This is a genomic window from Cytobacillus sp. FSL M8-0252, from assembly GCF_038007345.1.
Lineage (GTDB): Bacteria > Bacillota > Bacilli > Bacillales > Cytobacillaceae > Cytobacillus > Cytobacillus kochii.
Window position 1 is genome coordinate 3,112,425 of sequence record NZ_JBBOWZ010000001.1, and the last position, 115,343, is coordinate 3,227,767.

General features: G+C 37.1%; 117 protein-coding genes, 1 other RNA gene, 2 pseudogenes, 1 riboswitch and 1 other annotated feature (1 of these 122 only partly in view). Of the genes and pseudogenes, 18 read left to right on the top strand and 102 right to left on the bottom strand.

Annotated elements, in window-relative coordinates; translation table 11 throughout:
* Positions 1-14: 14 nt before the first annotated feature.
* Both MKX83_RS15640 and MKX83_RS15645 read right to left on the bottom strand, forming a co-directional pair.
* Positions 15-266, bottom strand: a complete 252-nt coding sequence (locus MKX83_RS15640) for a YqkE family protein (protein WP_341056209.1) — start codon at positions 264-266, stop codon at positions 15-17.
* A gap of 74 nt (positions 267-340) precedes the next feature.
* The gene (locus tag MKX83_RS15645; protein ID WP_095372680.1) at positions 341-1,531 is read right to left on the bottom strand and encodes an acetyl-CoA C-acetyltransferase; all 1,191 of its coding nucleotides are present in this window, start codon (positions 1,529-1,531) and stop codon (positions 341-343) included.
* A gap of 133 nt (positions 1,532-1,664) precedes the next feature.
* Between MKX83_RS15645 and MKX83_RS15650 the strand changes: the two genes are divergently transcribed.
* Together MKX83_RS15650 and MKX83_RS15655 are read left to right on the top strand one after the other, a co-directional pair.
* Positions 1,665-2,558, top strand: a complete 894-nt coding sequence (locus MKX83_RS15650; RefSeq protein ID WP_445293165.1) for a hydroxymethylglutaryl-CoA lyase — start codon at positions 1,665-1,667, stop codon at positions 2,556-2,558.
* 96 nt (positions 2,559-2,654) lie between these two features.
* Positions 2,655-3,602 carry an alpha/beta hydrolase gene (locus MKX83_RS15655; protein WP_095372678.1) on the top strand — a complete coding sequence of 316 codons (948 nt, stop codon included), beginning with the start codon at positions 2,655-2,657 and terminating at the stop codon, positions 3,600-3,602.
* Positions 3,603-3,772: 170 nt separating this feature from the next.
* Here the strand turns inward: MKX83_RS15655 and MKX83_RS15660 are convergent, their stop codons facing one another.
* From MKX83_RS15660 to MKX83_RS15690, 7 genes are all read right to left on the bottom strand, one after another.
* Complete coding sequence (locus tag MKX83_RS15660) at positions 3,773-4,132, bottom strand: GIY-YIG nuclease family protein (RefSeq protein WP_322909571.1); 360 nt, start codon at positions 4,130-4,132, stop codon at positions 3,773-3,775.
* Positions 4,133-4,144: 12 nt separating this feature from the next.
* Positions 4,145-4,888: a DUF2087 domain-containing protein gene (locus tag MKX83_RS15665; RefSeq protein ID WP_095372677.1), complete on the bottom strand. Its 744-nt coding sequence runs from the start codon at positions 4,886-4,888 to the stop codon at positions 4,145-4,147.
* 85 nt (positions 4,889-4,973) lie between these two features.
* Positions 4,974-5,300, bottom strand: a complete 327-nt coding sequence (locus tag MKX83_RS15670) for an iron-sulfur cluster biosynthesis family protein (protein ID WP_095372676.1) — start codon at positions 5,298-5,300, stop codon at positions 4,974-4,976.
* A 108-nt stretch (positions 5,301-5,408) separates the two neighbouring features.
* Positions 5,409-5,747 carry a DUF1048 domain-containing protein gene (locus tag MKX83_RS15675; RefSeq protein WP_307312973.1) on the bottom strand — a complete coding sequence of 113 codons (339 nt, stop codon included), beginning with the start codon at positions 5,745-5,747 and terminating at the stop codon, positions 5,409-5,411.
* Entirely contained in the window at positions 5,744-6,073 is a 330-nt protein-coding gene (locus MKX83_RS15680) for a PadR family transcriptional regulator (RefSeq protein WP_095372674.1), read from the bottom strand. The genes MKX83_RS15675 and MKX83_RS15680 overlap by 4 nt, the downstream gene beginning before the upstream one ends.
* Before the next feature lie 211 nt (positions 6,074-6,284).
* Positions 6,285-7,541, bottom strand: a complete 1,257-nt coding sequence (locus MKX83_RS15685; RefSeq protein WP_341056214.1) for an L-lactate MFS transporter — start codon at positions 7,539-7,541, stop codon at positions 6,285-6,287.
* Positions 7,542-7,638: 97 nt separating this feature from the next.
* Positions 7,639-8,376 carry an SDR family NAD(P)-dependent oxidoreductase gene (locus MKX83_RS15690; protein ID WP_341056216.1) on the bottom strand — a complete coding sequence of 246 codons (738 nt, stop codon included), beginning with the start codon at positions 8,374-8,376 and terminating at the stop codon, positions 7,639-7,641.
* Between the two features lie 153 nt (positions 8,377-8,529).
* Between MKX83_RS15690 and MKX83_RS15695 the strand changes: the two genes are divergently transcribed.
* Positions 8,530-9,444: a LysR family transcriptional regulator gene (locus tag MKX83_RS15695; RefSeq protein ID WP_341056218.1), complete on the top strand. Its 915-nt coding sequence runs from the start codon at positions 8,530-8,532 to the stop codon at positions 9,442-9,444.
* A gap of 17 nt (positions 9,445-9,461) precedes the next feature.
* Here the strand turns inward: MKX83_RS15695 and MKX83_RS15700 are convergent, their stop codons facing one another.
* The 5 genes from MKX83_RS15700 to MKX83_RS15720 form a co-directional block, all read right to left on the bottom strand.
* Positions 9,462-9,791, bottom strand: coding sequence for a YolD-like family protein (locus MKX83_RS15700; protein ID WP_095372670.1), 330 nt, complete (start codon positions 9,789-9,791; stop codon positions 9,462-9,464).
* A gap of 23 nt (positions 9,792-9,814) precedes the next feature.
* Positions 9,815-11,074: a Y-family DNA polymerase gene (locus tag MKX83_RS15705; RefSeq protein WP_322909575.1), complete on the bottom strand. Its 1,260-nt coding sequence runs from the start codon at positions 11,072-11,074 to the stop codon at positions 9,815-9,817.
* 468 nt (positions 11,075-11,542) lie between these two features.
* Positions 11,543-12,658, bottom strand: coding sequence for an NADH-dependent flavin oxidoreductase (locus MKX83_RS15710; RefSeq protein WP_095372668.1), 1,116 nt, complete (start codon positions 12,656-12,658; stop codon positions 11,543-11,545).
* Positions 12,659-12,743: 85 nt separating this feature from the next.
* The gene (locus tag MKX83_RS15715) at positions 12,744-13,538 is read right to left on the bottom strand and encodes an SDR family NAD(P)-dependent oxidoreductase (protein WP_095372667.1); all 795 of its coding nucleotides are present in this window, start codon (positions 13,536-13,538) and stop codon (positions 12,744-12,746) included.
* Between the two features lie 4 nt (positions 13,539-13,542).
* Complete coding sequence (locus MKX83_RS15720; protein WP_095372666.1) at positions 13,543-14,511, bottom strand: MBL fold metallo-hydrolase; 969 nt, start codon at positions 14,509-14,511, stop codon at positions 13,543-13,545.
* 509 nt (positions 14,512-15,020) lie between these two features.
* Here MKX83_RS15720 and proC point away from each other — a divergent pair.
* Positions 15,021-15,848, top strand: a complete 828-nt coding sequence (gene proC / locus MKX83_RS15725; RefSeq protein WP_095372665.1) for a pyrroline-5-carboxylate reductase — start codon at positions 15,021-15,023, stop codon at positions 15,846-15,848.
* Between the two features lie 174 nt (positions 15,849-16,022).
* Here the strand turns inward: proC and MKX83_RS15730 are convergent, their stop codons facing one another.
* Positions 16,023-17,375, bottom strand: coding sequence for a sodium-dependent transporter (locus tag MKX83_RS15730; protein WP_341058638.1), 1,353 nt, complete (start codon positions 17,373-17,375; stop codon positions 16,023-16,025).
* Between the two features lie 139 nt (positions 17,376-17,514).
* Positions 17,515-17,741 (bottom strand) — a binding site (T-box leader).
* A 160-nt stretch (positions 17,742-17,901) separates the two neighbouring features.
* Positions 17,902-18,825, bottom strand: a complete 924-nt coding sequence (gene rnz / locus MKX83_RS15735) for a ribonuclease Z (protein WP_341056231.1) — start codon at positions 18,823-18,825, stop codon at positions 17,902-17,904.
* A gap of 236 nt (positions 18,826-19,061) precedes the next feature.
* Between rnz and zwf the strand changes: the two genes are divergently transcribed.
* On the top strand, positions 19,062-20,525 hold the full coding sequence (zwf, locus tag MKX83_RS15740; RefSeq protein ID WP_307313734.1) for a glucose-6-phosphate dehydrogenase: 1,464 nt from the start codon (positions 19,062-19,064) through the stop codon (positions 20,523-20,525).
* A gap of 127 nt (positions 20,526-20,652) precedes the next feature.
* Here zwf and MKX83_RS15745 read toward each other — a convergent pair whose 3' ends face one another.
* The 5 genes from MKX83_RS15745 to mce all read right to left on the bottom strand — a co-directional run bounded on the left by MKX83_RS15745 (position 20,653) and on the right by mce (position 26,235).
* Complete coding sequence (locus MKX83_RS15745; RefSeq protein ID WP_328197505.1) at positions 20,653-21,927, bottom strand: DNA polymerase IV; 1,275 nt, start codon at positions 21,925-21,927, stop codon at positions 20,653-20,655.
* A gap of 47 nt (positions 21,928-21,974) precedes the next feature.
* Positions 21,975-22,451, bottom strand: coding sequence for a chemotaxis protein CheW (locus MKX83_RS15750; protein ID WP_157733941.1), 477 nt, complete (start codon positions 22,449-22,451; stop codon positions 21,975-21,977).
* 589 nt (positions 22,452-23,040) lie between these two features.
* Positions 23,041-24,159, bottom strand: coding sequence for a M20/M25/M40 family metallo-hydrolase (locus tag MKX83_RS15755; RefSeq protein WP_095372660.1), 1,119 nt, complete (start codon positions 24,157-24,159; stop codon positions 23,041-23,043).
* Positions 24,160-24,271: 112 nt separating this feature from the next.
* Entirely contained in the window at positions 24,272-25,822 is a 1,551-nt protein-coding gene (locus MKX83_RS15760; protein WP_307312961.1) for an acyl-CoA carboxylase subunit beta, read from the bottom strand.
* Positions 25,822-26,235 (bottom strand): methylmalonyl-CoA epimerase, encoded by a 414-nt coding sequence (mce, locus tag MKX83_RS15765; protein ID WP_328197499.1) that lies wholly within the window; start codon positions 26,233-26,235, stop codon positions 25,822-25,824. Before mce ends, MKX83_RS15760 begins: the two co-directional genes overlap by 1 nt.
* 189 nt (positions 26,236-26,424) lie before the next feature.
* On the opposite strand from mce, the gene prli42 reads away from it, so the two are divergent.
* Positions 26,425-26,502, top strand: coding sequence for a stressosome-associated protein Prli42 (gene prli42 / locus MKX83_RS15770; protein WP_218971988.1), 78 nt, complete (start codon positions 26,425-26,427; stop codon positions 26,500-26,502).
* A gap of 90 nt (positions 26,503-26,592) precedes the next feature.
* On the opposite strand, the gene MKX83_RS15775 is transcribed toward prli42, so the two are convergent.
* From MKX83_RS15775 to MKX83_RS15855, 17 genes are all read right to left on the bottom strand, one after another.
* The gene (locus MKX83_RS15775) at positions 26,593-27,090 is read right to left on the bottom strand and encodes a L,D-transpeptidase (RefSeq protein ID WP_095373650.1); all 498 of its coding nucleotides are present in this window, start codon (positions 27,088-27,090) and stop codon (positions 26,593-26,595) included.
* A gap of 34 nt (positions 27,091-27,124) precedes the next feature.
* Positions 27,125-28,120, bottom strand: a complete 996-nt coding sequence (locus MKX83_RS15780) for an aromatic acid exporter family protein (protein WP_095372657.1) — start codon at positions 28,118-28,120, stop codon at positions 27,125-27,127.
* A gap of 250 nt (positions 28,121-28,370) precedes the next feature.
* Positions 28,371-29,093, bottom strand: a complete 723-nt coding sequence (locus MKX83_RS15785; RefSeq protein WP_095372656.1) for an amino acid ABC transporter ATP-binding protein — start codon at positions 29,091-29,093, stop codon at positions 28,371-28,373.
* On the bottom strand, positions 29,086-29,745 hold the full coding sequence (locus tag MKX83_RS15790; protein ID WP_095372655.1) for an amino acid ABC transporter permease: 660 nt from the start codon (positions 29,743-29,745) through the stop codon (positions 29,086-29,088). Before MKX83_RS15790 ends, MKX83_RS15785 begins: the two co-directional genes overlap by 8 nt.
* A gap of 106 nt (positions 29,746-29,851) precedes the next feature.
* A complete protein-coding gene (locus MKX83_RS15795) occupies positions 29,852-30,625 on the bottom strand; it encodes a transporter substrate-binding domain-containing protein (RefSeq protein WP_095372654.1) in 774 nt (257 codons plus the stop codon).
* Positions 30,626-30,929: 304 nt separating this feature from the next.
* A complete protein-coding gene (locus MKX83_RS15800) occupies positions 30,930-31,367 on the bottom strand; it encodes a BrxA/BrxB family bacilliredoxin (protein ID WP_095372653.1) in 438 nt (145 codons plus the stop codon).
* A 246-nt stretch (positions 31,368-31,613) separates the two neighbouring features.
* Entirely contained in the window at positions 31,614-32,723 is a 1,110-nt protein-coding gene (gene meaB, locus MKX83_RS15805) for a methylmalonyl Co-A mutase-associated GTPase MeaB (protein ID WP_095372652.1), read from the bottom strand.
* A 1-nt stretch (position 32,724) separates the two neighbouring features.
* Positions 32,725-34,884, bottom strand: coding sequence for a methylmalonyl-CoA mutase (gene scpA / locus MKX83_RS15810; RefSeq protein WP_341056267.1), 2,160 nt, complete (start codon positions 34,882-34,884; stop codon positions 32,725-32,727).
* Entirely contained in the window at positions 34,881-36,650 is a 1,770-nt protein-coding gene (locus tag MKX83_RS15815; protein WP_233435224.1) for a methylmalonyl-CoA mutase subunit beta, read from the bottom strand. The genes scpA and MKX83_RS15815 overlap by 4 nt, the downstream gene beginning before the upstream one ends.
* Positions 36,651-36,912: 262 nt before the next feature.
* The gene (locus MKX83_RS15820; RefSeq protein ID WP_095372649.1) at positions 36,913-38,232 is read right to left on the bottom strand and encodes a dihydrolipoamide acetyltransferase family protein; all 1,320 of its coding nucleotides are present in this window, start codon (positions 38,230-38,232) and stop codon (positions 36,913-36,915) included.
* An 87-nt stretch (positions 38,233-38,319) separates the two neighbouring features.
* Positions 38,320-39,303, bottom strand: a complete 984-nt coding sequence (locus tag MKX83_RS15825; RefSeq protein WP_095372648.1) for an alpha-ketoacid dehydrogenase subunit beta — start codon at positions 39,301-39,303, stop codon at positions 38,320-38,322.
* A gap of 17 nt (positions 39,304-39,320) precedes the next feature.
* Entirely contained in the window at positions 39,321-40,319 is a 999-nt protein-coding gene (locus tag MKX83_RS15830) for a thiamine pyrophosphate-dependent dehydrogenase E1 component subunit alpha (protein ID WP_095372647.1), read from the bottom strand.
* 120 nt (positions 40,320-40,439) lie between these two features.
* Positions 40,440-41,858, bottom strand: a complete 1,419-nt coding sequence (gene lpdA / locus MKX83_RS15835) for a dihydrolipoyl dehydrogenase (protein WP_095372646.1) — start codon at positions 41,856-41,858, stop codon at positions 40,440-40,442.
* A gap of 22 nt (positions 41,859-41,880) precedes the next feature.
* Entirely contained in the window at positions 41,881-42,969 is a 1,089-nt protein-coding gene (gene buk / locus MKX83_RS15840; RefSeq protein WP_225230430.1) for a butyrate kinase, read from the bottom strand.
* Positions 42,970-43,083: 114 nt separating this feature from the next.
* Positions 43,084-44,181: a branched-chain amino acid dehydrogenase gene (bcd, locus tag MKX83_RS15845; protein WP_095372644.1), complete on the bottom strand. Its 1,098-nt coding sequence runs from the start codon at positions 44,179-44,181 to the stop codon at positions 43,084-43,086.
* Between the two features lie 36 nt (positions 44,182-44,217).
* Positions 44,218-45,120: a phosphate butyryltransferase gene (gene yqiS, locus MKX83_RS15850; protein WP_233435223.1), complete on the bottom strand. Its 903-nt coding sequence runs from the start codon at positions 45,118-45,120 to the stop codon at positions 44,218-44,220.
* A gap of 155 nt (positions 45,121-45,275) precedes the next feature.
* Positions 45,276-47,345 carry a sigma-54 interaction domain-containing protein gene (locus tag MKX83_RS15855; RefSeq protein WP_095372642.1) on the bottom strand — a complete coding sequence of 690 codons (2,070 nt, stop codon included), beginning with the start codon at positions 47,343-47,345 and terminating at the stop codon, positions 45,276-45,278.
* A gap of 214 nt (positions 47,346-47,559) precedes the next feature.
* Between MKX83_RS15855 and MKX83_RS15860 the strand changes: the two genes are divergently transcribed.
* Positions 47,560-47,799 (top strand): DUF2627 domain-containing protein, encoded by a 240-nt coding sequence (locus MKX83_RS15860; protein WP_095373649.1) that lies wholly within the window; start codon positions 47,560-47,562, stop codon positions 47,797-47,799.
* Between the two features lie 76 nt (positions 47,800-47,875).
* Here MKX83_RS15860 and spo0A read toward each other — a convergent pair whose 3' ends face one another.
* The 21 genes from spo0A to spoIIIAA form a co-directional block, all read right to left on the bottom strand.
* Positions 47,876-48,670 carry a sporulation transcription factor Spo0A gene (gene spo0A / locus MKX83_RS15865; protein WP_095372622.1) on the bottom strand — a complete coding sequence of 265 codons (795 nt, stop codon included), beginning with the start codon at positions 48,668-48,670 and terminating at the stop codon, positions 47,876-47,878.
* A 327-nt stretch (positions 48,671-48,997) separates the two neighbouring features.
* Positions 48,998-50,287, bottom strand: a complete 1,290-nt coding sequence (gene spoIVB, locus MKX83_RS15870) for a SpoIVB peptidase (RefSeq protein ID WP_095372621.1) — start codon at positions 50,285-50,287, stop codon at positions 48,998-49,000.
* 113 nt (positions 50,288-50,400) lie between these two features.
* Positions 50,401-52,089 carry a DNA repair protein RecN gene (gene recN / locus MKX83_RS15875; protein WP_095372620.1) on the bottom strand — a complete coding sequence of 563 codons (1,689 nt, stop codon included), beginning with the start codon at positions 52,087-52,089 and terminating at the stop codon, positions 50,401-50,403.
* A 17-nt stretch (positions 52,090-52,106) separates the two neighbouring features.
* Positions 52,107-52,556 carry a transcriptional regulator AhrC/ArgR gene (ahrC, locus tag MKX83_RS15880; RefSeq protein ID WP_095372619.1) on the bottom strand — a complete coding sequence of 150 codons (450 nt, stop codon included), beginning with the start codon at positions 52,554-52,556 and terminating at the stop codon, positions 52,107-52,109.
* 244 nt (positions 52,557-52,800) lie between these two features.
* Complete coding sequence (locus MKX83_RS15885) at positions 52,801-53,637, bottom strand: TlyA family RNA methyltransferase (protein ID WP_307313730.1); 837 nt, start codon at positions 53,635-53,637, stop codon at positions 52,801-52,803.
* Between the two features lie 4 nt (positions 53,638-53,641).
* Positions 53,642-55,534, bottom strand: a complete 1,893-nt coding sequence (gene dxs / locus MKX83_RS15890) for a 1-deoxy-D-xylulose-5-phosphate synthase (protein ID WP_341056297.1) — start codon at positions 55,532-55,534, stop codon at positions 53,642-53,644.
* 118 nt (positions 55,535-55,652) lie between these two features.
* Entirely contained in the window at positions 55,653-56,543 is an 891-nt protein-coding gene (locus MKX83_RS15895; RefSeq protein ID WP_095372616.1) for a polyprenyl synthetase family protein, read from the bottom strand.
* A 5-nt stretch (positions 56,544-56,548) separates the two neighbouring features.
* Positions 56,549-56,782, bottom strand: coding sequence for an exodeoxyribonuclease VII small subunit (locus MKX83_RS15900; RefSeq protein WP_095372615.1), 234 nt, complete (start codon positions 56,780-56,782; stop codon positions 56,549-56,551).
* On the bottom strand, positions 56,782-58,137 hold the full coding sequence (gene xseA, locus MKX83_RS15905; protein WP_341051573.1) for an exodeoxyribonuclease VII large subunit: 1,356 nt from the start codon (positions 58,135-58,137) through the stop codon (positions 56,782-56,784). Before xseA ends, MKX83_RS15900 begins: the two co-directional genes overlap by 1 nt.
* A 91-nt stretch (positions 58,138-58,228) precedes the next feature.
* Positions 58,229-58,627, bottom strand: a complete 399-nt coding sequence (nusB, locus tag MKX83_RS15910; RefSeq protein ID WP_095372613.1) for a transcription antitermination factor NusB — start codon at positions 58,625-58,627, stop codon at positions 58,229-58,231.
* 306 nt (positions 58,628-58,933) lie between these two features.
* The gene (locus tag MKX83_RS15915) at positions 58,934-59,341 is read right to left on the bottom strand and encodes an Asp23/Gls24 family envelope stress response protein (protein ID WP_095372612.1); all 408 of its coding nucleotides are present in this window, start codon (positions 59,339-59,341) and stop codon (positions 58,934-58,936) included.
* 17 nt (positions 59,342-59,358) lie between these two features.
* Positions 59,359-60,714, bottom strand: a complete 1,356-nt coding sequence (accC, locus tag MKX83_RS15920) for an acetyl-CoA carboxylase biotin carboxylase subunit (protein WP_224936012.1) — start codon at positions 60,712-60,714, stop codon at positions 59,359-59,361.
* Positions 60,715-60,729: 15 nt separating this feature from the next.
* Positions 60,730-61,236 (bottom strand): acetyl-CoA carboxylase biotin carboxyl carrier protein, encoded by a 507-nt coding sequence (gene accB, locus MKX83_RS15925; protein WP_095372610.1) that lies wholly within the window; start codon positions 61,234-61,236, stop codon positions 60,730-60,732.
* A gap of 401 nt (positions 61,237-61,637) precedes the next feature.
* On the bottom strand, positions 61,638-62,159 hold the full coding sequence (locus MKX83_RS15930) for a SpoIIIAH-like family protein (protein ID WP_095372609.1): 522 nt from the start codon (positions 62,157-62,159) through the stop codon (positions 61,638-61,640).
* 20 nt (positions 62,160-62,179) lie between these two features.
* Entirely contained in the window at positions 62,180-62,830 is a 651-nt protein-coding gene (gene spoIIIAG, locus MKX83_RS15935; protein WP_095372608.1) for a stage III sporulation protein AG, read from the bottom strand.
* Complete coding sequence (spoIIIAF, locus tag MKX83_RS15940; protein WP_095372607.1) at positions 62,823-63,461, bottom strand: stage III sporulation protein AF; 639 nt, start codon at positions 63,459-63,461, stop codon at positions 62,823-62,825. The genes spoIIIAG and spoIIIAF overlap by 8 nt, the downstream gene beginning before the upstream one ends.
* 12 nt (positions 63,462-63,473) lie before the next feature.
* Entirely contained in the window at positions 63,474-64,700 is a 1,227-nt protein-coding gene (spoIIIAE, locus tag MKX83_RS15945; protein WP_095372606.1) for a stage III sporulation protein AE, read from the bottom strand.
* A 101-nt stretch (positions 64,701-64,801) separates the two neighbouring features.
* Positions 64,802-65,191 (bottom strand): stage III sporulation protein AD, encoded by a 390-nt coding sequence (gene spoIIIAD / locus MKX83_RS15950; RefSeq protein WP_095372605.1) that lies wholly within the window; start codon positions 65,189-65,191, stop codon positions 64,802-64,804.
* Between the two features lie 17 nt (positions 65,192-65,208).
* Positions 65,209-65,412 (bottom strand): stage III sporulation protein AC, encoded by a 204-nt coding sequence (gene spoIIIAC, locus MKX83_RS15955; RefSeq protein WP_095372604.1) that lies wholly within the window; start codon positions 65,410-65,412, stop codon positions 65,209-65,211.
* 38 nt (positions 65,413-65,450) lie between these two features.
* Positions 65,451-65,966 (bottom strand): stage III sporulation protein SpoIIIAB, encoded by a 516-nt coding sequence (spoIIIAB, locus tag MKX83_RS15960; protein WP_095372603.1) that lies wholly within the window; start codon positions 65,964-65,966, stop codon positions 65,451-65,453.
* Positions 65,963-66,886: a stage III sporulation protein AA gene (gene spoIIIAA / locus MKX83_RS15965; RefSeq protein ID WP_341056361.1), complete on the bottom strand. Its 924-nt coding sequence runs from the start codon at positions 66,884-66,886 to the stop codon at positions 65,963-65,965. Before spoIIIAA ends, spoIIIAB begins: the two co-directional genes overlap by 4 nt.
* Positions 66,887-67,044: 158 nt before the next feature.
* Here spoIIIAA and MKX83_RS15970 point away from each other — a divergent pair, with 158 nt between their 5' ends.
* Entirely contained in the window at positions 67,045-68,394 is a 1,350-nt protein-coding gene (locus MKX83_RS15970; protein ID WP_340975460.1) for an alkaline phosphatase, read from the top strand.
* Positions 68,395-68,623: 229 nt separating this feature from the next.
* Here MKX83_RS15970 and ssrS read toward each other — a convergent pair.
* The 5 genes from ssrS to MKX83_RS15995 all read right to left on the bottom strand — a co-directional run bounded on the left by ssrS (position 68,624) and on the right by MKX83_RS15995 (position 71,571).
* Positions 68,624-68,805: non-coding RNA, 6S RNA (ssrS, locus tag MKX83_RS15975), on the bottom strand.
* A 53-nt stretch (positions 68,806-68,858) separates the two neighbouring features.
* The gene (gene efp, locus MKX83_RS15980; protein WP_095372602.1) at positions 68,859-69,416 is read right to left on the bottom strand and encodes an elongation factor P; all 558 of its coding nucleotides are present in this window, start codon (positions 69,414-69,416) and stop codon (positions 68,859-68,861) included.
* A gap of 28 nt (positions 69,417-69,444) precedes the next feature.
* Entirely contained in the window at positions 69,445-70,506 is a 1,062-nt protein-coding gene (locus MKX83_RS15985) for a M24 family metallopeptidase (protein WP_095372601.1), read from the bottom strand.
* Positions 70,507-70,523: 17 nt separating this feature from the next.
* On the bottom strand, positions 70,524-70,952 hold the full coding sequence (gene aroQ, locus MKX83_RS15990; RefSeq protein ID WP_095372600.1) for a type II 3-dehydroquinate dehydratase: 429 nt from the start codon (positions 70,950-70,952) through the stop codon (positions 70,524-70,526).
* Positions 70,953-71,058: 106 nt separating this feature from the next.
* The gene (locus MKX83_RS15995) at positions 71,059-71,571 is read right to left on the bottom strand and encodes a YqhR family membrane protein (protein WP_224936001.1); all 513 of its coding nucleotides are present in this window, start codon (positions 71,569-71,571) and stop codon (positions 71,059-71,061) included.
* Between the two features lie 310 nt (positions 71,572-71,881).
* Here MKX83_RS15995 and MKX83_RS16000 point away from each other — a divergent pair, with 310 nt between their 5' ends.
* Entirely contained in the window at positions 71,882-72,271 is a 390-nt protein-coding gene (locus MKX83_RS16000; protein ID WP_224936000.1) for an SA1362 family protein, read from the top strand.
* A gap of 55 nt (positions 72,272-72,326) precedes the next feature.
* Here MKX83_RS16000 and MKX83_RS16005 read toward each other — a convergent pair whose 3' ends face one another.
* The 4 genes and pseudogenes from MKX83_RS16005 to MKX83_RS16020 form a co-directional block, all read right to left on the bottom strand.
* Positions 72,327-73,214, bottom strand: a complete 888-nt coding sequence (locus MKX83_RS16005) for a patatin-like phospholipase family protein (RefSeq protein ID WP_095372599.1) — start codon at positions 73,212-73,214, stop codon at positions 72,327-72,329.
* 637 nt (positions 73,215-73,851) lie between these two features.
* A pseudogene (locus MKX83_RS16010) lies at positions 73,852-75,594 on the bottom strand (vitamin B12-dependent ribonucleotide reductase); the annotation flags it as partial.
* A gap of 322 nt (positions 75,595-75,916) precedes the next feature.
* Positions 75,917-76,735, bottom strand: a pseudogene (locus MKX83_RS16015) (ribonucleotide reductase N-terminal alpha domain-containing protein); the annotation flags it as partial.
* Between the two features lie 355 nt (positions 76,736-77,090).
* Positions 77,091-77,927 carry a lipoate--protein ligase family protein gene (locus MKX83_RS16020; RefSeq protein ID WP_341056387.1) on the bottom strand — a complete coding sequence of 279 codons (837 nt, stop codon included), beginning with the start codon at positions 77,925-77,927 and terminating at the stop codon, positions 77,091-77,093.
* A 312-nt stretch (positions 77,928-78,239) separates the two neighbouring features.
* Here MKX83_RS16020 and MKX83_RS16025 point away from each other — a divergent pair, with 312 nt between their 5' ends.
* Entirely contained in the window at positions 78,240-78,623 is a 384-nt protein-coding gene (locus MKX83_RS16025; protein WP_095372596.1) for a rhodanese-like domain-containing protein, read from the top strand.
* Positions 78,624-78,920: 297 nt separating this feature from the next.
* Here MKX83_RS16025 and gcvPB read toward each other — a convergent pair whose 3' ends face one another.
* From gcvPB to gcvT, 3 genes are read right to left on the bottom strand one after another with little or no spacing between them, the layout of a single operon-like run.
* The gene (gene gcvPB, locus MKX83_RS16030; protein WP_095372595.1) at positions 78,921-80,381 is read right to left on the bottom strand and encodes an aminomethyl-transferring glycine dehydrogenase subunit GcvPB; all 1,461 of its coding nucleotides are present in this window, start codon (positions 80,379-80,381) and stop codon (positions 78,921-78,923) included.
* On the bottom strand, positions 80,374-81,720 hold the full coding sequence (gcvPA, locus tag MKX83_RS16035; protein ID WP_095372594.1) for an aminomethyl-transferring glycine dehydrogenase subunit GcvPA: 1,347 nt from the start codon (positions 81,718-81,720) through the stop codon (positions 80,374-80,376). Before gcvPA ends, gcvPB begins: the two co-directional genes overlap by 8 nt.
* 21 nt (positions 81,721-81,741) lie before the next feature.
* Positions 81,742-82,848, bottom strand: a complete 1,107-nt coding sequence (gene gcvT / locus MKX83_RS16040; protein ID WP_095372593.1) for a glycine cleavage system aminomethyltransferase GcvT — start codon at positions 82,846-82,848, stop codon at positions 81,742-81,744.
* A 285-nt stretch (positions 82,849-83,133) separates the two neighbouring features.
* Positions 83,134-83,229: riboswitch (glycine riboswitch) on the bottom strand.
* Positions 83,230-83,492: 263 nt separating this feature from the next.
* Between gcvT and MKX83_RS16045 the strand changes: the two genes are divergently transcribed.
* Positions 83,493-85,172, top strand: coding sequence for a DEAD/DEAH box helicase (locus MKX83_RS16045; protein ID WP_095372592.1), 1,680 nt, complete (start codon positions 83,493-83,495; stop codon positions 85,170-85,172).
* Complete coding sequence (locus MKX83_RS16050) at positions 85,159-85,956, top strand: YqhG family protein (protein ID WP_307312920.1); 798 nt, start codon at positions 85,159-85,161, stop codon at positions 85,954-85,956. The genes MKX83_RS16045 and MKX83_RS16050 overlap by 14 nt, the downstream gene beginning before the upstream one ends.
* Before the next feature lie 188 nt (positions 85,957-86,144).
* On the opposite strand, the gene MKX83_RS16055 is transcribed toward MKX83_RS16050, so the two are convergent.
* From MKX83_RS16055 to comGA, 8 genes are read right to left on the bottom strand one after another with little or no spacing between them, the layout of a single operon-like run.
* Positions 86,145-86,336, bottom strand: a complete 192-nt coding sequence (locus MKX83_RS16055) for a YqzE family protein (protein ID WP_095372590.1) — start codon at positions 86,334-86,336, stop codon at positions 86,145-86,147.
* A gap of 58 nt (positions 86,337-86,394) precedes the next feature.
* On the bottom strand, positions 86,395-86,790 hold the full coding sequence (comGG, locus tag MKX83_RS16060; RefSeq protein ID WP_095372589.1) for a competence type IV pilus minor pilin ComGG: 396 nt from the start codon (positions 86,788-86,790) through the stop codon (positions 86,395-86,397).
* A complete protein-coding gene (gene comGF / locus MKX83_RS16065) occupies positions 86,771-87,229 on the bottom strand; it encodes a competence type IV pilus minor pilin ComGF (RefSeq protein ID WP_307312919.1) in 459 nt (152 codons plus the stop codon). Before comGF ends, comGG begins: the two co-directional genes overlap by 20 nt.
* A complete protein-coding gene (locus MKX83_RS16070) occupies positions 87,216-87,515 on the bottom strand; it encodes a hypothetical protein (protein WP_095372587.1) in 300 nt (99 codons plus the stop codon). Before MKX83_RS16070 ends, comGF begins: the two co-directional genes overlap by 14 nt.
* Positions 87,499-87,990: a competence type IV pilus minor pilin ComGD gene (comGD, locus tag MKX83_RS16075; RefSeq protein ID WP_095372586.1), complete on the bottom strand. Its 492-nt coding sequence runs from the start codon at positions 87,988-87,990 to the stop codon at positions 87,499-87,501. Before comGD ends, MKX83_RS16070 begins: the two co-directional genes overlap by 17 nt.
* The gene (comGC, locus tag MKX83_RS16080; protein ID WP_341056427.1) at positions 87,927-88,244 is read right to left on the bottom strand and encodes a competence type IV pilus major pilin ComGC; all 318 of its coding nucleotides are present in this window, start codon (positions 88,242-88,244) and stop codon (positions 87,927-87,929) included. The genes comGD and comGC overlap by 64 nt, the downstream gene beginning before the upstream one ends.
* Positions 88,244-89,275, bottom strand: a complete 1,032-nt coding sequence (gene comGB / locus MKX83_RS16085) for a competence type IV pilus assembly protein ComGB (RefSeq protein ID WP_341056433.1) — start codon at positions 89,273-89,275, stop codon at positions 88,244-88,246. Before comGB ends, comGC begins: the two co-directional genes overlap by 1 nt.
* On the bottom strand, positions 89,262-90,332 hold the full coding sequence (comGA, locus tag MKX83_RS16090; protein WP_095372583.1) for a competence type IV pilus ATPase ComGA: 1,071 nt from the start codon (positions 90,330-90,332) through the stop codon (positions 89,262-89,264). The genes comGB and comGA overlap by 14 nt, the downstream gene beginning before the upstream one ends.
* A gap of 261 nt (positions 90,333-90,593) precedes the next feature.
* Between comGA and MKX83_RS16095 the strand changes: the two genes are divergently transcribed.
* Both MKX83_RS16095 and MKX83_RS16100 read left to right on the top strand, forming a co-directional pair.
* Positions 90,594-91,283, top strand: coding sequence for a helix-turn-helix transcriptional regulator (locus MKX83_RS16095; protein ID WP_341056441.1), 690 nt, complete (start codon positions 90,594-90,596; stop codon positions 91,281-91,283).
* Positions 91,284-91,367: 84 nt separating this feature from the next.
* Positions 91,368-91,613 (top strand): DUF2626 domain-containing protein, encoded by a 246-nt coding sequence (locus MKX83_RS16100; protein ID WP_095372581.1) that lies wholly within the window; start codon positions 91,368-91,370, stop codon positions 91,611-91,613.
* 63 nt (positions 91,614-91,676) lie between these two features.
* On the opposite strand, the gene MKX83_RS16105 is transcribed toward MKX83_RS16100, so the two are convergent.
* Together MKX83_RS16105 and MKX83_RS16110 are read right to left on the bottom strand one after the other, a co-directional pair.
* Positions 91,677-92,738, bottom strand: coding sequence for an SAM-dependent methyltransferase (locus MKX83_RS16105; protein ID WP_341056447.1), 1,062 nt, complete (start codon positions 92,736-92,738; stop codon positions 91,677-91,679).
* A complete protein-coding gene (locus MKX83_RS16110) occupies positions 92,738-93,376 on the bottom strand; it encodes an MBL fold metallo-hydrolase (protein WP_341056455.1) in 639 nt (212 codons plus the stop codon). The genes MKX83_RS16105 and MKX83_RS16110 overlap by 1 nt, the downstream gene beginning before the upstream one ends.
* 257 nt (positions 93,377-93,633) lie before the next feature.
* Here MKX83_RS16110 and MKX83_RS16115 point away from each other — a divergent pair, with 257 nt between their 5' ends.
* Entirely contained in the window at positions 93,634-93,807 is a 174-nt protein-coding gene (locus MKX83_RS16115) for a DUF2759 domain-containing protein (RefSeq protein WP_095372578.1), read from the top strand.
* A 51-nt stretch (positions 93,808-93,858) separates the two neighbouring features.
* Here the strand turns inward: MKX83_RS16115 and MKX83_RS16120 are convergent, their stop codons facing one another.
* The 14 genes from MKX83_RS16120 to MKX83_RS16185 form a co-directional block, all read right to left on the bottom strand.
* Positions 93,859-94,179: an MTH1187 family thiamine-binding protein gene (locus MKX83_RS16120; RefSeq protein ID WP_341056460.1), complete on the bottom strand. Its 321-nt coding sequence runs from the start codon at positions 94,177-94,179 to the stop codon at positions 93,859-93,861.
* A 66-nt stretch (positions 94,180-94,245) separates the two neighbouring features.
* Positions 94,246-95,364, bottom strand: coding sequence for a YqgU-like beta propeller domain-containing protein (locus MKX83_RS16125; RefSeq protein ID WP_341056464.1), 1,119 nt, complete (start codon positions 95,362-95,364; stop codon positions 94,246-94,248).
* Between the two features lie 198 nt (positions 95,365-95,562).
* The gene (locus MKX83_RS16130; RefSeq protein ID WP_095372575.1) at positions 95,563-96,747 is read right to left on the bottom strand and encodes a M14 family metallopeptidase; all 1,185 of its coding nucleotides are present in this window, start codon (positions 96,745-96,747) and stop codon (positions 95,563-95,565) included.
* Between the two features lie 77 nt (positions 96,748-96,824).
* On the bottom strand, positions 96,825-97,766 hold the full coding sequence (locus MKX83_RS16135) for an ROK family glucokinase (RefSeq protein ID WP_157733935.1): 942 nt from the start codon (positions 97,764-97,766) through the stop codon (positions 96,825-96,827).
* Positions 97,767-97,796: 30 nt separating this feature from the next.
* Entirely contained in the window at positions 97,797-98,003 is a 207-nt protein-coding gene (locus MKX83_RS16140; protein WP_095373646.1) for a YqgQ family protein, read from the bottom strand.
* A 117-nt stretch (positions 98,004-98,120) separates the two neighbouring features.
* Positions 98,121-99,581: a spore germination protein gene (locus MKX83_RS16145; protein WP_095372573.1), complete on the bottom strand. Its 1,461-nt coding sequence runs from the start codon at positions 99,579-99,581 to the stop codon at positions 98,121-98,123.
* A 172-nt stretch (positions 99,582-99,753) separates the two neighbouring features.
* Positions 99,754-101,292, bottom strand: a complete 1,539-nt coding sequence (locus tag MKX83_RS16150) for a rhomboid family intramembrane serine protease (protein ID WP_341056486.1) — start codon at positions 101,290-101,292, stop codon at positions 99,754-99,756.
* 100 nt (positions 101,293-101,392) lie between these two features.
* On the bottom strand, positions 101,393-101,584 hold the full coding sequence (locus MKX83_RS16155) for a hypothetical protein (RefSeq protein WP_095372571.1): 192 nt from the start codon (positions 101,582-101,584) through the stop codon (positions 101,393-101,395).
* Positions 101,585-101,630: 46 nt separating this feature from the next.
* The gene (locus tag MKX83_RS16160) at positions 101,631-102,422 is read right to left on the bottom strand and encodes a DUF92 domain-containing protein (RefSeq protein ID WP_095372570.1); all 792 of its coding nucleotides are present in this window, start codon (positions 102,420-102,422) and stop codon (positions 101,631-101,633) included.
* Entirely contained in the window at positions 102,419-102,970 is a 552-nt protein-coding gene (locus tag MKX83_RS16165) for a 5-formyltetrahydrofolate cyclo-ligase (RefSeq protein ID WP_095372569.1), read from the bottom strand. The genes MKX83_RS16160 and MKX83_RS16165 overlap by 4 nt, the downstream gene beginning before the upstream one ends.
* 184 nt (positions 102,971-103,154) lie before the next feature.
* Positions 103,155-103,304, bottom strand: a complete 150-nt coding sequence (gene rpmG, locus MKX83_RS16170) for a 50S ribosomal protein L33 (RefSeq protein WP_057771568.1) — start codon at positions 103,302-103,304, stop codon at positions 103,155-103,157.
* A 64-nt stretch (positions 103,305-103,368) separates the two neighbouring features.
* On the bottom strand, positions 103,369-104,013 hold the full coding sequence (locus MKX83_RS16175) for a hypothetical protein (RefSeq protein WP_095372568.1): 645 nt from the start codon (positions 104,011-104,013) through the stop codon (positions 103,369-103,371).
* Position 104,014: 1 nt separating this feature from the next.
* Entirely contained in the window at positions 104,015-105,196 is a 1,182-nt protein-coding gene (locus tag MKX83_RS16180; RefSeq protein ID WP_341056503.1) for a glycosyltransferase family 4 protein, read from the bottom strand.
* Positions 105,193-105,627 carry a hypothetical protein gene (locus tag MKX83_RS16185; protein ID WP_095372566.1) on the bottom strand — a complete coding sequence of 145 codons (435 nt, stop codon included), beginning with the start codon at positions 105,625-105,627 and terminating at the stop codon, positions 105,193-105,195. The genes MKX83_RS16180 and MKX83_RS16185 overlap by 4 nt, the downstream gene beginning before the upstream one ends.
* Before the next feature lie 273 nt (positions 105,628-105,900).
* Between MKX83_RS16185 and MKX83_RS16190 the strand changes: the two genes are divergently transcribed.
* Both MKX83_RS16190 and MKX83_RS16195 read left to right on the top strand, forming a co-directional pair.
* Positions 105,901-106,281, top strand: a complete 381-nt coding sequence (locus MKX83_RS16190; RefSeq protein WP_095372565.1) for a hypothetical protein — start codon at positions 105,901-105,903, stop codon at positions 106,279-106,281.
* Positions 106,278-106,724: an endolytic transglycosylase MltG gene (locus MKX83_RS16195; RefSeq protein ID WP_095372564.1), complete on the top strand. Its 447-nt coding sequence runs from the start codon at positions 106,278-106,280 to the stop codon at positions 106,722-106,724. The genes MKX83_RS16190 and MKX83_RS16195 overlap by 4 nt, the downstream gene beginning before the upstream one ends.
* A gap of 212 nt (positions 106,725-106,936) precedes the next feature.
* Here the strand turns inward: MKX83_RS16195 and MKX83_RS16200 are convergent, their stop codons facing one another.
* Positions 106,937-107,557 (bottom strand): TetR/AcrR family transcriptional regulator, encoded by a 621-nt coding sequence (locus MKX83_RS16200; RefSeq protein WP_157733934.1) that lies wholly within the window; start codon positions 107,555-107,557, stop codon positions 106,937-106,939.
* Between the two features lie 118 nt (positions 107,558-107,675).
* On the opposite strand from MKX83_RS16200, the gene MKX83_RS16205 reads away from it, so the two are divergent.
* Positions 107,676-108,446, top strand: a complete 771-nt coding sequence (locus tag MKX83_RS16205; RefSeq protein WP_307312890.1) for an SDR family NAD(P)-dependent oxidoreductase — start codon at positions 107,676-107,678, stop codon at positions 108,444-108,446.
* 87 nt (positions 108,447-108,533) lie between these two features.
* On the opposite strand, the gene phoU is transcribed toward MKX83_RS16205, so the two are convergent.
* The 6 genes from phoU to MKX83_RS16235 form a co-directional block, all read right to left on the bottom strand.
* On the bottom strand, positions 108,534-109,193 hold the full coding sequence (phoU, locus tag MKX83_RS16210; protein WP_180316949.1) for a phosphate signaling complex protein PhoU: 660 nt from the start codon (positions 109,191-109,193) through the stop codon (positions 108,534-108,536).
* A 23-nt stretch (positions 109,194-109,216) separates the two neighbouring features.
* Complete coding sequence (pstB, locus tag MKX83_RS16215) at positions 109,217-110,032, bottom strand: phosphate ABC transporter ATP-binding protein PstB (protein WP_370873266.1); 816 nt, start codon at positions 110,030-110,032, stop codon at positions 109,217-109,219.
* 25 nt (positions 110,033-110,057) lie between these two features.
* On the bottom strand, positions 110,058-110,936 hold the full coding sequence (gene pstA / locus MKX83_RS16220) for a phosphate ABC transporter permease PstA (protein WP_224935967.1): 879 nt from the start codon (positions 110,934-110,936) through the stop codon (positions 110,058-110,060).
* Position 110,937: 1 nt separating this feature from the next.
* On the bottom strand, positions 110,938-111,888 hold the full coding sequence (gene pstC, locus MKX83_RS16225; RefSeq protein WP_095372558.1) for a phosphate ABC transporter permease subunit PstC: 951 nt from the start codon (positions 111,886-111,888) through the stop codon (positions 110,938-110,940).
* Between the two features lie 51 nt (positions 111,889-111,939).
* Positions 111,940-112,914: a PstS family phosphate ABC transporter substrate-binding protein gene (locus MKX83_RS16230; RefSeq protein ID WP_341056528.1), complete on the bottom strand. Its 975-nt coding sequence runs from the start codon at positions 112,912-112,914 to the stop codon at positions 111,940-111,942.
* A 423-nt stretch (positions 112,915-113,337) separates the two neighbouring features.
* Positions 113,338-115,343 carry the 3' portion of a peptidoglycan D,D-transpeptidase FtsI family protein gene (locus MKX83_RS16235; protein WP_322909686.1) on the bottom strand. The gene runs 94 nt beyond the window's last position, so only the last 2,006 of its 2,100 coding nucleotides appear in the window; its start codon lies beyond the right edge, outside the window; its stop codon occupies positions 113,338-113,340.

The window sequence follows — 115,343 nt, forward strand, 5'->3', positions numbered from 1 at the left end:
TTTCTCGTAATCTATTATTTAAATTCTTTCCAATTTAAGTTACTTTCGCCTAAAAGCTCTTCAAAGCTTTTATTTTTCTCACGTAATTTACGCTCTTCTGCTTTTCTACGTGATTCTACCTCAAACTTTATTTCTTCCGCTTTTTTTAGCTCATTCTTCTTCACTTGCAACCCTCTGACAAGCTCAGGATTTAACATATCTCCTAAAGTAAGCGGCTTATCTTCACTTATTTTCTTTGATTGTGCTCGCTGTTTTCTCTGCTTCATGACTGGTGTCCTACCCCCTCATTCTTTTGTATAGAATGTATGGTTATTATAGCATAGAACCCTCTCACCATAAATTATTCTGCAAGCTCTATTACAGTTGCCACACCTTGGCCGCCACCAATACACAATGTTGCTAAACCTTTCTTCGCTTGGCGTTTTTGCATTTCATGGATGAGAGTAACTAAAATTCGTGCGCCACTTGCACCAATTGGGTGCCCTAGAGCAATTGCGCCACCGTTTACATTTAAGATGTCTTTCTTAAAGTTCAATTCACGATCAACCGCTAGGGACTGGGCCGCAAAAGCTTCGTTTGCTTCAATTAACTCTAATTCTTCCAATGTAGTATTTGCTTTCGTTAATGCTTTCTTCACCGCTTCTACTGGACCAATTCCCATAATACTTGGGTCAACACCAGCATTCCCATTTCCTTTAATTGTAACAAGTGGCTTAATTCCTAACTCTTCCGCTTTTTGTTTACTCATTACTACCACTGCCGCTGCACCATCATTGATACCAGATGCATTGCCTGCTGTCACACTTCCTTCTTTTCTAAATGCTGGGCGGAGTTTACCTAATTTTTCTGCCGTTGTACCTGCTTTTGGATGTTCATCTTGATCAAAAATGATTGGCTCTCCTTTTCGCTGCGGAATCTCTACCGGAACGATTTCATCTTTAAAGCGACCAGATTCGATTGCTTGCGTTGCTTTCTCTTGGCTCTCAGCCGCAAATTGATCTTGTTCCGCTCTAGAAATCTCATATTTATCACATAAGTTTTCAGCAGTTACACCCATATGATACTGATTAAATGCACATGTTAGCCCATCATCAATAAGGGAGTCATATAAAGTAGTATTACCCATTTTAAACCCATCACGTGCACCTTTTAGAATATAAGGTGCTTGGCTCATATTTTCCATGCCACCAGCGACAATAATGTCTGCATCTCCAGCGACAATTGCTTGCGTTGCTAAATGAACGGCTTTCAAGCCAGAGCCACACACTTTATTAATAGTCATTGAAGAAACACTTTCAGGTACACCTGCTTTTATAGCTGCTTGTCTTGCTGGGTTTTGGCCTAATCCTGCTTGCAGCACATTCCCCATAATAATTTCGTCAACTGCCGATGCTTCTACCCCTGCTTTTTTTAATGCTTCCTTAATAACTACTGCTCCTAGATCTATCGCTGATACCCCTTTTAAACTCCCATTAAATGTTCCTAACGCTGTTCTTGTAGCGCTTACAATAACGACTTCTGCTCGTTCCATACTGTTTTTCCCCTCCATGGTTACCTTGTTATGAATCTACCTCTCTATTATGCCACACTTTACTTAATTCTTGCATTTCTGAATATTAAACCACTACAATAAAGTAAACGCTTTCTATAAAAGGAGGAATATAATGTTTACACTGCCAAAAGAAGTGACGATTATTGAAGTGGGCCCGAGAGATGGACTACAGAATGAAAAAAACTTCGTTCCAACAGATATCAAAAAACAATTTATTCAAAAATTAAAAAGTGCTGGTGTAAAAGAAATGGAACTTACCTCATTTGTTTCGCCAAAATGGGTACCGCAAATGAGTGATGCAGCTGAAATTGTTGCTGATACCCTCACATCACATACGCGAGATATGGTGCTTGCTCCCAACCGAAAAGGGATTGATCGTGTTTATGCTACTGATTGCCAGGCCGTTGCTACTTTTGTTGGTGTTAGTCAAACGTTCAACAAAAAGAATATTAATAAAACAACCGAAGAAAGTGTCGCTGAAATTGTGCCAATAATCAAAGAATTAAAAGGAAATGGATATTTTGTACGTGCTTGTATTTCCACAGCTTTTTATTGTCCGTACGAAGGAAAAGTAGATGTAAATGATACATTAAAATTATGCCAAGCCTTTGTCAATGCAGGAGCAGATGAGTTAAGTGTTGCTGATACCATCGGAATGGCGGCTCCGCATGAATCATTTGATGTATTTAAAAAGTTAAAAGATGCTTTTCCTAAAACACTCATTACCGCTCATTTTCATGATACACGAAAATTAGCTCTTCCTAACATCCTTGCTGCTCTTCAAGCTGGTGTCGACCGTTTTGATACTTCTGCTGGTGGGCTTGGCGGCTGCCCTTTCGCTCCAGGTGCAGCTGGGAACGCTGCTACGGAAGATGTGGTATATATGTTAGAGAGAATGGGTATCTCAACCAATATAGACTTGCAAAAGTTAGTTGAAGCCATTCATCTCGTTAAGCCACATATGACAAGGACAATTGAAAGTAGTTATTTTCAACTAAATGCTTAAACAATCCGTCCATCTTATGACACGAACCGGTGTTTTAAGATGGATATTTCTTTTGTCCAAATGGTAAAATAAAGGAAAACACCATGGAGGGAAAAAATGAAAAGAATCCTGCGCTATAGTTTATTACTGCTAACTGTTATTCTCTCTATTGGCACCTATTTCACAAATAAATTAATGTATATTCGTAAAAAAGATAACGCGGTTATCGTTGAAAGAGAAAGCATCGCTGGCAGATTAAATGTCTCAGCCTATGATCAATTAGAAAAGGAAGAACATTTTATCCATTCTCCTTTAGGATACTCTCTTAAAGTTGTCGTTGCTGCACCTTATCCTAGTAATAGATACGTCATCATTTCTCATGGGGTGACAGAGAATAAAACGAACTCTATAAAATATATGAACTTGTTTTTATCTCGCGGGTTCAATGTTGTTATTTATGATCACCGAAGACATGGTGAATCTGGCGGGAAGACAACGAGCTATGGCTATTATGAGAAATATGATCTTAAAGCTGTGGTAGATTGGCTCAAAAGGCAGAAAGGTCCTGATGTACTCTTAGGTATTCATGGTGAATCAATGGGGGCAGCGACAATGCTCTTATACGCTGGGAGCCTTGCTGATGATGCTGATTTTTATATTGCTGATTGTCCTTTTTCTGATTTATCTGGTCAACTTACTCATCATTTGCGTACGACCTTTAAATTACCACCTAAAGTAATCTTGCCAATAAGTAACGTTTTTCTTAGATTGCGTGACAAATATTCCATCCATGACGTGTCACCACTCGCTGTCGTATCTTATATCAGTAAGCCTGTTCTTTTTATCCATAGTAAAGATGATACATTTATCCCACCTGTTATGACGGAAATGCTGTATGAACAAAAAAATGAACCCAAAAAACTGTTCATTGCTAAAAATGGCGCACATGCTCAATCATACAATGAAAATAAAGAAGCCTATGAAGCAGCCATCGACTCTTTCTTTACGGATAATGGAATCCCCTTTCAAGTGGAAGATTCACCTGCCCATAAATTTGAGCGATAGCCTACCATAAGCTGATTTTTAACCAAATTCCCACCCTCTATCATTGACTAGACTGAAGCTTTTGTTTTTACTTGTTGCTCATTTCTCTTTTTAGCGCACACAGCTCTTTATAGATGCCCTCAACCAAGGCATAGAAAATCAAATTTGCCTAGCATAACTTTTCTAACCTATTATTCCTCGGGTTTATGGTGATAGCCTTTGTCATCATAAGCCTCTTCTTTAAGAATCCATTCTTTTCTCTTTTTTTGCAGTTCGAACTTCATATCGTTGATCTCACTTTTATCCTTCTGCCAGAGTACTTCATAACTAAACACTTCTTCACCGTATTTATGCCAATCTTCTTGTAATTCTTTGTTCATATGACGACCATCATTTAAGATCATTTTAGAAGTAAGCCAACGATTTTTCACATTTGGTACAGCATCAATAAATTTTTTTCCATTGCTTTCGTTTTTTATTCTAATCACACCATAATAGGTTTTCATCTCTTTATACTGTTGTTTTAATTCTTTCTTACGATCGGGTTTCAATAGTATTCCTCCTTAATCATTTACCCAATAGGCTTTGCCATCTGGCGTCCTGTTCATATATCCATAATCGATTAAATACCTTCTTATAGTGACATAATCATCGTATATGCCTACTAGTATTTCTTTTATTTCATCTTCTCCGTATGTGCGCCCAGTAACAAATTCTTTGATGATGCGACTTAAAATCGCGATTTTCTTTTTCTCTTTTTTCGGTAATCGTTTTAACTTGAGCGGATGGAGGCTCTCGAAATTTTCATTTATGATTTGCTCTCGTTCTTCTATTGTCATAAAGTAGCGTTCATCCACCATAGTCGCACCGTTATGAATAGGGATGATTTCTTCCTGAAGATGACCTAGAAACGCATTTTCATATATGGCTAAGTATAGCTTTGCTTGCTTTGCCTTTTCACGAAATGAAAACTTTTGATGGCGAATCGTTGAGTGAGATACATTCATCTCTTCTGCAATTTGGGCATCTTTTTTACCCGATTGAAAGGCGCTTAACAACTGCTTTTGTTTATCTGTTAGCGTATTATATTTACTCTCGTTTGAAAGTAGCTGCAGAAAATTCCCTCCGTGCTCTTCGGATATATGCCACTCTACTGCTTGTTTTCCTAAAAACATTTCTTCGGCAAATTGATAAACCCGCCCTGTTTCAAAAGTCTGTTGGCAATAATTACATACGTAAACAGCTTCTTGTGATCGATATTGATATCCTTGCTTTAGTTCAGTGACAGTTAATGATTGAAAGTCCATATTACCCTCCTTATATAAACAAATTTTAAATATGTTTACTAAATTAGTCAACAAAAAAAGAGAAGATTTCTGTTTCTTCTCTTTCTCATTTCGTATAATCCATAAAAGCCATACGTGGATTCAAGTATTCATAATTATTTTTTAATTGAAAGCATCTTGCCTTATCACTATAATCAATCGTTACCTCTTCTGATAAAAAGACTTCCTTAGAAGGCTCGATATAAATAGACATGAAATCTGTTTGTACTTCGCTGTCATCTGGCTCTAGTTCTTTCACAAGCCACAAAGCAGTTACACCGCTTACAACACAGCCACAACCTTCAGTATCATATTTTAATTTTAAATAACCATCTTTATTTTTTAATTTTTCTGTTAGTTTCATTATGGCTCTTGGTGTAATTGTTATCTTCAACTTTACCGCCCTTTCTTCCTATGTTAATCATGATTATAACAACGAAAATGATTGAATAACAGCTTCAGTCCATTAGGTACCATTTGACAACCATCCAACTGCCATTATCTAATTATTATTTAATCTTTCTATTTCCAATCTGAGCTTTTCTTGGCTTTTAATAAACCAAAGTTCCTCTGGATATTGCGCCATAATGGCATTTGCAAATTCAACAGGATCATTACCCATAATATCCTGTAATGGAAGTTGCTCAATTGAACTTTCTTTAAATAATTGAAGCATATTTTCTAACACTTCCATAAAATTTTCTCCTTTGGCGAAATTCCACATATACTGTTCTAACGCATGAAGGGCGTCCTTGTAACTTTGTGGCAACTGCTCTTTTTCAGCTTTATAATCGTTATACCGCTTTTTACTGCCAATTAATTTTTCAAATAGGTTTTTCATTTACTATCATTCTCCTTTATGTCATTTAATTTTCTAGAGAGAAAAAACCATTTCTCCCAAAACTTATCGAGCTCATACTTTCCGGAATCATTTAACGTATAAAACTTCCTTGGTGGACCAAGCTCCGATTTTCTTTTTTCAACATGTAACAGCTCTTTCTTTTCAAGTCTAAGCAACACAGTGTACACAGTTCCTTCTGCAATATCTTCAAAGCCTATGTTTTGTAAATACTGTGTGATTTCATAGCCATAGGTCTCCCCCTGCCCTATTTTCTGAAGCACAATTCCTTCTAACACACCTTTCAATAACTCTGTTAACCCTTTCACTCGTTAAACCCCTCTTTCATTCTTAACTAAGTAGTAATACTAGGTAGTATACATAAACAACTTGTTCTTTAACATAAACGATATTAACTATATAGTAAAACTAAGTACTACTACATAATATGACTAAGTAGATAAATTGTCAATGGTTTAAAAAAATAAAAAACCACCTGAACTTCTTTTCTTAAAAGGTTCAGGTGGGAAGCACTTATGCTTACGCAATGATTGCTTGCTGTTTCTTTTCTTTCTTTTTATTTAAAAATAACACTAAACCTACAAGCCCAATACCGATAGCTGTTAAGATTGCTGCTGCGATATAAGCAGTCGTAAAGCTTCCTGTTGTTTCCTTGAAGTAGGAAGCGATACGTGGACCTACAAAAGCGCCCCCAGAATAGCCAAGAAAAACGATTGCATAGTTCATACCGAAATTCTTTTGACCAAATGACTGACTAGTTAAAGGCGGAAACACAACAAGTAAACCACCAAAAGCAAAACCGAGAATAATAATACAAATGGTGAAGTACACAAGTGATGTCGCCATCGTTAATAGTAATAATGCTGCAATCGTCATAACTAAATTAATTAATAGAGCGATATAGGAACCGAATTTATCATAAATAACACCAAACGCTAAGCGTCCAACAAAGTTCGATAATGTGCTAATACTGACAATGACTGCACCAACTGTCGCTGTTAACCCAACTTGGTCTTGAGCGATTACAGAAGCAGAAGATACCATCATTGTTCCTGCCGTACTCGCTGCCACTAAAGTTAAAAATAATAGATAAAACAGTGGCGTAGCAAGCATTTCCTTCCAATTTAGATTGATGATTGCCGCCTTTTTCTTTTGACTTTGTTCTTTTTCCGATGGTAATTTCCAGCCTTTAGGACGGAAGTTAGCTGGTGCAGTGTACATTAACCAACCCACAGCCCAAACACCGATAAAAAAGACGATCCCCAGTATACGAAATGATACTAGCACACCGAAACGTTCAATAATCATCGCCGCAATCGGAGACAATATAAATGGACCAATTGCTGCACTTGATAATAATAACCCTGAAATCTTTCCACCCTTATCAGGGAACCAGCGCATGGCTGTGACTAAGGCCGAATTATACATCATCCCCGCTCCACTCCCAGCGATTAGGCTGAAGGTTACATAAAGCATTGGAATGGTTGTCACTGAAGCAGTTAAAAACCATCCTAACCCAAAGAGTAACCCACCAATATACATCAGCCACTTGACCCCATAGCGGTCAGTAATCATGCCGGCAAATATGGCAACAATAGCAAAAATTAAAGTGTACAATGAGTAAGCTAAGTTATAGTCCGCACTTGACCATCCATGTAATTTTGTCATCGGTTCCGAAAAAACACTAAAAATCGCAATAGAGGCGACGAGAAAAATAATGATCCAGGCACTAGTGAAAATAAACCAGCGATTTGGTACTTTCTTTGATTTTGACATGTTTATCCCCCTTTTTCGAACAATCGCTTCATTTCTTATCTTTAAAGAAAGATAGCCATTAAGCCTTTACTGCTTAATGACTATCTTCAAAAAGTAATTATACGATTGTGTAGCCGCCATCAATTGGTACGACTGCACCGTTCATAAATTTCGATTCATCTGATGCTAAAAATACGGCTAGATCAGCCACTTCATAGTCATTACCGAAACGGTCTAACGGTATTTTATTTGTTGGACGTGTTTTTAACATATCTGCTGTTAATGGCGTACGGATTGTTCCCGGTGCAATCGCATTAATTTTGATACCTTTTGAACCATAGACTGCAGCAATATGCTTCGTATAACCGACTACCGCATGTTTTGACGCCGTGTAAGCGGCTCCACCCATTTGTGCAACAAGACCTGCAATGGAAGCAATATTGACGATTGTTCCTTCACCGCGCTTTATCATATTTGGTAATACAAGGTTTGTAATTTTATAAATGGCTTTCACGTTAATATCAAATATTAAATCCCATTGTTGCTCTGTTGTTTCTAAACTGTTCGTGTATTTATCAAAAATTCCAGCATTATTGATAACAACATCAATCTGACTGTAGTTATCCATAGCTGTTTTTACCATATTTTCTAAATCAGCTTGTTCTGTTACATTGACTTTTACCGCTAAAGCTTCCCCGTTGTTTTCCTTTATTTCTGTTACTACTGCTTCAGCACCTTCCATATTTAAGTCAGCAACAATTACTTTCGCTCCTTCACTAGCAAAACGAAGGGCTTCAGCCTTGCCCATACCAGATGCTGCCCCTGTAATAATAGCTACTTTATTTTGTAATCTCATAACTGTCTCCCCTTTGAAAGTAAATTAAATTAGGATAAGTGATTGCCTATTCCTTTGTCCTACGTTTACTATTGTAAAATAGTCTTTTAATAACGTATAATACATATTTATCTATAATTTATAACTTTGAAGTTATGAAAGAGGTGGATAGTTTTGGAGCTTTTACAGTTACGCTATTTTCAAAAAGTAGCTCATTTAGAAAGCATCACAAAAGCAGCGAATGAATTACATGTATCTCAACCAGCATTGAGTAAAATGATTGCAAGACTTGAACATGATTTGGGGGCATCTCTTTTCGATCGTCAAGGACGAACCATTCGCTTAAATGATTTTGGTCGCTCTTTTTTAAATAGAATCAATCGTGTGTTTTTTGAATTGGAGGAAGGCGAGCGTGAAATAGAAGAAATGGTAACGACACAACATCGTATCACTTCGGTTTCCATTGCCCTGCCACATATCTTACCCTTCTTTATTGGAGAGTTTATGAAGGAGCATCCTAATGTTCATATTAAACAATACACCGGCACAGCAGCAGCGATGAAAAAGCAATTAGAGGATGGAGATATTGATTTTTGTATTTCTATGAGGCCTATCGAAGGGACAGAAATTGAGTGGATGACCCTCCTTGATGAGGAAATCTTTTTATCTGTTCCACCTGATCACCACCTTGCCCACCGATCTTCGGTTCATTTAAATGAAGTATGTAACGAGGTATTTATTAATCGTCCGATGGGCTATGATTTTAGAGATTTAACGGATCAGTTTTGCTCTGAAGCAGGCTTCACTCCCCATACTCCGCTTGAACTTGAAGAAGCAGGGGCTATTTTACGATTGATTGAGCTCGGTTTAGGGATTTCTTTTACACCACAGTTATCATTATTGCAAGAGAATTTACCGAAAACAGTGCAACTCCCGATCACTGCTCCTCGTTGTCGACGTAATATTGGACTCGCCTGGCATAAAGGACGTTATTTCTCTCAGGCTGCGACTGATCTCCATCAATTTACGGTGCGTTTTTTCAAACACATCGCTCTTACTTATTTTGACGATCAGAGTGTTGGCGATTGATACGGGGTATAGTTAACTTAACTTTCTTCTATATGAATGATTTCTGGTAGGAAAATGATATCAATACTGTCATCCTCCTTTACTACTCGAAGCGATTGTTTGAATGTATCTACATAATGAATGCGACCGGAAATAGTCACTTGTTCTCCTCGACGGAACAAGGTAAATGTTAACAAAGTATGAAACGCCATGGCCTCGCTAATCACCTCATCGAACTGTTCATATTGTTGTTCATCTAACTGAGGTTTAGTTTGTTTATGGTGACTTTCATCATACTCTCTTAAAAGCTTGACATGTTCCGGTAGCATCATTGAAACCCATTTCTTATTCCCACGATCACGAAGCATCACTTATTCCTTCTTTCTCATTACTATTTTTTATGGCCACCGACAAGTGTTGCTCTATGTCTCGCTGTACCTGCATCGGTATAAGAAACCGCTCGCAATAAGGAAGCAGATCCGAAGCGGGCACGAATGCGATCGACGGTATAGCCGAGCTTGCGCTTGTTAAAGCCGTTTTGATCAAATAAACTAAGCTGATACTCGTGATCATCGGTTATTTGTCCAAGAGAAATAGTAATCTTCCGAACCGTTTTGCCGTTATAATGTTCATCTAATAAAGCTAAACAAACATGATAAATGGTCATTGTTACATTTGTCGGCTCCTCCATTGTCCGAGAACGATAAAATCCACCACCAAACTCATCCTTGCTATATCCAAGCCCAAAATGAACGGTTCTTCCAGCCTTACGATGTGTGCGCGCCCTTCTTGCAACCTCCTCACACATCTCTAAAACAACATGCTTGATTTCTTCTCTATCAGTATAATCTCGAAGCAAGATTTGACTTTTCCCAAAGCTAATTTGACCTTGTAAAATCGGAGCACCGATTTCTGACAAATCTATTCCCCATGCGTGATAATATAGCTGATTGCCCATAATACCAAACTTTTTTTCTAGTGTAGTTAGATTAAAATGGGCAAGCTGACCAACCGTGAAAATGCCCATACTGTTCAAATTTTTCTCCATTCTACTGCCTATACCCCACATTTGACTTAATGGAGAAATCGGCCAAAGCTTTTCTTCTATCTGCTCATAAGTCCACTCAGCAATACCAGCCTTCTTTGCTTCTAAATCAAGACAAAGCTTTGCCATTAACATATTAGGACCAATTCCAACAGATGAAGGTAGTTGAAATTCCCTTTCGATATCATCTTTTATCTTTTGGGCAATCGTATAGGCGTCACCCCATATATGTTCTGTTCCGTCAATACGAATAAAACTTTCATCGACACTATAAGTGTGCACAGCCTCTTTTGGTACATAGCGATGAAATACACGTGTAATTTCCATAGAGACACGTAAATACGTAGCCATCTTTGGCTCTTCAATAATAATGCGCGGGTCATTGGGTACTTCAAATAGCCGCGACCCTGTTTTTATGCCAAATTCTTTCTTCATTCTCGGTGAAGCAGCAAGAATGACACTACCTTTACGATCATGATTTCCCGCCACTACAAGATAGCATTCCATTGGATCTAATCCCCGTATAACAGCTGAACAACTGGCATAGAAGCTCTTCATATCTATACATAAAATTTGTTGTTTTGGCATTACACTATAATCAACCATTAGATTGCCTCTTCTCACTATAAAATAAGAACTTATGTTCCGTTTATTTATACCCATAATATTAACCGAATATACGTTCTCTTTCAATGGAAATTTTACGACGAATTTCTTATATTCGACTGCCTAGACAAAAGCTGGGATTAAATAAGAATAGCTCTATCATTAGATGAGATGGACTATGGGTAAAACAAACTCTTGTACAGCAGAAGGCTGCTCCTTCCATTATTCTATGTATAAATATTCGACATATTATGATATTTTACCTAAATCTATAATCAAAAAAAGTCCCAGCTTTTCCTCTTTTATTTGACATGCCTGTTATTTAACTGGAATGTTTAATGGATAGTCGAAAAAATCAGTGTTGCTCCGCTTCTTTGGCGGTTTGTACGAGCAAATCTCTTTTGTAACCAAAATAAGACACAAAAAAAACATGAACAAATTGTTCATGTTCCTGTTTTCTAAAGATTCCTAGCGAGTAAATGGGACCCAACCTTCTGCAGCTAGGATCACTTCCCATAATCCGTTCGGAATGTCATATTTATCTCTTTCTTTTAAATTCAGGGCATATTCTATTTTCTCAAGACGATCTTCTTGAATATATGCAGCCCATCTTGGTGAAATGAGCAATTCTCTACCTATAGCAATAAGCGGGATATTTCGTTCTCTAACAGCTAATGCATCATCAGGTGAATTCACTTTTCCAACGGCCATCAACGGAACGCGTCCGTTAATTACTTCATTCACCAGCTCAATTCTTGTGCGCTCTGTATCCGCCCCGCGGTGAGGAGTAGATAGTGCATGCATAAGGGAAATGTGCAAATAATCGAATGGAAGATTTGATAAGGCATCCACTAGTTGAAAGGTTTCAGTCATTGTTAAACCAGGTGTCGACGGCTCTTCAGGTGAGAAGCGATAACCGAAAATAAATGGTCTCTTTGCATGCTTATCAATCGCTTTTTGGCAAGCTTCCGCAACAGCCAATGGAAACTTCATCCGATTTTCTACGGATCCACCCCATTCATCCGTACGGTTATTCGTATAAGGGGAATAAAACTGCTGTACTAAATACCCGTTTGCACCATGAATTTCTACTCCATCAAAACCTGCTTCAATTGCTCTTCTCGTTGCTTCTCCAAAAGCTTCGATAATTTCTTCAATTTCCCCTGTCGATAGGGCACGAGCCTTTTGGTTATCACGATCGATATTTGATGCAGATACAACATCACCATCGGGAACAAGTTCAGAGGGACATGAAATGCCGCCGTGATGAATTTGTATCACCGCTTTTGCCCCTTCTTGTTGAACTGTCTCGGCTAGTTTTTTTAAACCAGGAATAAATTGGTCATCGTAAATAGCCGGTTGACCAGGAAAAGCTTTACCATTTGGTGTTACATTGGCGCAAGCAGTAATAACTGTACCTAAATCCTTTGCACGGGCCTTAATAAAGACTAATTCTTCTTCCGAAATAGAGCCATCTTCATTAGAAGAATAATGTGTCATCGGTGCGAGTGCAAGTCGATTTTTAACTGTCACACCGTTAGGAAATGTATAGGATTCAAATAATGGTTCAAATTTTGCTTTCATATCTATCACCTTTTCTCTATAAATATCTTCACGATTTCACCATATAGATAAAAACAGCCCGATGCAAACCATTCAACTTGAAACATTATTTTTTATTAAACACACCGCGTCCAGCCCATTCAAATAATCTGGGAGCAATGGCAAATACTTTACTTCCTAAATTCATCCACCTTGGGAGATTGACCTCTCTTGTTGGCGTCAACATCACATCAACAACTTTTCGCGCAACATACTCCGGCTTTAACATATATCGCTGAACATTTTTCACATATGTGCCTTCTTTATCGGCAATATCAAAAAAATTCGTCTCAATTGGACCTGGGTTCACTGTTGTAATATACACACCTTGAGAAGCAACTTCCATCCTTAGGCTATTAGAATAACCTAATACTGCATGTTTGGTTGCAGAATAGGTACTTGATTTCGGCGTGGCAATTTTTCCAGCTTGTGAAGCGATATTGATAATATGCCCGCTTTTGGTCGCTAACATTTTTGGCAATACTTGCTGAGTGCAAGCAATTAAACCCAGTACATTCACATCGAACATGCTTTTTACTTCTTTCATATCTGCATCATGAGCATAAGTGAAAATGCCGTATCCCGCATTATTCACAAGGACGTCGATTACCTTAAACCGTTCGAGAATCAATGGGAAAACTTCCTCTACCTTTTCCATATTAGAGACATCTAAAGAAAATGTATAAATATCAATAGAATAGCGTTGCTCAAGCTCTTCTTTCATTGCAGCTAACTTATCTGTCCTTCTAGCCACTAAAGCAAGATTGGCTCCTCTTTCCGCACAAAGCCTTGCCATCTTTTCACCTATCCCACCTGATGCACCTGTAATAATAATGTTCTTTCCATGTAAATCTTTTACCATTTTATCACCTCATTTGGCTACTATAGAAAGACACACCGTCCTTCTTATACTCATTTACTTCCCCCATCGCAAGCAAATAGTCGAGCTGACCGATTGTTTCAGATACCGTAAGAGGTAATTGCATTTTGTAAGCTTTCGGAAAAAGGCGTTTACATATATCAAAGACCGTCATTGATTCTTCCATGAGCCATTTCTTGACCTTCATCGCACGTTCATGCTGTGCTTTTTTTCGTTGAGGAATGATTTCATTTACATTTGTGAAGACTTCCCCATGACCTGGCAATACAAGTGCAAGCGGATAACGGCTTAATTTATCAAGTGATTCGTTATATTGCAATAATGATTTAGGACGCTCAGATTGCCCCGGTAAAGGTGGCTCCATTAACGGATTCGGAGAAATATGAGCCAGCAGATGGTCACCACCAATATAAATTCCGTCACTTTCTCGCAATAAACCAATATGACTTTGCGCATGACCCGGCGTTTCAATAACACGCCATCCCTTTAACCCTGGAGGTTCGTCTCCCTCACAAATCTCTTGAGCTAATGAGCGATCACAGAAGTAGGCAAGCTCACTATGTAGTCTTGTCATTACTTTATCGTAATACTGAATCAAGCCAAACTCAGTGAGAACATGCTGATAAAAATCATTATTTTGCTGTAGGAAATCCTCTGTCCGATTGAGCCATCGCTCATTTAAGGGATGACCAATAATTTGCATATCAGCCGGAAAATAATCAAGCAGACCAACGTGATCTGGATGATGATGAGTAAGAATCACTTGCTCAATATCTGACAGTGTTAAGCCTAATTCATTTAGTTCTGACTGCAACGCTACCCAAGCTTCCTCTGTTTTAGGTCCAGCATCTATAAGGGTTAGCTTCTCTCCTTTGATGACATAAAGGTTAACATCACCTACAGGAAAAGGAGTAGGAATCACGAGTCGACCGATATCATTAATCCATTGTGCCATTTTCATACCCTCCAACAATCATTATATTTAAATAAAATATGTGTAGAACAACCTAATCTTTAAACATATATATATTTAATCTTAGCTTTATTTCTCAACAATGTCATTATTTTCACATAACTTTTAACAAATTATCTCTAAAAACGAATGAAAATGTTATTGACAATTTCCCTTGTTATCCCTCATAATCACAATAAATTAATGATTTAACGCGATGAATAAGAATAGTAGATGAACATAAGACGAAAAGAGAGTGAAACTCAATTAGGCTGAAAGGTTTCACCGTCCACTAGTCCATCGAACCTACCTTATGAGTGTTAGCAAAACTAACCGTAGCCGGCGTTAACGGATTCGAGATTGTCTGTTCTAATTTAAAGAACATGACAAATGAAGGTGGTACCACGGAAGCACGTCCTTTCGTCCTTTACAGGATGAAGGGGCTTTTTTTATTGACCTTGACGGAGTTTGCAAGTACGAACCATATCAACATTATCAAGGAGGAAAAAAAAATGAAAATCGCATTTATTGGCGCAGGTTCGATGGCTGAAGCTCTAATATCTGGCATCATTACGCAAAAATTAGTAAGTGGAAACAATGTATGGGTAACAAACAAATGCAATCAAGAAAAACTCTATGAATTACAACAATCTTATGGTGTCAACATATCTTATGACATAAAAGACATCCTCTCTCATGTCAATATCGTCTGCTTAGCTATGAAACCAAAGGATGTTGGAGAAGCGATTCAAAGTATTCGAGCTTATTTACGTAAAGACATGTTAATCGTCTCCGTCTTAGCAGGGGTATCCATTACTTCTATTGAAGAAATGGTAGACACAGACCTAGCTATTGTTCGAGCCATGCCTAATACTTCAGCAACAATTGGTAAATCTGCCAGTGCATTAGCCATCAATCATAATGTAAACCATTTACAATTAGAAACAGTTAAAGGAATGTTTGAAACAGTTGGTTTAACGACCATCGTAAAAGAGGAAGACTTAGATGCGGTTACAGGATTATCTGGAAGTGGTCCAGCCTATATTTATTATCTAGTTGAAGCGATGGAAAAAAGTGCAGTAGAAATAGGGCTCGAAAAAGAGGTAGCGAAAAAGTTTATTATTCAAACCTTAATAGGTGCTGCAGAAATGCTTGAGAGATCGTCAAAGGAATCTGCACAATTACGAAAAGAGGTCACTAGCCCTGGAGGAACAACAGAGGCAGGATTAAAGGTACTCGAAGCACATGCGGTACAAGAAGCATTTGTAGAATGCATTAAAGCAGCGACAGCACAGTCTAAAAAGCTTGGTGAGATTTTTGCTAATAACATGAAAGTTTAACCTAATAAATTGGTATCAATATTTACACTGCTGCACATTCATCATTTTTTTGCATTCTTTCTTGATTATAGATAGGGACTGGGACAAAAAAATACGAACAAACAGGATTACCACCATTTGCTCGTATTTCTATCACTCGATTAGCAGCTTGATATTGTCTCAGTCTTTCAATTGTTACTTGAATAGATCAAATAAACCAGAAGAATCTAAGAACACAATTACAATAATGATTGGTACGATATATCTCATCAAAAAGAACCAAACATTAAATACCCCTGTCAGCGCCGTAGAGTTCATGATAATTTCGCTTTTTAATAAGTCTTTTTTCATTCGATATGATACGAATAGAGCAATCAACAAAGCACCAAAAGGTAAAAGAATATTACTCACTAAGAAATCAGCACTATCAAAAATAGATTTACCAAAAATAGTTATGTCAGATAGTAAGCTATAAGAAAGATTAGAAGGAATTCCGACAATGAATATCGCCAAACCAAATAACCAAGCGATTTTACCCCTATTTTTTGTCGCTCCTTTCGTAACCGAAGCTACTGCAATTTCAAGCATTGAAAAGGCAGAAGTCAGTGTCGCGAATAAGAACAAAGCTAAGAATAACAATAAGAAAACTTTTCCAAAAATAATTTGATCAAATACAGCTGGTAAGACGATGAATAGTAGGCCAGGGCCAGCAGTTGGTTCAAACCCTAATGAAAAGACGGCTGGAAAGATGGCCAAACCAGCCAGTATAGAAATGAATAAGTTCATTGCGACAACAGAAAGTGCCGGTTGTAACAAACTTTCTTTCTTTGATAAGTAAGAACTATACGTAACCATTACAGAAATCCCTACACTAAGAGAAAAGAATGATTGCCCCATCGCATATAATAAACTTTCAGAGTTTAATAAAGAGAAATTGGGTTGCAAGAAGAACTTTATTCCCTCTGAGGCGCCTTCTAATGTAACAGAACGAATAATAATAATAATAAACAAGATAAATAATGCTGGCATCATAAATTTACTTACCTTTTCAATCCCTTGCTGTACACCCTTGGCAACAACGAAAATTGTAATGATGAGGAATAACGCCTGTGCACCTAAAGAAATATACGGATTAGATACAGTTTCATTAAACAGACTCTCATACCCCGACATCCCTACACCTTTATCACTTGTTACTCCATAAAATAAATATTGAATAACCCAGCCACCGATTACACTATAAAAAGAGAGTAATAAGAAAGAAGTAAATACGCCTAAGTAACCAACCCAATGCCACTTTGTTTTAGGTGCAATCGTTTTATAGGCAGTAATCGCTTCTTTTCCTGTACTGCGTCCGATAACAAACTCAGCCAGCAGTAATGGAAAACCAATAAATAAAGAGAACAAAATGAATAATAAAATAAAAGCGCCACCACCACTTTCCCCAGTCACATAGGGTAGCTTCCATATCGCGCCTAAGCCAATTGCTGAACCTGCAGAAGCAAGAATAAATCCAAGCTTAGAAGACCATTGTTCGTTTTGCATGATTTTTTCCTCCTTTTTTAACCTTTATCTATATCTTCCCCATTATTTCATCCCTGGAAATTAGGACATTTGTCTACGTGAATTTTGCTATAAAAATCCTCTATTCCTTATTGAAAATAAAACAAAAAAGCCGCAAAGCTCATAAAGGGACGTGTGACTCACGCGGTACCACCCTTTTTGAAAGCTTGCGACTTTCCACTCGAATTCATAACGGTATTGATAACCGTCCTTACTGTCTTCGGCCGAACATGACAGCAAAGAAAAAGCTCCAAGAATGAAATTCATCTTATTTATAGTTCAGCTCACACCAACCGCTGACTCTCTTTACTAGGGAAATAAGGTTTACTAGTTTCTCTTCATTGCTTTATAAAATATAATTTTAAAAGTATAAATGTGATTATAGTACGATTACTATCTATAAGTCAATAACTGTTTTTTTAAATTTTTAAGATAAAATGAAACAGATATTTCTCCCTATGTCCTGAGTTGGTCCTACTGTCGCATTTGGTTAAACCGATAAACTACGCAATTATTTCCTAGGGATATCTATTTCTTTAAAATCTTCAGCAAGGACTGCTGCAGGAAAATCTACCTTTGCCTGCTCTTCTAGCTGTGACCACTCACTACGTTCATAGCGTGAACTAATATGTGTGAGACATAATTGTTCTACACCCGCTTGCTGGGCTACAGCAGCTGCTTGGGCAATTGTTGAATGGTAATAATCATGTGCGAGCTGTTCCTCACCATTCGCAAAGGTTGCCTCATGAACAAGTAAATTTGCATTGCGTGCTAATTCAATTGCCGCCGAACAAAAACGCGTGTCACCTAAAATAGTCACGATTCTCCCCATTTGTGGTGGCCCAACATAATCTTTAGGATTAATTATGCGACCATCCTCAAGAGTAATTGTCTCACCCTCTTTAATTCTTTTAAAAATAGGACCTGGCCTTACACCATCTTCTATCAATTGATCAGCCATTAAAGTTCCCGGCAAATCTTTCTCTACAACCCGATAACCGAAAGATGGTATACCATGGTCAAGTTTCTTCGCTGTCACTATGAATTGATCATCACAACAAACGATCCCCTCGTCTATTTCAATAATCTCCAGAGGGTACTGCAAGTAAGTTTGACTAACCGAAAGAGACACTTCGATATATTCTTTTATTCCCTTTGGACCATACACTGTTAGCTTTTCTTTGCCGCCTTGATGTGAACGACTAGCTAAAAATCCCGGCAAACCATATATATGATCGCCATGAAGATGAGTAATAAAAACTTTCTCTATTCTTCTTGGCTTGATTGTTGTATGTAAAATTTGATGTTGTGTGGCTTCTCCACAATCGAACAACCATATGGCTCTTCTTTCATCTAAAAGCTTTAAAGCGATACTCGTAACATTCCTTGCTTTCGCAGGGACACCCGCACCTGTTCCTAAGAAAAAAACTTTCACTGCCTTTTCTTCCTTTCTCCTCATTCATTATTATCATCATACAGAAAAACACCATAAAGCTAAAGCGCTACAGTTATTTCCTTTTAAAAAAGGTTGCTGTTTTTCACTTTAAGCGATAAAATTTTATACTTGAGTGGGTATATATTTCATCGTTGAGATGAACCTAAAAAATAGAACTTTTTTACATAGAAAGGAATATCATTGTGAATAATTCAGAAAATCCAACTGCTTTGATTATGATATTCGGTGCAACAGGTGACTTAGCGAAACGTAAACTATTTCCATCACTTTACCGATTGTTTAAAAGAGGAAAACTATCTGAACGCTATTGTATCATTGGCGTTGCTAGACGAGAACTAACGAACAGTGCTTTTCAAGAAAGTGTGCGACAATCTATTGAAGAAGCTGAGGGGCATCATGATGACCTTAATGAGTTTATCACACACTTTTATTATCATTCCCATGATGTTACAGATTCCAGTTCTTATTTAGCGTTAAAAACACTAGCAAATGACTTAGATACACATTATCAATTAGAAGGTAATCGCATTTTCTATTTAGCGATGGCACCAGAATTCTTTGGCACAATTGCCGATCATTTAAAATCAGATGGACTAACAGATGTTGACGGTTTTAAACGTTTAGTGATTGAAAAACCATTTGGTCATGATCTACCTTCAGCAATAGAATTGAACAATCGCCTTCGCCAAGCGTTTGCTGAGGAAGAAGTTTATCGGATAGATCATTATTTAGGAAAAGAAATGGTCCAAAATATAGAGGTCATTCGCTTCGCCAACGCCATATTTGAACCACTATGGAATAATCGCTACATATCTAATATCCAAGTGACATCAAGTGAAGTATTAGGTGTTGAAGAACGTGGGAGATATTATGAGAATAGCGGTGCCCTTAGGGATATGGTGCAAAACCATATGCTGCAAATGGTTGCCTTACTTGCTATGGAACCACCAATTAAACTGACAGACGAGGAAATCCGTTCTGAAAAAGTAAAAGTGTTCCGTGCTTTGAAATCACTTGAAGGAGAGGCTGTAAAGGAGAATTTTGTTCGTGGCCAATATGGACCAAGCAACAAAAATAATGAGCCAATTAACGGTTATCGTCAAGAACCGATGGTCAAAGCTGACTCCAATACCGAAACTTTCGTTGCCGGAAAACTGATAATTGACAATTTCCGTTGGGCCGGTGTTCCTATTTACATCCGTACAGGAAAAAAGATGGCAACGAAATCAACAAAAATAGTCGTTCAATTCAAGGATATTCCAATGAATTTATACTATCAGCATGAAAAGACGTTAAACCCTAATTTACTCGTCATTCATATCCAACCAGATGAAGGAATTAGTCTTTACTTAAACGCACAAAAATCTGGTGACACAATGAATGCCACACCAGTAAAGCTCAACTTCTCCAACAATAGTGTCGATCACATGAACACACCTGAAGCTTATGAGCGACTCCTTTATGACTGTATGCGCGGAGACGCAACCAACTTTGCTCATTGGGATGAAGTAGCTTTATCTTGGAGCTTCGTCGATAAGATCTCACAAGTTTGGGAAAACCAACAAGCAGAGCAATTTCCAAACTACGAAGCGGGAACAATGGGTCCAAAAGCGGCTGACGAGTTATTAGAAAAAGACGGCTTCCACTGGTGGCCGGTAGAAAGTGGCGACTATCGTTAATATGAATGTACAATATAAAAGCATGGCATAAGGGAAAAAAACCTTATGCCTTGCTTTTATTTTTAGTTCAATTTTTAAGATTTAAAAAACACCACAACAAGATAGTTTGTGGTGTACATGTTTTCGCTTATTCTTTCTCTTTTTTTAATCGCTGTAAAAAATCTTTATTAAAGCTGGTTGATGTACCGATATTGGCTTTTTTCTTTTGTATAGACTCAAGAGACGCTGCCTGATCAACAATCGATGGGCCATACTTTTTCCTCAAACTTTCAATGGTTTGGTAAAGAGGCTCTTTTTTGGCGTCTTCTTCATAATGAAATAAATCTAATTGTTTCACAGCTTGTCCTTTTTCGACAAGATCCGTACCAGTTATGCCAAGCAACCTCACAGCATCACCACTCCAGTGTTTCATAAAGAGATGCTGAGCCTGATTATAGATTTCTTCCACTGACTGAATAGCAAAACCAATTTTTTTGCTTCTCGTAATCGTATGGCGGTTTTTATAACGGATCATCACGCTTATACCAGTAGCATAGACTTTTTTTCGTTTTAGCCTCGTAGACACTTTAAAAGCGAGTTGATTCAACACTTCAAAAAGTTCTTTCTGCTTACTCATATCCCGAGGGAGTGTCGTTGAGTTACCGATACTTTTAAATTCCTCGGCAGCTTCTGGATCAACCGGACGTGAATCTATGCCATTTGCTCTATCTTTTAAACGCTCACCATTAATGCCTAATGAAGATTTTATCATGAACGTGTCTGCCTTCGCTAAATCACCAATCGTATAAATACGCATACTATCAAGCTTCTCACTTGTCTTCTGACCAACACCATGCATTTCTTTTACAGGAAGAGGCCACAATTTACTAGGCACATCCCTTTTTCTTAATATTGTAATGCCAAGAGGCTTCTTCATATCAGAGGCCATTTTGGCTAAAAATTTATTTGGTGCAATGCCAATACTACAAGGTAAATCTAACTGCTCTTTTATACGGTTCTGAATAATTGAAGCCACTTCAATAGGAGTGCCAAACTGTTCGCTAGCAGTAATATCCATATACCCTTCATCAATAGAGACAGGCTCTACAAGATCTGAATAATGATTAAGCACCTCAAACATACCAATTGACGCTGCACGATACCTTTCAAAATTAGGGCGTAAAATAATTAATTGCGGACATAACTTTTTCGCTTCCCACAATGGCATCGTTGTTTTTACGCCAAATCTCCTTGCTTCATAGCTGCAAGTAACAATAATCCCTCTACGCTCCTCAGGATTTCCAGCAATAGCAATAGGCTTCCCCTTTAATGTCGGATCATAGGCCATTTCTACAGATGCATAAAAACTATTCATATCAACATGTAAAATCACTCGGCCTGCTTTAGGATACATTGAATTCACTTAAAGCACATCCTTTAGGTTTGTATCCTCCAATTATAGCAAATAGATTATAAAGCTGCCTCTGCTTCTTTAGATTCTGTAATATATTCAGCAATGGAAACATTACCATCCAATGAGCTTAAGAAGCGATGGCTGTCAATGATAGAAATTAATCTATTTTTAAAATTAGCAATCCCTTTTAAGTAGTCTAGACGAATATGTAAAAGAAGTCCTGGCTTTTCAATAAGACCTTCCGCTATATCAATAATCTCCTTCGTTTCCGCAACAAGTAAACCGTATTCAAATTCTTCTCCTTGAATGATGATGATTCTTCTATCGTTACTTTCTTCAATCGCTCGATCATAAAATATCATTTCAATATCAAGAACCGGGACAAGGTGGCCCCGAGAACGTATCATACCTTTTACATAATGCGGGAGTTGTGGGACTGATGTAAAACCTTCTGCCCGTTCTATAGCAATGACCTGATCAATAGTAATCGCATACTCTTCCTGCCTACATCGAAACACAATATATTTATCCAAAAGATTCACTCCTTCTTTTGTTCATAGTAAAAATATATCATATAATTAGTAAAAAAGAAGAGAGAAGAGTAGGGACTATTTTCCTAATGGAGAATTATATCTTTGATAGGGTTCTATCATGTTCTTCACAACATTTCCACTGAATTCTATTGGGTAAATGTCAATTCTAACGATGTACAAATTTGGTTATTTAAGAACGTACAAATATGTACTACGGGAATAAATAATCGCAAATTCATCTATTTTCTAGTGCTTTTTGTACGAAAACGTGACTTGTGCAACCCTCTGACTTATCCTTTTGTCTTTTGCACGTTAACATGATGTACTTCCAAACTTTCTTCTTTTTGAATTGAACGAGCACACCCCATTTGCTCATATACCTTTCTAATAATTAGCAAAGATTCGCTGTGTATGAAGGTTATCCGTCCAACTCATTCTCCTACTTTTCTTCTCATTTATGTTCACCAAAACCACTCTAAGAATAATTTTTCATCAACAAAAAAGAAAGCCGCTAGCACAAATTAAAATGTGCTCTGCGACTTTCAAGGTTGGCCTTACTTGAGCTGTAGCTATGCTCTATCGTGAGGATTTAAGCTGCTACTTCCTCGATAATTGCTATTACCATTTCAGCTAACTTATTGAGCTCTTCGATAGACATTCTTTCGTTCGTTGTGTGAATTTCTTCATAACCTACTGCCAAGTTTACTGTAGGAATATCAAATCCAGCAATAATGTTGGCATCACTGCCACCACCGCTATGCAATAATTCCGGTTTACGCCCTACTTTTTCCGCCGCCTTTTTGGCAACTTCGACAACATGGTCACCGTCTGCAAATTTGAATCCTGGGTACATCACTTCAATATTAACTTCTGCTCTGCCACCCATTTCTTCTGCTGCACTTTCAAATGCCACTTTCATTTTCTCAACTTGCGCTTCCATTTTTTCAGCAATGAGAGAGCGTGCTTCCGCAAGAACGTCGACATGATCACATACGATATTTGTTTGTTTTCCGCCTTCAAAGCGACCGATATTGGCTGTTGTTTCTTCATCAATTCTACCTAAAGGCATTCTAGAAATCGCTTTTGATGCCATCGTAATTGCAGAAATACCTTTTTCTGGTGCTACTCCAGCATGTGCCGTTTTGCCAATCATCGTTGCTCTCACTTTCGCTTGTGTCGGCGCAGCAACAATAATATTACCTACTTTTCCATCGCTATCAAGAGCATAGCCGAATTTTGCTTGAATGAGAGAAGAGTCTAATGCTTTTGCACCAACTAGTCCAGATTCTTCACCGACAGTAATTATAAATTGGATTGTACCGTGAGCAATATTTTGCTCTTTAAGTACTTTGACGATTTCAAGCATTACCGCTAACCCAGTCTTATCATCAGCACCTAAAATCGTTGTGCCATCTGTAACTACATAACCATCCTGAATTGAAGGTTTGACCCCGATACCAGGCACAACCGTATCCATATGAGATGTGAAATAAATAGGGTCAACGCCTTCTTTATTTCCTTGAAGTGTACAAATTAAGTTGCCCGCTCCATGCCCTGTCACCGCAGTCGTATCATCTTCAAATACTTCTACTCCAATGTCACGGAATTTCTTTTTTAATACTTTTGCAATCTGTGCTTCATCCTTTGTTTCAGAATCAATTTGCACAAGTTCTAAAAACTCATTTAACAGTCTTTCTTCATTAATCATCCGTCAATAACCTCCAAATATCACGAGCCTTATTATGCTTTTAAACAGTTCTCTTCAACACTAATTAGTATACTCCTAACGAAACTTATCAGCAAATAAAGAATGTTTTATTCTATAAAGGCATATTCCCATGCTTTTTAAACGGGCGTGTTTCCTTTTTATTTTTTAACATATCTAACGCCTGGATGATTTTTATTCTTGTTTCTCTTGGATCAATGACATCATCTACCATACCCCGACTGGCTGCGACATATGGGTTGGCAAATTTTTCACGATACTCTTCTATTTTTTGCGCTCTCGTTTGTTCAGGATTTTCACTCGTGGCAATCTCCTTAGCAAAAATAATATTAGCTGCCCCTTGAGGGCCCATGACAGCCACCTCAGCGTTTGGCCAAGCAAAAACCAAGTCTGCCCCAATAGATTTACTATTCAGCGCTACATAAGCCCCTCCGAACGCTTTTCGCAGTATGACGGTTAACTTAGGTACCGTTGCTTCTGAATAGGCATAAAGAATTTTTGCGCCATGACGAATAATTCCCCCATGTTCTTGCTTAATCCCAGGAAAGAACCCAGTTACGTCCTCAAAAGTCACTAATGGGATATTAAATGAGTCACAGAAACGAATAAAGCGGGCTGCTTTATCAGATGAATCAATATCTAACCCGCCAGCCATTACTTTAGGTTGATTACAAACAAGTCCAATTGATTCTCCCTTTATCCTCGCTAAGCCAACAACAATATTCTTGGCAAAATCAGGTTGCACCTCTAAGAAAGAATCAGCATCCACCACTTGATCAATTACTTTACGAACATCATAAGGTCTAATTGCATCAAATGGAATGATATCCGTTAAATCTGGTCGATAATCATCTGTTGATTCATCTGCTTTTCTTGGTGTGCGTTCTTCATTGTTTTGCGGGAGATAACTTAATAAATCCCGAACTTGCGCAATGACCTCTTCCTCTGTCTTTCCTTTAAAGTGAGCATTGCCACTTATCGTATTATGTACGTTTGCTCCACCTAAATCTTCTGCCGTAATTTTTTCTCCAGTAACGGTCTCAATCACTTTTGGTCCTGTAATGAACATTTGGCTCGTATTCTCGACCATAAAAACAAAGTCAGTAATAGCTGGCGAATAAACAGCCCCACCTGCACACGGACCTAAAATAACAGATATTTGTGGGATAACACCTGAATAAATTGAATTTCTATAAAAAATCTGTCCATATCCATCTAAAGAAACGACACCTTCTTGTATACGGGCACCACCAGAATCATTTAAGCCAATAAACGGAGCTCCGTTCTCTGCGGCTAAGTCCATAACATTCACAATTTTTTTTGCATGCATTTCCCCTAGTGCACCACCAAAAACGGTAAAATCCTGTGAGAAAAGAAAGATCGGACGCCCGTTCACTTTTCCATATCCAGTAATAACCCCATCACCAGGCCCTTTTTGTTTATCTAAACCAAAATCATTGCTACGGTGTTCAATAAACGGGTTTAATTCCACAAATGTACCATCATCGACTAATAAAGCAATTCTTTCTCTTGCTGTTAGTTTTCCTTTTTCATGTTGTTTTTCAATTCTTTCGTCTCCGCCACCAAGCTCTACTTCTCTTCTACGATCATAAAGTTCGTTAATTTTTTCATAGATGTCTGCCATTAGCTTGTCATTCCCTTCTTTTCACATAATTCATATAAAACACTGCCAGTTGATTTAGGATGCATGAAGGCTACACTCGCTCCACCTGCACCCAATTTTGGCTGATCTTGAATCATTTGAATGCCTTTTGTTTTCATTTCTTCGATTCTCTCTTGAATAGAATGGACGCCAAATGCCACATGATGAAGACCTTCTCCCCTTTTAGCGATAAACTTCGCTACAGCGCTTTCATCTGTTTGCGGCTCTAATAACTCAAGTTTCGTCTCCCCAATTTGAATAAAGGCTACTTTAATGCCTTCACTCTTCACTTCTTCAATTCCTAACAAAGGTAATTGCAATGTTTCCGTATAAAAAGGTAATGATTGCGCTAATGATCGAACAGCGATACCAATATGATCAATTTTTTTGATCAACGAAATCCCCCCTATTCTATCTATTTAAAAATATCATTATTTTCTAACTATATATAATTATAATAATTTTCCACGAATATGTCGAATATACGAGAAAAAAACTCTATGTTGTTCAAATGAGAAAATCCTAGTAAAATAAAGAGGAATACCACTCAAGGGAGAGGGTGAAAGAAATTGCCGAAAAAAACAATGAAGATCATAGTCTATTTGATGATTTTCGTTATGCTTGCATCAACACTTCTAATGGGTCTAACGATGTTCTTCTAATATAAAATTAAAAAAGCATGGAACTACTTGAAGCTTAACAAGAAAAAGGACGGCTCAGCACTCGGAAATTCCGAATGTTGAGCCGTCCTTTTATAACGCGCCATATTTTTTCGCTAATTGTTCTGTGGTTTCATCAGTTGAAACAATTAATATTTTCGTTCCAATAGGAATTCTCTCAAATAAAGCTTCAACATGGTCATTCTTCAGGCGAATACAACCATTAGAGACATAGTGACCTATCGACTCTGGGTCATTGGTGCCGTGAATGCCATAAATTCTGCCATCTGTCTCCTTCGCATCAAACCCCATCCAGCGTGTGCCTAACGGATTATTTTTCTTTCCTCCTGGAATGTCTTTTTTTCGATAATAAGGATTTTCCGCTTTTACTATAATTGTAAACATACCCTCTGGTGTTAAGCTATCAGTCTTTCCTGTAGCAACATGAACAACCTGTTGAACCTCCCTATTATCAATAAAAGTTAGCTCATTTGTGCGCTTATTTACAATCACGAAAGGATCTCCCGGTAACGGGTTTGGGCCAATGGGCCAAAGTGGAGAAATCATTAACACTAGAAAAAGATGACTCATCACATTTAGCAATAGAATCACATCCCTTTTCCCTTTATTGTTCTCCAGTGGCTGTATTTTGATACAAACTCTTGCTTCCTTTTAACCCCGCAAATTGACTTTTGATAAAGAGATATTCTTCCATTTCTTTAATAAAATAAAGTAAATCCGCGCGTGCTTCAAATTCTTCTCTTGTTTGTGGTAATGACATTTCAGCGAATTGGGCCCGCATTTGTTGTAACTTATCGATGAAGAGACTGGCCGTGTTTCCTGGATGAATATGTTCGGATAAATCCTCTATAAAATCAGCTATCATCTCTGCTTGCTCAACATTTTCATCTATCGCTGTCACCACTGGCAAAACATGCTCAATGATTTCAAATTGTTTCTCTCTCATTTTGAAATAACTATAATAGAGACTCTCGTTCCTTAATACATGATTTTCCACTTCTCTGAATGCTAATGCTTTTGCTTCTTCAATTAATTGATACGTCTCCGTGATTTCCTTACCATCCCAAGTACTTTCATTTGTTCTTAAATATATGACAATCTCATCAAAAATCAGTTTGAAATTTTGTTCAATTTCTACTTGATATTCCTTTAATTTCACGTCAAGGCTAGGCATGTATAAATTGGCTAATAATGCAATTCCAACCCCAATGATAATAATTCCTACCTCATTTAAAATCAGTCCCACTGTCACTTGTTCAGCTGAATAAATATGTAGAATAATAACGGAACTTGTAACAATTCCATCGCTAGCTTTGAACATCACCGCTAATGGAATAAACACAAGTAAGACGATACCAATAACTAATGGATGATAGGCAAGTATTTCAAAGAGTAGAGACGCAACAAATATAGCAATGAAACACGCGAATATCCGATCCCATGAAGCACGCAAGGAATCTTTTTTTGTCACCTTCACACATAAAATTGTTAAAATACCGGCGGAGACATAATTCTCCAAACCAAGCATTTGCGCAATCATAATAGCAAGAGTTGCTCCGACTGCCGTTTTCACTGTTCTATAGCCTATTCTAAATTTCATCTTATTACTCCTCGTATGTTCATCATGCTAGTGCATTAAGAACGAATCAGTCTCGTATTCTAAAGCGAAATGTATCATTCAACATCCTTCATAACCATTCCCTACAAAATATATGATTATAACATATCAACCATTCATTTAACAGAGATTGTCCTCTCATCCCTCATACAATGCTATGTTTTATTATTATACAGTATTCACTTTTCAATAATGAAAAAAAGATGATCAGTTTGACCATCTTTTTCCGCTTTTATAATACTTTTTGTAAGAAATCTTGCGCACGCGAAGACTTAGGGTTGGAAAAGAATTCGTTAGGCGGGGCATCTTCTACTAGCACGCCACCATCTAGAAATAATACTCGATCCGCCACCTCACGCGCAAACCCCATTTCATGGGTAACAATAGCCATTGTCATACCTGAATGTGCGAGTGTTTTCATTACATCTAACACTTCTTTTACCATTTCAGGATCAAGTGCTGAGGTTGGTTCATCAAATAGCATAATTTCTGGATTCATCGCAAGTGCGCGAGCAATCGCTACCCGCTGCTTTTGACCCCCTGATAATTTGTTAGGATATTCCTGTGCTTTTATAGCTAATCCGACTTTTTCTAGTAATTTCATAGCGTTATTTTCCGCTTCTGATTTTGTTATTTTTTTTACCTTTAATGGTGCATAAGTTAAATTCTCCAACACGGTCATATGAGGGAATAAGTGGAAATGCTGAAACACCATCCCTACATTTTGTCGGACTTTTAATATATCTGTTTGTCGATCGGTAATATCCGCATCTTTAATCCATATCTTCCCGTTTGTTGGCTCTTCCAATTTATTAATACAACGCAAAAAAGTGGATTTACCTGAACCGGATGGACCAATAATAGCAACAACTTCACCATTATTTATCTGTGTTGAAATACCTTTTAGCACTTCATTCTTCCCGAAGGATTTATGCAATTTTTCCACTTTAATCACTGGATCTCAACCGCCCTTCAACTAGTTTGCCTAAGAATGTGAGTATCGTTACTAAGATATAGTAAATAATTCCGGCAAGAAGGAGTGGTTCCATAAATTGATACTGATTCGCTCCTACTTGATACGCTCGTCTCATCACATCCATTACCCCAATTGTGGTCACAAGGGCAGATTCTTTCGTTAATGTAATGAATTCATTCATAAGCGCAGGTAAAATATTCTTCATTGCTTGTGGGAGAATAATATTTACCATTGTCGGACGATACGGAACGCCTAAAGCCATTGCCGCTTCTTGCTGTCCTTTATCAATTGCTTGTATGCCTGCACGAATAATCTCAGAAATATAAGCGGCCGAGTTCAATGCAAATCCGATAATGGCTGCTGTTACACCCTCTATTTGAAAGCCTAGTACTTGTGGTGAGCCAAAATAAATAATCATCAATTGTAAAATTAATGGCGTACCTCTAAAAACGGAAGTATAAGCATTCGCTAACCAATTTAATAGCTTAATTTTACTAATCTTACATAAAGAAAGGATAATTCCTAATAAAAACCCTAAAATACCCGCTAAACAAACAATCTGTAGTGTGACACCGAGCCCTTGTAAAATGAAAGGTAGAGAAGGGAGGACAGAGGTAAAATCTAAATTCATATATTGCCATTCCTCTCAGTAATTAATATTTGAAATTCATTTGATCCACCCATTGAAGGGAAAAAACGCCCAGAAGGTTTTTTCCCTTCTGAACGTTGATTTGGGTTTACTGCTCAGAGAACCACTTTGTGATAATGTCCTCGATTTCCCCGTTATCAATCATTTCTTGTAAGGCTTTATTAAATTCTTCTGTTAGCTCACTACCTTTTGGTAAAGCAATCGCATAGCCGCCGTCAGCATCCTCAATCGTTACACCAGCTAAATCTTTCTCTTTTTCAAGAAAGCCTTGTGCAACTGTATCTTCAATAATGGCTGCTTCAAAGCGACCTGCTTTAATCTCTTGAATGATCTCAGGAATACGATTACGGCTTTCAACCTTCATATCTATCCCTTCAGCTAAATCATTTGCTTTTGTCTCTTGAATAGAACCTAATTGTACACCAACTGTTTTTCCTTCTAAATCTTCAGCTGTTTCAATACCGCTACCTTCTTTAGAGATAATCATATGTTTAGAAGTATAGTAGATTTCAGTAAAGTCAACATTCTCTTTTCTTTCATCCGTTGCAGACATGGCTGATGCAACAAAATCAACTTGTTCGGAGTTAAGTGCTTGAATCAGTCCACCAAAATCCATATCTTTAATTTCTAAATTGTATCCTAGCTTTTCAGTCACTGCTTTTGCGATATCAGCATCAATCCCAATAATTTCCTCTCCTTGTGCTGTATCGATATATTCAAATGGTGGATAATCTGCTGACGTACCCATTACTAATGTTTTTTTATCGTTATCGCCACCCGCTTCTTCACTTGATCCACATGCAGCTAAAAATCCTGCAATTAATACCAATAACGCACTTAAAAGTATCCATTGTTTCTTCACAATCTTTCCTCCTAAAAATTATATAGTATGAAAATAAATTTCGTTTTTAATCAATTAATATTTATTCATCTAGATGTATTTTAACACATTCACATGAATATGCAATGATATATTTGCATAATTATATTTTTATAATATTTTTTTGATTTTTCTAACTAATTTTCAGTATAAAGGAAGGAATTGTATATGAAAAGAAAAAGTTTACTAGTTTTCAATTCTCTATTAAAAAATGGTAGAAGTGTTAAATGCAAAAAAAAGAATAACCGTACGGAACGGCTATTCTTTCCATGATAAAATAATGATATTATACTTCTTCACAATGTTCTTCGAATGATGCTTGAAGCTTTTGAACAACTGCCATTGGATCGTGTCCCTCAATATCATGGCGTTCAACCATCGTAATAATTTCTCCATCTTTTAACAAAGCAAAGGAAGGTGAAGATGGTGGAAAACCTGTGAAATATGAACGTGCTTCAGCAGTTGCTTCTTTATCCTGACCAGCAAATACTGTTACTAAATGATCAGGGCGCTTATCATAATGAATAGAGTGTGCTGCAGCAGGACGAGCAATTCCCCCTGCACACCCACAAACAGAGTTAACCATTACGAGCGTTGTTCCTTTTTTATCTAATGCTTGTTTCACATCTTCTGCTGTTCTTAACTCTGTATATCCTGCATGAACGATTTCTTTACGAGCTTGTTGCACAACATCATTCATAAACAAATTAAAATCCATACTCATGATTTCATTCCCCCTAAAGAATAATTAGGATCAAAGTGTCCTTATACGTTTTATTCGTTTACGTATAATTATATCATACCAAGGTCGTGAGTTTTTTTACAGTATAGAAACTTTTATCTTTTAGTTTTAAAAGAAAAACTTTGGGGTAACATACAATATATAACCCTCCCCCCTGGGTGTTCCTGCTAGTAAAGCAGGCTTATATATACTAGAACTGCCCCTATCACGGTGAAGGGGCAGCTTTTTTTATTCTCTTGTATACCGCCTAAAAAGTTCCTCGACAACCGCTGTTACGGTTCGGTTACCTGCAATCACATCATTTTCAATTTTAGGCAGCATTTCTTTCACGACAGGTGAACCAAAAAAACGATAATGAAGTTGATCTGTGATCATGGAATAAATCCATTCTTTCGCTTGTTCTCTTCTTCTCTGCTCGAAGACACCAGAAGTTTGTGTATTGGCAATAAATTGTTGAATCACTTCCCACACTTCTTTTATACCTTCTTCATAAAGGGAAGAACAAACATAAGCCCTAGATGGCCATCCTTTCGTTGCAGGTTGAAGGAAATGAAGAATTTTTTCATATTCAGCTTTCGTTTTTTTGGCTGCATGTTTATTTTCCCCATCTGCTTTATTAACGATAATCGTGTCTGCTAACTCCATAATTCCTTTTTTCATTCCTTGCAGTTCGTCACCAGCTCCAGTTAAAACAAGGAGCATGAAGAAATCAACCATATCACGTACAATCACTTCGCTTTGACCAACACCGACCGTTTCCACTAAGATGACATCAAAACCAGCCGCTTCACATAAGATCATCGTTTCTCTTGTTTTGCGATGGACACCACCTAGTTTTCCTGATGTTGGTGATGGACGGATAAATGCGAGAGGATTTCTGGCGAGTTGCTCCATTCTCGTTTTATCACCAAGAATACTACCACCACTTAATTTTGAACTAGGATCAACAGCCAAAACAGCTACTTTTGCCCCTAACTCATTACATAAATACGAACCAAAAGATTCTATAAAAGTACTTTTCCCTGCACCAGGCACCCCAGTAATGCCAATACGAATAGATTGATTCGCATGTGGTAAAACTCTATGCAATAACTCTTGAGCTCCTTGAAAATGATGCTCAGCATTACTCTCTATTAAAGTAATGGCACGAGCAAGTGCACTTCGGTTACCTTCTAATAAGCCTTTTTCCAGTTCATCAATGGGTGGAGAGGTTTCTTTTTTCTTTTTAAAGTTACTTCCTCTTGTCAGAGACGAAAAACTGGATGAGAAGTCACCAGCCTGAACAGAATCTGTAAAAGCTTCATTAGACGGCCTTCCACGCTTCTTATATGTGTCCATATTAATTCGTCACTTCCTCATAGCCTAAACGATGATAAATCTCTCTTATTACCTTTTGCGCAGCCACTGGAATCACTGTTCCTGGTCCAAAGATAGCTGATGCACCATTAGCAAGCAAATACTTATAATCTTGCGGTGGAATTACGCCTCCTACGACAACTAAAATATCTTCACGCCCTAGCTTTTTTAACTCAGCCACTAATTGTGGTAACAATGTTTTATGACCAGCAGCAAGAGAACTAAACCCAACCACATGCACGTCATTTTCGACTGCTTGAATCGCTGTTTCCTCTGGCGTTTGAAAAAGTGGTCCAATGTCCACATCAAACCCTAAATCTGCAAAGGCTGTAGAAATGACTTTCGCTCCTCTATCATGTCCATCCTGTCCCATTTTAGCAATTAAAATACGAGGTCTTCTCCCCTCATTTTCTAAAAATTCATCAGCCATTGTCTTTACTTCATTAATTTCCTCTTCATTAGAAAAATGGGAGCTATATACACCACTAATAGAGCGAATCATCGCTTTATGTCGTTTAGCTACCAATTCAATACTATCAGAAATTTCTCCTAAAGATGCCCGCACTCGTGCCGCCTGAACGGATAAAGCTAAAAGATTCCCTTCACCTGTCTCAGCTGCTCTCGTAATAGCTGCAAGCGCTTCTTTCACCTTATCTTCATCTCTTGTCGCTCTTAAATGCTCTAAGCGTTCTATTTGCTTTAACCGCACTGCAGTATTATCAATATTTAGAATATCTAGAGGCTCCTCCTGCTCAAGCCGGTATTTATTTACACCAATGATTGTTTCTTTATTCGAATCTATCTGTGCTTGCCTTCTTGCAGCCGCCTCCTCAATCCTCATTTTTGGTAATCCTGTTTCAATCGCTTTAGCCATTCCGCCAAGTTCTTCAATTTCCTCAATATGCGCCCAAGCTTTCTCTACCAACTCATTTGTTAGACTTTCTACATAATAAGAACCGCCCCAAGGATCGATTACATTGGTTATGCCTGTTTCCTCTTGTAAAAATAACTGTGTATTGCGCGCAATCCTTGCTGAGAAATCGGTTGGTAAGGCAATCGCTTCATCTAGTGCATTTGTGTGTAGTGACTGTGTATGTCCCATCGCTGCTGCATGCGCTTCTATCAAAGTTCTTGTCACATTATTGTATGGATCTTGTTCTGTTAAACTCCAACCGGAAGTTTGCGAGTGTGTTCTTAACGCCATCGATTTCGGATTTTTTGGTGCAAAGTTTTTCATCATCTTTGCCCATATAAGTCTAGCCGCTCTCATCTTTGCCACTTCCATAAAATAGTTCATCCCAATTGCCCAAAAAAAGGACAATCTAGGAGCAAAAGAATCGATATCAATCCCTGCTTTCATCCCTGTACGCACATATTCAAGTCCATCTGCGAGCGTGTATGCTAATTCTATATCTGCCGGCGCACCTGCTTCTTGCATGTGATAACCAGATATACTGATACTATTAAATTTAGGCATATAATGTGACGTATACTCAAATATGTCTGCAATGATTTTCATTGACATATCGGGTGGGTAAATATAGGTGTTTCTCACCATATACTCTTTAAGGATATCGTTTTGAATCGTCCCCGCAAGCTTTTCCTGGCTCACTCCCTGCTCTTCAGCCGTGACAATATAGAACGCCATAATCGGTAAAACTGCTCCATTCATTGTCATGGAGACTGACATTTGGTCTAAAGGAATGCCATCAAACAATATTTTCATATCTAAAATACTATCAATGGCTACGCCTGCTTTTCCGACATCGCCAACCACTCGCGGATGATCGGAATCATAGCCACGATGTGTAGCAAGATCGAAAGCGACTGAAAGTCCTTTTTGCCCCATCGCTAAATTACGACGATAGAACGCATTACTTTCTTCCGCTGTTGAAAACCCAGCATATTGCCTAACAGTCCAAGGTCGATTAACATACATCGTTGGATATGGACCTCGTGTGTAAGGTGCGATTCCTGGCATATCATCAAGATGTTCCATCGACGTTAGATCATTATGGGAATAAATTGATTTAATATTTATACTTTCATTTGTTTCAAACACATCATGATGGATTTTATCAGGATGTTGCGCTTTGTCACCCTCATCAAATAATTTCACTTTCGTAAAATCAGGTTTGGTCATTTCACTTCACCCTCCCAATCTTCCACAATGGTGCTTAGTATATGGTAGCAATCACTTTTCATATGGAGAAACTCGGTGATGCCCGCCTCTTTCCAACATTTTTGTTCCTCTACTGTAGGATGACCAGCCAAATATAGTTTAAATATGCTTTGTTTCTCTGTCATTACTAACTTCACAGCAGTTAAAAGATCATCATCATATTGATCGTTTGCACCACAAATCACGTAATGAGATAAAGGATTATTTTCTATTTGTTCCTTTAGGTTCTCTGTATGCATAATTGGTATAAAATGAGAACGAATACCACCTGGAGCTAAAAAGCCGGTTACAAAATCCATACGCGGCTTATGCTTTTTTAAATCTCCAAGACATAATAAGCCCACCTGAATATCAACGCTACTCGCCTTCATCATTTCTACTTGATAGCGCAGCTTTTCATATGGAATGGATAAACGGTTGCCTAGGGTCACTGCATTCTGCAGCGGTGATTCATCTAAATTCGCATATTTGTTCGTGCCAACAATACTTTGCTTTCGCGTATAAATATCAGCTAACCGCTTTTTTTGCACTTGCGTAATCTGTTCTTGAATCCAACCTGTCTCTATGGCAACTTCCATACCACCTTGATCTTCTATTGCTAAAAATAAATCCCAAGCTCTTTCAGCAATTTGATTCGTGATTGATTCAATATAATAAGACCCTCCTGCCGGATCAATGACTTTATTTAGATGCGCTTCTTCCCTTAAAATCAATTGGGTATTTCGAGCAATTCGATTCGCAGTAAAAGAGGAGGCTTCACTAGGTTCATCAAATGGTGACACGTGTAAATAATTGATCCCACCTAGTATGGCTGCAAAGGCCTCATTCCCTGCCCGTAAAAGATTGACATAGGGGTCGTACAATGTTTTTGTAAATGGTGAAGTTTGAGCAGAAATGGTCATGTTCATTAGCTTCTCATTTAGTCCGTATGCTTCTAAAACTTTAGACCATAGGATTTTTGCCGCTCTTAATTTACTGATTTCCGTAAAAAACTGAGCGCCAATGGAAAAATGAAATACGACCTTATCTACTATTTCTTCTATAGAGAAGTCTTCGCTGAGCAAGCGCTCAATATGAGAAACAGCAGAAGCAATGGCAATTGCCAGTTCTTGAATAGCATTTGCACCTAGTTCATGATATATGGTCGTATGAATTAAAATGGTTTTTAGCTTAGGTGAGGACTTTTTCGCATGTACAATTGCTTCTAACCAATCATTATCGTAACCTTTACTATTATTCATTAAACTGGCTAACGGATCTTTCCCAATAAACCCCTTCGAATTTTGCTGACCAATCGTTTTGTATAAATCTAGTGAAGAATTTTCCGTCATTAAACAAAATGGATATTCTTCTAAGCCTTCAACAATCGCTGCTACTTCTGAAAGCTTGTAAAGATCAGGGTTAAATGAAATGGCTGATTGCCCTTTATTTAATTCTTCTAATAATTGTTTTTTCATTTCTTTTGCCGATGTAGAAGAAAGCCGTTGCGAGACGTTCCATGGTTCTTCAAGATATCCTGAAGAGGTATATCCTCGACGAAAGTCTGAACTTCCTGGAAGTGGATTTTGGATAGGTGATGGTAAATCTTCTCGTGAATAAAGCGGTTTCAATTTAATCCCTTCATAAGTGACTGTTGATAAACGATCGATGGACCCACCCTTTAATGATTCCTCTGCTTTCTCCTGCCAATCGCGTAAAGTCGGCTTTGTAAATGTCTCATTTTTCATTTTATTTAAATTCATAAAATATCTGTCTAAAAAGACAGGACCTCCCCTCATCATAGCGATCAAAACATTGATAAAATTCTAATAAATCTTAATTTTATTGTAGTATAGATAGGAAAAAGCTGCAATCTTTTGTAGAATTCCATCAATTTATCATCTAGAAATACTTTATTTATGGGGTAATTTATTGTGGTTCTTGAAACTTGATATTTATTTTCATAAAAAAAAGAGAGGCGAATGGCCTCTCTTTTTTTACGATCACTTCTTAGTATACAGATGTATTTTCTTTAGAAGTATTTTCAAGAATTTCTCTTACACGTTGCATGAATTGACCACATACTAATCCGTCTAGTACACGGTGGTCAAGTGACATACAAAGGTTAACCATGTCACGAACAGCAATCATACCGTTGTCCATAACAACTGGACGCTTCACAATAGATTCTACTTGAAGAATCGCTGCTTGAGGGTGGTTGATGATGCCCATTGATTGAACAGAACCGAATGAACCAGTGTTATTTACAGTGAATGTACCACCAGACATATCAGCACCTGTTAATTTACCAGCACGTACTTTACCAGCTAACTCACCGATTTCACGCGCAATACCTTTGATTGTTTTTTCATCAGCATTTTTGATAACTGGTGTATAAAGAGCGTCTTGAGTTGCTACTGCAATATTCAAGTTGATGTCTTTTTTACGTACAATTTTGTCGCCAGCCCACATAGAGTTGATTTGTGGATATTCTTTAAGTGCTTGCGCAACTGCTTTTACGAAGAAAGCAAAGAATGTAAGGTTGAAGCCTTCCTTCTTCTTGAACTCACCTTTAATTGAGTTACGATACTCAACAAGATTTGTTACGTCTACTTCCATCATTGTCCAACCATGAGGAGCCTCATGTTTGCTCTTAAGCATGTTAGCTGCAATTGCTTTACGTACACCAGTCACAGGAATTTCTTCATCTCCTGGTACAACTGGTACATTTGTGCCTGCTGCTTTTGCTGGTTTAGAAGCTGCCGCTTTTGGTGCTTCTTGCTTAGGTGCTTCTGCTTTTGCTGGTGCTTCTGCTTTTGGTGCATTATCAGCAGTTGGAATATTACCAGACTCAATAATTTTGTTTAGATCTTTACGTGTGATTCTTCCGCCTGCTCCAGTACCAGCTACTTGGCTAAGGTCAATGCCATGCTCTTGAGAAAGCTTAAGTACAGCTGGAGAATAACGTCCACCTTTAGGTGCATCTGCTGCAGGTGTAGAAGCGACTGATTTGCTTTCTGATTTTGGCGCTTCTTCTTTTGCTGGTGCAGAAGTTTCTTCAGAAGCTTGAGGCTCGCTGCTTCCGCCACCTTCAGTTTCAATTGTTAAAATGACTTCTCCTACTTCATATGTGCCGTCTTCTTCGGCAATTAGCTCTTTAATTACTCCATCAAAAGATGAAGGAACCTCAGCATTTACTTTATCAGTCATTACTTCTGCAAGTGGATCGTACTTATTTACTTTATCTCCAACAGATACTAACCATTTACTAATTGTACCTTCTGTTACACTTTCACCTAATTGAGGCATTTTTATTTGTTCGATAGCCATTATTAAAGTGACCTCCTTATTACTTATCAACATCTATTTGGAATGTGGCAAAAAGAGTCGGATTTCCGCTCTCATTGCCACTTTTGATTAATATTCAGCTAATTCTCTCATTGCTTTTTCTACTTTATCAGGGTTAACCATGAAGAATTTCTCCATTGTTGGTGCATATGGCATTGCTGGTACATCTGGACCTGCAAGGCGCATAATTGGTGCATCTAAGTCAAATAGGCAGTTCTCAGCAATAATCGATCCTACTTCACCCATAATGCTTCCTTCTTTTGTATCTTCTGTAAGAAGAAGGACTTTACCCGTTTTAGAAGCTGCTTCGATAATCGCTTCTTTATCTAATGGATAAACCGTACGTAAGTCTAAAATATGAGCAGATATACCATCTTTCGCTAGTTTTTCTGCTGCTTGAAGAGCAAAGTGTACGCATAATCCGTAAGTGATGATTGTAATATCTTCACCTTCACGTTTAACGTCAGCTTTACCAATTGGAAGTACATAATCATCTTCAGGTACTTCACCTTTAATTAAACGGTAAGCACGCTTATGCTCGAAGAACATAACAGGATCGTCATCACGAATCGCTGCTTTTAAAAGTCCTTTTGCGTCGTATGGTGTAGAAGGCATAACAATTTTTAAACCTGGTTGGTTTGCAAATACAGCTTCTACTGATTGAGAGTGATAAAGGGCACCATGGACACCGCCACCATATGGTGCACGAATAACCATTGGAGCACTCCAGTCGTTATTTGAACGGTAACGAACTTTTGCTGCTTCTGAAATAATTTGGTTGACAGCAGGCATGATGAAATCAGCAAATTGCATTTCTGCGATAGGACGCATACCGTACATTGCCGCACCAACACCAACACCAGCGATTGCAGATTCTGCAAGTGGTGTATCTAGCACACGGTCTTCACCAAATTTTTCATATAAGCCGTTTGTCGCTCTGAAAACTCCACCTTTACGACCAACGTCTTCTCCTAGTACAAATACTTTTGGGTCTCTTTCCATTTCTTCGCGCATCGCTAAAGTGATCGCGTCAATATAAGACATTACTGCCATGTGTTATTCCCCCCTACTTATTCTGCGTACACATATTTCAATGCATCTTCTGCATCTGCATATGGTGCATTTTCAGCATAATCAGTTGCTTCATTCACGATTTTCATAATACGATCGTTCATTTCTTTTTCTTTTTCATCATCGAAAAGACCAATTTCTTTTAAGTAGGCTGCAAAAGTAATAATCGAATCTTTTTCTTTCGCTGCGTCTACTTCTTCACGATCACGGTAGCTGCGATCATCATCATCAGAAGAGTGTGGAGTTAAACGATAAGAAACTGTTTCAACTAATGTAGGACCTTCACCTTTACGTCCACGATCAGCTGCTTCTTTAACTGCTTGGTACACTGCTAATGGATCGTTACCATCTACAGTTACACCAGGCATACCGTAACCGATTGCACGATCTGATACTTTCTCACATGCCAATTGTTTTTCAATTGGTACAGAGATCGCATACTTATTATTTTCACACATGAAAATAACTGGTAATTTATGAACACCTGCAAAGTTTGCTCCTTCGTGGAAATCTCCTTGGTTAGAAGAACCTTCACCGAAAGTAACAAATGTACAAAGATCTTTATTTTCCATTTTCCCAGCAAGTGCAATACCTACTGCGTGAGGAACTTGTGTTGTAACTGGAGAAGAACCTGTTACGATACGGTTTTTCTTTTGCCCAAAGTGACCTGGCATTTGACGGCCACCTGAGTTTGGATCTTCCGCTTTAGCGAATGCTGATAACATTAATTCTTTCGCAGTCATACCGAATGCAAGAACAACACCCATGTCACGATAATATGGAAGGGCATAATCTTTCTCTCTGTCTAATGCAAAAGATGCACCTACTTGCGCAGCCTCTTGTCCTTGACATGAAATAACGAAAGGAATTTTACCTGCACGGTTTAAAAGCCACATACGCTCGTCAATACGGCGTGCTAAAAGCATGGTTTCATACATTTCTAATACTTGCTCATCACTTAAACCTAAAGCTTTATGACGATTTTTAGTTTTACCCATTTCAAAACCTCCTAAATATATATAGAAGAACGTGGAACGCTCTTATATTCTCCACTTAATGAAGTGAGGCTTCTAGATTTCCAACAAAATCTAGAAGTCCACTTTAATAAATCCTAACGCTTATCCGTGAATTGCTTTTCCGTCTACTGCTAATGCAGCTTCTCCGATTGCTTCAGATAAAGTTGGGTGAGGGTGAATCGTATGTGCTACTTCCCAAGGTGTAGCATCTAATACTTTTGCAAGACCTGCTTCAGAAATCATATCTGTCACATGTGGTCCAATCATGTGTACACCTAAGATGTCATTTGTCTCTTCGTCAGCAATAATTTTAACAAAGCCGTCAGACTCACCGAATACAAGCGCTTTACCAATCGCACGGAACATGAATTTACCGACTTTCACTTTATAGCCTTGTTCCTTCGCTTGATCTTCTGTGATACCTACACTTGCAGCTTCTGGTGAAGAATAGATACATTTAGAAATAAGATCATAATCCATTGGCTCTGGATTTTGGTCTGCGATATGTTCTACTGCATGAATACCTTCATGTGAAGCAACATGTGCAAGTTGAAGTCCACCAATCACATCACCAATTGCATAAATATGAGACTCTTTTGTTTGGTAATGCTCGTTCACAACGATGCTTCCTTTTTCTACTTGAATATCAGTATTTTCAAGACCAATACCTTCAGTATTTGCTTGACGACCTACAGATACAAGAAGCTTTTCAGCTGTGAATTCTTTTGTTTCGCCTTTTACTTCAGCAGAAACCGTTACACCGCCATCTTGTTTCAATGTTTCTGGAAGTACTTTCGCTTTAGTAACGATATTTACGCCACGTTTTTTCAGTAGACGTTGCATTTCCTTACTTACATCCTTATCTTCAGTAGGGATAATACGGTCAGCAAATTCTAGTACAGTTACTTCTGCACCGAAATCAGCAAGCATAGAAGCCCACTCGATACCGATTACACCGCCACCAACGATAATAATTGACTTAGGAATTTCCTCCATCGATAATGCTTCATCAGAAGTCATTACATTTCCGCCAACTTCTAAACCAGGTAATGTTCTTGGACGAGAACCTGTTGCTACAATAACATTTTTAGGTACAAGCATTTCATTCTCATCACCATTATTCATTTCAACAGAAATTGTTCCTGCTGTTGGAGAGAAGATGGATGGTCCTAAAATACGTCCGAAACCGTCGTATACATCAATTTTCCCTTGCTTCATAAGGTGTTGAACACCTTTATGCAATTGATCAACAATTTTGCCTTTTCTCTCTTGCACTTTTGCAAAGTTTACTGATACTTCGCCAGTAGAAATACCGAACTCATCACTATTCTTAGCAGTCGCAAAAACTTCCGCACTTCTTAGCAATGCTTTACTTGGGATACAACCTTTATGAAGGCAAGTACCGCCAAGATTTCCTTTTTCTACTAACGCTGTTTTAAGACCAAGTTGAGAAGCACGAATAGCAGCTACATAACCACCAGTACCTCCGCCAAGAATGACTAAATCATATTCTTGTGCCATTAATAAACCCTCCTATTACTACTTACTTAACTGTTGTTGTATTTAATTCATCAATAGAGTAATTCTTAGCTTCTTCTTCGCCACGAAGAACACGAAGTGCACCTTCTGCAAGCGCTTGAAGTTCATCTTCACCAGGTTCAATGATGACATCTGCAATCCAGTTAACATAGCTTGAAATATCATTTACAAATGCTTTCCCATAAGCTAGTCCACCTGTTAAAATGATCGCGTCTACTTTACCTTTTAATACCGCACTTGCAGTACCAATTTCTTTTGCAATTTGGTAACCCATCGCATCGTAAACGAGCTTCGCTTTTTCATCGCCAGCTTCAATCATTTTTTCCACTTTAACAGCATCGTTCGTACCAAGGTAACCTACAAGTCCACCTTCACCAACTAACATGCTCATGATTTCTTCACGGTAATATTCACCAGAGAAGCACATATCAATGAGGTCCCCAGCTGGAACAGTTCCTGCACGTTCAGGACTGAATGGCCCTTCACCATGAAGTGCATTATTCACATCAATTACACGGCCTTTTTCATGAGCACCAACAGAAACTCCGCCACCCATATGTGTAACAATTAAGTTTAAGTCTTCGTATTTCTTACCTAATTTTTTTGATACTCTTCTTGCTACTGCCTTTTGATTTAATGCATGGAATATGCTTGTTTTATCAATTTGTGGGAAACCAGTAACGCGGGCGATCGGTGCTAATTCATCAACAACAACCGGATCGACAATAAAGGAAGGAATATTTAGACCTGAAGCAATTTCGTAAGCCAAAATCCCACCTAAATTGGATGCGTGCTGACCAGCATAACCAACTTTTAAGTCCTCAATCATCTCTTTATTAACCGCATAAGTACCACCAGGAATTGGGCGTAAAAGTCCTCCGCGACCGACTACTGCGCTTAGTTTTGAAATGTTAATTCCTTCAGCGTCTAAAGTTTCTAAAATAGCGTTTTTACGGAATTCATATTGATCGAAAATTGTTTTAAACTTTTTAATCTCGTCTGTATCATGTCTTAATGTTTTTTCAAACACAGAACTATCATTATCGAAAACACCGATCTTCGTTGAAGTAGATCCTGGGTTGATGACGAGCATTCTCTTGATTTGATCTTGCACAACAGACCCTCCATTATTTATCCATTTTTGAAATTACATAAGGAAATAGCTAGCGCCTTATGAAGGCGCTCGCCACTTCAATATGAACCATAATTACTTACGGCGGCTTAAGATGTGATGACCATTTTGAAGGAATGTGCTGCGAGATTGTTTCATTGTCGCAATTCTTTCTTCTGCCATACGGTCAGCAGCTTTATAAGTTGGGATATTTTCTTCTTTAGAAATTTGCATAATACGGTCAATTGTATCGTATAGACCTTCAACTTTTTTCATTGCACGTTCAGCATTGTAACCATAAAGTTCGTCAGCAACGTTAATAACACCACCAGCATTGATTACATAGTCAGGAGCGTATACGATACCCATTTCGTGGATTTGATCGCCATGACGTTCTTCTTTTAATTGGTTGTTAGCAGAACCTGCGATTACTTTTGCTTTAAGTTGTGGAATTGTATCATCATTTACAGTTGCACCTAATGCACATGGGGCATAGATATCACATTCAACACCATAAATGTCATTAATTCCTACTGCTTCTGCACCGAAATCATCAACTGCACGTTGAACAGCTTCTTTGTTAATATCAGTTACGATTAATTTTGCTCCTTCTTCATGAAGGTGTTTACATAAGTGATATGCAACATTACCTACACCTTGAACAGCAATTGTTTTACCTTCAAGAGAGTCAGTTCCGAATGCTGCTTTTGCTGCTGCTTTCATACCTACGTACACACCGTAAGCAGTTACAGGAGAAGGATTACCAGAAGAACCAAATGCTGGAGAAATACCAGTTACATAATCAGTTTCTTCATGAATTAAGTCCATATCAGCTACAGTTGTACCAACATCCTCTGCAGTGATATAACGTCCGTTAAGACCTTGAATATATCGTCCGAAAGCACGGAATAATGCTTCATTTTTATCTTTCTTAGGATCACCGATGATAACTGTTTTACCGCCACCAAGGTTAAGTCCAGCTGCAGCATTTTTATAAGTCATACCTTTTGCAAGACGAAGAGCATCTTCAATCGCTGCTTCTTCTGACTCATAAGTCCACATACGTGTTCCGCCTAATGCAGGTCCTAAAGTTGTATCATGAATAGCGATGATTGCTTTTAATCCTGATTCTTTATCTTGGCAAATAACGACTTGTTCGTAATCATATTTCTCTAGATATTTAAAAATTTCCATGGTTGTAAATCCTCCTTGTTTTTAAAAGAAAATATATTATTTAGCAGAGCAAATAGCTAAAGCAAGTGAATATAATTTACTCTCTGCTGAGTCTGCTCTGGAAGTTAAAACGATTGGTGCTTTTGCACCTGCAATCACTGCACCAACTTTTGCTTGAGCAAAGTAGATCAATGATTTGTATAAAGCATTTCCAACTTCAATAGTAGGCACAAGTAAGATATCTGCTTGTCCAGCAACATCACTTGTAATACCTTTATGCTCAGCAGCTTCAATAGAAACTGCATTATCAAGTGCTAAAGGTCCATCAACGATGCAGCCTTTAATTTGACCACGTTGATTCATTTGCGTTAATGCCGCTGCATCTAATGTTGCTTGCATATTTGGGTTTACTACCTCAACCGCAGCAATTGGTGCAACTTTAGGCATTTCCACCCCGATACTCTTAGCAATACCTACTGCATTTGCTGTTATTTGCGCTTTTTGACTTAAATCAGGCGCAATGTTCATCGCAGCATCAGTGACAATCGTAAATTTGTCAAAGTTAGGAACTTCAAAAACAGCAACATGTGAAAGAACGCTACCAGTTCTCAAGCCATATTCTTTGTTAAGTACGGCTTTTAGAATAACTGCTGTAGGAACATTTCCTTTCATAAGTACGCTTGCTTTTTTTTCTTTGACAGATTTAACCGCCATTTCAGCAGCTAAAGCAGCTGTTTCAGCATGCATAATTGTTAGGTGGTCGCTACTAGCGACATCTGCATGGTTTGCATTCAGTATTTGCGTAATCTTTTCAGAGTTACCGAATAATAGAAAGCTTGCCATGTTCTTCTTTAGTGCACCAGCTACAGCTTCTAAGACTTCTTCGTCTTCTGCTGCGGCAACTGCAACTACATTGCCTTCATATTGGGTTGCTTTCTCTATAAGCGAATCCAATTTCATCTGTCTCAACCCCTTTACTTCAAAGTGCGTGCAAGTAAAAAGTTTTTTTGCTGCACTCATATTTTTATTATGCAATTACCGTGCCAAAATTAAAATGCGATGAAAACGCTTTATTGCTCAAAATCTACCGTGAAATTTATTGCAAACCATGCAAATTATTGCATGCTTTTATTTTCAATTTGATATTTTTCCAATTTATAGTATAAATTCCTTACAGATAGCCCTAAATGTTTGGCTGCTTGTGTCTTATTACCATCCGCTTGTTTCATTGCTTTCGTAATAATTTCTTTTTCAAAACCTTCCAGTTGCTTTGCTAATGGCTCTCCTTGTTGAATAGATGCATGCATTTCAGAATCTACGAGAACTGGACTGTCACTATTCGCTAATGTAGATAAATGTTCACTGTCAATATGTGTTTGATAGCCCATAAATATAATCGCTCTTCCAATAATATTATCTAGTTCACGGACATTACCTGGCCAATCATATGCCATTAAAACCTTCATCGCTTCTTCTGTTACACCTTCTACATTACGGCCATATTCAATATTGATTTTTTCAATTAAGCGGTCCACTAGTAAAGGGATATCTTCTTTTCTTTTTCTCAAAGACGGAATATGAATTGGCATTCGATTCAAACGGTAGTATAAATCCTCTCTAAATCCGCCGTTCGCAATGGCTTTTTCCAGATTAACATTGGTTGCAGCAATAATTCGGACGTTAATCTGAAGAGGCTTTGTACCACCTACTCGGGTAATCTCTCCTTCTTGTAGCACCCTTAATAGTTTAGCCTGTGTGCTGGCAGTTAACTCGCCAATTTCATCCAAAAAGATACTTCCTTTATCCGCTTCTTCAAATAAACCCCTTTTTCCGCCTCTTTTCGCGCCAGAAAAAGCACCTTCCTCATAACCAAATAATTCACTTTCCAGTAGTGATTCCGATAAGGCAGCACAGTTTACACGAACAAATTTATTATATTTACGGTCACTTGCATTATGAATGGCATGTGCAAATAATTCTTTACCTGTTCCAGATTCACCTCTCAATAGAACGGTTGCTGGCGTTTTTGCTCCAAGTTTAGCTTGTTCAATTGCAATGGCCATTTCATCAGACTGACCAATAATATCTTCAAAAGTATACTTAGCTTCTAAATTTCGAATAATTTGTCTCGCGCGATTTAATTCGCGACTCATACTTTGTAGATCTGAAACGTCATGCAAAACCCCGACGCTTCCTTTTAAAATACCATCTACAATTACCGGAGCTACATTGACGACAACTTCTTTTCTCTTCGGACCTACACGCATTGGTACACCCCTGATGGCTCTGCGTGTTTTAAGCACCTTCATATGAACACTTTCACCTTCTGAGATATCAGCAGTTGCCGGTTTACCAATGACTTCCTCTTCTGCTAATCCAGTGATTTTTGAATAGGCCGGGTTAATAATTAACCCCTTCCCATCTTCATCTACTACAGAGATCGCTTCATCACTTGATTGTATAATAGCTTGAAGCATTGTTTTTAAATTTTTCAAATCAGTAATTTCTTCAGCTAAATCAACTAATTCCGTAATGTCTTTAAAAATAGAAACCGCACCGATTAATTGACCGTTATCACCGATTACAGGAATTCTCGTAGTAATAATTTTCAACCCACTACCTAAAACAAACTCTTGGTTTGTTTCCACTCTCCTTGAATGCAACACTCTCGGCAGTAAGCTACCGCTAATTACATCTCCGATCTTTTTACCTATCGCCTGTTTCTTTTCTATTCCTGTCATCGTTTCTGCGCTTTTATTAAAAAGTATAATTTCCTCGTCAGGATTGATGACGATCATACCGTTATCGGTCGTATTAAATATGAGGTTGAATTTATATGTTTGATTAGAAAGTGCGGATATGAGCTCTTCCTTTTGAGACAAAAGTTTGGCCATTAAATAAGCGACACTACCAGGGATAAAAATTACCTCTTCTTTGATTGAAGATCTAATTTGTTTACTAACTTCTTCATCTCCTGTTACTTCAATAATAATATCAACAGGTTCTTTAATAAATTGGCGCCAATCATAACCAATTTGCACACCATCTTCACTCGCAAGTTGAAGTCCTTTTGCTTCGCGATTAATATCAACAACCGCTGTTACTATTAACATTTCTGTTTCTTTCAATAATCGATATATCGAGGAGCCACCTTGACCAGCCCCGATGATAATTACTTTTTGCATACTTTCACCTTACCCTGAATATTCTTTCAAATCTACTATGCAATTTCTTTCATTTATAATGTAACCTTAATTGTTCTTGTTGACAAATATCTTATACTGTTAGTGTTAATATTTTTTCTCATATGATGCACCTATGAAATCTCCCTTTAATAAACGTTTCCTATCATATATAATGAGTTTATTGAATATTTTAGCAGCGGAAGAAAGGAATAATATGATTAGACTAATTGCATTAATGATACTTGTACTTCCCGGTGTTTTAGCGGTATACGGAATTAAATTAATGAGGGATATGGTATTTGGCATTTTACAAAGCCCTTTCCCATCTTTACCTTTGCAGTTTGTGTGTGGATTATTATTTGTTATATTAGGAATTGGCTTTATTGCCGGATTTATTTTGCATCGTGATCGTAAAAGAAATAAAGTGCAAGACCGTTTTAAGAAAGAATCATAAAAAGCGTCAGCATAATAAAAATGCTGACGCTTTTTTGTTTATTCGTGTGGACGATATGTTCACACGCCTAGCTTTTTCAAGAAGCCTTATGCTCTAACCTTAACTTATCGGCAACCATTGCAATGAATTCTGAGTTTGTTGGCTTGGCCTTTGTCATGCTGACTGTATAGCCAAATAAAGAAGAGATAGAGTCAATATTTCCTCTGCTCCATGCCACTTCAATTGCATGACGAATTGCCCTTTCCACTCTACTAGCTGTTGTATTATACTTTTTGGCAATGTCAGGATACAGAACTTTTGTAATCGAGCCAAGTAACTCAATATCATTATATACCATTGAAATCGCCTCTCTTAAATATAAGTAACCCTTTATATGAGCAGGCACACCAATTTCATGTATGATACTTGTAATACTTGCATCGAGATTTTTGGGTTTTGGCTCTGCTTGTGAACGGTAATTGGTTGTAGAAGGTGATTTACGAATCATCGGACTTGATTTTCCGCTCACTTGGCGGATATGACTAGCCAAATTATCCATGTCAAAAGGTTTCAATATAAAATAAGATGCACCAAGATCAACAGCTTTCTTTGTCACGTCTTCTTGACCAAAAGCAGTTAACATAATAACGCTAGGAAGAGTTTTTAAGTTAAGTTCTCTCATTTTTTCGAGAACTGCAAGTCCATCAAGATGCGGCATAATGATGTCTAAAACAAGCACATCTGTTTCGATTTCATCAAGAATATTTAAACAGTCTTGTCCATTATGCGCCACTCCGACTATTTCCATATCTTCTTGAGAAGAAATATACTCTTCAAGTAAAGCTACTAGCTCTCGATTGTCATCAACTACACATACTTTGATTTTTTTCACTAATTTTTTCCTCCTCAACCCATAGTTGAATCTATTTTCTATTTTTTTGTCTCTATTTGCTAAGTGACAATTTCGACAAAGGGGATAAAAATCCTTTACCAAATTTTATTTTTCTTTAAAAAACTAATAAAATCTTAAGTTTTCTTTGTTTTCCTCTATTTTTCGACTATAATCGATATCTTTCTTCTTCATTGTCGAAAAATCTTTGTTTCTTTGCTTATTTTAACATATATATGTTAGTCATGCTTTTTCAAATTGAATGATTTAAATCCACATTCACCTTATATATCTAAACAAACAAAAAAGCGGGCAAAACCGCTTTTTTGTTTAAGATGCTCGCTCTTCATGGTTTTCGTAAATATTAATGCCCGCTTCATTTAACATCCATTCAATATGCACACCATACCCACTGGTCGGGTCATTCACAAAAACATGTGTTACCGCTCCTATAACCTTGCCCTTTTGAATAATCGGGCTGCCACTCATACCCTGGACAATACCCCCTGTTTTTTCGAGCAATTCATCGTCAGTGACCTTGATGACCATTCCTTTTGTAGCAGGAAATTTTTGCGGGATCGTACTAACAATTTCGATATCAAACAGTTGAACTTTATCATTTTCAACGACTGTTAGAATTTTTGCTGGTCCTTCCTTTACTTGATGTGAAAGAGCAATTGGCATTGGTTTATCCATTAGCCCGTTAGCCAATCCACGATTAAGCCTTCCAAAAATGCCAAATGGGCTATTTCGATCAATGTTGCCTATAACTTCTTTTTCATCTTTAAAGCGTGCTAATTTTTCTCCTGGATTCCCATTACTCCCCTTTTCAATGGAAGTAACAGTAGACCGTAGTATTTGACCATCATCAACGACAATTGGCCTTTTTGTATCCATATCAGAAATAACATGACCAAGAGCACCATATTTTTTTGATTGTGGATGATAAAAAGTCATTGTGCCTATCCCAGCCGCTGAATCACGTATATATAATCCAAGCTTAAAGTTTGGTTCATTTTTATCTTTCAATGGTAATAATTCTGTCTCAAATTTCCCTTCATCACGAGTAACTGATATTTTGAGGGGTTTACCACTATCTCCTGCTGCTTGTACAAATGGAGCAACATCAGACATTTTTTCAATTTTTGTTCCGTTTATTTCTGTAATAATATCACCTATTTTAATACCTGCTAAATCTCCCGGTGACATCTTTCCATTTATTGTATTAATTTGGTGATGTCCGACCACCAATACGCCAACTGTATTCAATTTTACACCTATTGATTGCCCACCCGGTATAACTTTAAAGTCCTTTAAAACTTCCACATCTACTTTTTTTATCGGAAAACCAGCCAAATCAAGAAACATTTCATTCTTGCCTGGTTCATTAGCAGAGAGTGTAATGACTTCTTTATCCTGAACAACCGCCAATTGTCCATCGGGTGCTTGTGTTGTTGCATTTACTGTTTCCGCCATATTATATCGTACTTGTTCACCCTCAAATACGGTAAGGTTTATAGGAATGTGAATATACTCTTGAAACGGTTTAGAAAATCCTATACATATGATTGAAACAAGGAGAATTCCACCAATTATTTTTCTCAATATATCTCTTGTCATTTCAACACTCTCCTCGCTTCTTGTTTCATGGCTACATATATAATTTTGCCTGCTTCAAGAGCAATTATAACTGGCAACTTAATAAAAAAAGCTACCCTCCATTGGATAGCTTTTCATGGTATTTTTACATTTTTGGCAAGGCTCAGTAATTCCTTCGCATGCTCCCTTGTCAGTTCAGTCATTTCCACACCAGAGATCATACGACCAATTTCTTTAATCTTTTCCTCGTCATCCAACGGCTTTACCGTTGTTTTTGTACGGCCAGCTTTGAGTGTTTTAGAAATAAATAAATGCGTATCTGCCATTGCAGCTACTTGTGGCAAATGGGAAATGCAAAGAACTTGCGAATCAATCGCTACTTGATGAATTTTTTCGGCTATAGCTTGTGCGACTCTTCCACTTACCCCTGTATCAACTTCATCAAAAATAATAGATGTTACCCCTTGATGTTTAGAAAAGATACTCTTTAAAGCAAGCATAATTCGGGATAGTTCACCACCTGATGCAATTTTTGATAATGGTTTTAACGGTTCTCCTGGGTTAGTGGATAAGTAAAATTCGACTGTATCAATACCTTTTTTATGAAAGCTTTCTTTATCCGTAATAAAATGGACCTCAAATACAGTCTTTTCCATATAAAGTGCTTTTAATTCACGATGAATCATTTTTGTTAATCGTTCCGCAGCATTTCTTCTTAATTCACTCAATTCCTTTCCTTCGACAAGTAAATCAGCTTGTAATTCTTTAGCCTGCTTGAGCAAGTGTTCGATATGAGTTTCTTTGTTGGTTAATGTTTCAATTTCTTCCTCAATCTTTGCAACATATTCCAATATTTCCTCTATTGATGGTCCATATTTTCGTTTGAGCATATTGATTTCATTTAATCGCTCTTCAATTTCATTCAATCGAACAGGATCAAATTCCATAAAATCTAATTTACTCCTTAAAATAGCTACCGTGTCCTCTAATTGATAAAAACTGTTGGCAACAACTTCTTGCAACTCAACTAACTCTTCATCAACTTCTGCCGATTGTTGAAGGTGATTCATAGCTAAACTAATCCAATCAAGCCCTTTTTGTTCTCCTTGCAAAGCATTATAGCTAATTTTTACGCCTTCATACATCTTCTCAAAATTAAGTAAGCGGTTTCGCTCTTCTAAAAGTGCATCATCTTCATTCAATTTTAAATTGGCGTTTGTTATTTCTTCATATTGAAATTGAATAAGATCCAGGCGATGAGCCATTTGCTGTTCATTTTCTGTTAATGTCTTGATTCTTTTCATTGTTTGCTCGTATTCTCTATAGACCTCTTCGTATTCTTGTCTGCTTTTAGCGATTTTGGTACCACCAAATTGATCTAATAAAGGCAAATGCAAACTTTCATTCATTAATTCTTGGTGTTCATGTTGACCATGTATGTCAATTAGAGTACTACCAATTTCTCGAAGAATAGAAATGGTTACAAGTTTTCCATTTATTCGACAGACACTTTTACCTGATTTAGATATATCTCGTCTTAGAATCAACATTCCTTCATCGATATCTATACCAAATTCTTGCGCCCGTTTGTAACACGGATGTTGTTCATCATCTAATATGAATAAACCCTCTATCTCAGCTTTCTCTTCACCATGTCTTACATACTCTGAAGAACCCCTGCCACCAACAAGCAGGTGAACGGCGTCAATAATAATTGATTTTCCTGCTCCTGTTTCTCCTGAAAGCACAGTTAGACCTTTATTAAAGGCAATTGTGATTGATTCGATAATAGCAAAGTTTCTAATTGATATTTCATTTAACACTGACATTTCACCCCAGCTTATAGCATTTCTAAAAATCTTTTGGAAATCACTTCAGCTTCTTCAGGTGTTCGACAGATAATTAAGCAAGTATCGTCGCCACAAATTGTTCCTAATATTTCATCCCAATCTAGGTTATCCATCAATACACCAATCGCCATTGCATTCCCTGGCAAAACTTTCATCACAAGTAAATGACCGGCAGAATCTAGACGAACAAATGCATCCATTAAGTTACGCTTTAATTTTTGTAAAGGGTTAAAGCGTTGATCAGCAGGTAAACTGTACTTATATCTTCCATCCAAAAGGGGAACTTTCACTAAATGCAGTTCTTTAATATCTCTTGAAACCGTTGCTTGTGTGACGTTAAACCCAGCATTTCTTAACTCTTCTACTAGTTCATCTTGGGTTTCAATATCATTGTTCGTAATTAAATCCCTAATCTTAATATGTCGTTGTCCTTTATTCATTCTTTTCACCTCTATGAATACAAAGCGCTGCCTGAAATCAGCAACACGATTCTTATTATCTTTTAATTCATATGTTAGCTGATTTTCTCTATATTGTACAATTTATTCTGCATAATTTGTGTTTTTTTGGTAAAAAAGATTGTTTCATAAGAGAATTTCAAATCTCATTTATATCCGTTATGATGCCTGACACAAAAGAACAGGCTGGAAAATGCTCCCCTAGCCTGCTCACTTTAGTCTGTGTTCATTCTTTCAGTTTTGCTTTTAATTGCTTGTGGGCTTCTTCTACTACTGATTGGATATCAAAATCATTGGTAGCATGCACTTCCTCTGAACCATGTGGCCACTGCAAATGAGCGAGGAATTCAATATTACCATCTCCACCTGTAATCGGAGAATAGGATAAGCCTTTAATATGATATCCTTCCGTTTGAGCGAAGGTTAGAATTTTATCAATTACTTGTTCATGTACTGACGAATCACGAACAATTCCCTTCTTCCCAACTTGTTCTCTTCCTGCTTCAAATTGAGGCTTGATTAATGCGATCACGTCGCTACCAGGTACGAGTAATGTTCGCAAAACAGGAAGAATTAGTTGTAAAGATATAAATGAGACATCAATGGAAGCTAAATTTGGCATTTGACCGACTAAATCAGCAGGTGTAACATAGCGAAAATTAGTCCGCTCCATTACAACCACACGTTCATCCTGTCTTAGCTTCCAGGCTAACTGATTATATCCAACATCTAGGGCATAAGACATTTGTGCCCCATTTTGCAATGCACAATCTGTAAAGCCCCCTGTTGATGCCCCAATATCTAATAGAATTTTATCTTCAACGGTTAAATCAAATACCTCTAATGCTTTTTCGAGCTTTAAGCCACCTCTACTTACGTAAGGCATTGCTTTCCCTTTGATTTGTAATGGAATATCACTCTTTACCTTTTCTCCAGGTTTATCTAGCCTCATTTCATTACTATAGACGATGCCTGCCATTACCGCTCTTTTTGCTTTCTCTCTTGTTTCTGCCAAGCCTCGTTCTACAAGAAGAACATCCACTCGTTCCTTTTTACTCATTATCGCTTCATGCCCTCTTTTGTTTTTTTTCAGCTAATCTACTCATGCGCTTTACAATTTCTTCAGATGTTAAATTTATCTCTTCTAAGAGTTTGTCCACACTACCATGTTCAATAAAATGATCCGGGATACCAAGTCTATCCACTTTCGCATGATGGTAATGATGATCATGAGCAAATTCTAACACGGCGCTACCAAATCCACCTTGTAAGACGGCTTCTTCAACTGTCAAAATAGGCATGTTCATATTTAAAATATCATGTAACATTGTCTCATCTAATGGTTTAATAAAACGGGCATTAACAACTTTTACTGAATAGCCTTTCGCTTCAAGAAGAGCTGCCGCTTCCATAGCCATTGGAATGGTTGTTCCAAATGTTAAAATAGCTGCGTCTTTACCTTCTTTTAACACTTCCCATGAACCAATTGGAAGTGCCGTCATCTTCTCATCAATCTCAACTCCAAGTCCATTTCCTCTTGGAAACCTCATTGCAATTGGACCATCATTGTATTGAATAGCGGTATATGTCATATGACGACCTTCATTTTCATCTTTTGGCATCATCAGTACCATATTTGGTAAATGTCTTAAAAAGGCAATATCGAAAACACCTTGGTGCGTTTCTCCATCAGCACCTACTAACCCAGCACGATCGATCCCAATAAAAACATTTAGGTTTTGCCTAGCAATATCGTGGACCACTTGATCATACGCTCTTTGTAAAAATGTCGAATAAATTGCTAAAAATGGCTTCATTCCTTGTGTAGCAAGACCTGCCGCTACTGTAGCCGCATGTTGTTCCGCTATTCCTACATCAAACATGCGATCGGGAAATTCACTTGCAAAACCTTCTAACTTAGATCCCACAGGCATCGCAGGCGTAATGGCAACAATTCGTTCATCTTCTCTTGCCAATTCTCTGACTGTTTCACTAACTAACTTACTCCATGCCGGTGCAGTATTAACAGGTTTCAGGAAGTCACCTGTTTCCGTTTTATAAGGGCCTGTTCCATGCCAAGTACCAACTGTATCACGTTCTGCAGGTTCAAAACCCTTTCCTTTTTTCGTAATTACATGTAAGAGAACTGGACCTTCAGTTTTCTTGGCATAATTAATGTTCTCAAATAATTCTTCATAATTATGACCATCAATTGGTCCAAGATAAGTAAAGCCGAGTTCCTCAAATAACACGCCTGAAACAAGTAAATACTTTAAGCTATCTTTTAATCTTTCAGCTGTTGAAGCAATTTTACCACCGACAGCTGGGATCTTTTTCAGAAAAGCTTCTAACTCATCTTTTGCCCATTGGTATTTCCCCGCAGTTCTAAGACGACCTAAAACATTATGAAGGGCGCCAACATTAGGAGCAATTGACATTTCATTATCATTCAAAACAACAATCATGTTTTTCTGCTCGTGACCAATATGGTTGAGCGCTTCTAATGCCATTCCACCAGTCAAGGCACCGTCCCCTATTACTGGTATCACATGGCTATTTTCTTTTTTAATATCTCTTGCAATGACCATTCCCATAGCACCTGATAAAGAGGTGGAGCTATGGCCGGTTTCCCATACATCATGAGGACTTTCGATCATTTTAGGAAACCCGCATAATCCTTTATACTTTCTTAACGTATCGAATTGGCTAGCTCTACCAGTAAGGATTTTGTGAACATATGACTGATGCCCAACATCCCATAAAATTTTATCTGTTGGGCTATCAAACGCTTTATGCAGAGCAATGGTCAATTCAACAACACCTAGATTAGGCCCAATATGGCCACCAGTAACTGACAATTTTTCAATCAAAAAATGTCTAATTTCCGAGGCTAGATTCTCTAATTCCTCATTAGAGAGCTTCTTTAAAAAGCTTGGGTCTTTAATTGATAACAGATCCATAAGACGGATCACTCACTTTCATTACTTATTCATAAATTGAGTATACTTCTTCTCATTTCCTTTTCATGATTAGTACTAGATTACAGCAAAAATAAAAATAAGCCAAATGTTATCCCTTTTAATGGTTTCTTTCAGCTAGCATATCTGTAATTTTTTCCAAGTAATAAGTATTCAAACCTGTTTTTGCTAATTTTTCTTTCGCTAACTGTGTATGCTCATCAAGAGCTGCTTTTGCACCATTCATTGTTAATATGCTTGGATAAGTACTTTTCGCATTGACTTCATCACTACCTACCGGCTTACCAATTAGTTCCTCAGAACCTTCTAAATCTAAAATGTCATCTCTTATTTGGAAGGCTAGACCTAAATGTGTGGAAAATTCAAGTAAAAGCTGCTTTTCCTTATCTGAGGCACCAGCTAAAATGGCACCAGCCATGACACCAAAACTTAGTAACTTTCCTGTTTTATGTACATGAATGTATTCTAATTCAGGAAGTGTAAGTGTTTTCTTTTCACCCAACATATCAGCAACTTGGCCACCAACCATGCCTTCTGCTCCTGCTGATTGAGCAAATTCTTTAATTAAAGCTAATTTAGCTTCAGGAGAAGCAAATGCTTCATCCGTTTCTGCAATTAATTGAAAGCTAAAAGTTAAAAGCGCGTCCCCTGCTAAGATTGCATTGGCTTCCCCATACACTTTATGGTTTGTCGGCTTTCCTCTTCTTAAATCATCATCATCCATACTAGGAAGGTCATCGTGAATAAGAGAGTATGTGTGCACCATTTCAAGTGCGCATGCACTGTTAAGCCCTTTAATTGTTTCTTGTCCATAAGCAGCTAAAGTAGCGAAGAGCAATAAAGGTCTGATGCGTTTACCTCCAGCCGATAAAGAATATTGCATTGCTTCTTTTAGCACAGCTGGAGATTCTAATCTCTCTACAAAGGATGCCATTTTCTCTTCCAGTAGTGTTTTATGATGTTGTGAAAAAGCTTGTAGTGACTCACCCATTCTCCCTACTCCTCCTCATGTATAACAAACGGCTGTTTTTTTCCATCATCAGTAATCATTTCTGTTAATTGTTCTTCTACATTTTTTAGTTTATCGTGGCAAAGCTTGGAAAGTTCCATCCCATTTTTATAAATGGAAATAGCCTCTTCTAGAGGGACATCCCCTTCCTCTAACTTTTCTACGATTTGCTCAAGCTGCTCCATTGCTTCTTCGAAAGTAGGTGTTTTCTCTTTAGCCATTACTTTTCACCTCGATTATCGATTATATTCTTTACTTCAGCTAAGATCGTTCCATCTTTTACCTTTACTTTTATTTCGTCATTTTGTTTAACTTGATGAATAGATTTGATGAGTTCTTCTTTTTCCGAATACAGTAAACTATAACCACGGTCCATAATCTTTAAAGGACTTAACGTCTCTAATTTTGATATAAGATGTGAGAATTCCCTTTGCTTTCGCTCATTCATGACATTCATGGAACGCCTTAACCGTTTATTCATATCTATATATAGCTTTCTGCTTTCTATGGCTAATGAGTGTGGTGGTGTTCTTAGCAAGCGTTTTCGTTGCTGATCGACTTGTTCCTGCTTATATTTTAATAAACGTATTGTACTTTTAATTAATTGTTCTTTCGTACGATCAACTTGTTCTAATTTTTGCTCATAAAGTTTTTGGGGGTATCGAAAAGCATAAGATTTCTCCACTCTATGAAGACGTTCAAACTGCCTTGTTAACCTCTCCCTCGTTGCTCGGATCATCCGTGCTTGTTGGTTATGGATCCGTTCACTTAGGTCATCTATATGAGGCACTGAAAGCTCAGCAGCACCGGTCGGGGTCGGTGCCCTTAAATCTGCGACAAAGTCTGCAATCGTAAAATCCGTCTCGTGACCAACCGCTGATATAATTGGGATAGATGAAGCAAATATACCTCTAATCACTTCTTCTTCATTAAATGCCCATAACTCTTCAATTGAACCTCCACCTCTACCAACAATTAACACATCAACCTCTTTCCTTTCATTCGCTCGATTGATTTGTTGAGTGATGGAAGGTGCGGCCCCTTTTCCTTGTACAAGTGCTGGGTAAATATAAATAGGAACAGCAGGATATCGGCGTTTCAATGTTGTAATCATATCTCTGATTGCTGCACCAGTTGGTGAAGTAATCAGCCCGATCGCTTTCGGATACTTAGGAATCGGTTGCTTATATTTCTCTGAGAACAACCCTTCCTTTTCAAGTTTCTGTTTTAACTGTTCATAGGCTAGATAAAGGTCACCAATACCATCAGGGGTCATTTCTTTCACATATATTTGATATTGTCCACTTGCTTCATATAAGGACAAATCACCGGTAATAAGAACATTCATCCCATTCTCAGGGACAAATTTCATCGTTTGATTGTATCTTGTAAACATCACTGCAAGAACTCTTGATTTCTCATCTTTTAATGTAAAATACATATGACCACTCGAATGGCGCTTGAAATTTGAGATTTCACCTTTGACCATTACTTGTTGTAAATGTGGATCTCTATCAAATTTCCGCTTTATATATTTTGTTAATGCGTAAACTGTTAAATATCTCTTTTCTTCCATTCTTATCTCCTTCTTTATTACAACGAATTAATTGTAATAGGAAAGTTTAAGCAGCGGATTCAAATGATGTAATCGCATAAAATAGATGCTCTTAATTCTCACTATAATTATCTTTTATTTTTGATAATACACTATTTATAAACTTTGGCGATTGGTCGTCTCCATACATCTTTGCAATCTCAATGGCTTCATTAATAACAACATTAACCGGTATATCATCCTCGCTAAAAGCAAATTCAAAAGTGCTAAGACGTAGTAAATTGCGATCCACGGTTGCCAAACGATCCAATTTCCAGTTCTCCAGATTGTTAGATATTAATTCATCAATCTGGGCTTTATGCTGAAGAACACCACTGACAAGATGGTTTAAATAAGCATCCTCTCGCTGTTCATCTAACACATGATGAATGGCCTCATTCATTTCCGTTCCACTTAAATCGATTTGAAATAGCGCTTGCAATGCTTTTTCTCTTGCTGTTCTTCTTTTCATTCTTATTTCTCCTTTGTCATTCAATCTATTATATAAATGTCCTCGTGGATTTCTTTAACGACACATAAAAAAACACATAAGAAGATAATAGCATAACTGACTATGATTCGCACAGTGTAGTCAATAATTTTTCCTCTATTTTTCCTTACAGTCTGATGAACTTTAAATAATGAGAACATAGTTATTAATATGAATAGACTTATCTAAAATTTGTTGAAACAAACCTTTAAGTCATGAAGCGGATATATCAATACAAAAAAAAGACGACTAAAGACACCGATGTCTCTAGTCGCTTTTTTTGTCTTTTTATATTTCTTGTTCGTATTCATCTTCTTGTTTTTGGCTTTCAAAAAGAATACCAACTACATGAATATTAATTTCTTTCGTTTCAAGCGCTGTCATATTTAATAGAGCTTGACGAATATTATCTTGAATACTTTGTGCAACAGTTGGAATAGATACGCCAAATTTCATTAAACAGTAGACATCCACTTTAATGCCTTCTTCAGCTAATTCGACTTTTACACCTTTTCCATGGTTTTTCTTGCCTAATTTTTCAACTACACCTGATGCGAAGTTGCCGCGCATTTGTGCAACACCTTCCACTTCAGATGCCGCAATTCCTGCAATTACTTCAATTACTTCAGGTGCAATTTCCACCTTACCTAACCCTGTTTCCTCTTGGTTCATTTCTAGAATATTTTGATCGCTCATTTTGAAACCTCCAATTCTTATTCAGATTTCATAACGTCATTCAATTCCAGGAATTTCGTATTAAACTCCCCTGCAACAAAATTCTCATTCTCAAGAAGTCTTAAGTGGAACGGGATTGTAGTATGAACACCTTCAATAACGAATTCACTTAGTGCTCGTTTCATTCTAGCAATTGTTTCCTCCCTCGTATCACCATAAGTAATCACTTTTGCAATCATTGAATCATAATACGGAGGAATCGTATATCCAGGATATGCAGCAGAATCAACACGAACACCTAAACCACCTGGTGGAAGGTACATCGTAATTTTCCCTGCTGATGGCATAAAGTTTTTCGCCGGGTTCTCTGCATTTATTCGACATTCCATCGCCCATCCACTATAAGTAACATCCTGTTGGGTCATACCTAAACGTTCACCAGAAGCAACTTTAATTTGCTCTTTAATCAAGTCAACGCCTGTTACCATTTCTGTTACTGGATGTTCCACTTGAATACGTGTATTCATTTCCATGAAATAAAACTTACGGTTATGATAATCATAAATAAACTCGATTGTACCTGCACCGGTATAATTTACTGCTTCTGCAGCTTTTACTGCAGCTTTCCCCATTTCTTCACGTGTTTCACCATCTAAGGCTGGAGAAGGCGTTTCTTCAAGTAGTTTTTGCAATCTTCTCTGAATGGAACAATCTCTCTCTCCAAGGTGAATCGTATTTCCATAAGTATCTGCTAGTACTTGAATTTCTACATGTCTAAAATCTTCAATGTATTTTTCAATGTATACACCTGCATTACCAAAAGCTGTTAATGCTTCCTGCTGTGTAATGTTGATTCCTTTCGTTAACTCTTCTTCATTACGTGCGACGCGAATTCCTTTACCGCCACCGCCAGCAGTTGCCTTTATAATAACAGGATAGTCTATTTTTTGCACCAATTCAAGCGCTTCACTAATGTCTTCAATAATTCCATTTGAACCAGGTACGATTGGTACGCCTGCTTCCTTCATCGTTTCACGAGCAATATCTTTCGTACCCATCTTGGCAATCGCTTCTGGAGTTGGCCCAATGAATGTAATATGACACTCGCGACATAATTCTGCAAAGTCACTGTTCTCTGCTAGAAAACCGTAACCTGGATGGATCGCATCGCAATCTGTTAACTTCGCCACACTAATGATACTAGTGAAGTTTAAGTAACTATCCTTTGAAGAAACTGGACCAATACAATAAGCTTCATCAGCAAGCTGAACATGTAGAGCTTCTTTATCACCTTCTGAATAGACAGCTACACTTTCAATACCCATTTCACGACATGCACGAATAATACGTACAGCGATTTCTCCTCTATTTGCGATTAATACTTTTTTTATCATCGACAAAAGCCCTCCTTACTCAGGCTTCACTAAAAATAATGGTTGCCCGTATTCAACTAATTGACCATCTTTAACTAAAATTTCCACAATTTCTCCATCTACTTCTGCTTCGATTTCATTGAATAATTTCATTGCTTCAACAATACACAGAATAGAATCTTTGGTGATTTTAGAACCAACTTTTACATATGCATCTGCATCTGGTGAGGATGACTGATAAAAAGTTCCAACCATAGGAGAAACTACTTGATGCAGATTTGAAGTATCTTTATCTTCATTCTTTTCATTTACTTGTTCTACTTTTTGTACTTCCATTTGGACTGCTGCTGTTTTCTGAGGTTGTTCAGGAGGCGCTACTACAGCCTGTGCCTGTGGTTGAACAACTGGTACTGCTGCAGGTTGAATAGCAGTGACATTTTTCTTCATTTCTACTTTTGTACCTTCATGTTCATAAACAAATTCATCAATATTTGATTGATCAACTAATTTAATCAATTCACGAATTTCTTGGACTTTTAGCATTCTTACACCCCTGTTCTTCATTTACGCTTCAACTTTAATAGATGAAATACTAGTTATGTAAAATAATTATGACTAGCTACTATAATCATACGCTAAGACCTAATGAAAGTTCAACACTAACTTTAATAGTAAATATTATCCAAATAATAAGTCTCCCTCTAAATACACCACTTATATCCCTTTCTTTCCTTCTGATTTATTAAGAGAACAAGTGAAAGTTGAAGTTCTTCATTTTTGCTAGGCTCGGATTATTTAACTATGTAAAATATTTCATCAGTCAAACACGTACAAAAATTATGCACTTATCAAAAACTATTATCTAACTATTGTAATTATTTTATCATTCCCCTATAAATAAATGCAAAAAACTGAGCGACTGTATTCATCGCTCAGTTTTCATACTACTTACTTACTTGAAATTCTACTGCTACCAAAGCTTGTGTGCCTAACTCATTCATTACTTCTCTAATAATCTTGTTTGCTTCAGCTTTTGATTGTTCTTCCGCCTTAACAACCACTTTTACATTGGCACCATCAGCTTTCACAAGAACATCTTCGTAGTTCATTGATTTTATCAAGTTCTCTAACATTTCTTCCTTAGCAGCTAACTCATTAAGTGAATCAAGTTGATCCTTCGCTTCACTTCTTTCCTCTGCAGGTAATTCTGTCGAAGCTGCGACTTCTGTTAATCTTTCTTTTTCCATACTTCTTTCGTTCATTTGATCAAGTCTCTCTTGGGCAAATTCTTCATCAGATGCTACATCTGAAATTACCGCACCACCGGTTTCTGCATTTTCATTTTCTTCTTGGTCATTTCCCGCAAGATTCATTTGTCCATCTGGAGAAGTTAAGTAATAAATTGACAGAACAACGACTAAACTCAACATAGTTAATAACCATACCGTTTGCTTTTTTAATAACATCATTAAATCCCCCTTAAACATTATTTTTTCTTAGGTAAAACAGAAACTTTATGTGCAGGTACATCTAGTACACGTGAGACAGCTTCCACAATCCATGTTTTCACTTGGATATTATCAGCACCTTTTGCTACTATGAGAACGCCTCTTATATCAGGCTTTTTTGTTTCTATTACAATTGGAACTTCTTTTTCTCCTTCACGGATGATGACAACCTGTTCTTCTTTCGATTGATCTTCCACCACCCTTTTGCCACCTTCTCTATCCGTCTCATCAGTAATTTGTCCTTGATTCGTTGTATTTTTTTCTAATACTTTTTTCTCTGTGGAATCAACATTTACAACAATAGAGACATCATCCACTCCAACTATTGTGTCAAGCGCTTCTTTAATCTGTGCTTCATATGCCTTTTCATAATCAGCAATTGAATTGGCTGATTGTGGTTTAGATTGTCCAAAGACTTCTTGCTCTTTCTCTGTTTGCTCACTCTCGGAGTTAAAGACAGAGACTTCATCAGACGTGTCATTATTAAAAAATATATTACTAATTAGCATAATCGCGGCACCAAATAAGAGAACGATCATCAAGTATTGAACTTTACCGGGTTTTTTTTCGCCATCTTTTTCTTTTGATAACCATTCTTTCAGTAATGTAATTGGTCCTTTTTTACCCATCGTTTTTCGCCATCCCCCCTTCTTCTAAAAATACTTCCATCACTTTTTCATCGATTTCCCAATTAGTAGACAGAAGAGAAGTAATATCACCTGGGACAGTAGTTGTTGCTTCTGATTCAATCGGCTTTCCTGTGTCTACTTCTACATTTTGGACAACTTCAACTGCTTCTTGTTCCCCTTCTTCTACTGGTTGTACTTGCACATAGACCTTTTGAAGGTTTTGAGGGAACTCAAGCTCGGACCTATCGTCTTCAATCATTTCTATCTTTGTAATTTCTAAACCGTACTTTTCTACCAACTCCTCATTCGCCGATGCTTTCATGGCTTTTTCTACGTTTTCTAAAGCATATGCACGAGAGGAGGCTTGTATTTCTTTTTTTTGCATTTCTATTGAATTTTCTATTTCTTCTTTTGAAGAAGTAGACTCAATTGATGGTAACGACATAATCGTTTGTTCGAAATCACTAGAAACAAATTTAAATATAGGAGTTAAAATAATCGCTATTAATAATAAGCCCGTAACCATTTTTGTGTATTTCTGTAGCTTTGAACTTGGAAGAATCATATCAATAACCGTTGCTAGCAAAATAAATATGATAATTGTTGTAATCCATTCTTTTAAAAATTCCATTAGCGACCCTCCCTATCTCACCATCATCGTGAGATTTCCAGCTACGATCACGACAGTAATACTAAGAAAAAACATAAGAGACACAATGGCTAATGCTGCAAATACATACATGACACTTTTACTGATAATATCTAAACATTTAATAATCGGCCCTCCGCCTAAAGGTTGAAGAACAGCTGCTGCAAATTTATATATAAACGCAATCATTAATATTTTGATTGCAGGAAAAGCTACTATAATCATCAAAATGGCGACACCAGCAATTCCGACAGTGTTTTTCAATAATACAGATGCTGTCACTACCGTATCCGTTGCGTCTGTGAACATTCGCCCGATTACAGGGATAAAATTACTTGTTACATACTTCGCTGTTTTTAGTGTGACACCATCTGTAATGGCTGTAGAAACTCCTTGGATTGATATCACAGCCAAAAACACAGTAAGGAAAATACCGAGTAAGCCCACACTCCAATTCCTCAAGAGGTTCCCCAATTGTGTAACCTTATATTGATCTGACAAAGTACTGACGATATGCAGTAGCGTGGATAAAAAAAGCAAAGGAAACACAACATATTGAATTAACACACCACTCGTATTCATTAAGAAGAGAATAACTGGATGAAAAAAGGCTGCTGAGATGAGTCCACCTGAGGAGGCAATTAATGCTAGCAGCAAAGGAATGAGCGCTAGAATGAATGAAGTCATCTTATGGACAGTATCACTTGCATACTCCATCGCGATATGGAAGCTATTCAATGCTAAAATAACCAATACCATCAAAACAATCGCATAAGCGACTTTACTTACTGTTCCGGATTCGAAAGCATTTTGCAATGATTGCAGAAACATGCTAAATACAGCTAGTAAGATTAAGGTTCCTAAAAGTTTTCCATTTACAACAAATTCATGAAAAACGAATTTAAGTATGCCTAATGCCCATTGATCAAACGAAAACTCTTTTTCACCTTTTATAAAATCGTAAATGCTGCCCTTTTGACTTTCCGGCAAAAAACCTCCATATTCATTGGTGATATCTTCCCAGAATCCCTTTAATTCATCCAAATGGAGTGTATCTATTTGTGACTCTACAATATCTTCCGGATTAAAAACTTCTTGAGCTTCTTCAGTTCGGTATTCATCTGGCTTATCTGCCTCTTCATCTGAGGCATGTACAATGTGGCTTGTCATGAAAATAAACAACATACTAAACAGCAATGTTTTCAATAAATAGTGCTTCATCTTTTACACCTCTTTATATAGGGAAGGTGCTACTCTCTTATGATGTTGTCATTTTCTATTCACACCGCATGGGTGGCTCCTTCTTTTTCTCTTTACACTGATTAACTTGGGATCATTTGAATAATTGTTTCAATCAAAACCGTTAATATCGGGATAGCCATTGCTAAGATAAAAATCTTCCCTGCCATCTCAATCTTTGCAGCAATTGCACCTTGACCAGCATCTTTCGTAATTTGCGAGGCAAATTCTGCAATATAGGCTATACCCACTATTTTCAGTATGGTCTCCAAATACACCATATTAATATTGGCATTAACAGCAATGCGCTCTATCATATGAATAATCATATATATCTGATCGACAAGATATAAAAAAATCGTACAACCAACAAAAACAACTAAAAGAAAAGCAAAGTTAGGTTTTTGTTCTTTGATAATTAGTGCCAAGAATGTAGCTATTAAAGCAATGCCTACTATTTTAAGAATATCAATGGCATACCTCTCCCTTCTTATTGAAATAAGAATACTGATTTGATTTTTTGAAAGAGGTTATCTACCACTGATGCAACCAGAAATAAAATATAGATAAATCCAAACAAAGTGACCCATTGGGCATATTCTTTCTTTCCCACTTGGTCAAGAATCGTGTGTAAAAAAGCGACGACTATCCCAACACCGGCAATTTTAAAAATAATCTCGACATCTAATCCCATTATTTTCTCCTCCTACACTCAAACATGAGAAATTTTCTCTACATTAATAAAATAATTAGCAGAAGTCCTGATAAAAACCCGAGGCTTTTCGCCATTCTTTCGTATTTTGCCTGTTTCTCATGCGCATCTACTTCTTCACGTTCCAGATGGGCTAATGTCAGCAAAATTTGCTTTTGTTGGGAGATGCGATCATGTCGCCCTAATGTCTCTCCAAATTGTTTCATGATTTCAAATTCACTGTTTTTCAGAGCCGTTTTTTTCCAAATGTGATTCAAGCTATTCTCCCAGGCCCTCATCACTGTCGTTTCAGTTTCTGTTAGCCGAGAAGCGAAATCAGCAAAGAATAACGAAACTGGTTGACTTAATTGAGAAGCGAGCCGTCGTGATGCCTCATGTAATGGAGTGTGGCCATACATGATTTCCGCTTCTAATGATTGCAAGGCACTCTTTAGCTGCCTTAGTTGACGTGGCCTTTCACTTAATCGTTTTGATATCTCAAATCCTACGAGAGTAGTTGCTACGATGATAAGTATTGCTCCCAATATTTTAATCATGGTCCTAATACCTCTTGCTTCCTATATAACCGCATACCATTACCGTCTTTGACAGCTTGTATATTTCCCGGTCCTGCACGTCTATTAAGTTCAACAAAACGTTCAAATATATCTAATTCAAGTAAAGGTGCCATTAACGGACGTTTTTTTATATCTTCATACGAGAAGCCGTGGGTAGTAGTAATTAACTTTATACCGGCATTAACTGCTTCTAATACGGCTTCTACATCTGCTTTGCTACCCAATTCATCGACCACAAGGACATCTGGGCTCATCGAGCGAATCATCATCATCATACCTTCAGCTTTTGGGCACGCATCTAAAACATCAACACGCGGACCAAACCTCATTTGTGGTATACCATGAATACTTCCAGCTATTTCTGATCTTTCATCGACGATGCCTACTTTTTTAGCAGTTGTGTATTTATTTTCACTAGAGACCATTCTCGCTAAATCTCTAAGCAAAGTTGTCTTTCCAGTTTGTGGAGGGCCGATAATAACTGTATGCATCCAACCATTCTGATAAATATGGTGAGCAATAGTTTCGGCAATCCCGATTTTTTCTTTAGCAATACGAATGTTAAAAGAAGCGACATCTCTAATCACTTTTACTTGTCCGCCTTCTAAAATAACTTTACCTGCTAGTCCGACCCGGTGACCGCCCTCTATCGTGATATAACCTCTACGTAACTCTTCTTCCAAAGTATAAATAGAGAAGTGACTCATCTTATCTAATAAATGAATCGCATCCTCTTCCGTTGCTTGATAAGGTAACAAAACATAGTTACCATGTGTAACAACTTCAATCGGGCGATGAGTCCTAATCCTAATTTCCTCTATTTCTGCTAACTGACGAGTTGGTAATTGCCGTAACTGTTGTGAGATTGAACGTGGTAAAAATGCTAGAATTGTTTCCACCTCGAAAGTCCTCCCTTTCCTTTGTCTCCATAGGACTTGCTCTTTTCTACTCTCAATGTATGCAAGATGAATCTAACGTATGACCAGATAACAAATAATTATTATTAAAAGAGAGACAATAATTCACATGACAATCTATTAAAGAGGATGTGAAATGAGTGAGGAAATTAAAGTACTTATCTATGCTATGTTTTTCTTTATTACTACTAATAAATACTTCGTCTGTTACGGCAGAAGGAAACAAACCTACAAACATTATCTATATGATTGGAGATGGTATGGGGGTGGGCCAACTAGAGATAGCGCGCGAATTGGAAAGAGGTAAAGAGGGGCAATTGTTTCTGACTTCCCTCCCCTTTAGTGCCCTTGTTCAAACCTATTCTGCTAATCGAGTCGTAACTGATTCTGCTGCTGCCGGTACTGCCCTCGCAACAGGAAGCAAAACCAATAATGAAATGATCGGAGTCACGCCAGATGGCAAGGAGGTAAAAAGCATCCTCGATTTATTTAAAGAGCAAAAGAAAAAGACTGGTATCATCTCCACCAATGCCATCACGGATGCCACACCTGCCGCTTTCACAGCAAGCGTTCTTAATCGTTGGGCAGATCAGGCGGATATTGCGAAGCAACAACTCACACTCGCCCCTGATGTCATGTTAGGTGGGGGAGAAGTTTTTTATGGTCCTGCCCTGTTAGAAAAAGCAAAGAAGTTAGGTTATACCATTGTCAGAAATAGACATGATTTATTAAGCAATCAGACAGAGGGTAAACTGCTGGGCCTTTTTGCTCCGTATCATCTGTCATTTAAAATAGACCGCAAATATACAGATGGCACAGAACCCAGCTTAAGTGAAATGACAAAAACAGCACTACAAAAGCTTAATAATGGAAATGGTTTCTTTTTAATGGTGGAAGGGGCAAGAATTGACCATGCAGCCCATTCAGCAGATATAGCAAGTGTTTGGAGAGAAACAGTAGAATTTGATGAGGCTGTGAAAACGGCCGTCGAATGGGCTCATAACCGTTCAGATACTTTGATAGTTGTTGTTGCTGATCATGAAACAATGGGTATTTCTGCGACCGAACCACTAAAGCGAAAGATGATAAAAAAAATTCAAGCTTCACCAGAATATGTGCTTGCACAAACGAAAAAGGGAGAGGATGGTAAATTCATTACCTCTCACATAGTAGACAATTTAGTTAAATATACTGGGATTGTTTTAACTGAGGAAGAAGGTATACAGCTCAATGCAAGATTAATGAACGCTCGGGGAAAAGTATACAAAAAAAATAAAGCTGCATGGGAACTTGGTAGCTTTATCTCAGAAAGATATAATACTGGTATCGTTAATCACCAAATCCGTAGTATAAGCAGTGCGGGTGGCCATACAGCCAATCCAGTTCCGTTATTTGCATACGGTGCAGGTGCAGAACATTTCCATGGTATGTTGGATAATACGGATATTCCTAAAAAAATGGCGGAATTATTGGGTTATCAATGGGATTAATGATGGAAGTATAATAGGTGGGGGAATTCCCACCTTTATCTTTAAGATGGTTGTAAAAAATTTTACTCATGCTTTTATAAAGTAAACCAATCGGGTTTATAAGACTTACTTGTTATCTTCATTTTATTGTAAACTTCGACTTACTTTAACCTCTCTTTGGAAGTCATTCTAAAGGTTGAAACGTAAAAAAGACATCTGAGAACCATCTCAAATGTCTTCATTAGTAAATCAAGTAGCCGCTGTTGCCGCCGATTTATATGGAGTTTCATACCTGCTCCACCAGGTGGGTGCTTGCAATAATCTTCCTAACGTCCTAAACAATGTAGGCATGTTATTTCAATTATGATCTTAAGCTCCCTAAATTAACGTAAAGGTTGAAACTTCATATACAAACGAACAACGCAGCAAGTTGATTATTATATTACTATAAGATCACGAAAATAACAAGTCATCAAACGCAAAAATTAAGCACGAGATACGTAAGAAGCATCTGTTGTGTTAATAATAAGCTGATCGCCTTGGTTCACAAAGAAAGGTACTTGCACACTTAAGCCTGTTTCTAAAATGGCTGGTTTTGTACCACCAGAGGCCGTATCACCTTTGATGCCAGGTTCTGTTTCAGTTACTTCAAGTACTACCGTATTTGGCAATTCAACACCTAATGTTTCACTTTGATATAACATAATGGAAACTTCCATATTTTCTTTTAAGAACTTCAATTCATATTCAATTGCTGAAGCACTTAATTCAATTTGATCATAAGATTCTGTATCCATAAAGACGTGTTGATCACCATTAGCATATAAATATTGCATTTTACGATTATCAATTTGTGCTTTAGCTACTTTTTCACCCGCACGGAAAGTTTTTTCTTGAATAGCTCCTGTACGTAGATTACGTAATTTTGAACGAACAAACGCCGCACCTTTACCTGGTTTCACGTGTTGGAAATCCATTACACGCCAAATCCCATTATCTACTTCAATGGTTAAACCTGTTTTAAAATCATTTACTGAAATCATGCAAAAAGTTCCTCCTACTATTCACTCATTAAAGAATAACTAATTCTTTTGTTGATGTATTAAGGTTTTCGTTACCCTCTTTAGTTACAATCGTATCATCTTCAATTCTAACGCCACCGATGCCTGGTAAATATATACCCGGTTCACAAGTAACAACCATTCCTGGTTCTAATACGATGTCAGATTTAAAAGAGAGTCCTGGTCCTTCATGGACTTCTAAGCCAATACCGTGACCGGTAGAATGACCAAAATATTCACCATAGCCTTTTTCTGAAATATAGTCTCTCGTTAAAGCGTCAGCTTGCTTCCCAGTAATTCCAGCTTTAATCCCTTTCATACCGCGTAACTGTGCTTCTAAAACAATATCATATACTTCTTTCATCTTATCACTTGGTTGACCGATGGCAACGGTTCTTGTTATATCGGAAACGTATCCATTATATAACGCACCAAAGTCAATTGTAACAAGCTCACCTTTTTCGATGACTTTATCACTCGCTACACCGTGAGGTAATGCACCACGAACACCTGAAGCAACAATCATATCAAACGAAGATGAAGTTGCTCCTTCTTTTCTCATAAAAAATTCTAATTCATTTGCGACTTCTATTTCTGTTTTACCAGGTTGAATAAAGTTAAGAATATGAGAAAAAGCGCTATCCGCTATTTTCGCGGCTCCCTTTAATATCTTAATCTCTGATTCATCCTTTATCAAGCGTAACTTTTCAATTTCGCCTGATACAGGAATTAATTCAGCATCAATTGTTTCATTAAAAGTTTGGTAAGAAGCATATGTAACATAATCTTTTTCAAATCCCAATTTCTTAATACCTAATTGCTTTACGATTGATGCCACTTCTTCAGGTATAGTTCCTTTATGTTGCACAACCGTATATCCAGTACATTGCTTGCTAGCTTGCTCAGTATAACGAAAATCAGTAATGAACAATGCATCTTTTTTGCTAATTAAAACAGCACCGGCAGACCCTGTAAAATGAGAAACATAACGTCTGTTATAAGCACTCGTAATCAAAATAGCATCAATACCTACTCGATCAAAACTATTTCTTATCTTATCTATCTTTGTCATAACTTCTACTCTCCCTCTTATTCATCTGTTAATGCAAATAAAGCAAGCTCATAGCCTTTCATTCCTAAACCAACAATTTGCCCCTTTGTTACTGCTGCCATGACGGAATGATGTCTAAATGATTCTCTTTTATGCACATTGGAAATATGTACTTCAATAACAGGGACATCAATGGCTGCAATGGCATCACGAATAGCAATACTATAGTGAGTAAATGCTCCTGGATTAAATATAATACCTTCATATTTCCTATTCGCCAGATGGATTTGATCAATGATTACGCCTTCGTGATTAGATTGCATACAAGTAAGCGCAACATTTCTTTGTTCTGCTATTTGTTTTAAATTATGTTCAAGCGACTCTAATGTGTCCGAACCGTAAATCCCTGGTTCACGTTGGCCTAGAAGATTCAAATTCGGTCCATTGATGAGCAATATTTTTTTCATGGCGCCACTCCTACGAATACTGAAATATTCAATATGGCTATTTTATCACAAAATAGAGAACACTCACTATAATAAAGCAAATAAAAGCAATCAATCTTCTAACAATTTAAGCTTCTTCCGTTTCTTGTGCTTCTTTCATCTTTTGTTGTTCTTCATTTTCATATGAAATGGAATAACCAACAAATACACCATACAATAAATATAAGCAAACAGATGTTATAATTGTATTTATTTTCAAATCTCCTACAGGGGCAATATTAGGAAACATCGGATTTAGGACAAAAAAAACAAGGGCAAATAAAACAAGTCCATAAAGGGCACCAAACCACATTTTCTTGAACCTTCTCATTGTCCAATAATAAATATAAGCGGCTACAACTGAAACAGCTCCAATTAAAATAATCGAAATCACTGTTCCAAGCCAACCATCCTTCCAATCACCTATTGTCCATGGTTCTAAAATGACTCTTGGTCCTACTTCTGTTAAATTAAGGACATAAGCGATGTAACCAATCGTACTCCAAAAAACACCTCCGACAAATCCAGTGATAAAAGTTAAAGATGTCATTGATAATGGTTGTTCCCGTTCGTTTTGTTCTAATTCATGTTTATCACTCATATGATTCACCTCCGTGCTTATTATGTCCAATGCAGGTAGAAACCATTGCATCTTTCATAAAATTGTTAAAATCCGTATTTTTTTCTTGTTTTTTATCTATTTGTAGAGGGTTTCACAGTGAAAATAGAGAAATTTATATATAAAATCTTATTGATTGTACAAGATAGTCTAAGATAATATTTTTCTTATATAAGTACTGCTTGAAATCTCAAATATTGGGTAAGATAACTTTAAAAGGGTACGATAAATTGGTTTTTTACTCTTTCGAAGTTTAAAAGCTTACAAATATGCTCATCATGCTCATAGGGAGGTGGCTTTCTTGAAGAATCGGAAATCCTTATATATTTTTGGCGCACTTATTTTACTTGCAATGATTGGGCTTGGTTCTCAATTAATTAAAGACCCAGCCGGATTATTTCGAGGTATAGCCATTATGGCGCTTGTTGGGGTCGTCATCTATTTTGTCGTCCAGAAACTTAGCGGGTCATCAAGTCCCAATAAGAGTGAGCGAAAAGCATTTGCGCAAGCCGCTAAAAAATCAAAAAAACGTTTTAAAAATAAAGAGAATCAAACTTCTTCAAACCGAAGAAGTAAGCCAGTCACTTTAACTTCTATAAAAAAATCAAAAAGAAATACCTCTGTACATCTAACAGTCATTGAAGGAAAAAAAGGCAAAAAGAAAAATCGGGCTTCTTTATAAGAGGTCCGATTTTTTCATGTCAGATTGCGTGATTAGAGACATTTTAGGCTTATTCTCAATAAGTCCATGTGGCAAGAAATTCCTTCGCTCTTTCCCTCCCAAGTTTCAGTAGATCTCTCTTCCCTTCTTCAGTTAACTCAAACTCTGTCGCTAATACTCCTTCTGTAGGAACAAAAATAACATTCTGTTCATGACTTCTCGAAATATAACGGGAATCATGAGCATCCTTCATTGTTTCAAATAATGCTTCAAACATTTGAATTGCATTTTTGATTCTTCTCGGTGGCTGTTCATTATTATTAATACTCAATTTCACTCCGAGAACCGGTCTCGTTTTCTTTACATTATCTTTATCAAACAACCACATTGGGAAGTTACTTAATACACCACCGTCCACAATGAGATTATTACGCTTGCCACGGCCACCGATTTTCACAGGTTCAAAAAAATAAGGCATACTACAACTCATCCTCACTGCCTTAGCTACGGAAAAACGATTTGGGTCAATTTGGTATTTCGGTAAGTCATCTGGCAGCACGAGTAATCTCCCATTCGTCAAATCTGATGCAATAATGCGTAGAGAAAGCGGGGGAACGTCTGCAAATGTCCGAATCCCCCTTGCTGCTAATCGAGCTTCTATCCACTTTTCTAATTCATTTCCCTTATATAATCCCAAACTCCAAAATAAAAATATCCATTTTGCTACAGCAATAGGAATAAGTGATTTTCTACTATCTAAAAACACTTTTAAATCTAAATCGTCCATCATTCTTTCTATCTCATCACTTGAATAGCCTGCAATAATTAAAGCAGATATAATTGACCCGGCACTCGTTCCAGCAACACGTTTGAATTGGAAACCTTGCTTTTCAATTTCCGCAAGAGCACCAATTAGAGCGAACCCTTTAATGCCCCCTCCTGAAAATACACCATCGATTTCCATGTATACAATCACCCCATTCTAATTTGCATACATCCTTTTGCAAAAAGAAAAAAGCATTATAATACATTTGTAATCACTTGAGCTTGGCAATAGTCCGATTTTTGCGAAAATCACAAAACTGGCATTTGTTATAAAAGAACTCGGTAAATCCCCTATTAAACTCTACTCTTCCAGAACAATTATGAAGCTAATAATGGTGACAGTGAAATTGATTGTTAAGTCCCTAAGAAGAGTTAAGGGGAGTTTTCATGTGGATGATTAGAGTTTCTGGTGGTGCTGGCATTCTTTTTTATCCCACGTTTTATGATGAGGGCCGATGAAACTCTTTTGTTCTGCTATCTTTGGCGATTTCACTTTTGATGTACGAGCAATACTCCTTTGCTCAGCAATTTTAACGAATTCCTACAAAGTCATACGCATACACCTTGCCAAAAATTATCTTTCCATTTTTAACTAAATATGTACAAGCAAACTATCTTATGTCGAATGCACTTAACAACCTCCAACTAGAACCTTCTAGCTACTTTTCTTGATTATACAGACAGAAAAAAAAGCATGAACAAATTCGCTAGATAATTTGCTCATGCTTGTATTTTTATTTAGTGAGCTAAGCTCACTTTCCTTCCAGTCTTGCTACTTATAACCCACATTTTAATTGTGCATTACAATTGGTACATGTATTACAGCCACCGATTTCTTCCACTTTCCCTTGACGGCAGACAGGGCAAGTATTACCAACTTCAGATCCAATAGTGACATCAGTTGAACGTAAGTCATTAATTGTATCTACAAGGACAACATGCTGTTTATTGGATGATTTCTTCTCTAAGGTTTCTTCTTCAAAAGAATTTTCTTCGGCTTTTAAAGTTAATACTTGAGAGTCTCTTGAGCCATCCACGTATACAGTGCCGCCTTTTGCTCCACCTTTATATAAACGCTCATACACCTTTTGCACTTGTTCTACACTATAACCTTTAGGCGCATTCACTGTTTTACTAATAGAACTATCAATCCAACGTTGAATCACACATTGCACGTCAGCATGCGCTTCAGGAGCTAAGTCCATTGCAGCAATAAACCAGTTTGGTAAGTTTTCAGGATCCGCCTCTGGGTGACGATCTAAATATTCTTGAACAATGTCTGCTTTTACTTCAATGAATTTACCAAGTCGACCACTTCTAAAATAAGAGAATGAAAAATATGGTTCTAATCCAGTAGAAACACCAACCATTGTCCCTGTTGAACCTGTAGGAGCAACTGTTAATAAATGAGAATTCCGAATCCCCGTTTCTAGAATTGCCTGTTTGATATCAGCCGGCATCTTTTCCATATAACCTGTTTCGATAAAGGCTTTTCTTAAACGGTTCGTTTCCTCCGTTGTTTCTCCGTTTAAGAATGGGAAGCTACCTTTTTCTTTAGCGATTTCTACTGACGCACGATAAGCCGTTGTAGCAATCGTTTCAAACACTTGGTCAATTAATACATTACCTTCTTCTGAGCCATACTCTGTTTCACAATAAATTAATAAATCATGCAGACCCATGACACCTAAGCCAACTCGACGTTCACCCAAAGCTTGTTTTTTATTATCTTCAAGGAAATAAGGTGTAGCATCGATGACATTATCTTGCATACGTACGCCAATCTCAACAGTTTTTGCCAGCTTTGCGAAATCAACTGTCTTATTTTCCTTGTCAGCCATTTCAGCTAGGTTCACTGCTGCTAGATTACAAACACTGTAAGGAGCTAATGGCTGTTCGCCACAAGGGTTTGTTGCTACTACCTTTTGGCCATAGCTTTTTGCATTGGTCATATCATTGGCGTTATCAATGAAGAAGATACCTGGTTCAGCTGAATAAGTTGCACAAATATTTATCAAGTTCCAAAGCTCTTTTGCCTTAATTTTACGATATACACGAACACCGTGACCTAACTTTTCCCATTCACGCACATCGCCAACTTCATGCCATTGCTTATTGTAGTTGTCCATCTGCTCACGATCGTAACTCTCTACATCTGGGAAACGAAGTTCATATTCACCATCATTTTCAACTGCTTCCATAAACTCCTTCGTTAAACAAACTGAAATATTTGCTCCAGTAAGGAATTCAGAATTATGAACAGCATATGTTCCGCCTATTAATAGTTTTTCTTCTGCATCTTTAATGATTTTCTCATTAAATCCACCTAAACCTGGAATGGTTTTATAATTGATTATTCCTTGATACATGGCAATCTCTTGCTCTGTAAATGGAGTGAACTTGAGTTTTTCCTTAGCGTAACGTTTAATTGTCTCATCTTCCGTATTTTCAAGTAAGAAACGAAGAATTCTTGGATTTTGCATTTTAGAAATAATAAATTCAATAATATCAGGATGCCACGTTAACTACCGTCCCTTTCAGGATATTTACACTGCTCTTAGCAGTCGGACTAGACTATATCATCACCCTTATGTATAGGGGCCGGGCGCTATTTGAGAGTTTATTGTTGGGGCTCACTCTCTAGTCGTTGAACCTTCACCACTACCTATGCCCAGTGGCGCTTGGCTGCGGATTGTCCCATGCAAAACATTTTTTATAGCGTTCACGCTCACCGTTGCCAGTCACGTTGTAGCAGTTTTGCCTTTAACAGGATATCCCCGCAATTCACCCGATTTTCTAGTCATTCATTGGTTTGAATGACGCGGACTACAGCATCAATTAATCCGCTAACATTATCATCTGCGCACCTCTTCTTGAACCACCTTGTTCAACGAGATGTGTTAACTTCGCAATATCATCTAACCAAGAAACAGAACCGGAAGATTTCCCATTCACTCCTTTCGCTAGTGTATTACGCGGTCTTAATGTCGAACCATTCGTTCCAACACCGCCACCTCTAGACATGATTTCCATGACTTGTTTACGATGCTCAGAGATACCTTCACGAGAATCTTGTACAAACGGCATTACATAGCAATTAAAGTATGTAACCTCAGTATCAGCACCGGCACCATACAAAACACGACCAGCTGGAATAAAGTTCAAATCAGCTAATTCCTGATAAAACTTTTCAAACCATTCTTTCTGTTTTTCTTCAGTCTTTTCAACCGAAGCTAACCCTGTGGCATTGCGCTTAGCAATTTGCTCATAAAATACTTCTAACGGCTTCTCTATAACGTCTAAAGAACGTACAATGATTCCCGTTTCTATCTCTTCTTGTGTATCGAGTACACCGCGATAATCTTGTTCAACTTGTACAACTGCTTTTTTATTTTCCCAATCAATCTCTACAATGTAGCCTAAACCTCGCGCAGGAAACTTCGGATCCTCCTTAATCGTTAGAACAACAAAGTCACCTTCAGATAACGTTACTTTTTCTGTATCTTTAAATGTATATCTATCAAGCATAACTAGGCGGGAAACACCTTTATGGGTTAATTTCATCTCTGGAGTAATAGGATGCACTTGTGGAAATAAGCGGATGTCCTCATTTAACCTCTCAACATTTAACTTTAATTCTTGTCCTACAGCAACAGACATTACGACAACTCCTTCAATCATTAAAAATTTACTTCTCTTTATGTTTACATCGTTTTATGCTTTTATATTGTTTTTAGAGAATACCCTTACGTTATCATAAATAAACCTAGATAATCAATATATAGTACCTACTTTATAAAATATAACACTATATATTGTGTTATTTTTATTTTGTCAAATGCAAGAAAGAGGATAAACACTCGAAAACAAGAGCAATTATTTATTTAAGTTAATAAAATAAATGATTTTCACCAATTTTACGACTTGCACTTTAAATCGTTTCTCACAAATCTAGTAGACAAAACAATTCGACTCTACTCTTTTAAAAATAAAAGAGCGAGTCGAAAAAAATTTATTATCGTTTAAATGTCCATTCATCATTTTCATATCTTTCTTTTGCTAGCTTTTCAACATAAGTTATTTCTTCTGCATTAAGCTCATATGGTTCTAAAATGATGTCAAGTCCTTCTTCAAATCCCTTTTTAAAAGCCACTACTGCATCTTCATATGTAATTTTTCGATCCGTCAGTTCATTTATCGCTACCGCTTTACTACTAAATGCTCTTTGCGTTCTTTCTTTCACGCGATCGTTAGAATATTTAAACAGACTAAATAATTTATCCTCATCTAAATCAAGTAGAATGGATCCATGTTGTAGAATCACACCTTTTTGCCGTGTTTGGGCACTACCTGCTACTTTACGACCTTCTACAACTAATTCATACCAGCTTGGTGCATCAAAACAAACGGATGAACGAGGATTCTTTAGCATTTCTTTTTCTTCCTTTGAACGAGGTACAGCAAAGTATGCTTCTAAGCCTAGTTGTTGGAAACCTCGTAATACCCCTTCTGAAATCACACGATAAGCCTCAGTCACTGTTTTCGGCATTTGTGGATGTTCTTCAGGAACAATTACACTATAAGTCAGCTCATGTTCATGCAGAACCCCACGACCACCTGTAGGCCTACGAACAAAACCTAATCCATTTTCCTTTACAGCTTCAAGCTTAATTTCCTTATCAACTTTTTGAAAATACCCGATAGATAGTGTGGCTGGGTTCCAACCATAGAAACGAATCACTGGTGGCATTTTCCCTTCGCTATTCCAATCTAATAAAGCTTCATCTAAAGCCATATTAAATGATGGAGAACCCATACCTGAATGGATAAATCGCCATACTTCCTTCCCCATAATAACCCTCTTTTACATCTATTTTTAGTAAACGTTTAAGCGTATTTTAGTCTATCAAAATTCGACCAGAAAAAAAAGCCATACATTCTTCTTTCCATATAGTCTAAAAAAATGATTTGTCCTTACAACTGATGAAGCATTAAAAAGATGAGCGCTTAATGGAAAGATTTTTCAACTTTACTAAATGTGCAAAAAAAGCGGGCTTCATTAAGTTTTCATTACAATTTTCTCGTTCTTGTCCTTTACTAAACCTATGAAAAACTTATATAATATATCTTGGCGTAAGCAATGTTTGAAAGGAGCAAATATTAATTGTCTACTCTATATTTTTTATTAATTATAATCGGTGCTATTATTGTTTACACAGTAATCACAAGGTTGTATCAAAAGAGAATTGTAAAAACATTATCAGAACAAGAATTCAGAGAAGGATATCGTAAAGCGCAATTGATTGATGTCCGAGAACCAAATGAATATGAAGGTGGCCATATTTTAGGTGCCAGAAATATTCCCTTATCTCAGTTAAAAACAAGACTTGTTGAACTTCGTCAAGATAAGCCTGTTTATTTATACTGCCAGAGCGGAATGAGAAGCGGTAGAGCGGCTCAACTATTGTATCGGAAGGGATACAAAAATCTTTCTCATTTACAAGGCGGCTTCAAAAAATGGGGCGGGAAAATTAAATCTAAAAAATAGATCTCTCCTACCACCCGCCTTAAAACGGGTGGTTTATTCTCATTCTTCACGATCCCTCTATTCCCTCTAAACTACCAGATTACAAACCTCATTAGACCATTTATATCCTACGTAAAGAGTCCCAATATACTTATCTTTTTTATTTTATTTAGAAGAATAAGTTCCGTTCTTAATCTACAATTATAAACTCCTATTAGGAGTGATTTTTGCGATAAAAAAACGCGAACAAATACACATAAATGAATTTGTTCACGTTTTATTTAGACCTCGTACATATTTGTAAGAGGGCGTTTTATATTAGTCCTTTTGATAACGTAATACTGGCTTTCTTGCTGCTAGCGTCTCGTCTAAACGGCCAATTACTGTCGTGTGAGGCGCTTCTTGGACGACCTCAGGGTTTTCCTCAGCTTCCTTGGCAATCTGGAGCATGGCATCAATAAAGCTGTCGAGTGTTTCTTTAGATTCAGTCTCTGTTGGTTCGATCATCATACACTCTTCAACATTTAACGGGAAGTAAATAGTCGGTGGATGATAACCGAAATCAAGCAAACGCTTCGCGATATCAAGCGTGCGTACACCTAATTTTTTCTGGCGTTTTCCACTTAGTACAAACTCATGTTTACAATGTTTATCATATGGTAGATCGAATGCTGGCGCTAGCTTACGCATCATATAATTGGCATTAAGTACTGCATTTTCAGTAACAGCTTTCAAACCATCTGGACCCATAGAACGAATATACGTATAGGCACGGACATTGATACCGAAGTTACCGTAATAAGGCTTGACTCTTCCAATTGACTGTGGACGGTCATAATTAAATGTATAACCTTCTTCTGTTTTCACTAAGATTGGTTTAGGCAAATAAGGAATTAAGTCTTCTTTTACCCCAACAGGACCTGAACCGGGTCCTCCTCCGCCATGGGGACCAGTAAATGTTTTATGCAAATTCAAATGAACAACGTCAAATCCCATATCTCCCGGTCTTGCTTTAGATAAAACGGCATTTAAGTTGGCTCCATCATAATACAGTTTCCCGCCTGCTCCATGAACTATTTCTGCCATTTCTAGAATATTTTCTTCAAACAAACCTAACGTATTAGGGTTTGTTAGCATAAGAGCAGCTGTATCATCTCCCACCACTCTCCTCAAATCTTCTAAATCTACTAAGCCTTGATCATTAGACTTAACTGTTAAGGTTTCGAAGCCCGCCACAGTTGCCGAGGCAGGGTTTGTACCATGAGCTGAATCTGGAACAATAACTTTTGTACGGTTAAAATCACCGTTTGCTTCATGATAGGCACGAATCATCATCAACCCAGTCCATTCCCCATGGGCACCTGCTGCCGGTTGTAGAGTGACTTCGTCCATTCCTGTGATCTCAATTAAATGCTCTTGTAAATCATATAACAACTCCATTGCACCTTGAACAGAGCTTTCGTCCTGTAATGGGTGTAAATGAGCAAAGCCGTTATAGCGTGCTACATTCTCATTTACTTTAGGATTATATTTCATCGTACAAGACCCAAGCGGGTAAAAACCAGAATCTACTCCGTGGTTACGCTTAGATAAAGCTGTATAATGACGCATAATATCAAGTTCAGATACTTCAGGTAAATCCGCGTCCTCTTGACGGATATATTCAGCTGGGAGCAAATCAGATAATTCTACTTCTGGGATATCCATCTCGGGAAGGCTATAGCCGATTCTCCCTGGTTTACTTAGCTCAAAAATGAGCGCCTGGTTTTCGTTATGCACGGTAATCCCCCATTTCTGCCACAAATGTATCAATTTCGTCTTTTGTTCTTAGTTCTGTTACAGCAATAAGCATATGATGAGCCAATTCACTATAATCTCTGCCTAAATCATAACCACCAATAATATTCTTTTTCAGTAATGCTTGATTTACCTCACGAACTGGACGATTACACTTAATAATAAACTCGTTGAATGAACCGCCATCAAAAGTAATATCAAAGCCTGCACTTCTAAATTGTTCTTTCGCATAATGCGCCTTTTGAATATTATCTATCGCCATTTGTTTAACACCGTTTCTACCTAAGGCTGTCATAGCAACAGATGCGGCTAGTGCATTTAAAGCTTGGTTAGAACATATGTTAGATGTAGCTTTATCCCTACGGATATGTTGCTCTCTTGCTTGAAGTGTGAGTACAAATCCACGTTGTCCGTTCTCATCAACCGTTTGCCCCACTAAACGTCCAGGTACTTTCCTCATGAGTTTCTTTGTCACGGCAAAGTAACCACAGTGAGGACCGCCAAAAGCTGTTGGAATACCAAAAACTTGCGCATCGCCAGCAACGATATCTGCACCAAATTTTCCTGGAGGTGTTAACGCTCCTAAAGATAGTGGGTTACTTGATACAACAAATAAAGATTTATGAGCATGGATAATTTCTTCTAATTCAGCGAGTGGCTCGACTCTTCCAAAAAAGTTAGGGTATTGCACGACTACTGCGGCAATGTCATCACCAATCATTTCTTTTAGTGCGCTCATATCTGTTAATCCATCTTTGTGTGGGATTTCAACTACATCGATGTATTGGCCTTTTGCATAAGTCTGAATTACAGCTTTTGATTCAGGGTGTACTGTACTTGAAATCAATACTTTTTTACGCTTTGTATGCCCAGTTGCTAACATAGCAGCTTCCGCAAGTGCCGTCCCACCATCATACATAGATGAGTTTGCTACATCCATTCCTGTTAGTTCAGATATCATTGTCTGAAATTCAAAAATCGCTTGCAACTCACCTTGGGAAATTTCCGGTTGATATGGTGTATAAGCGGTATAGAACTCTGAACGCGATAACACGTGATCAACAATAACTGGCATATAGTGATCGTAAACACCTGCACCTAAAAATGAAGTATTTGTTTTTAAATCTGCATTTTTTTGTGATAGAAGCATCAATTCTTTCATTAAAGCAGATTCCGTTTTAGCTGGTTTAATATTATATTCCCTTTTAAAACGAACGCTTTCAGGAATATCACTAAATAAATCATCAATTGTTTTGACTCCGATTGCTTCAAGCATTTCTTTTTGATCAGAATCAGTCATCGGTAAATAACGGTGTTTCATCGCTTCTCTCCCCCTGATAAGTTAGTTCTTTTTCTCTTTTTTATAAAACGGTGTTGCAATTACTTTGGCACGGACACGCTTATTACGAATTTCAACTTCCACTTCAGAATCTAGCGCTGTGTATTGATTGTCCAGAAGTGCTAAGCCGATATTTTTCTTTAAAGTAGGAGATTGTGTACCTGTAGTAACTTCACCAATCAGTTGGTCGTCAGCATAAACTGCATAACCATGACGAGGAATCCCACGTTCAATCATTTCAATCCCAACAATTTTTCTACTTAACCCATTTTCTTTTTGTGATTTTAATGCCACTTTTCCAATAAAATCTTCTTCTTTGTTCACTTTTACGGCAAAGCCAATACCTGCTTCAAGCGGAGAAATTTCAGCAGACAACTCTTGACCATATAAAGCTAAATTTGCTTCGAAGCGAAGGGTATCTCGGGCACCTAGACCACAAGGAAGAACTCCATCTTCTTTTCCTGCTTCTAAAATCGACTGCCATAAAAAGACTGCATCCTCATTTTGACAATAAATTTCAAATCCATCTTCACCGGTATAGCCAGTTCTCGATACTAATGCATTTTTGCCATTAATATTTACTGTTTGGTTAAATTTAAAAAATCCAATTTCACTTAAATCAACATCTGTAATCTTCTGTAAAACAAGCTCAGCCATAGGACCTTGCAAGGCCAATTGTGACATATCCTCTGAAAGGTTTTTAAGTTCAACATTTCCTTCTAAATGACTTTGTAACCATTGATAATCTTTTTCGATATTAGCTGCGTTTACGACTAAGAGATATTCATCTTCAGTCATTTTATAAATAAGCAAATCATCCACAGTTCCACCATTTTCATAACACATTGCTGTATATTGTGCACCAAACGTTTTTAGTTTTGCGACGTCATTTGTCATCATTTTCTGAAGATAACGTAAACTATCTTGACCTTTAACCTCAATTTCTCCCATATGTGATACATCAAACAGACCCGCTTTTGTACGTACTGCTTCATGTTCTTCTTTAATACTAGAAAATTGAACAGGTAGAGCCCATCCACCAAAATCAATCGTTTTTCCACCATACTGTTGATAAATGTCATGTAGTGGTGTTTTCTTCAACTGTGACATTCACTCATCCTCCTTTATATTTCTGTTTTTTTCTAAGATGAATATTTGCATACTAGCCATAGAAGTACTTGGCTTCTCGCCAAATGCTACGACGAAAGCTACACGCTCTCCACTTTAACCCATTAAAGAAGCTAAGTGTTCTAAAGCACACAAAAAGGACAGAGAATCTCCTCAAAACCGATCATTTGAGCAGATTCTCTGTCCTTTCACCTGAGAGTTTACGGCGATATTGCAGCCTTTCCCCTTTGGTGGCTCGCTTATTACCTTGAGCTCTCTCCAGAGTTGCGTCAAGCAAGTGTTCTTTTGCCTGAGAGATTCACAATACGATGATTGTTTGCTCCTTCGGCGCTGCAGCACTGCAGTCTCTCCCCTTGCTATCATTCGCGTTTATAATTTTTTCCATTTTTGCACATACTATAATTAACTGCTTTAGAGAGTCGAAGCTTACAAAGACGTATTGTACGTATTTGCAGATTTAGCGTTGAAAATTCACAACTTTCAAAGCTACTTACATCCTACCATCCTATCATTATTTGAGCAATATTTTTATTTAAAAATCTAATGTTTTTTCAACAAGACTTAAGCTTAATACGAACATTATATTTAAAAATTATAATAATGTTCGTATAAAAAGGAGAGAGCAAATGACTTTACAAATAAATTTTGATGCAACTTGGCAAGATGAATTTCAAAACCGTATTGATAATGATGGACCATGGGGAAACTGGGATTTATTCAAGCTTACCATTGAGGTTGAGAATCAAACGGTCATCCCTGCGTTTGATGGACTGCAAGTAGACAAACATTTATCAAACCTCACCCCACTACCACATCAACTAGAGGTTGCCGAACAAGTAGTGGAAAACATGAATGGTAAAGCAATTCTAGCTGATGAGGTCGGATTAGGGAAGACGATAGAAGCAGGGTTAATATTAAAAGAATACATGATCAGAGGGCTTGTAAAGAAAGCACTCATCCTTGTACCCGCTTCACTAGTGTCTCAGTGGGCAATTGAATTAAACAGTAAGTTCTTCATCCCAGCTGTCGCTCAAAAAAAGAGCTATGTGTGGGAGCAATGTGATGTTGTTGTATCATCAATCGACACAGCGAAAAGAGAGCCGCATAGGAGTTTAGTCTTTGAACAAAACTATGATTTGATTATTATTGATGAAGCACATAAATTAAAGAATAATAAAACAAAAAACTATGAATTTGTACAGTCTTTAAAAAAGAAATTTTGCTTACTACTTACAGCAACACCTATACAAAATCGAATTAGTGAGATCTTCAATCTTGTTTCTTTGTTAAAACCAGGTCACTTAGGAACAGAAACATCTTTCTATGAAAAATACAAAAAAAATGCACGCTCTCTCGATGATGATGAAGGTTTAAAGGAGCTAGTCAATAAAGTAATGATTCGTAATCGTAGACAAGATACGGGTATTGAATGGACAAAAAGACATGTCGAAACCGTTCCCATCCATTTCTCAAAAGAAGAAAGAGCCTTATATGATGCAATTTCTTCCATGCACAGAGAAGGTAATTGGATGACTGATAACCAATTTTCACTTATGACTTTACAACGTGAAGCATGTAGCAGTCGCGAAGCGGTATTTTACACTTTAAGAAATATGTTAAAGAAACAAGAACAACCCTCTGTTGCCTTTCAGCAAAAAATTGAGGAGTTAATTGGGTTAGTAGAAAATATTCAACAAAATGCAAAAGCCCAAAAAGCATTAGAAATCATTCAACAAATCAATGATAAAGTCATTATTTTTACAGAGTATCGAGCCACACAGCTATTTCTACAATGGTTCTTAAAACAGCATAACATTACGTCTGTTCCTTTTCGCGGTGGTTTCAAACGCGGGAAGAAAGATTGGATGCGCGAGTTATTCCAAAACCATGCCCAGGTGTTAATTGCCACAGAAGCAGGCGGTGAAGGGATCAACCTACAATTCTGTAGTTATATCATTAACTTCGATCTTCCTTGGAATCCAATGAGACTAGAACAACGAATTGGTAGGATTCACCGTCTTGGTCAAAAAAACGATGTCCATATTTATAACTTCGCTACAAAAGATACAGTAGAAGAACATGTACTCAAACTATTGTATGAAAAAATCCATCTCTTCGAAAAAGTGATTGGCGAATTGGATGATATTTTAACTAAACTACAATTTGGCAGTATTAATGATCACCTAATTGATATCTTCGGACAATCGGCTTCAGAAGGAGAAATGCGCATAAAAATGGATAATTTAACATCTATGATTGAATTTGCTGAGTCTGTAAAGGAGGAAAATCAACATGCAGCAACATGAAATCCACCATTTTCTATTAAGATACTTTCATGCCAACCATTGTGAAATCCTTGAAAATAAACCAGGCTATTTAGTCATTCAGTTGACAGTAGAATTAGACAAAGAATTAATGAACCGTCCCTTTTATTGGCATTATTTAGAGAAAACAGGCGGTGTTGCAAACCCAATGGAACTTACACTTATAACCAATCCGTCCTTAGCACCAGATGATATAAAGGGAGAGATCATTCACTTTGGATCACCTCGCTTGCATCAAATTTTTCAATCGACGAAAAACTTGGCTGGTTATATCCGTTTGTATGAAAATTACGAGGCCCCACCAGGAACGCAAACCGCCTTACGTCCTTGGCTAGGGCTAAATCTACGGATATCCTATCAATGTGATCGTAAAAGAGATTTGTTCAAGTCAATCGGCTTGCACTTAATTAACGGGCAGATGGTTGAACAATTCCATGATAAGCTCCTTCATTTATCACTTACTCCTAAAATACCAGACTTTAGCTTTACATTGTCACCATTTATCAAGCCTCAAAGTGGTGTGATGCGTGTAGCGAATTTTTTACAGTCGGAAATTGAAAAAGAAGATCACACATGGGCAGATGAAGCACGACTAAGATGGCAAAAGGACCTGCAACTATTAGAAAGATTCTATGAAGATGCGGATGAAAAAGGAGAAAGCTTCGAAAACGAAATGACTGCATTACAAGAGCAGTATGAACCCCAAGTTCATATTTCTATCGTTAATGGTGGATTATTTTATTTAACAGATGAAGCGATTAGTTAAGCATTAACAAACGTGGACGACTCATGAGATTCTTAAGGAAACACTAAGTACCTATGGCTTAACCATACTGCTAGAGTATTCCTCATTCTTCCTTTTAACAACGATGGCACCAATATTCTTATCGACACTAAAAAAAATATGAACAAACCCAACAATGGGTTTTGTTCATATTTTTTGATTGTTGTTGATTAATGATTTCTTTTTTTCGTTCCTTTCATTCCGTAAAACAAAAGATAAGGTACAATTCCAAACCACCTAAATAAAACAGGCGCTTTTTCTTGCTTTCTTTCTATTCTTTGTTTCTTTCTCTCAGACTTTGGTTGTTCCATATATTGAACGAATGTCTGAGTAATAAACTTGACATAATCATTAGAATTCATCTGGCATCCCTGCTTTTTTAGCTACTAGTCTTTCCCATTCATAAACCATTTATTCCTATTATTTTCTCTCGATTTCCATCCATTTGACCACTTCTTTTTCAATCAATGAATAATACGCAATCGCTTCTACGTTCGCAACACCGTTTATTTGTACTTCCAGATTGATTTTGATGAGGCCTCCTTCTTGATCTTCTAAATCATAATAAACCGTTCCATGATTGAATAAATACTCTCCTTCTATTGGTAGCTCATCATTCAAATGAAATTGTTCATCTAAATAAGTAATAGATTGTTTAAAATAGTACTCCTGTTGTAAAAGTATACTACTTAATTTCAAAATTCTTTTTTCTCTTATTAAAAAATCTGCTTGAATGGTAATCACAAAAGAAAGCAAAACAATGAGGAATAATACAAAAGGATAAAACAGCCCCTTCTCATTCATCTTCTTCGTCACCGTTTGTACTCCTTATTTTCATTTGATAAAAAGAAGACCGATACTCTTTTTGGAAAATATTTTTATAAATAAGCACCATGTTATCTTCCTTCACCTCAAATTGAACGGATTGAAGCTTTTGTAACACAACTTCATGGCCTGCCCCATTCACACGCCTTCTTAACTTATCACCATATTTTTCATAGCTAATAGATTGATTGTCTATTAATAAAATGAGCTCTCCTCGATTATCTAATGATATCTTCTCAGCAACACGTACTTCTTTTTTTAATTGCTGAATAAATACGAGCCATTCAATCTTTTGCTTTCTTTCATCAATATTCTCGTTAACGGAAATAACCTTAAACACAAGTGGCATAAAGCTCACAATGATTAAAAAGCAAGCTAAAGTTATAAGTGCTTCTATTAATGTAAATCCGTTACTTTTAATACTTTTCACAGATCATCACTTCTCGTTGATAGAGATAAGAAATACAAATATTATTAGCCTCACTGTTAAAAAGGTGAAATGACATTTCGTCTTTTCTCACCATTCTAGGTAGCACCCTATCATTGTCCATCATTTCCTCATATAGAATTTGAGTGGCTTCATATCTCAAATCTTCAATATGTGCGTACGTATAGAGATGAATCATAACAGGAATAAAAAGAGTGGCGATTAAAAGCATCGCCGATAACGTGAAGAGTAAATCAATGAGCATAAAACCACTAGTATGCTTCCACATAAAATCTCCCTCTGCCTATTTGAAAAACAAATTTGTACTGCTTAAGCGAGCTTTTGATTTGCAAGTAACCAAAACGGTTAATTTTCCCAGTATTTAAAAATTTGAAATGTAATGGCATTGTACCGCTAGTAATGAAATAATCCTCACTATATTTCTGACGAAAGAAAATATTTCGACCATTAGAAAAGATGTATTCATGCTCATCAGGTAAAAGATAAACACTAACCGTGGTTTGATTTACAATTGCATACTGCTGAGCATATAGAAGGTCACCTTCTAATTTGGCAAAGAAAGCTTGATTATCATACTCTTCAAATTGGTGCTGCATGCTTATAGCAGTAATAAAAAGAATAACACTAAAAACAGACCAAACAATTAATGATTCAATCAAAGTAAACCCTGACTGTAAATTTATTCGTCTCTCACCGCCGTCACAATGCCGTCTATTAAAACAAGTGTTTCTCCGGTCGGACATGTTGTTTCACCTTCATTTAAATATTCCTCCGCCACAAGCACATCCAATGATTCAGGAAGCTTATTATTAGCTAATTCATACGATTGCACTTGACTCTGAACCATTTTTGTATAAGCACTACAGCCTTTTTCGTTTATCGCTGATTGGTTTTTTGTGATGTTTGGGATTGTAATAATTAGGAGTACAGATATGACTAACAAGACAATCATCATTTCAATCATGGTAAACCCTTTTTCATTTTTTATGTTTTTCATCATACGCCCTCCATTAGTTGAAACATTGGTAACATTACTGCTAAATATAATGAAATAATTAGACAACCGACAATAAGATAAATAGCGGGTTGTATTACTTTCATTATCTGATCTATTTTTTCTTCTAACAACTGCAGACAATAGCGGCTAAAGAATTGTAGTTCTTCTTCTAGCTTTCCATTTTGCTGCCCATGACGAATAACTGCCCTTAAATCTAATTCTAAAAAGGGAAAAACCTGAATCAATTCATCTAATTGTTCACCATTTTCTAGCTTACGACGCAAATATTGACCAACTTCCTTCATCAATGGTTGTTTTTCATCTTTAGCAAATAAGTTCAAGGAAGTTGTGATAGACATCCCACCTGCAAGTAAATAATGCAATTGGATAGCAAAGTAATGTGTATAAAAAAGGGCGACTAGTTTGCCAATAATCGGTATGCGAACAACAAGAGATACTTGTCTGATCATTGAAAACCGTCGAAAAATAAAGTAGTAATACAAAGAACTAAATAGTAACAGGGTGAACATTACAATTAAAAATAGAGGAGCAACAGAACCAATCCATTGAAGGAGCGCCATAAAGGTATTTTCATTGACATTCATCGACTGAAAAAGTGAGGTAAAGCGAGGAAGAATGATTTTATCAACGAGAAAAAACAGAAGAATGGTGATAATGAATAAGAAACATGGATACATTAATGCCTTTTTTAACTTTCTCATATCCTCTCCCCTCTTTTGCATCATTTCACTGCCATCAATAAAAGCTTGTTGTAATCCTCCATGCTGCTCAGCAAAAAAGACATAACCAACTAGATGTGAATTAAAGTTCATTGACCCTAGGGCAGAGTGCAGATGGAAACCTTCTTTTAACTGATATATAACCTCTTGTAATTGTAGCTTTTTCTCTAAGGTCAATTGTAAACTCGAGGACGCCATCGCTTCTGAGAGCGAATAACCCCTGGATAATAATTCTCCTACTTTCTTCAGGAAGTCGCATTGCTCCTTTAATGTCCATTTAACTTTTTTCATCTAAAATCCACCGATTAAACTCACTTTCTTTTACATACCCTAAGGCTACCCCTTTTTTCAAAGCTGACTTGAGCGAAAAATATGGTTCATAATTGTTCTCACTACTTTTCGCCGCCTTCAAAGCTTGATTCAATTCCCTTCCACTCAATAATTCAAATACACCAGCTCTTTTTAACCTGCCACAGCTATAACAGAAATCGGTGCATTCTCCTTCACAAAATGGGCAGGTTAATTCTACAAGCCTCTGTGCTGTTATGGCTACTAACGTTTGTTCTATTTGCTTCCATGCTACCCCAAACTCCACTAACCGATGTATGGCTCCAACAGCATTTCTCGTATGCATCGTCGTCAATACTAAATGCCCAGTTAAAGCTGCTCTTACAGCTATTTTAGCTGTTTGTGCGTCGCGTATTTCCCCAACCATAATTATGTCCGGGTCGTGCCTAAGGATAGCTTTTAAACCAGTAGCATATGTTACACCTGCCTTTTCATTTACTTCGACTTGCAGTAAGGAGTCAGTCTTTTTCTCAATCGGATCTTCTAAAGTGATAATACTTCGATTGAATAGGTTGGAATTGTCATTTAGCAGACTATATAAGGTTGAGGTTTTTCCACTACCGGTCGGACCAGTTAGTATAATCATCCCGTGCGCATGTTTAAGCATCGCAAGGATTTTTCGGGACATCGTTGGAAATAGTGAAACATTGTGAGAAGAAATATGAGACGATTGTGGCAGGATGCGGATGACAAGACTTTCATTGTATTGAGAGGGCAATGTGGAGAAACGTAAGCCTATCTCATATCCTTCAATATCTGTAGAATAGGCGCCATTTTGTGGCTTTCGTTTTTCACCAATATCCATGGATGCAATAAACTTGAAATGAGAAATTAAGCGATCAGATTCATAATGAGGGATGTAATGTTTAGGGACAAGGCGCTTGCCATAGCGGAAATAAATGATTGTGTGATTCTTTCTGGGGACAAAATGAATATCTGTTACTTCTGTTTTCACAGCTTCCCTTAAAATTAAGGTAGCCATGCGTTGCATTGAGACCAAGTAATTAGTCACCACCTTTTTTAAGATATTTTATTATTCGCCAAAAAAAGATCGTTTCCTGCATGATTTTAGTCCTTTTCTTTAACTTTTTTTTGAACATTTAAGAGATTCCCTCCACCCTCTCCTCTTTCCACATACTTTACTATATAATGGTATTAACAAATAAAACATTTAAAAATGACTGACAGTGCAATCGCATCTTTAAAATCCTATTCATATCAGAAAAAAAGAATAATGAAAACCATATGAGAGGTGAGAATAATGAATGAAACATTAAAAATTACGAATACATTATCCGATCCAACGAGATACTATATTTATCAGTATGTTCTTAAAAAACATTTCCCTGTCACTGTTAAAGAAATTGCTAAAGAGTTTTCTATTCACCCGAATGTTGCTAGATTGCATTTATCAAAACTCACAGAAATCCACATGCTTGAAGCTAAAATAGAAAAAACCGGTCAAGGTGGCCGACCGAGCAAGCGCTATCACCTAACTGATAGCGAGATTGGACTACATTTTCCTTATCGTAATTATCAAATGTTATCAGATATTCTTCTCGAAACAATGATTACACTTGGGCCAGAAGGAAAAAAAGCATTATATATAACTGGTAAAAAATATGGCGAGAAATTGATGGAGACGGCATTACACAGGCAAATGGTTACATTAGAGGACTCATTTGAAAGAAAATTAGCTCTCGTCATTGAAGCAGCAGCAGTGGCTGGTCTTCAGCCAGAATTTAATTTTGATGGAAAAAAGATCATGTTTGAAATGTTTAATTGTCCCTTTAAAGAAACCGCAAAGAAAAATCAAGGTGAAATATGTCATATGCACTTTGAATTTTTACGAGGCATGTTTGAGACGGTTTTTTTAGATATAGAATTAAGGGAATTGGGTAATATGTTAAACGGGTGTATTTCATGTTCTTATGAAGCTGTCGCAAAATAAAAAACATACTGTTTACTTTTAACCAAGTATTACCTTATAATTATTGAGTAATGGACATATGTGTGTGTTAAAGGAGGGATACATATGGATCGCATGTATAGAGTGATGGGATTCTGGACTGCTATTTTTGCAATTATGTTTTATGTAGGTGATATGTATACACCAGCACTACTATTCCTTGGCCAAACTGGTTTCTTTGTGCTACTAGGCTACTTAAAGCTTACAGAGCGTATGTACATTTATATTTTTGGCGCATACTTGACTGTTGCCTTTATCGGATTCACATATTGGACTGTCTTTATGATGGTACCAGGTATGGGGTCACACTAAAAGCACACATAACAAACATAATAAAAAGAGGATGCAACGTCATCCTCTTTTTATTATGTTTGTTTAAAGGTTCTTTTTCTGAAGAACAAGCTGAAACGATTGGCTGATTCCACTATCCATTAATAATGTTCGAATATCACGATTTTTCTTAGCCTCATTTGAAAATAGGTCTCCACTATGATTGGATAATTCATCTAGAATACCTGATGCAATTAAAAACTCATCTTGCCGCCATTTCTGCATAAAAGTCAATCCATACTTCTCACCAAAACGGATCCACGAATCCCAGTGCACATCATGAGTAATATCCATCTCACCAGCGTGTGTAAGGATATTGGGGATAAGCTGATGTTTCCTGTATCCCCTCATGCTGCCATCTTTTCTCGTCGGTATTAACCAATCATCGTCCGTGTAACCATAATCAGCTGTCAATACAAGTCCTTTTTCTAACACTTCGCTAATCGATGCACTTATGCCATCCATAAATAATGGAATCTCCATTCTTTGGCCATTGTATAAAGAAATCGACATTTGCTCGATGTATGAAATGATTTCCTGATTTTCTATAGGAATATAGACTTCGGTTAGCCCATTTTGGTTGGAAGTAATCATTATTTCATATAAACAATCATCTTTTTTTTCTACTAAATGAACAGGTAGCGCATCAAGTAGTTCATTAGAAAAAACAAGCCCTGAAAACGTATGACATTCATCTAATGATTGGAGAAAATGAAGTTCTACACTGTGATGTTTACTTAATTTATCCTTTTGTAATCTTCTATGATGAGGGCTTTCATCAACTAATATATAAACTAGCGACTCATCGGTCATCTCTTCCCATTGATTTATAAAGACTTGAGCAAATGAACCATCACCTGCACCAATTTCTAACACGGCTGCAGGCAGTTGATTCACTCTCACCTGCTCTATAAACCATTTAGCGATTATTGTTGCATACATAGGTGTCATTGTTGGTGATGTATAAAAGTCCCCATCTACACCAATCTTTTTATCATCCTTCATATAATATCCAAAATCAGGATGATAGAGGGCTAACTGAATAAAATCGGCGTAAGTAAGCCGTTCCATCCTATTTTCTTCGATATAGCGGATGATTGGATTCATTATGAAAAGCCGTTCAAGAAAGGGTTTGTGTCCATTTCATTGGCAATGGTAGTCACTGGCCCATGTCCTGGTAAGACGAGTGTGTCTTCAGGTAAAGTGAGTAATTTATCATGTATGCTTTGCAGAAGCGTCTCATGATGGCCACCAGATAGATCTGTTCGCCCAATACTGCCTTGAAAAAGGGCATCCCCACCAAACAGCAAGGCAATGTCTGCGAAATAAATGGAGACACTACCAGGAGAATGACCCGGTGTCTCTAATACTTTGAAGGAAAAACCTGAGATATCTATCTCTTGCTCTTTTACAAATAACTCATCGGCAGGTTGCAAACAAATCGCTGTGCCCATTTGAAATCTTGCTGAACCATTTAAGGCTGGGTCTATTAGCCAATCCTTTTCTTTTTCATGTATGTAAACAGGGATTTGGTACTTTTCTTTTACGTCATCTACTGCACCAATATGATCAAAATGTGCATGCGTTAAAAGTATCGCCTTCGGATTCAATTTTTCATCATCCATTATTTTGATTAGTTTTGTTGCTTCTCCTCCTGGATCAATAATTAAGCAGTCCTTGTTTTCTTTTATAAGAAGATAGCAATTCGTTTGTAATGGTCCTAATGGTAACTGTGCGTATTTCAAATGAATTCCTCCTTGGTTATTTTCTTTTATTGTACACAACTCCATAGTCTACGAGAAGCAAACATTGTTAAAAGACTTGATGTATCTTCCTTAAAATGTTATTATCTGAAAAGTTCGTAGAATACACCTCGACAAATTTTGAAAAAAAGTATAAAATATGATGTGAATGTAAAAATAAGTATTACATACGGTTCCAAACCTTTGCAAGGAATGAGCATAGACTCATTTGTTGATTGAATGAAAAGGGGGCTATAAACATGGGACTAGTAATTATTACTGGTTTAACAGCTATTTTAGCAATTTTCGGTCTAATCAGTGCACTACGAAACAAAAATCTCCTAGGGATTGTATTCGCTTTCGGGACAGCTGCCGTTTTCGGATGGTTTGCTGTGATGACATTAATTCATAGCGGATTCCCAGCTGTCCATTAAAAGGGGATGTAAATAAAAAGTCTGCCTCTTTAAGGGCAGACTTTTTATTTATCATTCATCCTCTTGTAGCAATGATTCTACTCGTTTAACTTTATCCGCCATCTGACGTTTTACATCTCTACGGTCATCAATGCGAATATTTGTTGCCACTCGCGCTAGTCCTTTTTCAAATGGAACTTCATGCATTGCTTGGATAACCTCGAATAACACTGGTAATTCTCCTTCAATGAGTGTATTCATCGGTGTCAATTGGTAATCAATTTTCCCAACATCTTTATATTCTTTTAAAACCTTTTGAATATCTGCTACATAAGCTGATACACTTGGACTCTCCGTTCCTATTGGAATAATTGTTACGTCTACTATTGCCATCATGTCATCTCCTTTAAATATCAATATTAGTATGCACAAAATAAAGAGCGAAGAAAATTTATCTGCTCAAGATTCTATAAGTGAAATGACTTCTTTCTCATCTAATAAAATGATTTTATCTAAATAATGACCGTATAAACAAGCATTGGCATTATTAGAACAGGAAAGAGGTTCGTTGTCCATATCTTCTAATAATACGGTCTGTTCTCCCGTTTCCATATCTGTAGCCATGAAATCAAAGCTACCCCGATACGTATCTGCATCTGTACTGTACTCCGGCTTAAAGTATAAAAACTCTTTATCCATCATGGCATATTGTGGAACCATCCAACCGGAAAAGCTTGTTAAATGAGGAACTGAAAAAGATAACACCGATTCAAAGTCGTTATTCATGAATGTGTATTGTGCCTCTTCATCATGATTTTCGTTTACACCAATGGTCACCATTAAATCATTAAATGTATCAACAAAATACACGTTTTCTTTCTTCACTTCCGCCGTTCCAGTCTTTTTTTGTTCTTTTAACTGCGTCACGATTGAAGGTCCAACCGTACTCCAGTCCAAATAAACAAATGAATCAGTACTTAACCAATGGACAAACGGCTCCGCTATAGATATATGTTCCATATTTTTTGTTTCAGCTGATATCAAATAAGAAGTGTAAGACCAGTCCTCGGCAAAACTCGAAACCAATAACTTTGTCGGATCATATTGATTCCAAGAAACAGCTAGTTCGGTGCCATCTATTAACTCCTGCAATATGTAATCACCTTTATGATCCACTATAGCAATACGCCATTTTTGATTACTTGGTTCAGACTGGACAAATATATATTGTTGATCTGGGCTAATATAGACATTATTAATTGGTGCCTCACCTTCAAAAAATAACTCTTGTTCTCCGGTATAAATATTATATTTAAAAATTTTGTTCAATGTTTCATCTTTGTGATTGAGGAATAATAAGTGCTTGGCATCTAACCAGCCAAAGAAGAAAATTTGATCAGAATCTGAAACAGCAAGAGGTATAACTGATTGTTTTGAAGTTTGCTTCTCTGTCATATTCGTTTCTTTTACAGGTGGCTTATCACCTGTTTCATTCACTTGACAGCCAGCTATAATCATTGTGGAAAAAAATAAAAGCAATATGAGCATATAATCTTGGTGTTCCGCTTTGTACTTCATAAACTTGGCTTGCCCCCCATCGAATTCCAATCTAGCTTCATTCTAGCGCACTTTTATCTGAATAGACGCGAGAAAAAGCCGTTTCCGGCTTTTCTTCGCTCTCTACGAAATTCTTCCTAATTAATTCCCAAAAACATTGTAATCAATAGTAAATTTTATACTGATTATGGAGGAAATACAAGCAACAACTATTTTTTATTAAAGATAAAGTGAAGCCAAAAAGACACCAAGCATTTCTTCATACATGTCTTCATACTGTGATAACGGCAGGGGGTTTACTCCTTTTCCCAGTTCCATCGTAAAGCCTGGCCGTCGATACTCTTTAATAAACCAATCTCTAAACCCAGCGAAACTATCTACATATTGTACTGAACGGTAACCGCTTACTCGTTCAAATTCATCAGCAATGACTTTTGAATCAGGCGGTTCAAGTCCTTCATATCCCCAGTAAAATTCTTCACCTTGTGTGTGAAAAGCTAATAATAAGCTGAAGTTGTTATTCTCAACAAGATTGGCCATCGCTATCGCTTCAGGCTCGGATAACGGTTCATATCCAGGAAAGTCTCGAGATGACGGAACATCTGGCTTTCTTTCTTTTTCATATTCCCACTTTGCGGGATATTGTTTATTCAAATCTACTCCTCTAATATTCGCCTTCCATAGGGAAAAATCATCTTTTTGTTCATTAATTGCTAATATTTCTTCTTTGTAGCCTTCTGGTGGTCCCCCTAAAACCAAGTCAACTCCATCAGGATTAACCATTGGAACAACGGATAACTCAACACGACTATAATAAGGTAAAGTCTCAATTCCCCTTAAAGGTTTTGCATTAGTCATAGATAACAAATAGGCATTTATTAAAGACATGAGGACAGGCGTTGTAATCCATTCATTTGCATGAAATGACGCATTATAATGAACTTGCTTTTCACCTGTACCTATTCTTATCTCATATAAAGGCTTGCCTGTCACCGAATAACCAATCTCATTTATTTTTATAAATGGATAAACTTCTTTTAATTGGTTGAGATCGTCTTGCAAAGTTTTAAAACTATAACTTTTTTTCCTATCCATTAAAGGCATAATCACTCTTGTTGGCACTAGGACTGTTTGATTTACTTGTAGATTTTGAGGCTGTAACTGCTGATTCAATAAAAGCAATGCATCGACAGGAAGATTATTCTTTGATGCTATTTGCCATAGTGAATCACCTTTTTGAAGTTTAATAGTAGATGTATGAAAGCCAGGAATTTGAATGCTTTGGCCAATCTGCAATGAGGAAGGGTCCACTTGTGGATTGCTATCAATGACTAAATTAATTGGAACCATAAACAGCTGACTGTAGTACCATAAAGAATCACCTGACCTAACTTTAATCTTCACCTTTTATCCTCCTCTCCATCAGTTCATACATATGATGAATGAGAAGAAAAGATGACTTACTCACTATTACTGAACCCTTACCCTATAATTAATTGCTTTGCACTCCAGGCGGCACCTACTACTCCTGCATCATTCCCTAAAGTAGCTAGTTTCAATAAAGTAGACCCTCGCATCTCAGGAAATAAGTTTTCGTCATAATAGAATTGTAATGGCTCTAATAATAATTTCCCGGCTTGAGAAACCCCACCACCGATTATAATCACCTCAGGGTTTAGTATTGCTGCTACATTCGCTAAGGCAATGCCTAATGGCTTCATTGTTCTTTGAACCACTTCCTTAGCAACTACGTCATTCTTACCTGCTAAGTGAAATATATTCTGAACTGATAAATGGTCAACTAATAATGTGTTCTTGTTAGAATGAATGATTTCCTTAGCCACACGTACTATTCCAGAAGCTGAGGCAATCGTTTCAAGACAACCCCATTTTCCACAATTACATCGCACGCCATAAGAAGAAACGGCATTGATATGGCCTATTTCACCAGCAGAACCCCCATTCCCACGCATTAACTGACCATTACTAATAATGCCACCACCGATACCAGTACCAATTGTTAAGAGTACAATGTCTTTGTAGCCAGTTGCGCTACCAACCCAGCGTTCGCCTAACACTGCACAATTAGCATCATTCTCCAATATCACTGGAAGCGCCATGTAATCTGATAGTTCTTTTTGTAAGCGGTAGTGAGGTGACAAATTTATATTTGTTGCTGAAAGTAAAATTCCATTTTTGCTATCAACCGGTCCTGGGGCACCGACTCCAACAGATAAAATCTGCTCTTTTTTTAATTGCGCCCTCTTTCTATGATGTTCAATTGAAGTTGTAATTTGCTCTGCTAAACTGTTGTCTGTATAATCCTGCTTCGTCATTTCTTGCCATTTTAAGTGAATGTCGCCATTCTCGTTAACAAAAGCAAATTTAATTGTTGTACCACCTATATCCACACCAACAAACAAAACAACACCCCCTAGAGAAGTAATGAGCAACTATTTTCTTGTTTTCTTTTTCTCTTTTTCTCTCTCAGCCCTTAAGACTAATAAAGCATCTCGATAGGTATCTACTTCAATTATTTTTGCTTTATATAATTCACTCACTTCAAGCTCCATCATTTCAATATCCAATAAACGTTCACCCATATAAATAATAGCACCATATGCTTTTAACAACTGTTGTACATCATAAAAACTTTTCACATTCATTCCCTCGATTCTTTCTTTCATAAAGCAAAGTATAAACGAAAAAAAACTCTTCCTCAATCATTAAAACATGAGAGAAAGAGTAATTCTAACGATCAAAAGAAAAGTGTTCTTTTATCTATCTGGATCTTTTGGATGCAACATTCTTGGACGTCTATTTTTCAAAGGCATTGGTGAACGTAAAAGGACATCTCTAAAGGCTCTTAGGTTAAAGGGAATAAACGGCCATAAGTAAGGGACTCCGAAAGACTTCATTTTAGACAACCAAATGACAAATAGTGTGATACCGATGATAAAACCATACATATGAAATACACTTGTCAGTAATAATAAAACAATACGAACAATTCGATTAGCTAATCCTAATTCGTAACTTGGTGTAGCAAATGTACCAATTGCTACAATCGCAAAATAAAGAACGACTTCACTTGTAAATAAGCCCACTGAAACAGCCAAATCACCTATCATGAGTGCCGCTACTAAGCCGAGAGCAGTAGCAAGACTCGAGGGGGTATGAATGGAGGCCATCCTCAACATATCAATACCTACTTCAATAATTAAGATTTGCAAAATCAAAGGGATTTTCCCTGCCTCTTCTGGTCCTATAAATGATAGAGAATCTGGTAATAAACTTGGATTCGCAGCAAATAAAAACCAAATAGGTAAAAGGAACAGCGAAGCCCATACGGAAATAAAGCGAACGAATTTTAAATAAGCACCAATAATCGGTTTGTTTCGATATTCCTCTGCATGCTGCAAATGATGCCAGAAAGTAGTCGGTGTTATAATCACACTCGGTGAACCATCCACTATGATACATACATGACCTTCAAATAAATGCGAAGCTGCTGTGTCCGGTCTCTCTGTATACCTAACCATCGGATAAGGATTCCAATGCTGACCAGAAATGTATTCTTCAATTGTCTTCTCGGCCATCGGTAAGCCATCTGTATCAATTTTAGATACACTATCTTTTATTTTATTGACCAACTCAGGGTCTGCAATATCTTCAATATAAGTTATGACAATATCAGTTTTTGAGCGTCTACCGATTTGTAAATACTCCATTCTTAACGTTCGATCTCTTATCCGCCGCCTCGTTAGTGCTGTATTAAAAACTAATGTTTCAACATAGCCATCCCGTGCGCCTCTGACAACCCTTTCAATATCAGGCTCTTCCGGGCCGCGGGCCGGATAAGACCTTGTATCAATTAATATCGCTTCATCTGCTCCATCAATGACCAATGCCGTTTGACCAGCTAATACAGCATCAACAATTGCATCCAGATCACTTTCTGTAGCAATTTCGATATAAGGGATATATCTCTTCATTAGCTTCGGAACAGTATCCTCTTCTAATTGTTCTCTTCCAAGCTGAGCAAGAAATTCCATTAACCGATTCATAATATCATCTTTAGCAAAGCCATCAACCAAATAGATTGCCATGTCAATCCCAGTATATTCCACATCTATTTGTAACACATCAAAGTTTTTTCCGACTGCTAATGCTTCTTTTAAATATGATGTATTGTTAATCAATTCCTTAGATACTTTATGATGTTTGTTTGTTTCCATGAGTTCACCTCATTCAAATATATTCCTAACAAACATCATAGACATACTAAAAAGGAATCATACCCTCCTAAGAGGTTGATTCCTTTTACATTATGTTAAACAACAAGTTTTTTAAGTTTCTAAGAAAAGATGTAGAATTTCCTAGGAAATATTCCCTTCCTGTCGAAATATCTTATTTGTTTTCATTTAGATTGTCTAGTAGCTGCCGATAGTCTTCTGAGTCATGTAATTCTACAGCTTCATCAAGATACTTTTTCGCTTCATCCGTATTGCCTTCCCTTAAATATAATAAGGAAAGATTATAGTAAGCTTCATGGAATTGTTCGTTTACTTCAATAGCAAGATGCAAATGACGCTTCGCTTTCTCTGTTTCTCCTAATTGAATTTCCGCATAGGACAATAAAAAATAAGTTTGTGCGGTTGCACCTTCTTTATCAAACGGAGTAAGCTCTTTAATCATCATTGAGTAATTTTCTTTTTCTAAATAAGTTTGTGCTTCAATCAAAGCCATCTCTTCTTGTGTTTGATCATTAGGGAAATGAAAGCCATAATAGAGACCTCCACTTATGAGAAGAGCCGTGAAACAAGCTATCAATAGTTGAGCAATCCTGTTTCTCTTCTTAGGCAAAAGAACGATTCCCGTTGCTAAGAACCCGCCAATTAAACCACCAATATGACCAGCGTTATCAATTCCTGGGATCATAAAGCCTAATGCAAGGTTAAACACAAGAACAACGATAATGTTCATACCCATTGTGCGGAAAAATAATTTTGGTTTCAATATCCCAAAGAAAAGCAACGCTCCAAAACAGCCAAATATCGCTCCGCTCGCTCCAGCCGATACGTTAGGACTAGTAATAAAACTAAGCAATGAACCCATAAAACCAGATAACAAGTAAATAACTATAAACCTTGTATTGCCCATTATTCGTTCAACAGCAGAGCCTAAATAAAAAAGAGCAAGAGTATTCATCAATAAATGCAGGAAACCAATATGTAAAATGATCGGTGTGAAAAAACGCCACCACTCACCTGCCAAAATAAGTGGATTATATTTTGCTCCACTTTCAATCAGCACCGAGGTATTTGTACTTCCACCTTTCCACTCCAGCCAAAGAAAAGCTAGGACTTGTAGCACAATAAATAGATATGTAAAAATGGGCTTACCTTGATTAAAAACCTCTGTTTCTTCTTTCGCTTTATTTGCTGCTAGCCATAATGTCTGTTTTTTTAAGTTTTCAATTACTTGTTCATCAATATCATCAGATGGTTCTTCTAAAAAGAGAAGAGGTTTCATAAAGTGTCGCTGCAGCTGTTTGGCCACCTCTTCCAGCCTATCCACAGTCATAATGACAGATTCAACCGTTGTCTTCTCCATTTTGGAATGCTGAAAGGGCTTATTAAGCTTATCCTCATAATCGTCAACAGGTACAAATGGTGAAATATATATATTGAGCACAGTCATTTCTCTATGCCTTACTTGTTTTCGAATACGCTCACCATTAAAGGCAACTGATTCTATATCTCTTTGTAACCAGTTACTCCAATCTAAATCCTTCCTTAGCAAACGAATGATTTTTGTCTGTTTATTCTCTAACTTCTCAATCCAGAGTTCATCTTGTTTTTCAGAAAGCTGAATGAAGCGATATTCTTCTTTATGTAGCAGATGATTGGCCAATGACCAAAATAAATAAGCCTCTTTACTATGCACTGTTTTCTCACTTCCTTACAGTTATATATCTTATTATAGTCAATGTTTCTTTTTAACAAAATAAAAAGCCCTTATATAAACAGGGCCAAAAAGTACATTGTTATAAACGTTCATCATTATATTGTGGTTGAGGAAAAACTAGCTTCATTGCTTTCTCTCTTAAAAAAGGGCAATTTAATACGGTAGCAATGATAAAATTTTGTCTCGCTAAAAGACCAACTAGGCGATAACGATACTGATAAATGAAAACACCTGACAATACAAACAGTATCAAAGTCATTATTTTTCCCATTTCATTCCCTCCTGTCTATCACTATTATGCGAATCATTCTCTGCAATTATCCACCTGCTACAGTCACAAAGAACAAAACACCTAATAAACTCGCAAGAGCACAAGATGAAAGGTTAACAAGGTCATTATTAACTATTGTGTTACCGCTTATATGTACCGTTTTACGATTACAATGCCATTTCGATTCGACCACCATATCACAAGACGGACAACGATAAGTTACCTGTATGAAGGCACCTAATAAGGTATCCAAGATATTTCCGAGGAAACCAAAGACAAATATAATAAACATGGTGGAAAAAGATAATGAATAGGACAACATAGCAATAATAGCAATAGAGAAGGAACCCATTATTGCAGCAAAGGTTCCGAGGAAACTCATCGCTCCTGAAGTACCAGGTTCTACCTGCTTAAAATGCTGAATTGACAAAGGTCTTCTTTTACTTAATGAACCTATCTCTGAGGCCCAAGTATCTGAATTCGCACTCGCAATGGTTATTGTAAAAGCTATAAAAAAAATGGGAGATGGAAAAATAATAAAAAGCACACTAAATAATGCAGGTAACCCACCATTAGCAACCACTTGCTGCCAATCTCTAGTAGACCCTTTTTCATGGCGTGCTTCGATTTGTTGCTTCTGCTTTTTCTTGTATTTAGACAATAAGCTTGAACTAGTGAAAAAGAAGCCAAGCAGCAGCAGTCCCCTCCACCCAAAACCTAAGTTAATCAATACACCCACAACAATTGCTGCTATGGCGCCTGACTTTGTAAGAAGTTGAAGAAGGTAGCCTAAAAAGGCGGCAATGAGTACAAGAAAAATAAATATCAATTCTTTCACTCCGTTATTGTAATAATCTTTTGAACAGGTAGATCATGTTGGTCTAATGGTATTTTATTAACCACTTGCTGGGGGAAAGCTAATGAAAGTGTAAAGCCGTTATAATCCACTAAATAACGATCATAATAACCGCCTCCAAAACCAATACGATCACCCTTTAATGTATAAGCAACGCCTGGAACTATTAATAAATCAATTTCAGAAGGCTGAACACTCTTAGTTTTGTCTACTACTGGTTCTTGTAATCCAGAATAGACGACTTCAAGATTGTCATAACTTGAAAAAATCCTGAAATTCATTTCCCTCGTTTTAGGTAAGCATTTTGGAATAGCCACTTGTTTTCCCTCTGACCAAGCCTTATTAATAATTGGAAAAGTATCGACTTCTGGAAAGCGTGATATTGTAAGGGCAACTACTTTGGATTGTTGCCAATGAGATGTGAGGAATAATTGCGATGCTAATTTTTCTGATAGTGATGTATATTGTTCACTAGGCATTTCTGTTAATTGTTGCATAATCATCTTTCTCAGTTGTTTTTTATCCACCATTTAACTCTCCTATACCTCTATTTATAAAAAACACACTTATCTTATAAAAATATTAGTTTCAATCTAGACATATGAAGTAACAACCATCACTCGTAATTTCACCTCTTGAACCTTACCCGGTATCACCCCCGTGATGAAACCATAAAAAAAGAGACAAAAAAAGCAGCAGGAATCTACCTACTGCTTATTTTGTCTCACGGTGTGTTGTAGAACGCTTTTCTCTTGGGCAGTATTTTTTTAGCTCAAGACGATCTGGATTGTTTCTTTTATTTTTTTTAGAAATATAGTTACGATCTCCGCATTCTGTGCAAGCTAACGTAATATTTACACGCATGTCATTTCCCTCCAAACTACTAAGCACTAGTTCGTTTCATACGACTTTTATATAATATCACTTTTTAGTTTGAAATGCTAGTATGTTTTTTTAAAAGTGTTTGATTTACTTGTAAAAGCTGTTTTTGACAATCATCTGTAATTGACCAAGCTTGTCCGTCAATAGCAGATTTCCCTGTTATTTTAACAGTATCCCCACATAAACTAACTACCTTTCCTTTTCCTATTGGATTGTATGATAATGTTTGTTTTCCACCTTTGCCATATGACCATATTTTGTTATTATCCACTTGTGATTGTTGCATAACTGTGTTTTCCTTCATTTTCACCCCGTTCAAATGACCATTCACTAAGAATAATTGGCGATCAATCATGTGATATATCAAGTGTTCAATCGGAGATATAAAAGAAATCTGGTAGTCACACTCTCTTGGATTACTATGCGCCATAAGTACTTTTATCTCTTTACTCGTAGATAGTTCATTGTAAATGTTGAAATTTAACATAGAAATATGATGATCAATTCTCACCTTTTCTGTACGTATCGATAAACCTTCTACTTGATGTTCTCTTCCTTCCGCCATATCATTCATTTCAATCCAATAAACACTTTTACCAACGGCGATACCTAACGTTTGATGCAATAAGTTTTCCTGATTCGACTGATTCCAATATTCAGTTGTGTAAGGCGTTTGCTCAATTATTTTCACTTTAATCACCTTTTCTTTGGAATTTATTGACTCGTCCGTGAATTCTATACACCTTTAACGTTTGTTTCGCTACCGATTGCCAGCTAAATTCTGTCTTGATTCTTTTTTGAGCTGCACTGACGATTTGGCTTCTAAAGTTAGGTTTTAATAGTAGAGAATCTATTTTACTTTCAAGATTTACTACATCTCGAGGATCGAAAAAAAGCCCCGACTCATTTTCAATGATTATTTCACTGAACCCGCCAGTTTTAGCTAAAACTACTGGGAGTCCAGCTGCCATCGCTTCTAAAGCAACTATTCCAAATGGTTCGTACAAACTAGGGAAAATAGCTAAGCTAGCATATTCCATCCAGTTATCACGCTCATATTCGTCAACATAACCAATAAATTGAATCCATTCATCGATTTGTTTAGCACGAACTTTTTGTCTGTAATACGATAATAACGGACCTTCCCCAGCGACAATGATTTTTAAGTTTGTATTTTTTTTCTTTAATTTTTCAGCAAGAGCGATAAGAATATCGAACCCCTTCTCTTCTACCATCCTCCCCAGCGAAAAGAGGTATGGTCTATGTTGGGCAAAATGAAACTGTAGGTTCCTATCTTTTTTCATCGGCTTACTTACGCCATTTGGAATGATGGAAATGGTCGAAGATGGCTGTTGGTATTTATGTAGTAACTCATTTCTCATAAAATGACTACAAACTACAAGATGATCGGCATATGCCATTAATAATTTTTCTTGTCTATCGATAAAGCTTTGACTCTCTGTATGAATTCCATTATGTCTACCTGCCTCAGTCGAATGAATGGTAGCGATAAGCGGTATATCCATTCGCTTCTTTAAAATGATGCTACTCGCTGCAACTATCCAATCATGGGCATGAATCATCTCTATACCATTTTGCTCAATCAAAGCTCTTGCTTTCTCTTCCATTGCTAAATTCACCGAAGCAACCCAATGAAGAAATGATCCAGTTTGCATAAGCGGTGCCACACGATGAATGACTACATTATTTTGCACTTCAAATTCTTCGTCAACTTCATGCCTTTTCACTGTTAGCACATGAACGGACACCTTTTCTTGTGCGAGTGATCTCGCTAATTCACTTACATGGCGACCAAGGCCACCAACAATATACGGTGGGTATTCCCAACTTAACAGTAGAATACTCTCCGTCATTGCTTCACTTCATAATAACTATACCCACACACTTGATGGATCCAGTCAGCACTTATTTCTGATGATAATTTGACAGTTCCCACTCCACTACCTATCTCAGTAGTAAGTAAAGGGAGATAATTATCATCCATTAGTTTCAAACACAGGGTGATGCGGTAAGAATGATATTCTGTTTTAATGGCGTTTCTAATGACCCTCATCGATTGGTATGGTGGAATAAAAAACTCATATAGATCGGAATGATTTTTACTGTATGAATGAAGCTGAATTACTTGCAGGCAACTTCTTATATCTTTGTTGTAGTAGAGCGAGAGGATGTCATATTTTTCTTGCCTAACCTTCCAACTAATATAGATATCTTTGTTGATAATTTCTGTTTTTAAAGGTAATAATCCTGACGAATGTATTATGTGATTCTGTTTACTTTCCATTTTTCGAACCATTCCCCTTGTCAGATTATTCTATACATTAATGTTAGCACTGAATGGCCAAGCCCACAATAAACAGATTTTGTCGGTTTATGCTATCTATCGCTACACTTGTTATTATGATAAGCATTTTTTCTTCACCGACTTATTTCTTCATTCATTCGACAGAAACTATGATATCTTACTCGACAAATTCTATAGGAGATTCTTCAAAGTTAGCACGACTTGTCGATATTTATGGTAGAATAACTTTGATAATAAAGCTTTGAGGTGAGAATGATTATATATATATTTGCTGTTTTATTAGTTATCGCTTTTCTGCTATTTATTTTATCCTTTTTTCTTAAAGATCCTTACCGTTCCTTAAAGGATGAGATTGACCAACTATCTATTCAACATGTAAAAGAAACGTATCAAATAAAGAAAAAATTAAAGCTGTTAGAAGAAGAATTACTGATAGACGAAATCAAACTTCCGAATGACACTGGGTTATCTAGACCTAAGAAGAAGGAAGTTCATGATATTATAAAAAATCAAGTACTTTTACTTCATAAGCAGGGACTTTCCACAGAGCAAATCGCTAAGCAATCTTCTTTATTAGAAGATGAAGTATTGGCCATTATCACAGCTAGTCAACTTAAAGGTGAAAAAGTATGAAAAAATATGTTTTAAGAGGCTTTTCAGCTGGTGTTTTTTGTACAACCCTAATTCTTCTCATTGGTTATATGCTTATGAATGACGAGAACAAGCAAATGATTGATGAGACAGCGGCTCAAGCTTATGTAAAAGAACAAGGTTTTCATGTTTTGACGGATGATGAGATCGATAAACTCATTGAAGAAAAATTAGAACTTGATAAACAACAGGAAGAAGTACCTAAAGAAGAAACTACCATTACAACAGAAATTAAAATCGAAAGCGGTATGCTTCCACAAGAGATTGCGCAGCAACTTGAAGAGGCAGGCATCATCGAATATAGTGAGGACTTTACTAGCTTTTTAAAAGAATTCAATTATAGTCAGAAGCTACGTGTTGGTACATATCAAGTGAATAATCAACAGTCTTATAAAGAGCTTGCTGATTTATTTAGCAAATCATAAAAAACGAATCTCTATCTCAATGGATCTTACTTGGCTGCAATTACACTCTTAAAATAGAGTTAATTACAGCCTTTTTATTATTAAATTACCGAAGAATATAGTTACGATTACCGAACTTTGTTTACATCAGTCCACTTAGAAATTGACACTTAATTCCCCCGCTTGATCTAATAAATAAAAGAGTATGCTTATCACAAAAAGTTCCTACTTCTTTATTTCACTTTGCTAGTAAATGATACAGAATTTACCTTTACATGCAATAAAGATGTTAGTTGTTCAGATAAATAAATGGGCGATTCTTCAAACTCTGTATCAATCCAATGCTTAATAAGCCCTAAAACTGTATATGCCTGGTAATTTGTATATAATTGGTGATCTATCACAAACTTATCATTTCCTCCAAAGTCTATTTGAATATTATGAACATATTGCTTAAGTGCTTTTATAAACTTATTTTCAAATGTATAAGAAACATCACTTTGTAATAGTGACTTATAATAATGTCTATATTTAAATATATGGTTAAATAATTCTTTTGTAGAAGGTAAAACACTTTGGTCAATTTCATAATCTCGTTGATTTGCAGTACTATTTTCCATCTTGTAGATTAAGTCCCTAATTGCTTCGTCCATCACTTCTTTTAGAACTTCTTCTTTCCTATAGTAATGGTAATAATATGTGCTGCGATTAATATTTGCAGTAGTTGTTAAGTCAGTTATTGTAATTTTATGAAATGGTTTTAGTAGTAATAATGTAACCAGAGCATCTTTAATTCTTTGTTCAGTCATTAGATTTTTACTCATTAACTTAGCCACCTCTCCGTGTAACCCCAACAAATAAATACTTTTTTGTTGGTTGTTAAAGAAAACAAAAATAATTATAGTGGTATTGTAATCGATTACAACAATGTTTAAAAGCTATATTCTATAATTATTTAAAGGGGTCTTTTATATGGGTAGATTAACTGGAAAAGTGGCTATTATCACTGGTGCTGCTAGCGGAATGGGCTTGGCAGGTGCACAAATTTTCGCAAAAGAAGGTGCTCAGGTTGTAGCAACTGATATAGTTGAAGATGCTTTAAAAGTGAAAGTTGCAGAGATTATTGATAATGGTGGAGAAGCCATTGCCTTAAAATTAGATGTTTCAAGCCAAGAATCATGGTTAAATGTCGTTCAAACGACAATAGAAAAATACGGTAAAATTGACATTTTAGTCAATAATGCAGGAATTCATATGGCAAAAGGAATTTTAGAAGCAGAATTAGATGATTGGAATAAAGTGATGGCCATTAATACAACGGGTGTATGGCTTGGAATGAAATCCGTTATACCTTATATGCAACAGAATGGCAAAGGGTCAATTATTAATACATCTTCCATTGCAGCAATTGTGGGTGGTGTCGCTGATGCACAAGGTGCAGCGTACAGTGCATCAAAAGGCGCAGTTAGAGCACTTACTAAACATGGTGCTCAGTGGTTTGGAAAAGATAACATCCGAGTGAATTCCGTGCATCCTGGTGCAATCTTTACAGGTATGGTTGAGAAAGCTGGAATTAAAACACAAGAAGAAATGGGAGAGAATTATAAAGGTTTAGCTCCATTACCTCCTTATGCTGGAGAGTCATTGGATATTGCAAATGCATACTTATACCTTGCTTCAGACGAATCTAAATTTGTTAATGGAATAGAATTGGTCGTTGACGGTGGTTGGATCAGTAACTAATTTTTTTAATCAAATAAATAAGACTCACATTCATTTCATATAAATAAAAGAACGAACCTCTATGATGAAAGAGGTTCGTTACTTTTATCAATCATTCAAATCAAATTGCTTACCTTTCACTAAATAGAAGATATGCTCAGAAATGTTTGTGACATGATCTGCTGCACGTTCTAAATATCTACAAACAAAAGATAATTGAGTAATTTGCGGAATTCGCTCAGATTGTTCCCCACTTATTCTCAGTAAATCAACAATCGTTTGCCCATATAAATCATCCACTTCATCATCCATGTCAGCAACGGCTTTTGCTTTTTTAAGATCTTCTTCATTGAAAGCAGTTAATGAATCGTTTAACATTGTTAAGCAAATCGCATGCATTTGTTTAATATGAACAATTGGTTTCACATGGTCTTCTTTCCCAATTCTAATCGTTGATTTAGCAATATTCACAGCAAAATCAGCTATTCTCTCAATATCCGTTGCTATCTTTATTGCGACAATAATTCTTCGCAAGTCAATAGCTACTGGCTGTTGTTTCGCTATTAATAAAATGGCATAATCATTAATTTCTTCGTACAATATGTTTGCTTTTGTGTCATTTTCCATGATCTCTAAAGCTAGTTCTATATCATGATTCTCAAGTGCCTGAATCGATAAAGAAAGGGCATTTTCAGCAAAATGACCTAAGTCTAATAATTTTCCTCTTAATACTGCTAATTCTTCATCAAACTTCTCTCTTACTGGCAATATAATCAGTCTCCTTTACTTAATTAGCCGAACCTGCCGGTAATATAATCTTCCGTTCTCTTATCAGTTGGATTAGAAAAAATTTTATCTGTTTCTGCAAATTCTACTACTTCACCGTTTAAGAAAAAGGCCGTTCGGTCAGATATCCTAGCTGCTTGTTGCATATTATGAGTCACTATAATGATACTATATTCTTTTTTTAATACCTGTACAAGCTCTTCTACCTTTAGTGTTGAAATCGGATCTAATGCTGAGGTAGGTTCATCCATGAGAATAACATCTGGTTCTATCGCCAAACATCTTGCAATACATAGTCTTTGCTGTTGACCACCTGATAAACCATAAGCGTTATCCTGCAATCTATCTTTTACCTCATCCCAAAGCGCTGCCCCTTTTAAACTTTTTTCAACAATTTGATTCAGGACTTTCTTATCTCTTATACCATGAATTCTCGGACCATAAACAACATTTTCATAGATAGATTTAGGAAAAGGATTCGGCTTTTGGAACACCATACCCACTTTTGTTCTTAATTCTTCAACACCATAACGTTTATCAAAAATATTACGTCCACGATATTGAATTTCTCCTGATGTTTTTACTGATGGTACCATTTCAATCATTCGGTTCAACGCTTTAATATAAGTCGATTTACCACATCCTGATGGACCGATAATCGCAGTTACTTCATTTTCATAAATATCTAAATTGATTTGTTTTAATGCATGATTACTTCCATACCATAAATTTAATTCTTTTGTTTGATAAACTTTATTGTTGTCATTAAGATTTTTATAGTTGTCAAGTGAATCGGCGGCTTCTTTTTTGGGTGCAACCAATGTACTCATATTCTCCACTCCTCGTTTAATACCTTTTTTGGAATTTATTTCTGATCAACACAGCAATAGAATTCATCACAATTAACATTACTAGTAATACAATAATGCCCCCCGCTGCAACGGCATGAAACTCTTCTTGCGGTCTACTCGTCCAGTTATAGATTTGCATTGGTAAGACAGTAAACATATCGAAAACAGATTGAGGTAAAAACGCTAAGAAAAGTGGTAAACCAAGCACTACTAATGGTGCCGTTTCCCCGATTGCTCTAGAGAGAGCTAAAATTGCTCCTGTTAATATGCCAGGTAATGCAGCCGGCATAACCACCCTTACAATTGTTTGCCATTTATTAGCTCCCATTCCAAATGATGCTTCTCTTAATTCCATCGGTACACTTCGAATCGCCTCTTGAGACGCGACGATTATGATTGGTAATACGAGTAAACTCATCGTTAAGCCTGCGGCCAATACACTTGTTCCTAAAGTTAATGCTCTCACAAAAACCGTTAATCCTAATAATCCAAAAACAATCGACGGGACACCTGCTAAGTTAGATATATTAATCTGAATCAGTGAGGTAAACTTATTTTTACTCGCATACTCCTCTAAGTAAATGGCTGTTCCTACACCAAGTATAAGCGTCACAGGGGCAACAACACCCATTAACCAAATGGTCCCTATTAAAGCTGTTTTAATACCCGCTTGTTCTGGATCACGTGAAGGTAAAGATTGCAAGAACTGCCAGTCTAAATAACCAATTCCTTGAGTGATAATGCGATACAATAATATCGCAAGAACCACTAATGCAAACGCAGTCGCCAACATGAACAAACCTTTAAAAACGGAATTTTTCCATTTTCGTGGTGACATTTTCTTTAGTACTTGATCATGATTAATTAATTTCATACTAGTATTCCTCCCTAAAGCGCTTGGAGATGAATTGGGCGAGCATATTCATGAACAAGGTGAAAATAAACAATGTAAATCCAACTGCGTAGATACTATAATAGATGGTCGTACCATATCCAGCATCTCCCTGACTGACTTGGACAATATAAGCCGTCATTGTTTGAATACTACTTGTCACGTCAAAGCTTAAGTTAGGCGTGGAGCCTCCTGCAACAGCGACAATCATTGTTTCACCTATTGCTCTTGAAATTGCTAATACAATAGAAGCAACAATACCTGAAACAGCGGCAGGTATAACAATTTTAATGGCCACTTCAAGTTTTGTTGCCCCTAATGCATAAGCCCCTTCTTTCATCACTTTAGGTACAGACGACATGGCATCTTCTGATAATGAGGCAATCATCGGTGTAATCATAATCCCGATAACAATCCCTGGGCTAAGCGCATTGAATATTTGCAGAGATGGAATCATTTCTCTAAGCACTGGTGTCACAAAAGTGAGAGCAAAAAACCCATAAACGATAGTAGGTACGCCTGCTAATACTTCTAAAATAGGTTTAATAACTCTCCTTGTTCGGTCACTCGCATACTCACTCAAGAAAATAGCTACAGCGAGACCAATCGGGACTGCCACAACTGCAGCTATAAGAGCAACTTTTAACGTTCCTGAAATAAGCGGTAGGATTCCATATGAGCCTTGTGTTTCAGAAAATGGATACCACTTTTGTGCGGTAAAAAATTCTTTGATACTTACGTGACTGAAAAAAGTCGTCGTTTCCACAAATAATGTTACAACGATCCCAATCGTCGTTAATACTGACACAATCGCGGTTAATAATAAGATAACTGGAACAATCTTTTCTGACTTCAGTTTATTTTTACTTTTAGATTTTTTTTGTTGTATAAGTTCTTGCACAGAAAACGCTTTTTCTTCTTGTTGTATATTCATAGTTGATCCCCCCTTCATTACGATGATGATCTCTCTTCATCATTCAAACACTTATTTTAAATCTTCAATTGTTGATAACCCTGTTTCATATTCTTCATCTTTTAATTTCACATAACCGACATCTTCTGAAAGTGCCCCCGCATTTTCTAATGTGAACTTAACGAATTCATATGTTTCTTCATTCTTTAGGGAATCATTTTTCACGTAGATATATAAAGGACGTGATAATGGTGCATACTCCCCTGATTCAACCGTGTCATGAGTCGGCTCTACCGGACCATTCCCACCATCGATTGGAACAACTTTTAGCTTATCTTGATTCTCAACATAATAAGCAAATCCAAAGAATCCAATGGCATTTTCGTCCCCTTCTACACCTTGAACAAGGATGTTGTCATCTTCTGACAGTGTCGCTTGTTCTACAATTGGCTCATCCTCCAGAATGATTTCATTAAAGTAATCATACGTTCCAGAGTCTGTTCCTGGAGAATAAAATTTGACTTCCTCATCTGGCCATTCTGGTCTAATATCTGACCATTTTTTTGTTTCTCCCGTATTGATCCATAACTCTTTCAATTCTTCGATAGTAAGTGAATCGACCCAATCATTCTCTTTATTTACAACGATTGATAATCCATCGTTGGCTAGCTTTAATTCTGAATACTCAATTCCTGCTTCTTCAATTTGGGTTTTCTCTTCATCTTTAATTTCTCTCGAAGCGTTACTGATATCCGTTGTTCCTGCAATAAACTGTTTAAATCCTCCACCTGTTCCAGAAGAAGCGACTGACACTTGTACGCCTGGCTGATCCATACTGAATTCTTCAACAACAGCTTCCATAATAGGATAAACTGTAGAGGAGCCATCAATTTTGATTTCTCCTTGTAACTGTTGATTTTCTTCACTAGTTGTTTGCTCTCCATTACTTGAACTGTTCGCACCGCCATTTGCTCCACATGCCGTTGTAAAAGCAAGAACAGAACCAATCATTAATGTTGATGCCACATACTTGAATCGTTTCTTCATTAGAAATATTCCCCCTAGAAAATCAGTTGTTTTGTCCTACAAACCCATCATAAGACCTAAACGTTAATAGGAAATAAATGTCGTGTAAATATTCTGTAAACCAATGTGAAGAAATGTAAAGTGAAATTTAGGGAAAATCATATCTCATTTTTGGAGTGAGCATTACCTTGCAAACAAACAATGCTGTAAAAGCAAAGTAATGAACATGGGGATTGTCGAGGCACTCCTTAGTAAAAGAACGATAATATAGAGGTAGTTGTGTAGGATTGTCAGCGTTCTTTGCCTCTTTCACTTCTGATGTTATAAACTAAAACTAAAAGAAAAGCATAAAAATAACTCGGATTCCCCCTTTAAAATAGGGTGAATCCGAGTTTGATTGTTGATTAGTATCTGTTATGCTTGTGTTTTTCAAAACAAACAAGCTTATTCATCCTCTTCTTTGTTAACATCAATTACTTCTTGCTTCGTTAAATCTTCTGGTTTCTTACTTTCTTCTTTCGCACGTTCTTCTTTTAATTCAAAGTATTCATCCATGACGCGTTCGGCAATAATCATGTTTGCTTTATGGCCACTTCCACCTTCATAGGCCCAAGGGACCATGACAGCAATTGCCACTTCTGGATTATCAGAAGGTGCATAACCAACATAGCTGATATTCATTACTTCAGGTGGCTCATCATAATTACTACGTAGTGGTCCATCATAGAAAGCCTCTGCTGTTCCTGTTTTACCTGCAGGGTCATACTCTTTATCACCAAAGAAGGATAGTGCCGTACCTTGTTGTTCTTGTGCAACTTGACGGAATCCCTCTTTTACACGTTCAATCCAAGAAGCATCCATATCAAGTTTATTAAGAACTTTCGGCGATATTTCTTCTACAATAGGGCCTAATTCTTCATTTTCTAATAAAGGCTCCCTAATTTCTTTTACTACATGAGGCTCCATTCTATTCCCGCCGTTAGCAATCGTGGACACATATTGCACGAGCTGCATATTAGAGTACGTATCATACTGTCCAATCACTAAGTCCAACATAAATCCAGGGAGTTGACTCATTCCTTTAAATCCTGTTTGTTCATTTGGTAGATCAATCCCTGTTCTAACGCCTAAACCAAACTGAGCAAACGATTCTCTGATTGTATCAAACCCTTTAGGATCTAACGGCAATGATTTATTATAGCGATATGTGCCGCCTCCAATTCGAATGGCTGTTTCAAACATATACACATTGGATGAAACCCTTAATGCGTACAAATCACTAATTGGTCCGAACGTTTTCCATGATTTTTTTACAGGTGTACCAGCAATTTTTAATGGCTGGTCATTAATTACTGTACCAGGTTGAATCACACCTTCCTTATAGCCCGTAAGAATAGTAGCCCCTTTGACTACGGAACCGGCGTTATAAGTGGTCGTAATATTCCCTAACGCATCATCCGTCATTCTTGTTCGGCCTGTTTCCTCATCTTTCACAAGCCTTCTACCAGCCATTGTTAAAATTTCGCCGCTATACGGATCCATTAACACGACATAGGCTCTATCTAAAAGACTGGTTCCTCCAGTTTGTTTAGCCGCACGCAACTCTTCTTCAATGATTTTTTCTGTTGCTAATTGTAAATCCATATCGACACTTAATACTAAATCTTTCCCCCGCTGCCCTTCTGAAATTGTAACCGTTTCTAGAATCGTACCACCTTTATCAGTGACATTTTTCACTTTGGCTTTTTGACCATGGAGGACTTCTTCGTATTGATATTCAAGATAACTTTTACCTACACGGTCATTTCTTGAATAATCTCTTGCTAAATAGTAATCAAGCATTTCTTTCGGAATACCTTCTTCAGAAGAAGAAACAGAACCAAGGACAGATTTCAATGTATTATCAAAAGCATAGTAACGGTCCCAATCAGTTGTTGTGTCAACCCCTGGAAGATAATCTAAATTTTCGCTTACTAGGGCGAATTCCTTTGCAGTTACTTCATCATTTTTAACAACTTGTGGTGTAAAGGCATACCCACTAGAGAACTCTCGATAAATCGCAAGCACTTCCAAGTCGTCTTCTGTCAGTTCATCCAATTCTTCTTCCGTAATACGATCTAATGTTAATTGATAGACATCTTTATCGTAATCGGCTTCTTCGTCCTCGCGAATATTTTCCTTTTCTTTCTCTGTTACCTTTTCATCCGCGCGATCAGGATTAATCATAATCCAATAATCTTTTTCATCTCGTTCCGTGACTTTTTCTGTATCTTTTTCAATTAGTTCCGCTAATTTCTCAGCAGTATCAAGCATTTCCTCTTGACTAGCTCCATTATTTGTATATGTAATGGCATTCTGCGGGATATTATCGACAATAATCTTTCCTGTACTATCAAACATCTTTCCCCTAGGTACAGGGTTATTTACAGTGATTTCTTCTGTTCGTTCTA

Bases quoted from the DNA above. Each gene is read 5' to 3' on its own strand.
- MKX83_RS15640 (WP_341056209.1), bottom strand. From the start codon at position 266: ATGAAGCAGAGAAAACAGCGAGCACAATCAAAGAAAATAAGTGAAGAT.
- MKX83_RS15645 (WP_095372680.1), bottom strand. From the start codon at position 1,531: ATGGAACGAGCAGAAGTCGTTATTGTAAGCGCTACAAGAACAGCGTTA.
- MKX83_RS15650 (WP_445293165.1), top strand. From the start codon at position 1,665: ATGTTTACACTGCCAAAAGAAGTGACGATTATTGAAGTGGGCCCGAGA.
- MKX83_RS15655 (WP_095372678.1), top strand. From the start codon at position 2,655: ATGAAAAGAATCCTGCGCTATAGTTTATTACTGCTAACTGTTATTCTC.
- MKX83_RS15665 (WP_095372677.1), bottom strand. From the start codon at position 4,888: ATGGACTTTCAATCATTAACTGTCACTGAACTAAAGCAAGGATATCAA.
- MKX83_RS15675 (WP_307312973.1), bottom strand. From the start codon at position 5,747: ATGAAAAACCTATTTGAAAAATTAATTGGCAGTAAAAAGCGGTATAAC.
- MKX83_RS15685 (WP_341056214.1), bottom strand. From the start codon at position 7,541: ATGTCAAAATCAAAGAAAGTACCAAATCGCTGGTTTATTTTCACTAGT.
- MKX83_RS15690 (WP_341056216.1), bottom strand. From the start codon at position 8,376: ATGAGATTACAAAATAAAGTAGCTATTATTACAGGGGCAGCATCTGGT.
- MKX83_RS15700 (WP_095372670.1), bottom strand. From the start codon at position 9,791: ATGCTTCGTGATCGTGGGAATAAGAAATGGGTTTCAATGATGCTACCG.
- MKX83_RS15705 (WP_322909575.1), bottom strand. From the start codon at position 11,074: ATGGTTGATTATAGTGTAATGCCAAAACAACAAATTTTATGTATAGAT.
- MKX83_RS15710 (WP_095372668.1), bottom strand. From the start codon at position 12,658: ATGAAAGCAAAATTTGAACCATTATTTGAATCCTATACATTTCCTAAC.
- MKX83_RS15715 (WP_095372667.1), bottom strand. From the start codon at position 13,538: ATGGTAAAAGATTTACATGGAAAGAACATTATTATTACAGGTGCATCA.
- MKX83_RS15720 (WP_095372666.1), bottom strand. From the start codon at position 14,511: ATGGCACAATGGATTAATGATATCGGTCGACTCGTGATTCCTACTCCT.
- proC (WP_095372665.1), top strand. From the start codon at position 15,021: ATGAAAATCGCATTTATTGGCGCAGGTTCGATGGCTGAAGCTCTAATA.
- zwf (WP_307313734.1), top strand. From the start codon at position 19,062: ATGATATTCGGTGCAACAGGTGACTTAGCGAAACGTAAACTATTTCCA.
- MKX83_RS15755 (WP_095372660.1), bottom strand. From the start codon at position 24,159: ATGATTAATGAAGAAAGACTGTTAAATGAGTTTTTAGAACTTGTGCAA.
- MKX83_RS15760 (WP_307312961.1), bottom strand. From the start codon at position 25,822: ATGGCAGACATCTATGAAAAAATTAACGAACTTTATGATCGTAGAAGA.
- prli42 (WP_218971988.1), top strand. From the start codon at position 26,425: ATGAAGATCATAGTCTATTTGATGATTTTCGTTATGCTTGCATCAACA.
- MKX83_RS15775 (WP_095373650.1), bottom strand. From the start codon at position 27,090: ATGAGTCATCTTTTTCTAGTGTTAATGATTTCTCCACTTTGGCCCATT.
- MKX83_RS15780 (WP_095372657.1), bottom strand. From the start codon at position 28,120: ATGAAATTTAGAATAGGCTATAGAACAGTGAAAACGGCAGTCGGAGCA.
- MKX83_RS15790 (WP_095372655.1), bottom strand. From the start codon at position 29,745: ATGAATTTAGATTTTACCTCTGTCCTCCCTTCTCTACCTTTCATTTTA.
- MKX83_RS15800 (WP_095372653.1), bottom strand. From the start codon at position 31,367: ATGAGTATGGATTTTAATTTGTTTATGAATGATGTTGTGCAACAAGCT.
- meaB (WP_095372652.1), bottom strand. From the start codon at position 32,723: ATGGACACATATAAGAAGCGTGGAAGGCCGTCTAATGAAGCTTTTACA.
- scpA (WP_341056267.1), bottom strand. From the start codon at position 34,884: ATGACCAAACCTGATTTTACGAAAGTGAAATTATTTGATGAGGGTGAC.
- MKX83_RS15815 (WP_233435224.1), bottom strand. From the start codon at position 36,650: ATGAAAAATGAGACATTTACAAAGCCGACTTTACGCGATTGGCAGGAG.
- MKX83_RS15820 (WP_095372649.1), bottom strand. From the start codon at position 38,232: ATGGCTATCGAACAAATAAAAATGCCTCAATTAGGTGAAAGTGTAACA.
- MKX83_RS15825 (WP_095372648.1), bottom strand. From the start codon at position 39,303: ATGGCAGTAATGTCTTATATTGACGCGATCACTTTAGCGATGCGCGAA.
- MKX83_RS15830 (WP_095372647.1), bottom strand. From the start codon at position 40,319: ATGGGTAAAACTAAAAATCGTCATAAAGCTTTAGGTTTAAGTGATGAG.
- lpdA (WP_095372646.1), bottom strand. From the start codon at position 41,858: ATGGCACAAGAATATGATTTAGTCATTCTTGGCGGAGGTACTGGTGGT.
- buk (WP_225230430.1), bottom strand. From the start codon at position 42,969: ATGCTCGTCATCAACCCAGGATCTACTTCAACGAAGATCGGTGTTTTC.
- bcd (WP_095372644.1), bottom strand. From the start codon at position 44,181: ATGGAAATTTTTAAATATCTAGAGAAATATGATTACGAACAAGTCGTT.
- yqiS (WP_233435223.1), bottom strand. From the start codon at position 45,120: ATGAAATTGGATTCGCTTATAGAGAAAGCAACCCAATATGAAGGCAAT.
- MKX83_RS15855 (WP_095372642.1), bottom strand. From the start codon at position 47,345: ATGCAAAAAGTAATTATCATCGGGGCTGGTCAAGGTGGCTCCTCGATA.
- MKX83_RS15860 (WP_095373649.1), top strand. From the start codon at position 47,560: ATGATTAGACTAATTGCATTAATGATACTTGTACTTCCCGGTGTTTTA.
- spoIVB (WP_095372621.1), bottom strand. From the start codon at position 50,287: ATGACAAGAGATATATTGAGAAAAATAATTGGTGGAATTCTCCTTGTT.
- ahrC (WP_095372619.1), bottom strand. From the start codon at position 52,556: ATGAATAAAGGACAACGACATATTAAGATTAGGGATTTAATTACGAAC.
- dxs (WP_341056297.1), bottom strand. From the start codon at position 55,534: ATGGATCTGTTATCAATTAAAGACCCAAGCTTTTTAAAGAAGCTCTCT.
- MKX83_RS15895 (WP_095372616.1), bottom strand. From the start codon at position 56,543: ATGGGTGAGTCACTACAAGCTTTTTCACAACATCATAAAACACTACTG.
- MKX83_RS15900 (WP_095372615.1), bottom strand. From the start codon at position 56,782: ATGGCTAAAGAGAAAACACCTACTTTCGAAGAAGCAATGGAGCAGCTT.
- xseA (WP_341051573.1), bottom strand. From the start codon at position 58,137: ATGGAAGAAAAGAGATATTTAACAGTTTACGCATTAACAAAATATATA.
- nusB (WP_095372613.1), bottom strand. From the start codon at position 58,627: ATGAAAAGAAGAACAGCAAGAGAAAAAGCATTGCAAGCGCTATTTCAA.
- MKX83_RS15915 (WP_095372612.1), bottom strand. From the start codon at position 59,341: ATGAGCGATCAAAATATTCTAGAAATGAACCAAGAGGAAACAGGGTTA.
- accC (WP_224936012.1), bottom strand. From the start codon at position 60,714: ATGATAAAAAAAGTATTAATCGCAAATAGAGGAGAAATCGCTGTACGT.
- accB (WP_095372610.1), bottom strand. From the start codon at position 61,236: ATGCTAAAAGTCCAAGAAATTCGTGAATTGATTAAATTAGTTGATCAA.
- MKX83_RS15930 (WP_095372609.1), bottom strand. From the start codon at position 62,159: ATGTTATTAAAAAAGCAAACGGTATGGTTATTAACTATGTTGAGTTTA.
- spoIIIAG (WP_095372608.1), bottom strand. From the start codon at position 62,830: ATGGGTAAAAAAGGACCAATTACATTACTGAAAGAATGGTTATCAAAA.
- spoIIIAF (WP_095372607.1), bottom strand. From the start codon at position 63,461: ATGGAATTTTTAAAAGAATGGATTACAACAATTATCATATTTATTTTG.
- spoIIIAE (WP_095372606.1), bottom strand. From the start codon at position 64,700: ATGAAGCACTATTTATTGAAAACATTGCTGTTTAGTATGTTGTTTATT.
- spoIIIAC (WP_095372604.1), bottom strand. From the start codon at position 65,412: ATGGGATTAGATGTCGAGATTATTTTTAAAATTGCCGGTGTTGGGATA.
- spoIIIAB (WP_095372603.1), bottom strand. From the start codon at position 65,966: ATGATTAAAATATTGGGAGCAATACTTATCATCGTAGCAACTACTCTC.
- efp (WP_095372602.1), bottom strand. From the start codon at position 69,416: ATGATTTCAGTAAATGATTTTAAAACAGGTTTAACCATTGAAGTAGAT.
- MKX83_RS15985 (WP_095372601.1), bottom strand. From the start codon at position 70,506: ATGACAAAGATAGATAAGATAAGAAATAGTTTTGATCGAGTAGGTATT.
- aroQ (WP_095372600.1), bottom strand. From the start codon at position 70,952: ATGAAAAAAATATTGCTCATCAATGGACCGAATTTGAATCTTCTAGGC.
- MKX83_RS15995 (WP_224936001.1), bottom strand. From the start codon at position 71,571: ATGAGTGATAAACATGAATTAGAACAAAACGAACGGGAACAACCATTA.
- MKX83_RS16005 (WP_095372599.1), bottom strand. From the start codon at position 73,214: ATGGAAATCGATGGTGTATTTTCAGGAGGGGGCATTAAAGGGTTCGCT.
- MKX83_RS16020 (WP_341056387.1), bottom strand. From the start codon at position 77,927: ATGGGGAAGGAAGTATGGCGATTTATCCATTCAGGTATGGGTTCTCCA.
- gcvPA (WP_095372594.1), bottom strand. From the start codon at position 81,720: ATGAAACACCGTTATTTACCGATGACTGATTCTGATCAAAAAGAAATG.
- gcvT (WP_095372593.1), bottom strand. From the start codon at position 82,848: ATGTCACAGTTGAAGAAAACACCACTACATGACATTTATCAACAGTAT.
- MKX83_RS16045 (WP_095372592.1), top strand. From the start codon at position 83,493: ATGACTTTACAAATAAATTTTGATGCAACTTGGCAAGATGAATTTCAA.
- MKX83_RS16050 (WP_307312920.1), top strand. From the start codon at position 85,159: ATGCAGCAACATGAAATCCACCATTTTCTATTAAGATACTTTCATGCC.
- MKX83_RS16055 (WP_095372590.1), bottom strand. From the start codon at position 86,336: ATGAATTCTAATGATTATGTCAAGTTTATTACTCAGACATTCGTTCAA.
- MKX83_RS16070 (WP_095372587.1), bottom strand. From the start codon at position 87,515: ATGTGGAAGCATACTAGTGGTTTTATGCTCATTGATTTACTCTTCACG.
- comGD (WP_095372586.1), bottom strand. From the start codon at position 87,990: ATGTCCGACCGGAGAAACACTTGTTTTAATAGACGGCATTGTGACGGC.
- comGC (WP_341056427.1), bottom strand. From the start codon at position 88,244: ATGAAAAACATAAAAAATGAAAAAGGGTTTACCATGATTGAAATGATG.
- comGB (WP_341056433.1), bottom strand. From the start codon at position 89,275: ATGAAAAAAGTTAAATGGACATTAAAGGAGCAATGCGACTTCCTGAAG.
- MKX83_RS16095 (WP_341056441.1), top strand. From the start codon at position 90,594: ATGAATGAAACATTAAAAATTACGAATACATTATCCGATCCAACGAGA.
- MKX83_RS16100 (WP_095372581.1), top strand. From the start codon at position 91,368: ATGGATCGCATGTATAGAGTGATGGGATTCTGGACTGCTATTTTTGCA.
- MKX83_RS16105 (WP_341056447.1), bottom strand. From the start codon at position 92,738: ATGAATCCAATCATCCGCTATATCGAAGAAAATAGGATGGAACGGCTT.
- MKX83_RS16115 (WP_095372578.1), top strand. From the start codon at position 93,634: ATGGGACTAGTAATTATTACTGGTTTAACAGCTATTTTAGCAATTTTC.
- MKX83_RS16120 (WP_341056460.1), bottom strand. From the start codon at position 94,179: ATGGCAATAGTAGACGTAACAATTATTCCAATAGGAACGGAGAGTCCA.
- MKX83_RS16125 (WP_341056464.1), bottom strand. From the start codon at position 95,364: ATGAAGTACAAAGCGGAACACCAAGATTATATGCTCATATTGCTTTTA.
- MKX83_RS16145 (WP_095372573.1), bottom strand. From the start codon at position 99,581: ATGGAAACAAACAAACATCATAAAGTATCTAAGGAATTGATTAACAAT.
- MKX83_RS16155 (WP_095372571.1), bottom strand. From the start codon at position 101,584: ATGGGAAAAATAATGACTTTGATACTGTTTGTATTGTCAGGTGTTTTC.
- MKX83_RS16165 (WP_095372569.1), bottom strand. From the start codon at position 102,970: ATGGTGGATAAAAAACAACTGAGAAAGATGATTATGCAACAATTAACA.
- rpmG (WP_057771568.1), bottom strand. From the start codon at position 103,304: ATGCGTGTAAATATTACGTTAGCTTGCACAGAATGCGGAGATCGTAAC.
- MKX83_RS16180 (WP_341056503.1), bottom strand. From the start codon at position 105,196: ATGACGGAGAGTATTCTACTGTTAAGTTGGGAATACCCACCGTATATT.
- MKX83_RS16185 (WP_095372566.1), bottom strand. From the start codon at position 105,627: ATGGAAAGTAAACAGAATCACATAATACATTCGTCAGGATTATTACCT.
- MKX83_RS16190 (WP_095372565.1), top strand. From the start codon at position 105,901: ATGATTATATATATATTTGCTGTTTTATTAGTTATCGCTTTTCTGCTA.
- MKX83_RS16195 (WP_095372564.1), top strand. From the start codon at position 106,278: ATGAAAAAATATGTTTTAAGAGGCTTTTCAGCTGGTGTTTTTTGTACA.
- MKX83_RS16205 (WP_307312890.1), top strand. From the start codon at position 107,676: ATGGGTAGATTAACTGGAAAAGTGGCTATTATCACTGGTGCTGCTAGC.
- pstA (WP_224935967.1), bottom strand. From the start codon at position 110,936: ATGAAATTAATTAATCATGATCAAGTACTAAAGAAAATGTCACCACGA.
- pstC (WP_095372558.1), bottom strand. From the start codon at position 111,888: ATGAATATACAACAAGAAGAAAAAGCGTTTTCTGTGCAAGAACTTATA.
- MKX83_RS16230 (WP_341056528.1), bottom strand. From the start codon at position 112,914: ATGAAGAAACGATTCAAGTATGTGGCATCAACATTAATGATTGGTTCT.